Raw genomic sequence first — 115343 nt, forward strand, 5'->3', positions numbered from 1 at the left:
GTTATTCTGGAAAAACAGATAACCCCGTTTTTCCGATTCTGAAAAAGAAGCACCTTTTTCCTTACGCGTCACTTTGTCGTATTTGGAATCACTACTGGTAGCCATGAGCATAAATTGCGACAAGGCCCTAAAAAACAACACATCTGTAATCTCCTCCGTACCGAAAGCTTTCTTGAACAGCGTAGGATATTCCGGACGTGCCCTTAATTTGAGCAGGATGTTGGGTACCGTCTCGTCCATCTCCACCTCACTATGGATAGCATTTACCCCTGACAAGTCGAGATCAAATACACCGCCATCCCAAAAGAACTCATTGTGCCAGGCCAAGTTCATAATCGGCATGGGATTACGTGTCCCGAGCCGGTCATCAATCCCGTGACTCACGTCATGACCGTGGTGTGTAAATCCAGCACCCTGTATATGACAGCTCCCACAGGCGATTGTATTGTTTCGCGAAAGCCTTGGTTCATAAAACAACTTTTTCCCTAACTCAAAACCATCCTTTGTCACCGGATTTCTGGAAAGGTCATAGGCAGGCTTCGGAAAATTGGAAGGCTGTACAAATCCAAAGAATATCTCTTCGTCCTCCAAAATGTCATTTCCTTTTTTGCAGGCCCATATCAGGGCAAGAATCGTGGTAATAACTATTATTTTCTTCATCTCTTCCTTGTTTTATTAATTCGAGGAAAGCTCCTCTTCACTTCGCACATAGTTCTCGGTATGGTCATGCGTAAACAGGGATTCAAAATTACCCGCGATATTCCCACTATCCTCTTTATTGAACATAACGTTAGGTTTATCCGCTATACTCAACTTATACGGGCCATTAAAGATCTGCATCAGGTCAACCATCAAATGGACATTGCTCCTTAAATCTGTTCTCACATGCGCCAGATGGTCCCCACTGGTTTTGGTCAGGTCAACGGTAATGACTTTGATATTGTTCATTGCTTCCGGATCGTCAAAAGGATAACCGAAACCTCCGATATGATATTTGAATTGTTTATTACCAGTAGGGTCACCTTGCTGATCATCTGTTACCACGTCACTGTTCCCTTCCAGTTTGAAGAAGATATAACCCTGGCTCCATGTCCAGAACATACCCGCATGGCCTTCTCCCGGATTGAAGGAAAGCACCCCTGATCTTCGTTCCATAGGCATCATGTTTCTTTCCTGATCGACGCCGATCATAAACTCAACTTTCGTATAATCTCCTTCCGGCACTTTAACCTTTGTAAAGCGGGTCGTTCGATCTGATCCATCTACCATAAAATAACTATCGTCCTGCGGAACGGTATAACTACTTCCATCGGCTTTGTAAAGCTTGATATTGCTGATGTAGTACATCAGGATACGTATACTGAATTGCTCGCCCTTTGCATTTCGGTACAGATAGTTAGGGTCGATATATAATCGGTCTTCCCCAACGATATGGTCAAACTCAATAGAGAAATCGCCCATTTTAGTTTCGTCAATAATATCGGCATCCTTTTTACAGGCCGATAGGAGAAAGCAAAACGCTATAAGTGCGGTCGCCATATTCTTCCAGTTTCTTTTTATCATTTTATATTTCATATGTATATAACTTGTCTTTTAACGGCCATATGGAATATCCACACTATATTCATTCGTGTTTGTGCAGCTTGTGCTACATGGATATTTCATATCAATTATTTAAAAGGACTTGAAAATTCCCTGTTTTTTAAAAATGTCTCATCGGTCAACGCATTCAGAAAAGACTTAATGTCCTCGACTTCTTTGTCTGTCATGGGTATGCCGACCCGGTCATTGTTCTGGTATAATACCGAAGCGGTAACAGGGGTATCTTTAATATCGAAACGGTAATGATTTAGTACCTCATCTATCGTCTTGAATCTGCCGTCATGCATATAAGGTGGACTTACCATCACATTGCGCAGCGTGGGTGTTTTGAAAGCACCCAAATCCAGTGGATTGTAGGTAATACGGTATCTGCCCCAATAAATTCCCTCATGCGATCCGTCCGAGAAATCATCGTCTATCCCGTTATTGTGAAAATCATTATCCGTAAATAATTCCCCTGCGTGGCAAGATCCACACTTTTGGCGAACCAGATTCAGTCCCCGAAGCTGGTCGGCAGATAGCGCGTCCGGCTGCTCTCCTCGACGGTATAAATCGTACGGAGTGTCCGCTGAGATCAATATCCGCTGAAATTGAGATAGCGCCATAGCTGTACGATGTTCACTTGGCAGTTCCCCAAATGCTTTGTGAAATAGCTCCACATAAGTAGCATCCGCCCGCAACCGTTCCACCAGCACGGGTAGGTACATGCCCATCTCATCTGCATGTGTCAGCGGACCAAATGCCTGCGACTCCAGATTGGTCGACCCTCCGTCCCAAAAAAGTCCCTTGTCTGTCCACGCCAGATTGATCAATGTAGGTGAGTGCCGCTCCAGAGGCTTACCCGATACACCGGCTGTGGTAATAGCCACTCCATCGGAAAATCCTTTGCTTTGGTGGTGACAACTTGCACAGGAAACCTGCTTGTTGGCAGACAGAATCGGGTCGTAGAAAAGTCTCCGACCCAATTCAACTCCCGTTTTGGTCAGAGGATTTGAGGGCAGACCCGTTTTGGGATCAATAGCGGATTCCACTGCTTTGGGAAAAAATGCAGGCTGACGAAAGGCAAATGGGGTCTCCTCCTCATCTGTAGTGTCCAAATCATCATCCTTTGAACAGGAAAATAATCCGAACAGCATTACCAAAGAGATGAAGACTCCTCTAATATATTTATCTCTTCCTGTTATTGACATTAATTTGCTTCCACAGAAACCGAACCCGCTTCTTTGAATGTTAACGATTTACTTAAGAAAGCATCGCGCAGAGCTATCATAAGTTCTTTTTTACTTTGGCTGATGCTGTTATTGACCCATGGTAGATCTATAGCGGACACCAATTCTTTTACGTCCACATTAAAAGTGATTTTCCCCGAATTTTGACCATCAATTTTTAGCGGCGTAGTCAGTTCTACAGTTTTTTCAGCGCCATCAAACAGTTCGTTCGAACCTGTTTCCCATGCCATCGCTTTCGAAGTTGGTGTACCGTCTGCCCAATGAATGGTCCCAGCTAGGGTCAAGAATTTGTAACTCGTGAACCACATCCAGCCATCACTGACACCCATTCCGTTCAGCGAACCTAGTTCCCCCGCGGTCAGGGTAATATTATCATTGTATTTTTGATCTACACCAATAGAAAATTTAATGGCCTTGTATTCGCCAAAAGGAATCTCCTTGATCATCACTTCTTCGCGCTTGGTAGCCGGATACTTCTCTCCATTGACCAAATGTGGTACAACTATTTCGTTAGTTTCTTCCACCAGATAATAGGAATCCGGTATGGCATGTTCTTTATTCTCTTTATCAACCAGTTTGACATTGCTTACCCAGTAACGGAGACGGTTAAACTCGAAATCCAGATCATAAGTCCCACTGGCGTTTACGAGTTGATAGGGATATCTTTTATTCAGTTCAAAATCTGACTCACCGTACCGGGCATCAAAGGTCAGGGTCAAAGATCCTGCCTGATCCGCGTAGACAATTTTTTCAACTTCTTTAATTTCAGTTTTTTCACAGGATGTGAACACCAGTGCAGCTGCAGCTGCAAAAAATAGGTTTTGCTTATTCATTTTTCTAATTATTGTAGTAATTGATTCGTTTTTTATCTGGCCTCAACAGGAAATACCAACTCCTCCTGCGATACTTTTTCTCCGCCTTTTAATAGATTCACTTTAATCTTCCAATGACCTTTCATCGTAAAATTGATCGTTCCGCTATAACGTCCATTTCCAGTACCGGTGGCGGCTTCATTATTCGGAGAGCCATGCCCCATATTCGGCATAAGAGGTTCTATCTCGACCGTGTATCCCTCCAACGCCGGGAAAAGGTTATGATCCATTTTGTGAAGCGTGAAGCCGATAGGTTGGGTACCGGCCTTTACCTCCTCAGGTAACAATAGACTAACAAATACACGGCTGTCATCCTTGGTATTTACCGAGATGGTACGTACATATTTTGCTTCTGAAACCGGCAAAAGAAAAGATAAGCTATCTTTTTTGTTAAGAATTGTATGTAATATCCATCCTTCGCCCATATCATCCATGTTGGCCATGATAAAGACAACTTCGGCCTTAAATAGTCCATTGCCCAAATCGACTAAAGGATAATAAGGCCCTCCATGCGACATCATGCCCATATCCATGATTACATCATAATCAAGATGAGCATCTGCGGTGGGATTTCCTTCAAGGTCTGTGACCTGGATATAGATGGTTTCGTTTTTGCTCCTTAGACTGTCTTGCGCAAATACACTCACCTTATTGTCGGTTAATGTAGTATCTGCAATTTTGGTTAATGTGCTTATATCAACCGTATTAACTACCGTGTCGATAGGTCTTTTTTCTTGGGTCTGCTGCGTGTTATTTCCGCACCCGGTTAAACTGTATACCAAAGCTATAGCCGCAATGCCTAAAAGCATGGATACTTTTCCAAAGTAAACTGATTTCATTCTCGATTTTATTCAATGCCAAAATCGCTGGGTTGACAGCCATAAGGATAAATGCACCTTTGGTCAACCCAGCACTACTAAATTTATAGGGATAAATTAGACTTGGAATCGAGGGGGACGGAAGTTATTCTTAAAATGGATAAAGCTATAGTAGTCGTTATAATATGTTACATAGGTATTTTTCACGCAGATCGACGTTTGCTCAGGCATTACAATGAAATCCAGCAACAGGCAAATGAAGGTTTCGTATTTTACATTTTGTGGAAGGCTTTTTTCAGAAGATTTCTCATCGAGTGCTTTAAGCTTTTTCATGAGCACACATTGACCATTACAATGCATCTCAGGCCGGGTTCTATTTTCACAAAGGTTTGCTGCAATAAAGGATTGGTTACTCTCAAACCACACAAATACACCGATACTTCCCAGAAATTGGTAAGCAAGTACAATAAGGAGTAAGAAAGATATGATCCTTTTCAATTTGGTTTAACCGTTTACAATTGTTTCAATAATTTACGGATATCCACTATTGCCTTTTTTGCATCTTCTTCATTCGTGCCGTCGTAAACACCCCTAACATGACCTTTGGTATCTACCAATGTAAATGCGCCGCTATGGTCAAATCCCCCCGGGACATCGGGATTTTCCTCTGCATACGAAAAGTATCCCTCTTTTCCTGCAATCTTATAAACAGCATTCTGAGGACCATTTAAAAACTTCCAATTTAATGGCGCTCCGACTTTTTTCGCATAATCTCGAAGAACAGCTGGCGTATCATGCTTATCGTCAATCGTATGAGACAAAATGAGGAACCGCTTTTCATTCTCAAATTCTTTTGCTATAATCAACATGTTTTTGGCGAGCAATGGGCATATCGTTGGACAACGTGTAAAGAAAAAATCTGCCAGATATATTTTGTTAGCAACATCCTCGTTGGAAATCCACACGCTATCCTGATCCACAAAACGGAATGCAGGGATCCTGTGATAAATCGTATCGGTAACGGTCTTGCCTCCTTTTTCAATCGCAACGATTTCTTTCTCGCCCATAATAGGAAGGCTCTCTTCGGTGCCTTGTCCATCACAGGAATAAAGGATAGGAATGCTAAAAACTAGATACCATACTTTAAGAATTTTAAATGACTGCATATCTTTTGTTTCTTATATTCGTTCGCATTAAAGTTTCATACAAAGTTACCACTCTATACATTTTCCGGTATTTACATAAGAGTGCGATTGATTTAGGTTTTCGTGCAATATACCGAATTAAATATTATATGTAAGACATATAATAGGATAAACGCGTTTATAAAATGATCAAGTTTCATATAGTTTATTCTATGTTGCCTTGCTAGATGCCCCATATCAAAGTGTTTATAAATAAAGTATTTTTTCTGACTTTAATAAAACCGAGATAAGGATATTAGAATCCTACAGCACTTCCGTTCAGTGGTTGTGTGATTTCCAAAAGATGGGATACCCAGTTGTTTTTGGGAATATACATCCCTTGAGAATAAGATCTATATATTACTTGGTCTATTATAAAGGATAATGAGGACGGACGAAATACCTCCATTTTTATTGACTGCGATTATATTTCCCGATTTTTATGTAAGTTTGGGATATAAACCGAAAATTTTGTAAATCCAAGAACAATCTGAGGATATGTGCTATGGCATCTATTAAAATAAGCAAAGAAGTTTTAGAAGCTATTGGCTGTGGGGATCATATTGCCTTCAATCTGTTTTACAAGGCCTATTATCCGGTTGTTTTACGTGTAGTTAAGCAGTACATTAAAACGGAGGATTTAGTTGAAGATGTTGTACAGGAAATTTTTACAAAAATTTGGACAGAAAGAACCAAACTCGCTCATGTTCTATCACTTGAATCCTATTTATTCATCGTCGTAAAAAATTACACACTCAACTATTTGCACAAGATAGCAACAGACCAAATCCAGCAACAGCGTATTTTTCAACGTTTCAGATTGGATATCGATAGTGTTGATCAACAAGTTATTGATAAAGAATATCAAGCAAAGCTTAAGGAGATACTCGATCGATTGCCGGCACAGACAAAGCGGGTGTTCGAGCTCTGTAGGGTTGAAGGGAAAACTTACGAAGAGTCTTCCAGAATATTGGGCGTTTCCAAAAGTGCCATTAAAAAGCACATGATCCGGTGCGTAAGTACGTTAAAAAAGTATCTACAGCATGATTTACATTTACCCGTCGTCCTGTTTCTGACCATGGAATCTATTTTATAGAAAAGTAAAAAAACTGAAAAGAGGGGTGGCCTATTTTAAGTTTTTTTTGTCTTTACTTCTATAAGCGATTATGGAAGATCTGGATTTTTATAAAACATTAATACATCGTTATCTCAATGGAGCTGCTAGCCACTCTGAAGTAGCGCTATTTTTTGCACTATTGGAATCCGGTGAGCTGGATACATTGATAGCAGATCAATTAAGGGATGATCTGAACCGGGAACTCGCTACTATTCGTAGAAGAAACAAGCAAAGGATACGCTGGCAAGTTGGCGTAGCGGCAAGTATACTGCTAGGTGTTACTTCTATGTGGTTTTTCGTGCGCCATAACGAGGCGCCAAAAGCGGAGCCTACAAACCTGGTGTCCATTACAAAAGAGGTTGCTTTAGGCCGGATCGATTCCGTTTTACTTTCGGATGGGACAAAAGTTTGGCTCAATGCCGGTTCAAAAATAGAATATCCCAAACAATTTGACGGTAAAGAGCGAAAAGTTAAAATAAGCGGGGAAGCATTTTTCGATGTGGCACACAATGCAAAGGTACCCTTCGTGATAGCAACGGAACAAAAGCGGGTCAAAGTCTACGGAACTTCCTTCAATGTAAAGTCGTATAAAGATGAAAAATTCACGGTTGCGGTAAAAACCGGTAAAGTGGGTGTAAAAGACGTAAATGATGAGAAAGAATGGCTGCTAACGAGAAATGACCTGATTATCTATAGTGAGAAATCAAAAGCACGTGTATTGAAGAACCAAAATCTGGAAACCGTATTGGCATGGAAACAGGGCGATATTGTTTTTGATGGTAAAAGTCTCGCTGACATCCTGCCGGCCATCCAGAGAAAGTACAACATTAAAATTAAGTTAAATCATCCGGATATTGGAAAACTGCAGATGATCGGCCGCTATAAAAATACGTCATTAAGTACGCTTTTAGAGGGCATGAAGTTTTCCTTAAATATTGGGTACGAGAAAAAAGGGGAACTTATTTTATTATCGATGCCCGATCGCTAACTAATATATTTAACATTATAAACCTTATAAACATATGTAGACGCACATTAAATTTAATGGCCGCTATTTTAGAAATAACGACCATCGTGATCCGTCACTGTTGCTTCTTTCCACAGGCACAACAGTGACGCTGTTCAATTTTTGATCAAACAATCTAATATAATGAAAAAAACTAATCAACGAAAACTTGTACTTATGTCGTTTGGATTCGGATTGCCTTTATTTTTGATCTGTTTTTCGTTTTCCATGTTAAAGGCAGAGATTGCTCTTTCCCAAACGGCAGCTTCCAAGAAGGTCTCTATAAACGTGAAAACCGATGATATTCAGGAAGCTTTCAATATAATTGAAAAGCAAGCCAACGTCTCTTTTACCTATAATAAGGAATTGCTTTCCATACCGTTGCAAATAACCCTTAACGTCAAGGAAGCTTCCTTGAAAACCATCTTGGAAGAAATCGGCAGACAAACTAAACTAGATTTTAAAGAAATTGATGGAAATGTAATTGCTGTTAGATACCAACCAAATTCGCTCGTGGGAAAACAAAAGGCTACCCGCCAAAATATCGTTAAGGGGTCTGTCGTCTCGGCAGGCGATGGGAATCCGCTACCGGGCATCAGTGTATATGTAAAAGGAACAAGCATAACCTCCGTGACTGACGAAAAGGGGAACTTTGTCTTGTCTGACGTTCCCGGAGATGCTGTATTGGTTTTTACCTATATCGGCTATGAGAAGCAGGAGATACCGGTAAATAACAGGGAATTTATACAGGTTAGATTAATCGAGTCTTATACAGACCTCGACGAAGTGGTGGTAGTGGGATATGGCACGCAGAGGAAGGTGAATTTAACCGGTTCCGTTTCGTCCGTTTCTGCGACCGACATTGAAGATCGACCGATTACCCAGGCCTCACAGGCACTGGCGGGTTTAGCAACGGGCGTTTCGGTTTCTCAGAGTGCTGGGCGTCCCGGAAATGATGCGGCTTCGATACGGATCAGAGGGCAGGGTACCTTTTCGGGTGCCGGAAACGATCCGTTGGTGCTGATTGATGGTCTGGCCGCTTCGATGAACGACATCGATCCCAATAACATAAAGAGTATTTCAGTGTTAAAAGATGCTGCTTCAGCCTCCATATATGGTACGCGGGGTGCAAACGGGGTTATCCTGATCGAAACGAAGCGCGGTACAAGTGGTCGCCTTCGCGTTTCATATAATAATACTGTTGGCTGGCAAAAGGTGACAGAACTCCCCGATTTTGTCGGCTCGGCCGAATATGCGGAACTTTTCAATGAAGCTAACAGTAACATGGGACAGGCTTTAAGTTATACGGCTGAAGAGATTGATAAATTCCGGTCGGGCGTGGACCCTGACAATTATCCAAACGTGCCGCACCTGAAAAACCTGTTGTCCTCGGGCTCGGGCTTTCAGATGAACCACAATGTTTCTTTTTCCGGCGGTTCGGATAAGAACTCGTATCTGTTTTCTTTTGGCTACCTGGATCAGGATGGTGTTGTTGCCAAAAATAATTATCGTCGTTATAACTACATGCTGAATTCGGATAGTAAAATATTGGATAACCTTACGCTGAAGGTCAATATGACGGGTAATAGTGCACAAACCAATGAACCAAGGCAATTTGATGGAGAAATGATGAACATGATCGGTTTCGCCGTCAGGCAAGGGCCTATTTATGCGGGCAGAAAGTCCGACGGCACTTTTGGCTATCAGGACAATTTCAGCCCCGAAGCATGGCTTTCGAGCGAGTCTTTCGTGAACCGAGCAAACAAATTTTTTTTAGGAGGGGCAGAGCTTGCCTGGGAAATAGTACCCGGTCTTATCTGGAGTGGTAAGGTGGGATACAATTATAATAATTTTACTAACAATAGTTTTGCGTCTGATTTTATTTTTGATCAAAATAAGCGGGTTGGTCCGAACAATCTGACCGTTAATTCAGGCGACAACTCGTTATTAACGCTTCAATCGTTGCTACAGTTTAACAGGACTTATGGGAAACACGCAATCAATGCACTAGCAGGTTTCTCAGAAGAAAAATTCCGCTCAGACTGGACCACCGCTTTCCGTGACGATTTTCCGAGCAATCTGTTGCACGAGCTAAATGCAGGCTCATCTGCCAATATGCAATCGTCCGGCTCGGCGGCTGAATGGGCCCTGCGCTCATTCTTTGGACGGGTAAACTATATATTATCAGATCGTTATCTTTTTGAGGTGAATGCAAGGTATGACGGAACTTCCCGCTTCCCCAGCGAAGGACGTTGGGGGTTGTTTCCCTCTGTTTCGGCAGCCTGGCGGATCTCCGAAGAACCTTTTTTCAAGGATCATGTAAAAGGGGTCGACAATCTGAAATTGCGCACCTCATGGGGAACCTTGGGAAATCAGAACATTGGTAATTACCCCTATCAGAATGTATTGAGCTTGGGCAATAATTACCCGATCGGCGGTGTACTGCTCCCGGGGGCGCGCTTAACTACCTTGGCAAACAGCGATATTACATGGGAAACAACAGAGGTAAGGGGAATCGGTCTCGATTTCTCACTTATGAAAGGTAAACTCGCCTTCGTGATGGACTATTTTGATAAGCGTACACGGGATATTCTCTATAATTTGACGGTTTCAAGTGTGTTGGGATTAACACCATCGGAGGTAAATGCCGCATCTGTACGGAACAACGGATTTGAATTTCTGATGGATTATCGTACCTCTATCGGAAAGCTGAATATCGGCTTTAGTCCGAATTTTACCTATACGAAAAACCGGGTAACAAAACTGGCGGATGGTCTAACGCAAGATATTGCAAAAAACTTGTTTGTGGGGCAACCATTGGGGGCTATTTATGGCTATGTAGCCGACGGCCTTTTCGTTGACGTAAACGATATTGCAGCCTACCCTACTCAACCCTATGCGGCGCAACCCGGTTTTGTGCGATACGCCGATGTAAGCGGCCCCAACGGCACACCAGATGGAGTTGTCGATCCGGCAAATGATCGAACAATTATCGGCAATACCGTGCCCAAGTTTAGCTATGGTGCTACCATTCGGTTTGATTACCAAGGTGTGGATCTGTCTGTTCTACTTCATGGATTGGCAGGTTTTGATCGTCAGATGGGCTCTTATCAGGCATTCGCATTTTATAATGGAGGACAGATTCAACGATGGCAGGCCGAAAATAGATGGAGTGCCGAGAGTCCGGATAGAAATGCGGAATATATCAAATTGACCAGTCTTAATATGGGCTCCGGAACGATTATGCCTTCGACATTCTGGAATCGGAATGCAAGCTTTCTTCGCCTGAAGAATATTCAGCTGGGTTACTCTTTCCCAGAGAAAATTACCAGAAAAATGCGATTGGATAGATTACGCATTTTCTTTAGCGGACAGAATTTATTTTCCCTCAACAGCTTTTATCAAGGCTGGGATCCGGAGATGGGACAAGGTACAGGCGATAACACCCCCTTTTACCCGATAACCGCCGTGTATACTTTTGGATTGAATGTTAGTTTTTAACGATCGATAATTCTTATCATGAACATAATGAAATTCATCACATATTTTAGCCAAAAGTGGTTATGCTACTTGCTTTTGGCCACATGCACGTTTCTTGGAGCATGCAGCAAAGATTTTTTCGATAAACAACCCTTAGATGCAGTTTCAGATGCTACCTTCTGGAGGACGGAAAAAGACGCGCTCCTCGCACTGGTGGGTTGTTATAGCACGGGCGCCGGATGGAAAGGTGAAGATTTCTGGACACCACGAAGTCTTTTATACCTCGATCTTATGGCAGGTAACGGATCAGAAAAGGAGCTGATACCGGACAGAGTGACGGATGGTACGTTGAATTCTGCTTATTGGGTAACGGAGGGTTACTGGCGAAATTCTTATCAAAAGTTGACAGCATGCAACAATTTTCTGGATCATATCGGCGAAGTGGAAATGGATGAAAGTCTCAAAATCACCATGATAGGTGAAGTTAAAACCTTAAGGGCTTATGAATATTTCAATCTGGCGCTTTATTTCGGAGGTGTTCCATTGGTTACCAAGGTACTGAGCATCGAGGAGGCAAACAATGTAACCCGAGCCTCGCGCGATGAAGTATGGGATTTTGCAGAAGCAGAGCTGACAGAAAGTGCGGCAGTTCTGCCGGCAAGCAGACCCGCAAATGAACAGGGGCGGATTACAGCGGGTGCAGCACTTGCCATCTTGGGACGTTTGCAAATGGCACGTCAAAAATGGGCGGAAGCTGCTGAAAGTTATAAAAAGATCATAGGGTTTGATGTTTATCATATTTACGCTGATTTTACCAAGTTGTATTCGGCTAGTAACGTAGCCTCTGATGAATTTATTCTCACTTCACAATATCAGGAGGATGTATATGGACATGTTTTGCCCCAATATCTTTATCCTGAAACTTGGGGAGGATGGCATCAGTTTTCTCCCTATAACGAATTGGTGAAGGCATTTGAATGCACAGACGGAAAACCGATTGAAGAATCTAACCTGTACAATCCATCCGACCCTTATGAAAACCGAGATCCGCGCCTCGATTATACCGTTTTGATTTCCGACAGAAGCGTGTTCAAGGGACAAACCTATATTGCGCGTCCCGGTACCACCTCGCCGGATAGGTTTAATCGATATAACTGGAGTGGTTACTGCATACGGAAATTCATGGATGAAAGTTTCGATGGAAACCTGATGAATTTTGGGGGTAACTGGGCGATTATCCGTTATCCGGAGGTGTTATTGGGTTACTTAGAGTCCAAGCTGGAAGCGGGCGACCCTATTGATCAACCGCTTTTGGATGCGACGATCAACCTGGTGAGGGGAAGGCAGAATGTTGCCATGCCGAAGATTACTGTTACGGGTATAGACGCCTTGCGGTCAATGATAAGGAGGGAACGTCGGGTTGAGTTTGCATTTGAGGGCTTACGGTATTTTGATGTGTTGCGGTGGGGTATTGCTGCACAGGAACTTAATAGACAGTTTACGGGAATGAAATTAACGGATAATCCGGCTGGATATAAGGATTTTCCCGTAGATGAGGAAGGTTATCTGATCTATCAGCGACGCAATTTCAAGGCGGGTGTGAACGAGTTATGGCCCATTCCCTTGTCTGAACTCCAGATCAATAGGAATCTTACGCAAAACAAAGGTTACTGATCTATCTTATATTTCACTTCATGTTAGTACAAACAAGTTAAATTAAAAATAATGAAAAGAAGAACTGTAATAAAAACCCTAGGAATGGCTATTCCGTCGTTTTGGTTAAGTAAAGCGATTGCGCGTTCAAAGATACATGCCAATGCGCCTATAGCTAAAATAGACTTTAAACCGGACTGGAAATCCCTTGAGCAATATGTGGTTCCGGAATGGTTCCGCGACGCGAAGTTTGGTATTTGGGCACATTGGGGCCCTCAGTGTCAACCTGAGCGAGGAGACTGGTATGCGAGAGGGATGTATCAGGAAGGAAGCGATCAATATAACTATCATGTGCAAAAGTACGGTCATCCATCAACATTCGGCTTCAAAGATGTGATCAATGAATGGCAAGCAGAGAAATGGGATCCCGAAATGTTGCTGGACCTTTACAAGCGTGCTGGGGCTCAATATTTTGTTGCTCTCGCCAACCATCACGATAACCTCGATCTTTATGATAGCAGCCATCAGCCTTGGAACTCCACCAAAGTGGGACCAAAAAAAGATTTGATAGCGGGTTGGGCAAAGGCAGCCAAAAAACGTGGTTTACGTTTCGGTGTTAGTGTTCACGCAGCGCATGCATGGACTTGGTACGAAACAGCGCAACGCGCAGATAAAAAAGGCCCTCTCAAAGATATTCCCTATGACGGAAAAATTACAAAATCTGATGGCAAAAATAAATGGTGGTCTGGCCTTGACCCGCAAGATCTCTATGCACAAAACCACCCCTTAAGTGAAAATAGCGGAGACGATGGAATGATTCATCGCCAATGGCATTGGGGTAATGGCGTAAACGTGCCTACCAAGAAGTATTGCAATAATTTTTACGACCGGACGGTTGAGCTTATTGATAAGTATGAACCTGACTTAGTTTATTTCGATGATACGGCACTCCCTTTATGGCCGATAGACGACGCCGGTTTAAGGATTGCAGCCCATTACTACAATATCAGTCAACAAAAGCATAATGGCAAACTGGAAGCTGTAATTAATGGGAAAATTCTCGATGATCAACAGCGAAAATGTATGGTTTGGGATATTGAAAAAGGTCAAAGTAATCAGATAGAGAAGGAGCCTTGGCAAACGTGCACCTGCATCGGTGCATGGCATTATGATCGACGCATTTATGAGAATAAAAATTATAAAAGTTCCAAGACGGTTATCCACATGCTAGCTGATGTAGTGAGTAAAAATGGAAACCTTCTTTTGAGCGTGCCGCTAAGAGGGGACGGTTCCATAGATTCGGAAGCTATCGAGACGGTGGAAGGGATTGCTTCTTGGATGAGCATAAATAGCGAGAGCATAATCGGTACGAGGCCATGGAATCTATTTGGAGAGGGGCCTGCCATGGATAATCCTGCCCCATTAACGGCACAAGGATTCAACGAAGGAAAAAATAAGCCTTTTACGGCCGAGGATGTGAGATTCACTACTAAAGGAAATGTATTATACGCCATCGTAATGGGATGGCCGCAGACAGGAAATGTCTTGATCAAAAGTGTAAAGAAAGATAATTACCGAGCTAATGAAGTACAGCTTTTAGGAGAAAAGAATAAAGTCAGATTTAAGCAAACAGTCGATGGTTTAGAATTGATATTTCCGGAAGATATAGATAAACAGCGACCAGCCTATGTGTTTAAAATCACGTAAACATAAAAACTAGGCTTTTATGAAATATATCTATATTTGACAATAAGATCAGACGCCTGACTTTGCAGGTGTCTGATCCTAAATTTTTATTTCTCCCTGTAAATATCAATAGTGCACAATGGTCATTTTTATTCCCACAGCTAAAATGCACATGAAATTACAGATTTAAAAGATTTCAAATACGTTCTTTATAATTTTTTCTGTACTGAAGTTAGTTTCCAAGTTGCCATTCTTTATATGGCTAAATGCTTCCGTTATCGGGAAATTGATTTATAATTCCATATAATTATATACAAAGATTTATACGGTAATTAAAGAGAAAACATTCGTTTGATATTTAATTTGAGCCTCCAATGACGTTTTGCTTATTAACTTTATATTTTAATTTTTCGACAAGTTCTCCAATGCTACCAGATCTATTGTTCTTAAAAGCTAAGTTTGTATATATAGTAGCGCATTCCTTACTTGATTTTTTCAGTTCCTGCCATTCATTCCACAATTTGTCATAACGTGCAAGTACAGCAACAAGTTTCGTCAAACCCAATTTTCAAATCCGGACTGAGCCAATTGATCCACAATTGGCAAAGTTTTTAATCCTAATTCGGCGGAATCTCGGGAAAGACTTTTTTTGCTGCCTAATTTATTTTCAACAACATACTCAATTCAGTTGTCAGCATTTTTTCACTGATCCCAGTAACAGTTCTTTTCAATTCACCGTACCGCATTACACCGTCATTGATTTGGAACAACATCAATAATGTCCATTTACAAGCTAAGTTAACGATGCTCTAACAGGGCAGTTATCATTGCAAGGTCGATTTGTTTTTAAGTTTTTTTTATTGATAGTCAGTATTTCTAACCATTTAGTAAGTACCAAACTATTAAGTAAGTACTTGTTCAAAGGTGGGTATTAGAGTACTTTTGTATAAATATTATCTCAAAATAAAGAGCGATGACACAAATAGAAATTAACAAACAGATAGCTATTACTGCTTACCAAAGAATTTTTGGAGATTTAGATATCACTGGAGTGGATGAATTGATGAGTAAGGAGTTTATACAGCATAATCCAACCCTTCCTGATGGTCCCGAAGGCGTAAAAGCAGTTGTACGAATGCTTGCCGCGCAAGGAGTACCAAAACAAAAAGTTGTGTTTAAACACGTTGTGGCAGAAGACGATTTAGTTATCCTTCATTCCCGTACGGAGATGGGGGCAAAAGAATGGCGGTTTATCGATATATATCGTATTGAGGATGGGAAATTGGCTGAACATTGGGATGCAATGATGCAAATGCCAGATTCACGAGCAAATAACAACCCAATGTTCTAATTTAAAATCGTACTATAAATGAAAATTCACCAAATACGAAATGCCACGCTAATTGTTGAATATGCAGGAAGGAAAATATTGATAGATCCAATGCTGTCTGATAAAGGAACATTGCCCGCGTTTATTCCGGCTAAAAATTGGACTTTCAAAAAGAACCCTTTAAACGAATTACCTTACGCTAAAGAAGAAATCATCAAAGATATTGACTTTGTATTTGTAAGCCACCTGCATCCAGATCATTGGGATAAAGAAGCTATTCATATTTTGCCAAAAGCGGTTAAAATATTTGTTCAAGATCACATCGATAAATCGAAAATAGAAAAGTCAGGTTTTTCTAGTGTCGAAGTTCTTGGTGAAAATTCTTCATTTGGCGATATAAAGCTGAGCAGAACAAAAGCCCAACACGGGAGAGGCTATATTTTGAAAATTGCAGGATGTGTTTGCGGCTTAATACTAAAACACCCAACTGAAAAAACTCTGTACATAGCAGCCGATACCGTTTGGTACAAAGGCGTCCAGGAAGCCCTTGATAAACACCAACCAGAAATAATTGTCTTAAACGGTGGTGACAACCAATTCGCTTTCGGTGGACAGGTCATTATGAATAAAAATGATATTTATGAAGTCCATAAGGCGATTCCAAATGCCACAATTGTGGTAAGTCACATGGAAGGCGTAAACCACAATACGCTTACACGAAAAGAATTGAAGGAATTTCTTTCTGAAAAAGGAATAACCGATAAAGTGAACGTGCCTGGAGATGGGGAATCATACACATTTTAATAAATTAAACGTAAAAATAGAAAATGAGAATATTAGTATTTGGAGCTACAGGCTCGCAACAATTCAACGTAATAGGCGAAGCAAAGAAAAAAGGTGCAGAAGTAATTGCTGCGACAAGTTCAGAAAATAGTTTTGAAAAGTTGGTTCAGGCAGGAGCAACGCCGGTTTTGGCAAATTTAGCTGATAACGATAGAATTAAAGAAATCACTAAAGGTATTGATGCAATTGCCTTTATGATACCTGTATCGCTTCCCAATCCTTCTGATGGTTTGCAATATTCGAAAAATGTCATTGATGCAGCTAAAGCAAATTTAGTAAAAAAAATTGTGTGGAATACAAGTGGCTGGTTAGAAACCAAAAAGATGGGTTCTCCAGTAGACGATGTGAAATTGGATGTTAGAGATTATTTAAAAAATAGTGGTGTGGATTATGTAATCATCGAACCAACCATTTATATGGAAAATATGATGGGACCATTTTGCGCTCCCTTCATCACAAATGAGAAAAAATTAGCTTATCCTACACCAGAGGCAATGCCCATTGGTTGGATAGCTTCCAGGGATGTGAGTGCTTTTGTGGTTGAAGCTATTTATAATGAAAATTTAAAAGCAGATAGCTTTAAGATCAGTGGATTGGAAAATTTAAAAGGTAATGATTTGGCCGCAGCATTTTCTAAAGGTGTAGGCGAGGAAATCGCTTATTATTCGCAGAAACCGAAAGAATTTGGCGATATATTAAAACCAATGGTGGGTGAAGCTGGAGCAAATAGCGTTGCAGCTTATTATGAAAATCTTCAGAACTCAACTGGATACCCTCCAAAATTCAATCCTCAAATGAACGAAATACTGGAAAAGCTTCCTGTAAAAATGACCTCTTTAGCGGAATGGGCAAAAGAGAATAAAAATTATTTCATCAAATAAACAATCTTTAGATGAAAGCGAAAGAAGTAGTCGCCTCATACTTTGAGGCGTTGGACAAAATTGATTTAGAAAGTGCACTTTCATCATTTACTCCAGACACTAAGTGGTGCCAACCGGGAGACAATCAGTTTGCGGGATTGAAGAATAATCTAAATGAAATTATCCAAATGTTTCAAGGCATAATGAGACATACATCTGGAAATATGCAGGTTAGACCAAATGGACTAGTGCTTTGATGGCTAACGGGAATTTAGTTTCATTTTCAGCACGTTTTAGCGGTAAAATTGGTGAAAGAACTGTGGATATGAATGGTGTTGATCTGTTTGAAGTGGTGGATGAAAAAATCGTAGAGGTTTGGTTGTTTTCTGAAGATCAAGCTGCTGAAGACGAGTTTTGGGGAAATAAATTCTATTAAAATTTGGAAAAGAGACGGTAGGTTTTAAAGCTTTACCGTCCTTTTTTATCTATGAGCCGAATGAGCCATTAGTAGCAAATAAAGTATTCTTGTATATCCCAATCGAATTAATGTTAATAATCTATTTATGGAAATTTTAAGATCATTCGGAAACAAGAAAATCGGCTATTTAGATTTTGACACCACTAGTCGAGTGAGTGGTTTTTCATTACCATGCCGCAAATCGGACGACTGCTACATCATTCTTTACGCACAAGCGGGAAGCTCCGTAATTACTGATTTTATTGAGTATAAAACAGAACAGGATACTCTGTTTTTTTTCAGTGTCGGACAACATTTTCAAATTGAGGATAATAGCAAAGGGGCACTGCTTTATTTTAACCCAGAGTTTTATTGTATTGCGTTCCACGACAAAGAACTAACATGTGACGGAATTCTGTTCAACAATGTTTTTGAAACGCCGTACATTACATTAACTGATGACGAAAATCGTTCATTCGGCAGGATTGCTGACGATATAAAGCAGGAATTGAGTAAAGATGATTATTGGACAGAAGAAATGACAAGAACGAAATTGAAGGAGTTGATCATCACAGCAAGTAGAGCGTGGCTTATTAGGTCGCCTGAACAAAACAGATTGGGAACAGTAGAAGATGCGATAACTAGAAGATTTAGCCATTTGGTTGAAGAAAATTACTATCGATATCATAGAGTTGCACAATATGCGGAACTACTTCATATCAGTGCCAAAACTTTGTACAGAAAAATCGTAGATGAAAAAGAAACATCGCCGAATGCCATTATCAAAAGCAGAATAGTACTGCAGGCGAAAAGATTGCTCGTCAATACAGACCTTACTATAAAGGAAATTGCTGCCCAGCTCGGATATGAAGACCAATCTTATTTTGTGCGTTTTTTTAAAATTCAGACTGGAAAACCTCCGATTGAATTTAGAAAAGCTATAAATGATACTTAAAGCCTTGATAAAATGTCCTGCATATTTTTCTTATCTGAGGCAAGTCTTTATTTACATTTAACAACAATCATAGATTGCAGTAGCTCAAATCGGTGAAAAGAGGTTTTTCGTTCACGTCGCTGCACATGTTTCTTTTTATCATTGTATTTTGAATATCATTTATTAATTGGGTTCGAAAATTCCTTGTTGTTTAAAATTTCTCATCGGTCAGTGCATATAGAAATGACTCGATATCTTCACCTTTTGGTCTGTATACCCACTTGGCCATTGTTCTGGTATAATGCAGCATCGGTGAAGCCGTATCCTTGATACCAAAACGGTAAGAGGGAGTACTTCATCTATTGTTTTGAAGCGCACGTAATGCATTTGGTAAGCTAACCATTATATTGGGTAGTGTTGGCGTCTTGAAAGCACCTAAGTCTCGATAAGCGCCCTCATACGGTCCATCTGAAAGGACTGGATTGTAAGTCGTAATAGTTCTCTATCTGTTATTTCATGGCTCCTTCATGCTGCTTTTATTAGAAAAATATTGTACAAAATATGCTATTTCTTACCTTTGTATAGGTACTTATCTATATGTTTAGTACATGTTAAATAGTTAGAATTTATTATCAATGGAAAAAGACTTAAAAACGAATCCACCTTGCGATGATAACTGCCCTGTTAGGGCATCGTTAACTTTACTAGGTGGTAAATGGACATTAATGATATTGTTCCAAATCAATGACGGTGTAATGCGGTACGGTGAATTGAAAAGAGCTGTTACTGGGATCAGTGAAAAAATGTTGATACAAGAATTGAATATGCTTGTCGAAAATAATTTAGTCAGCAAAAAAGTCTATCCCGAAATTCCCCCGAAAGTAGAGTATACGTTAACTGATTTAGGATTGAAGACCTTGCCTATTGTAGATAAATTGGCTGAATTCGGACTGGATAATTTAATTAAAAAAAGTCGGTATAAAAACGCAAACATCAAATAATGACGTATCAATAATGACTCGTATTTTTGGTGTTGTTGCCCATTGATCAAGTTATTAGTTTGTCTAAAAGTTTCACGAAATAGTATGGATAAGAATAAAATTCTACAGCCAGTCCAATATATAAGAATAATATATGCCCTTAAAAAAGATATTGAAGAATGGGCTGAAGCTAATTTGCAAGACCTATGGCCAGGCAAGTTTCAACTATCCTATATGCAAGTGCTGATATATATCGACGAAGAGGGGACTACAAATAAATTGTTGGCTCAACAGGCACAGATTTCAAAGCAGGCAATGAGTCGCATCATCTCAAATATGATAGAAAAAAATATCATTGAAGTAAAGCCCATTGAAGCGGATAAAAGGTATTCAAAAATCACTTTAACTGACCTTGGAAAAGAAATTGTCAGAGAATCCCATTTACGTTTTAGCAAATATATTGAAACTATTTCCGAAGATGGTGATTGGAAATCCATTGTTAATAGTCTGACCGCTCTTTCTTCGCTTCTCAAAAAGTAGTACATCCTTTGGCCTTGTCATATTAATGTAATAACACATGAATATAGTAAGCATTGTTGACTAATATTAGTCAACAATGCTTACTATTGTACAATTAATTTGTACAACGATGCCAAGAATTAAAATCAAAAGAACAGCACCAAGTGTCGATATGACAGCAATGTCGGATGTAACATTTCTCTTATTGAACTTCTTTGTAATGACGGCAGTATTCAAAATGCCAGAACCCATCCCTATAGATGTTCCTGCCTCAGTGGTAACGGAAAAAATGCCCGACGAAAATTTCGTAATGATAACTGTTAGTAATGATGGAAAGTGTCTTTTATCTTTTGCGGAAAGAGATGTAAAAGAACACAGTTTGGATATTATGATTGAAAAATACAATATTCGACTGACGCCGGAGGAAAAGGAAAAATTTCTAGCATTGGAAACTTTAGGTGTTCCGCTAAAGCAGCTAAAGCAATTTTTATCTTTATCTACCGCTAAACATTTGGACAAAGCATTTAATCCCGGTATCGCAGTCGATACCACAACTAATATGTCAAACGAACTTTTTAATTGGATTTCTACAGCAAGAAAAGTAAACTATGGTCTGCACGACGATCAATTGAAGATTTTAATAAAGGCAGACGGTAATGTAAAATTTCCGGCGGTAAGTCGGGTCATTGAAACATTACGTAATCAAAAAGCGAATAAATTCAGTTTTATTACAAGTTTAAAGAGTGAAGCATAATCGCCAATCATTAAAATATTCCTATCTATGTTTGATTATGTAATACGATTCTATCGGTTAATGACATTTTTTTTATTAGGAATATGTACTATTGTGGTCCTGTTGTTTCTACTTTACACTTGTTATTTACAAAATCACACTGATTTTTCAAATGGATTGAAGCATGGTTTATCAATAGTAACAATCCTTATTATCCGTGAAACACATGTTTTTATGCGTGGGCAATCAATATTGTTTGACCCTATAGAAATAACATCTGGCATCGTAAGTTCTGAAAAAGCGAAGGGACAATCAGTTCTGAAAAGTTTAAGAATAAAGATTATGATCTCGTGTGTCATAATCTTAATAATGGGTACACTGATTTTACTGGATGCATATCCTGAAAATTCATATCTCAAAGGAATAACAATAGCCTTATTTACTTCTGCAATACTGTTTTTACTGGTATCGACCATTATGTTGGTAAAATATTTTTACTATGTAAGCAGACTTTCCAAAAAAGAGAAAAAAGGTAAAAGATGATTTCGATATTTAAATCAAGTGTGATAAATAAGAAAGAAATAGAAACATTTAAATCGTTACTTGACTCATATTATGAAATTGCAAAATGGCGTTTTGATCTTAAAGACTGCGACAATATTTTGCGCATTGACAGTATGAACCAAATTACTGAATGTATAGTTGAAATTTTGAGAGATAATGGTTAGAGCGCGAGGAGTTAGAGGATTTAGCGATAGGAAGGACAGCCAATAAGAACGAACCAAAATAAATGATGGGTAAAATGTCCTATACAATGATCTCTATATCCATTGTATGAAATTTTAAGAGCTTGTAACTTTATATCATAAATAATATATAAAGATTAAGTTTATGGAAACAAGGATTAAAGCCGTTTGGCAAGGAAGTTTTAAAGAAGGAAAAGGACAGTTTAATGTAACTGATTCCGCAATAAATAATACAGCTTTCAAACCTTCATTTGCTAAAGACAATGAAAGTTTTACAAATCCGGAACAATTACTGGCTTCCGCTCATGCTGCTTGTTATACAATGACGTTGAGTTACATCCTGTCAGAAAACGGATTTTCTGCTGATAATCAAATTGAAACAACCGTCTCATTAGCGCTGAACAACAATGTAATTACAAAATCAATTTTGACTTTACAAGCCAAAATTGCTGATATTACGGAGGAACAGTTCCAAAATTTTGCATTGAAAGCCAAAGAAATGTGTCCCGTGGGTAATGCCCTTAATGTTGAAATTAGTTTAGAAGCTACTTTGGTATCATAAAAACAGTTATAACCAAAGGTTTAACTTGTTACAGAACTAATCTATTTGAAATAATTAAAAAATCCCTTAAATGAAAGTAGAAATCTGGAGTGATGTAATTTGTCCGTTTTGTTACATCGGAAAAAGAAATTTTGAAGCGGCTTTAGAACAATTTGCAGATAAGAAAAACATTGAAGTAATCTGGAAAAGTTTCCAATTGGATACTACAATTCCAGAAGTTGCTACGGAAAGCTATGCCGATTATTTGGTGAAACGAAAAGGAATGGCTGTAGAGCAAGTCCAGGGAATGTTGGCTAATGTAACACAAATGGCAACGCAGGTAGGATTAGATTATCATTTAGATCAATCCGTAATTGTTAATTCGCTAAAAGCCCATCAGTTGATACAATTTGCAAAATCAAAAAATCTGGGTAACGAAGCTGAAGAACGTTTGTTCAAAGCATTTTTTATTGAAGGAAAAAATATTGCTGATACAGAGACCTTAGCACAATTGGGTAAAGATTTCGGTTTGGACGAAAGCGAAATCAAAACCAATTTAGAGGACGAAAAATACAAGTATGAAATAGCTCAGGATATCCAGGAAGCCCAAAATATAGGAGTTACGGGTGTTCCATTTTTTGTTTTCGATCGAAAATATGCAGTTTCGGGTGCTCAACCGGCAGAAGCTTTTTTAGAAACTTTGAGCAAGTCTTTTGCCGAATGGCGAAAGTCTAATCCTGAATCTGTGTTAGAAATTACAGAAGGAAAAAGTTGTACGGTTAATGGTAAGTGTTATTAACTTTATAAGTCACAAATACTCTTCTTTCTAAAAAACAACAAAACAATGTTAGATATGTACCGAATGTTTGTTGTTCCAGAAGGCAAGTCGGGCGAAAAAGGAGCCAAGGTGATGGTAGATTTAGGTGATGCAATGGCTCGTGAAGTTATCGCACTTCTTGGCCTTAAGGAGGAAGACCGTGTAATTGAAATAGGATTTGGACCGGAAATAGGTCTGGAAACTTTGGCAAAAACGGTATCGCAAGGTACTATTGTAGGAATTGATCCTTCCGAGTTAATGCATCGGCTTGCCAGTGAGCGTAACAAAGATTCTATAGTTTCAGGAAAAATCACTCTTATAAAAGGAACTGTAGCAAATCTACCTTTTGATGATGATTATTTTAATGGTGCAATCGCGATGGACAATATGCATTTTTGGAACTGACCGTTGAATGGATTAATCGAACTCAAACGTTAACCCAGGAGATTATCCTGGATCACGGTTTGAGTGTCACCGGAGCCTGCAAATTGACAGGGATGTGCCGTTCACAATATTACTATGTTAGTAAGAAAGATGACAGTGCAGTCATATCTGCATTAGATGATGTGTCCGCGAAACATCCTGTATATGGATTCCGAAAACTTTACGCTTATCTGCGCAGAGCGGGGAAGCCCTGGAATCACAAAAAAGTTTACCGGGTGTATAAGCTGCTAAATATGAACAAGAAGAGGCGTGGCAAACGTCGTTTACCTGCTCGGGAGAAACAGTCTCTGGAACAACAGGCCAGCATTAATCAAAAATGGAGCATGGACTTTATGAGCGATAGCTTGGCAAGCGGAAATAGGTTTAGAACTTTTAATGTGATGGATGACTGCTCCCGTGAGATATTGTGTATCGAAATAGCTACTTCTATTTCTTCTTTGAGGGTAACACGGACACTTGAACAAATCATAGACTGGCGGGGCAAACCGCTCTGTCTACGCGTAGATAATGGCCCCGAATTCACCAGTCCTCATTTTGAGCTCTGGTGTAAAGATCAAGGCATCGCTATTCAATTTATCCGGCCCGGTAAGCCTATGCAGAACGGCTACATCGAACGGTTCAACCGAAGTTATCGCAAAGAAATTTTGGATGCTTATTTATTTTTCAACTTGTCAGAAGTAAGAGAACATACCCAGGCATGGATGGATGAATATAATAACAACAGACCCCATGAAGGTCTTGGGAATCTCACACCAACGGAATTATCAAAAAATATTAGACACCAACAACAAATAAATCAATTAGTAACGTAAATTAGAAAAGTCCAATATCAGCTGTCGGAAAAATGGGGTACTTACAAACGGTTTCGAAACTGGCCTTTTATGTCTAAGAACAAAAAATACCCGATTGATAGAAGGCTGTATATGCATTTATTATTGATCCAGAAATTTCTCTTGCGTATTGAGAATAGTGCCTTTGAATCTTTAAATCTATATTTTCACTGTATTGTTAATGCGAGTATATTATGAAAAAATGCCATTAATATTCTCATGGTCATTTCTAACGAAGTAGTGTTCATCCGCCTCGAGACAAAATCATTCGTCTTCCAGAGGCTAATGAGATGTGGACTTTCAGCGCAAGCATAGACAAGAAAAGTATTGATACATCTCCTGTCAATCATTTTATGAAAAGAAGCATTCAACTATCTAAAGCACAATCGGTGCTACCATTTTGATAATTTGGATATAAATAAAGTACCTTTGTACTGATAAAAACGTAGAATTGAAATCGCGTGATTTCGGTTTTATCTTTAATAATAAAGGAGAGAAATAGTTGAAAACAATAAAATTTAACAAGACAGAATGTGGCGTGGATTTTCCGCTCAACGTACTCCCTTCTGATGAAGTCGCTGAAGCATATATTGGTCAGAAATTGTTTAACACAGATTATTTTGAAATCATTTTTATCAGGAAAGGCAGCGGTCAGCTTACACTTAACTACCAAAAAATAAATATAGAGGACAACAGTATTATTTTTATTTCCCCTTTTCAAAAACGTCAATGGGGTGTTAATGAAGATAATCTGGAATTTACGTCCTTGGTTTTTCAAGAAGATTTTCTAAATGAATTTTTCTCTGATAAACTATTTACCTACCGTTTATCGTATTTCTATCAGTTGGAGTTTCCATTAAATATGCAGGTTGAGAAAGAAAACATGGATATGTACTGTGTTTTGTTATCAGAGATTAAAGAAGAATTACGGAAAACCAGAATAGACAGTGTGCATATCATCCGTTCCCTGATCTATTACCTTTTACAGAAATTGAACAGAGTGTATGCCGAAAAGCATCAATTATCATTAAAAAATCAAGACACCAATTATGCGTTTCAATTCAAAAAACTGATAGAAACAAATATCGAACATAAACAGCGAATCAGCGATTATACAGATCTAATGGGTATCAGTCGTATTACCCTAAACAAATCGGTAAAAGAACAGTTCAATTTGACAGCAACGGATTTGTTAAAACAAAGATTGCTAATAGAAATCAAAGATTATCTCATTCATTCTGAGTTGACTATTTCTGAAATAGCTTATAAACTCAATATTTCAGAACCCAACCATTTAATGCGTTTTTTTAAGAAGCAAACCGGGATGACAACCAGCGAATTTTTAGCCAATTATCAAAATGGTATCATTTCGTAATGGTTTGGTATGATCGGTCATGACGGTGTGTGCTAATTTTGTTATTCAAAAAAGAAATGAATATGAGCAAACAGGCGTTAATTGTCATCGACATCCAGAATGAATATTTCGAAAACGGAGCACTTCCATTGGTAAACCCTGAAACTGCGAGTCTGAATACTCGCAGGGTTCTGGACCATTTCAGAGCAAACAATTTACCTATTGCACACATCCAACATGTATCGGCTAATCCAGAAGTAATGCCAATTTTTGTTGATGGAACACCTGGTGTGGAAATCCACGAAAATGTGAAACCACTTGTCGGAGAAAAAGTTTTTCAAAAGTATTATCCAAATAGCTTTAGAGAAACTGGACTTTTGGACTATTTAAAGGAAAATGACGTAACCGAAGTGGTTATTACTGGAATGATGACCCATATGTGCGTGGACGCTACCACACGTGCTGCATTTGACTTCGGCTATAAGTGTACGGTTCTCGGCGATACTTGTGCGTCACGAGACTTGGAAATTAACGGTAAAACGGTAAAAGCTGGTGATGTGCACCATGCGTTTTTAGCAGCATTAGAATTTTTCTATGCGGAGATTAAAAATACAGAAGAGTTTCTATCTGCGTAATTTCAGAGACTGTAAAATAGACTGTGTCAAGGATAATAAACAGAAGTATTATTTTTGACATAGTAATTATGAGTATTAAAGAAAACGATTTTGATTTTGAGTCCATGAAGGATAAAGCTCTGGAACAGTTACGCAGCGGAGAATCACTTTATGGTAAGAACGGAGCTTTTGCTCCATTAATGAAGAAATTTTTAGAAGCAGCGTTAGAAGCTGAGATGGAGAACCATATGGATGAAGCCCAGCGCTCCATTGGTAATCGGCGTAACGGCAAGTCCAGCAAGCAGATCCGAACCTCTGAGGGTACGATCGATATCGATACCCCCCGTGATCGTCGATCTAACTTCGAACCCCAGCTCATTAAGAAACGGGAAACAATTTTAGCTGAGAGTCTGGAAAAGAAGATTTTAGGCATGTATGGTCTAGGTATGAGTCTTAGGGATATTTCCAACCACATTAAGGAGATGTACGATACTGACATCAGCCACAGTACCCTTTCTTCGATTACCGATAAGATCATTCCTGAGGTCAAGGAATGGCAATCAAGAAGTCTGGATTCTCTTTACACGATCGTATGGATGGATGCCATGCACTATAAGGTTAAAGAAGACCATCGTTTTGTTTCTCGGGCAGTATACAATATCCTTGGCATTGACCGAAATGGGCATAAGCATTTACTGGGGATGTATGTTTCGGAAAATGAAGGTGCTAACTTTTGGCTGAGCGTACTGACCGATTTACAGAACCGGGGAGTAGATGATATCTTAATAGCCTGTATCGATAATCTAAAAGGTTTTTCAGAAGCGATACAGAATGTTTTTCCCGACACCGAAGTACAGACCTGCGTCGTGCACCAGATTCGTAACAGCCTAAAGTATATAGCAAGTAAGGACCAAAAAGAGTTTATGAACGATCTAAAGCCTGTCTACCGGGCTGACACATTGGATCTTGCCGGACTCCGGATGGACGAGCTCCAGGATAAATGGGGTGAAAAGTATCCGGTGGTCATCGACTCGTGGCGGCGTAACTGGATCGTCTGACCACCTATTTCCGATACGATAAATCCATCCGAAAATTGATCTACACCACCAATACGATCGAAGGATTCCATCGCCAGGTCCGTAAGGTCACTAAAACCAAAGGTGCGTTCACTTCAGATATGGCGTTATTGAAACTGATCTATCTGGCACATAAAAACATTAAGAAAAAATGGACGATGCCACTGGCCAATTGGGGAACTACAGCTCAGAAATTAGCTATTTGGTTTCCGGGAAGAATGGTGTTAGATTTGAAATGAGCAAAGTGGGTGAATTACCGCCCCGCGGGGCGGTAATTCACCCACTGACACAGTTAGTTTTACACTCCCTAATTTCACAAGGAAAAAGCAAAGGACAGGTTAACGTTTTTTAGTCTGTCCTTTTTATTCCAATACTAAGAAGGTTACGGTTTTCTCCTTTTTTATCCTCGTGTTAACAATTTTAATTGCTTTAGTTATTACGGTTAAAAAAGCAAAATGCTAACGAAGCCACCAAAGCTGTTTTTATTGTGTTTCTCTGGTCCATAATAATCAATGTTAGAACCCAATCCAAAAGAAAACTCGTTATAACTTAATCCAGCTCGAGCCATCAAATAACTTCTGGTCTGCATGTCGATGATGGTATTGTATTCATATAAAGCCTGAAGTCGTGAATAGAAACGCCATTTGTCATTAATCTTTGGCTTGTATTCAACTAAAACCAGGCCTTCTACATTGGTGTCCTTAGAAAAATCTATTCTCGAATTAGCGACAAACAACCAAGTCGGGTTGGCTACCGTATAAATGGCGCCTGCTATAGGTCGCATACCCTTTACAGACGTTACATGAAAACCTCCGGCAAGTTTTAAGCCTTTCAAAACTTCATACGTCAGGCTGGCTTGTGTCATGTAGTCGTCGATTTGATCATTATCCCATTCACCTACCAAGGACGTAACGCTGAAAATTCCCAATTTAGGAATACTCTTAAATTTTTTATCAATGATCATTTGAAAAGCCAGTCCTCTATTGCTGCCCAATAACTCTGTATTAATTGGAGGGCTTATTACTGGAATATCCGTGTTTTCTTGCGAAAAGGCATTTACGCTTAGGGCTAAAAGCGGTACTATAAAAACATAACTAATTTTTGTTAATAACTTCATTGTTCAGAAATTTACTTGTTTTGGAATTTTTTAAGAAGTTCACCTCAACTAAAGCAACTTACGTCGATCTGAAATTCAATTTATAATTATGTTCCTACCTCAGATTGGGCCGTACCAAAATTTCATACAAAGTTACCACTCTATATATTTTCTGATAGCTACATAAGCGTGCTATTGGTTTAGGTTTTCGTGCATAAAGCAACTTAAATAGAATATCGTGGGAGTCGACACAATAGATTTAAAGTGAGAAAACGTATATTTGGATATGAAATTCTAATATTTGTCAGCAATTTATGAATAGAGTCTTGTTGTTTTTAATGGCGTTTAGTTTTGCCTCTTGTCAGGAGAACAAATTACCTTATCTCGGCACAGCTTCAACGCAGGGGGATACTACCATTTATCCGACAATTGACTCGTTTACGATGCTCAATCAAGATAGTATGGAAGTATCCTCAAATAGTTTGAAGAACAAGATACATGTGGCATCGTTTATTTTCCTTTCCTGTCCGACAATTTGTCCCCAGATGAGCGTTCAGATGAAAGAGGTGCAGGAGAAAACCCAGAGCATGGACGACGTGCTTCTGCTTTCGTATAGCATAGATCCCAAACGGGATACTATACCTGCCCTAAAGGCGTACGCTAATAAAATAGGAGCAAAAGGTAATAAATGGCATTTTCTGTATGGGAATCAGGAAGAGGTAATGCGCTTGGCGGACAAATCTTATTATGCCATTGCATATCCTGATAGTTTGGCTCCCGGAGGTTTTACGCATAGTGGAGGCCTGCTTTTAGTCGACAAGGATCTTCATATCCGGGGAGTATATGATGGCACATCAAACGAAGAAACAAAAAGGCTGTTGAAAGACATCGCTATATTAAAAAAAGAAAAGTAAATTTTATTAATTTCGCTCAGTTTTGAAAAAATTCATGTACATATCGTTGCTTTTGGCTGTTATCATGCAGTCCACCAGCAGTATATGGATTTATCTGGGTTTTGAGCTCAACCGCGATTACATCGCACGCCAGCTATGTATCAATCGATTTGAAACCATTCCTGTATGTAAAGGATCCTGTTATCTGGAAGAAAAGATTAAAGAGGAAAAAAGTAACGGTGATGCACAGATAACAGTTAAGTTGCTCGAGGTTGTTATGGTTTTACCTGTTCTCGATGATAGCCACAAAATGCCTATTGAACATCCCATTGAAGATATTGTTTTTACTCCGATTCCTATCGGGTCGTTGTGCAACGGATTTTGCTTTAGCATCTTCAAACCACCGATATTCCTTGTTTAATTGATCACAAGATTATTTAAATTAAGGTAATATTATTATGGTTGTCAGAACAGAAGAAATAAACGTTTTGACATTGGAAGATATGGAAAGCTCTAATATAGGCTTTATTGTCACTCCGCTTCACACCTTTAATCAACGATATGGTTTCCTGTCATTACCCAATCAAAGAATGTTCTATACGATCATCTATTTTGAAGAAGAAGGGGGAAGATTTGCCATCGATCAGACTATCGTACAGGTTGAAAAAGGAGAAGCACTGAGCATTGCACCATCCAGTGTCTGCACATTTGAAATACATAAAGAAGCGAAAGGTTGGATTTTGCTTTTTACGGATGCCTTTTTTACAAAACGTTACAACGATAACGTATTGCATGACTTCTCTTTTTTAAAGAATAATGCAGTATACAAACAATTGGAAAACAACATCGACATTTCCAAGTTGCGTATGATGATGGATTCGATGTACGATGAGCTCAAGCTGTCGGATAAAGACTCTAAAACGATTCTGAGGTCTTATTTGAATATTGTACTCGGTATGCTGGAACGTTGCAGCGGTATACGGCTTGCCACGCCTTATAATAAGGAAAGAGAAAATAGGGTTCGGGCATTCGAACAATTGCTCGAACAATATTACAAAAGTGAGCGCTTTCCTTCATTCTATGCAGAGAAGCTAAACATATCGACCAATTACCTGAACCGGATCTGTCGGGAGCGACGCAATAAAAGTGTAGGTGAATTGATACGGGACAGAATTCTAATGGAAGCGGAGCGATTGCTATATCACACGTTCAAGACCGTGTCCGAAATTTCATTTGAACTGGGATTTGACAGTTCTTCGTACTTCATCACCTTTTTTAAAAAGAAACATGGAATCAGTCCAGAGGAGTTCCGCAAAATGCAAAGATAAACTCAAAGTTTTAGTCGACATAGCATAGGCAGTTCTATTGAATTAGGGCTGCCTTTCTTTTTCCAAACTTACTAGAAAAGAGTACTTTTTTTGGCGATTACTTAGCTGTTACAAATAACTAAACTATTATACCAGAAACAGCAATCGCCTGTTCCAAAAACAAAAGTCATCCGCATCTCTATTTCGTCAATACTTCCAAACAAAGTAGGAATTTTGTCAAAAAGCAAAAGAGAGAGATTTATGGATTTTCCTATGTTTCATTTGGATTGGTTGAATGACCGTTTTTTAATAGCCGTCATTGCCATCATCCACGTTATGATTAACCACGGTCTGGCCGTTGGTTTTATCCCTTACATTACCTGGTTGGAATACAAAGGTGTTAAGAATGCACCGGCAGACCAGATAACTGATACCAAATGGGACGAGCTTATTTATAATAAGATGAAAGTAGCGTTCATCATCACAACAACAATCGGTGCGATGACCGGTGTTGGTATCTGGTTTTCTGTCGCTTTGGTCAGTCCAAGCTCGATCGGGAGTTTGATACGTGTGTTCTATTGGGCCTGGTTTACGGAATGGATCGTTTTCGTAACCGAAGTTGTACTTATCATGATCTATTACCTTACGTGGAAAAATTCCAATAAATCGTTGAACGCAAAACTAAAACACATACGATTTGGCGCTTTTTTAAGTCTTGCTTCTTGGATTACGATGGTGATTATCGTCTCTATTTTAGGATTCATGATGGATCCCGGAAACTGGAATACGGACAAAAGTTTGCTTAATGGGTTTACAAATCCTATTTATATTCCTCAACTGGCATTTCGCACACCTGTAGCCATGTTGGTTGGTGGTGTATTTGGGATGCTGTTGACGACTATATTTTCAAAAAAAGAATCCGCAATACGTATTCTAGCTATCAAATATGCCGGTAAATGGGTCATGTTTTGGACACCATTTGCTATCGCGGGAGCAATTTATTATTGGAATGTGATGCCCGATGCGATGAAGGCTAATATGAGTACAGCGGTAGGTTCTATGGATTTCGAAGAATACTATGATTTGTTGAAATACTTTATCATAGGGGCCGCATCGCTGTCAATCATACTTGCGCTATGGGCCACTTTAAGACCTAAGAAAGTAAATTTTGCACTTGTTGTTGTGCCGTGTCTATTCATTTTCGGGTTTCTCGGCATATTCGAGCGAGTACGCGAATTCGTACGTAAACCTTATGTCATCGGAAATTACATGTATTCCAATCTCCTCCGCGAAGAAGATTATCCCTTGTATAAGAAAGACGGTGTCCTCAAGCATGCAACTTATGCCACTGTCAGTGAAATTACTCCTGAAAATAAAGTCCTCGCCGGCCGGGATGTATTTATGATTACCTGTAGTCGTTGCCACACGAGTAATGGTATTAATTCCATTGTAGATGTTTTTGAAAACATGTATGGCAAAGATAAACCGTTGAATGAACAAGCTATGGCGAGCTACATCCCGAACATGCATCAAGGTAGGGCATTTATGCCTCCATTTCCTGGAAATAAAAAAGAGCTCGAGGCATTAGTAGCATACATCAAACAACTGCAAAGCTCGGGTGAGTCGCTGCAGGGTGCGCAGACCGAAGGTGTTATAATTAACCCCATAAATGCGGTCGATGAGGTAGCAAAGCGCATAGAGGCTGATTTGGCGCAAAAAGAACAAGAAGACGATAACAACTAAGATTTTATACCCATGTTATTACAAATAAACACACCAGTACCCAAAGATATACCATTGGATTTACCACTGCCTGAATGGCTACTGGTCACACTATTGATAGTTTCTTTTCTACTTCATATTATTTTTATCAACTTGATGGTTGGAGGTAGTATCGTCGTCCTTTGGGCTCAGGTCAAAGGCTTGAAGGATAAACAGTATGATATGTTTGCATATGAGATAGCGAAGACTATCACTGTCAATAAAAGTATTGCCGTTGTATTGGGAGTAGCCCCTTTATTGAGTATCAATACGCTTTATACCGTTTACTTTTATTCGGCAAATGCGCTAACGGGATTTGCATGGATCATGATTATCCCGTCGGTTACGATTGCTTTTTTGTTGACTTACTTGCATAAGTACAGTTGGGGTGCGATGAAAAACCATAAAGCACTACATATTGGCATCATTGCGTTATCCGTTTTAATATTTTTATTTATTCCGTTAATATTTTTGACGAACGTCAACTTGATGATGTTTCCTGAAAAATGGGGAACGGTCAAAGGTTTTCTCAGTTCATTGGTTTTACCGAACGTTTTTCCCAGATATTTTGAGTTTTTAGGTGCTTGTGTTTCGGTTACAGGAGTATTCATTGTCTGGTACAACGGGCGTAAAAATTATCCGTTTGAAGAAATCTATAACAACTTCACCAGAGCCCAGATTAAGCGCGTTGGCTACCACATCGCATTGGTTGGGTTAGCGGGACAGGTCGTTTTTGGTGCTATTGTATTGATGACATTACCCGCAAAAGGGGTGAGTTTTGAGGTTATCGAAATTATGGGGGTAGCTGGGGGATTGCTCGTTTTGGCGTTATGGTGGATATGGCAAACGGTAAAAGACACCGATGAACACCTGAATAGGCATTTTTGGAAAATAACGATAGCCATATTTGTTTTCATGATCTGTTATGGCGGAAGCCGCCAAATGTACCGACACAATGCTTTAGACAAGCATCAACAGATGATGGCAGCACATACCGCTTCATTTCAAGCCTTGAGTAAAGAAGCACGAGAAAACGATGTTGAAGAAGAGGCGGAATTAGAAATTGATGAGTCATTGGGCGATCTTGCAAAAGGGACTGCGCTCTTTCAGGCGAGTTGTTCAGGTTGCCATCAATTGGATCAGCAACTGGTGGGGCCTCCAATAAGGGAAATGAAGCAAATTTATGAGAAAGATGAGACGGGATTGATTGCCTGGATAAAAGCGCCGGGGAGGAAGCGCATGGAGCTAATGCAGATGCCAGGTTTCCCACAGATACCGGATGAAGATTTAAAAGAAATTGCAAAGTACATTCTCTCTGTTGAATGAAACACTAAAATGTAACACGATGGACGATTATGATAGAAACATGCAGACAAGGATTGTAGATAGTATCTTGATTAGCTGTATGGTATTAAAAATCGCTTATATATTATTTCACCTATTTTTTGAATGACTATGGTACGTTACATACCTAAAATTAAAATAACGTTTTTACTTGTATTCAATCCTTATGGCACTGACATTTGCTATGCTTTGGTATCTTGAAAATGAACCAACCATATGGATTCTTTTTATAGGGCTTGCATTTGGCGTAGTTGCAATTGGGGCACAGTGTCTCAACCTAATTTTTATAACGATTTTTGCTAATAAAAAGCCCGAAGTAGGTTACAAAGAAAATGATAGAAACAAAAAGTATGAGTTTATTCGGGGGCTGTATTAAGATTAGTTGGTAAAGTGACTTAATAATTCTTAACCACTTTTCCCATACCTCTCGATTTTGGCCACACTGGCTCAAAACCATATTTGGCATACAGGTCATAAGCATTGCCGTCGGCAATAAGATTGACATAGCAAGACGATGGCAATTCGCGTTCGATAAAATCATTTAGCATCGTCATGATAAGCTTTCCTAACCCCCTCTTTTGATGCTCTGGTAATACACAAATATCTACAATTTGGCAATGGCAGCCCCCGTCACCAACTAATCTTCCCATACCTATCACTTCGTTTTTACTGTCTGTATCTAAGACGACAACACTGCAAAGTGAATTTTTTAGCGCTATTGTTGCGGCTTTTTCTGACTTTGGGAAAAGCCCGCAAGTCTCTATTAGAAATCGGTATTTTTCTACAGTGGGAGAATCGTACAGAGCTTTGTATGTCATTTCTATCAGCTTTATTTAAGTGTCCTTCCTCGAGAGGAATATTTTTTGTAAAAATAAATGACCAACCTTTAAAGGTTGTATTAACAAAAAATCAAAATCATCTTCTACGTCTTCTTGGCTTTGTTGTAGTCCATATAAATATAAACCATATACCAAAAGCGACACCAAACCCAATCCACGGAGTTTTCATAGATAATGCGGCAAAAAAACCTACCGTTGCAATGATGCAGGTAATAAAAAACCAAATTACATTTTTCATTGTTAGCCAAGTTTAAATTTTATTATTTATATAACTATAACGTTGCATAGGCTTAATGCCCATGCAACGAATTAATAGTTTATGCAGCGATCTTGTCTGAATTATCTTTAGCCTGCATATTTTTTTTTCAATATCCTGTCTTCGACTTTCCGAAGCTGTGCAATCACTTTCCGTTGTACATCATCCACAATCTTCCAATCTTTGGCAATATAAATATCTGTCGTACGGTTGCCCTCGTCAACGTGATTGAGCGCAAGAGCCACATCGTCCTTGCTCATCCGGCAATCGTTACGGGCGGTATTGGCAAAGGTGTGCCGGGCCCAATACAGCGTAAGGTCGGGTACGCCCGTTAATTTGCGTAACTGTTCCATGCCTTTGCACAATGCCCAATTGAGACAGCTACTGCTGGAATAGCGAAGCGAAAGTTTACCCAAGTACTTTTCAAGTAAAGGCTTGGCTTCATCAACGATCTTAATACTTATAAAGGCATTGTCCTTACGTTTGCCCTCAGTCTTGGAACGATTGTAGTCTATGCGGCCATTCCTGATGTCCCGTTCAGTTAATTGGTAAAGGTCTACAGCATTTATTCCGCAGAGATAGAACGAAAGCATATACAGCTCTTTGGCCAATTCGGCACGGCTTCCGGGAGTGGTCACACGATCGCGGATGGTTAACACCTGTTCAAGCGTATTGTTCCTTTTCTTGGTGAGAGGAGGGGAACCAACTTTGTATTTCTTGAACGGATAATGCTTGATGCGATATATTCCGAGATCTTCATTGTTGTATAGGTCACGTGCGGCATTGAACAGTGTCCTTAGATCGCGCATGTGATTGTGAAGCCCGCTATCGGATAGTCCCTTTTTGGTACTGACAACAGGTTTGCCATCTTGGTTGTAGCGTGTCATAATACGCTCTGACCGCAGGAAACGTTCATACGCCAGCAACATGTTGGAATTGATCTCTTTGATGGATACAGATGGGCGTTTGAAATAGTCTACCAAACTGTTGCGTATGACATTCTGATTTTTCGCCGTTCCTTTTTCTTTTTCCCCGCCCTTTTTCAGACGTTCGATGTGTTTATCACAAAACTTGATAAAGTCCACGTCCTCATCCTTATCACGCAGGTAGTCACGCAGGGATTCGGCGGTAAAGTAATCAAGACGGTCGTCCAAATCGCTAATCGCATTCCGATGTTCTTTGAGCTCATCATTGACCTTTTCCAAAATGAAAGGGTCTTTGATTTTTAAATCTTTCGTGAGCTGTTTCTTGACCACATAATGTGCGGTGTCAATAAACTTTCTTTCGCCTTTGTGATAGACACAGATTTTCACGTTGTAAGTGTCATCGGCTTTCTTGTGGTGGGCATAAACTTTTGCGCTTACGGTTGCCATAATTTTTTCAATTACCACGCAAGATGCTGTTACATATTTGTTACATTTTTGCGTGAAGTTCAACAAAAAACTATGTAAAACCAGTCGTAGGGGCGATTTACCCGTGACCGTCTCGCCGACGAAATCGGCTCAAAGAAATGAAAAAAAACCGCTTCAAAATTTCTTCTGAAACGGCTTTTAGTGCGCCCAACAGGGCTCGAACCTGTGACCAAGAGATTATGAGACTTTCGGCCTGTACCTTTTTACATCGTGCAAATTCAGCGTTCACGCTTTACAGAAGCAATATATGAACTATTTGTGGAACCGTGAAATTTTTCTCCGTTACGTATTTGTTACGGTTTTGGATGGTATAATAGTTTGGTAAACCATGCTCTACGATTTTGTCGCTGTCCCTTTTAACAAAGCAAATTGTGCGCTACTTTCTTTTAAATCTTTTTGAAGTATTGCAAAATGAGCACATAATTGCCTTTTTATACTGACGGAATTAAAGCCTTGTTTAAGAATACCATTTGAATTCTTATAAGTAGCTCTTGCGGCATTTTGAGCATAAGTTATGAAATTCCTTTCACCGAAATGAGAATATCTTTCATAAAGTTGCCTCTTGCGTAAATGATTGTCCTTTGTTTTTTTGCCATATGCCATCATCATAGTTTTCTTAATACGGCCTTTCATTTTACGGAAATAGCGCGATAAACTACCTGGCCGTATATACACATTTCTCCCATTATACTCAAAACCAAGATATTGAAGATTCTTATAATGTCGCTCCTCGGGTTGAGTTAACGCGTGCAGAGCCATTTTTTTCTGGTCAAAACTCTGAATAACGTTATTCTTGTTCGATTTAAATAAAATAATTTCTGTTTTTTTATCTTGAATAGGAAGGTCGTATCTCCTGCTTAGTTCATTTTTCAAATCAGATATGATTTTATCAGTATCCTTTGTTTTACAAACAATTAGCAAGTCGTCGCAATATCTGAAATATTTAAATCCCATTTCAACTCCCAGTTTATAAACCCATTCATCAAAATCGATAAGATAAATATTAGAAAGAACAGAACTCATTGGAGATCCTTGTGGAATACCTTTAAAATTTAATTCACGAGTTACCTTGTCAACTTTTGGACGATTACTCGTTACCAATCTTTTTTTACGCAATACTTCAAACTTTTCTTGGAAACTTTTCCCGCCTATTGTATCGGGAACTAAATCTAATAAGGTTCGATACTGTTTCACTTTACTAAGATTAACGTTGAAATGTTTAAGCAGACTAACTTGATTTACGTAAGCATATTTAGTTAATGATTTGAAAAGGTTGTATTGATCTATCGGCAAATGTTTCAGACACATTACTTTTGACCACTTTTCCTTTAGTATAGAATGGTCAATATTATCAAAATACCCCTTTATATCTAACGCTATTGCGGTGCATTCTTCCTCTTTTTTAATCATCGAATCAATTGAGTCGAAAGCCTTCTTCGCAAACTGAATGTTGCATTCTCCTTCCAAATCTGATCGATAAGCCAACACACTGGATTCGAAACCCTTGTGATGAATATAACTTTGATAACGTTCGTTTAGCGCAAAAGAAAAGAAAGAATAGATATAAGAATCAAAATGTGAAGCATATGAAATTGGACGAATTTTAGTTTCTAAAGTATATTCAAATGCTGTTTCACTATATTTATACCGAGGTGTTTTGACTAAGATTTTAACAAAAGGCAGGAAAGCGTGAGTAGCTACTCTTTTTAGCTTGGGGTCTTTTACCAAACCATGAATTTTTTCATTGTGTTTAGAGAAATCAAATCTATGGTCAAAATGTTTATATCTTTTCTCTTTTGCTTTTAATGTTTTTACAACAAATCTTTTCCAAACGTCGGCACTGTATAATTGAGTATTTTCCATCTGTTTATTGGGACATTAGCCGGAGAGATTCAGCAATCTTAGCAAACTCCGGCTAATGCACAATGTATATTCATTGCTTGGCAGACGATGCGCCTCTATCGTCGAAGGGTTTTCACCTATTACATGCCTTAATCCTCCCGTGGCCAATCATGCAGGAATAATACTAAATGTGGCACTACAGATTAGGTTTTGAACGTCTTCATCCTAACCTTTTCAAGTTTACCGAACATTGATTGCCATATCCGTTACCTTGAAACCTCGTCGAATATGTTTCACTTCAACTCGGGTTTACTGAACTAAATCAGTGAGACTATAAACATAGTTAATGTTATGAAGAATTACATCCTAATTGCTCATCTCACGATAAGCCTCGACACTGTCGGTCTGTCAGAATCCTATGCCGTGTTGGCATGGTCTTTGACCTTTAATGTTAGGTGCATCCTGTTAAACACTACACCCCTTAGACAATTCTAAAGGCGATATACATAGTTCAATTTTAATGCCCGGTGTTGATGTGTGACAAAATGTCTTGTTTAGATTTATTGAATCGCATCTTGGATATGTCCTAACTTGATTGTGTGTTAATCTGATATGAAATATGTATTTTCGTATTTACGTTCGTATCCGAATTGTGGAAGAAAATTATAGTTCGTGACGCAATAGCCCCAATGATAATCCAATTGGATAACTTATATCTCCCCATCGGAATTGAGTAAAAAGTCGACTTCCCAAATCAGTTGATTGCTTGACAATGATTATGTCCACACCTTTATTTTTTAGCTTATTAAGAGGTTCTTGATAAATAACGTCATCTGCCACCAATATTATGTTTTCCGTATTTATAATTCTATCTAAGTATTCTGTTACCTGAAAACCAATAATTTGATCTGACCTATGTATAGATAGTTTGACGTGAGGTAAACCTATGGTCTTTTTTCTTAGATCGGGAATATGAACTACATTCTCCAAATGGTGATGATCACTTATAAATAAAACGCAGTTAATATCTCCAACAGATTCCGGGAATCTATTATAATCAAGGATGTTTTGGATTATATCTCCCAACATAGGTTGTTTAAACTCTCTAGCTTCCCATATTTTACTGTATAGAGCTCTAGTTTGGTTTAATGCTTTTTCCAAAAAAATTCCATCTATTATGACAGAAGTGTATGATTTTACGGTAGTATTTTTTAGCTTTTCATTCAGTATATGAATTGTTGTCTGACTAAAAACATTTATCTGGTATTCCCTTAAACTCTTTTCGGAGATGGTTAAATGGTAATTCTCTCCTTTATTTCGCCATTTCTTTATGTCTTCAATAAAAAATGTATAAAGTCTTTTGTCACCCAAATCGCTGCCGGCGTAGAGAAATAATACAAAATTATCTGTCACATATTTGATCGGTATTGTTACTGACGAACTGCTATTGTTCGCGAATGACCTGTATTTTGATTGTAATTTAAGGAACGAAGTTGATTTCTCTGTGATGCTGTCTAATATTAGTAAATCGGCTCCTTCTTGATCAAAGGACGGTTTACTTAATTTGAAGCCATTTTCAAGCAGGTGATGGGCAATTAGATTTTCGGCCACCAACTCTTTCGGTTTATTGTCGATCATATCATTACATCAAATTGGATATTTAGAATACATTTTCAAGTATCTTGACACAGCGTTTAGGGTGAAGTCACGAAGATTGAATCTTGCTGTAAATCTAACATTATTCTTCAAAGAACCCAACCAAACCAATCACTTTGCATGGTATCGACTATTTAAAACGTCAAATTTTTCACTCGTCGAAATTCGCCAGATAGCATTCTGTTTTTAAGAATTTAATCAAATACATCTTTTATCGATGGCGCAAATTTATAGCTTGAAACTTAGACGTATTAAAATGGGCATACATCCATATCAATATGGGGAATAAATAGTATCTTAATCCATGTTAATTAATATATCTACGATTACAAAATAATGGAAAGAGCGACAACCAAGTATCTTACAGGCTTTCAAACAGATGTAGGAAATGATGAAAACTTCGCATTGCTAAATGAATTTTTTATAGCCTTTTCTCGATTTGAATTTACACTAAAAATCTCAGGATACTTGAAGGATAATGTGAAAAAAGAAGCGCATCCAGATTGGTTGAAATTTGGGTTAAAGAAAAAAGAGACGTTCGATGATTACATCGATAGCTTGGAAACGGACGACGAATTAAAGACAGCAATAGAGTATATCCTCATTAATCCTCCGAAAAAACAATTTGTAGGTGATGACAATATGTTGATGTTCGCGTTAGTGCCCGATGAAAATCCTTCCAACACCCAAAAGCTCTGTACCTATATCACGAGGATAAGGAATAATCTTTTTCATGGTGCCAAATTTCTTAAATCGTATGGTGACAGCTCGCGGGATTGGAAGCTCATTAGCTGTGCCCTATTAGTTTTGTCTTGTTGGATTGACGATGATCAAAATTTCAAAAGCTGGTATTTTGATGGATAGCTTATTTAGCCTAAAAGAATCAACTATTGTTGACAAAATCATTAAATGAAACACTATTCACACAAAGGAAAAAGACTTGGAGCAAGGGATCGATCCTTATGTAAACTGTTATTACCCTCTAAATTTAAGGCGTGTAAAATAGGAAACCAATAGATTTACCATGGAAATACTACGATATTATTTACCTACGATACGTAAAATTGTAAATCAGTTAAAAGAATTGGAAAAAGATCCAATGGGCAGCGGTACGACTTGCCTCCTGATTCAAGAAAAATTGATAGTCAGCCTAACCAATATTGAATATAGGATACGAAAAGCTAAAAACGAAGCGTCTGGTATTAAAAAGCTATTGGCTAACAAGAATTTGCAGAATTCCAAAGAAAAATCTAAACAGCTTAAAGCACAATCAAAAATTTTGCTCAAAAGAATAGATGATTACCAAAATATTAGAATACTGTTTAAATCAATAGCCGATGGTATTGCCTTCTTATACATTAACCGTTTCGATCTCAAAGCGCAAAACTTTAAGCAAAGCACTGGCTTTATAAGTAATAAAAAAGGCAGTCGCTTGGAAAGGAAATGTTTCAGATATGCTTTTAAGGCCGGAGGCATTGCGATTATGAACGATTTAACTAATGTACTTAAATACTTTGACTTAATGATAATTACCGGTATAGACGAGTGGTTTCCTATTGAAGTCAAGTCTGGATCGTCTAAGAATAAGGTTCAGGCCAATAAAGGAAGTACGTTGATGAAATACTTATTAGCTGATGAACCAGCAGACATCTATGAACGAGGAATGCCAATGATTCGACAGTCTCTCGTCTCCAATGTTCAAGATCATGTAGAGAAGGTTAACGGCTTGTTTAAAGAAGCTAGGCAAAAAGGGTTTGCACTTCAAACAATGGAAACAGGCTTGACCATACTCGCTACTTTCGATGACGAAATTGATGATTTTGAAAACTTGCTAAATAGTCTCCAACTTGTTGAGCCAATTCTATTTTGTCAAAATAATTATGCGGTTACACAATTTGGCTATTATCCATATTGTCTTTCCATTAAGGCAACTGAAGATTATTTGGACTTTTTAAGCGGAAAGCTTCAAATATTTCACTTTTTTGACCGGGCGAGTTTGCAGCCAATGGCAAATAAATACAGCTACAATTATGAGTTTTTAGGGCAAGAGGAAATGTATGTTAAATTTACCCACAAAGTTGATGATGTAAAATTTGCTATTAGTTGGCATTCTTTTTCACGTATCTTTTTTGAATACATTTCTCCATCATGGTTAATTAATGATCATTTTTTACAAGTAAAAGAAATGACTAAATCTTTAAAAGAAAATCCCGATATTTCAAAATAGTCCGAATTGAGACAGGACTTTCGAATTAAAACTCACCCATTCAAGTGCCAATACAAAATAGAATAAAATAAATCGAAAAATTTTAAAGGTTATTTTGCGGATGAAATTGCATCAACCTACCGTCTGGATTAATTTTCAATGAATAATAATTGCCGTTGAAATAATACCCATTGTCGTTCTGAATATGAAATCCCTTACCAGCCTTTAGACGATTCTCAATTTCTTCCTTGTTTGCATCCAGTACAATATTAATAATCCTTCTGATGTCTTTCAACGTATATTGAAAGCCGGTACCTTGGCCTTTGGAAGATTCGTTAATTAGGAATTTCTTATAATGTCTCAAATAGATATGTATGAAACGCTCAAAATCCCAATAAACATGTTGGGTCCAACCCCATAGTGTTAATGTCTCGTCTTCAAATCCATAGACTAGTTTCATCAATTCCATCCAAGCCTCCTCATTTTCATTTTTTAGCTTGTCAATATGTTTGGTCGCTATGCCCAAATGACGACATATAAAAGCGACCCGCTCTTTCCTGCGATTGGCAAGCGCGTTATTTAGTGCTGCCCTAAAAGGGCTATTCTTTCGATCTGCATATACCAGTGTTTTCAACGAGGTAATCAAAACATCGTCGTAGAACTTTCCCGTTTCGGGATTTATCAAAAAGGTATTTTTATCACCATCTGAAAGCTGATCGCGTTCCAACAAAAGCATAAGGCTAAAATACATCCTTTTTTCAGCCGGAATTAACGGAATGCCTTCTTTGATTCTTCTTCTAAAGAGAAGTAGCTGCATACGTTCTCCATCGAATAAGTCTGGGCTAAAGTCAACATTGATAGTATTTGGAATATCTTTAACGTCCGCATTGTCATATTGATTTTTAATAGGTCCGATATCAAGTGCACTTAGACTTCTAACATCCCTTGCATAAAAACCTTCCGTTTTGAGCAACTTATTTTTTTCTGTATCCTGCAAAGCGCCATCCAGCAACACTAATCCATCGTCGTTACCAACATTATGGGAATTGATCTCAAGCTTTAATTTAGCACGCTCTGATGGTGTATAAATAATATAGCCGTATACGGTATTGCCATACTTCTGATAGGCATCCGAACCATAATAGAAATCGAAAATGGCATATCGATCAAACTGACCGACTTGAATAAAAATATTCTGTATGGAATGTTTTAGTGGTAGATCCATAATCCTCGACCCATGCTACGTTATGGGTTATTCGTCTTCCGGATGATTTGCCCATTCAATCAACTGCTCAATTCCATTTCTAGCCCTTAGCAAATACGGTAAACCAGACTGATTAGGCCCCCCACCAGGATTTGCCAATTCCAAAAGAATAGTCAATGAATATTCATACCACTCATAATTTCCTCTTAATGGTGGAATTGCAAGGGCATTCAAATATTTTATGGCTCCTATCAATATTTCTTGCCCGTCTGCTAGATTCTCTACTTGATAAAAGTTCTTTTTTGATAGGCTGACAAAATTTTCGGTCATTACAGACAACTCATACATCTGCTCAGGAAGTTTCTCTAATTGCGAAGTAGTCTTTTCCCACATCAGACCCTCAGCAAGTGAAAAGCAAGCCTCAAATAATCTTTTTTCATCCATCAGATTTACATAGTTTTAAAGCTATAAAAATAAGAACTTCCAAGGACTATTATTAACGTTTTCATTTTACAAGTTACCAAAATACTAAATCTACGAACAGTTTATTTTTTATCATTATTACGATTACAGCGTTAAGAGTGCTCTTCTAAACTGCTCGATTTGTAACAGTAATTCAAAAATCATCTTTCATCGAACCAGTTGGTAGGTGGTGAGTAAAGGGATGGTCACAGCACGCAAGCTGGGAAAATATAGGGATTCTGTAGTATAGAATAGTCATTAAAGCTACACGTAATGTTTGAAAGGCAGTACTTCGGATTTGATCGCCTTCCCCGCTGTTAACACCTCACCGATAGAATCCGCGAAACGCAGCGTGACGGGTGCTCCATCTGCAAAAATGCAAGCGTTATAATTTAACTTCGTGAGCGCTAGAATATCCCTACACACAATTTCAATATCTGCATCACCCCTTAGGACTTCTACTCGTAGGGGGTTGGGGGTTTCTAGGCCAAGTTGGGTCTGAATGCGAGGAATATAGCCTTTTGTCCATAAATAGCCTAAATTTTCAGTGACAATTAAGGCCGAACCACGAGGAATACAATAGGAGAAATCGCGATACATCTTAAAAGTATTGTCCTCCTTAATCCGAACGCCTATGATTTTGGATTTGCTAGCTGTAGCCTCTGTAAAACCTTGCCATTCCTCATCATCAAACCCAGTCTTTGCATGAATAAAAATCTCGTCAGGGTATGTATCATCTTCGGATTTCTGCTTAAAAGATTCCAAAGACATGGACAACAATTCAAATGCATCCTTCTTGCTAATATGGTACTCTTTGGTTTTTGGATTGTACCATGGCCCAATATTTCCCCTGAAAACCATACCGTCCCCCGAATCCAGAAACATTTGTGCTGCACAACAAGCGTTCCTTTGGTTTTCGGGAGAATCGATCTTTTTGTAAACCAAACCAAGATAACAGACATTTTTCCTTACTTCACCTAACTTCCAGGGCAATCCTCCCGATTTATAATAAAGCGTGGTCGATATATTCCATGCTTTTGCGGTATCAAATAACTTTTCGTACTCAATTTTCTTCTCATCGGTCCATAACGATTGGTAATTAATTGTGCTTTCCCTTATTATCTGCGTCACGATTTTATCGTTCAAAAGCTTTGCCTTTAGCTGATTGTGAAAGTTTATTTCAAAATCATAGGCCACTTTCAACTCGGTGAGTTCGTCAAAAAGAAGTATCTGATTTGAGCTTCTCTCATTTTTTCGTAGTCCAATCTTATTGTTGTCTTCCGCTTTGGGGATTTTCGATTGCGGCCTTCCATACTGGTAAATTTCGTCTGGTATTGCTATAAACCAAACATCAACACGAAAGTGTTCTTCATTCAGGTATCGGCTTAATCTGGTGGCATATAAATCTGTCAAATTGAAAACACGTTGATGTCCATCTGTATACTTCAAAAACTTTTCAATTTCCTCTATTGGAATATCTATCTCCTGCATGGAGTTAAAATTGACTGATATATTGAATGCAGCTTCGAGGCCTGGAAAGTAAGGTCTAGCTATATCATTCTTAGCGGGAAAAATTGGTTTATGAATATCAGACAAATATTTGATAACATAGTTTCTTTGAACTTCGGGGCCTATAATACCAATGTTTATAGTCCCACTGTGTTCCTTTTGTGTATAAGGGCCAAAAAGGGTTAATCCGTCTCTTGGGTCTTCAATTTTTTGGTTGTGTCCAAAAGTTAACTTAGGTTCTGGAATATGGATCAGCGTTGGTTCAGTTATCATTTTCGTCAATATGTTCTTCGTAATCTCCTAATATTCCTTGCCGAGATTTATCCTTAGGGTCAAAGTAACCAAAGTCAGCCCAAAATGTCTCCGGAATAGCGGACATTTCTAATTCAAAATCAGAAGACAGCTTAATGGAAATCCTGTCATCCTTTTTTAACCCGGTTAAAAATGCCAGTTGCATGTCACGCCACTCTTCATTAAAGAATCTCTTCCCTTTGGCCCGGCGGTGAGTATGGATTTTACTCTTATCTGGCTCTCCCTTGGCATCTTTCCAAACCTTAAATCCATCATCTGTAAAAATGATATGGTTTTTTAAGCTATAGCCCAACAGAGGGGTTAAGATTGGTTTTGCCGACATTCCATAGTGCCAGTGCCCCAGTGTTTTATATTTCCCGATAAGGTTTTTAGTTTTTGATGATTTCTTTTCTCGGTATGGATATTCAAACTTAACTTTCAAGGTTGTAAGGTTAGCGGGAGTATAAAAATATGCTAAATCTTTGTTTGCCATTTCATACCAGAACATCCCCCTTTTTTTCATCATAAGATGAAAGGTTCTCCTTAAAAGGGACTTGAAATAGTTTTCAGAATCACGAATGGTTGGGAATGACTGGTTTCCGTTTCCCATTAATACATCTGTAATTTTTATTTTATAAGTACGTTGTGGTTTTATTGAAGCCTCAACATCGTTATCATTAATTTTGAAATCCACAAAATCCTGAAACGAAACAAGGTGGTTTGAAATTTTGCCAGTTGGAAACTCATTAAGGCCCTTCAATGCTGCATCAGCTTGACCTTTGGTTTGAAATTCGTAAATAAAAAAATAATCGGGCAATTCTTTTATCGGCCACCAATTGCTATAATATAATTCATACTTCGATACTATACTATTGGACGGTAAAAACTGGCTTTCATACCACTGAGCAAATTCATTATGCACAATTTTATTCACTTTTGGCACATTGTCATTCCTCAATTTTTTTTCTAATTGTTTCAATCCCTCACCCCAATTATCGTAAAACGGTATTTGATTAAGCCTATCTGCTCCAATGAACAAATTATATGTGGCTCTATCTATATTCATTAGAATAATAAAATCACTTAGGCTGTTTTGCTTACCGATACTTTCAGATAGGCTGAATTCTTTATATACTCCGTCTTTCAACTTGCCGGGGATCAATTGTCCAGCCTCATCTTTTTGACAGATACTATGCGAATAGACAAGTAAGACTTTGGCCGCTCTGTTTCTTATGACCTGATCAATTTCCTCCCAAAACTTTTCGCCCCCTAAAAGTCCATTTTTGTCAATCCACACCTCGTAATTAAGCATTTGTAATCGAGAGGCCAACCAGATCGTGAAATCGTTGTCTTCGGGTGTAGCATGACTTATAAAAATTGTGTCTCTCATTAACTATTTATATGCTAATCTCAATGTACGCTAAGATAATCATTTTACCTAAGATATTTTGTGGTGTGATTCTTTGCATTGTTTATTCTAAAAAACGATAACTATTTCTCCGCTTGGCCATTTATATGGGCATCCGCCAACTCTGCCTCTGTACTTTTTATCGCCGCTGACGATCTTGCCAGCTCTTCTTCATATTCAGGGGCAAATATGCGAAATAGCAATTGGCCTTTATTTACATATTGGCCTTCGTCAACAAAAATATCATCAATGAAACCGCTTACTTTCGAGCGCAACTCAATATCCTGAACTCCCTGCAAATTCACGGGAAAATCCGTATAAACTGTGGCTGCTTGAGACGTTAATGTATAGATAGGATACTCTTCAAGCGAAACGTCATCCTGTTGGTGTTGTTGGCTATTATTACAGGCCAAAGTCGCCGCGAGCACACACGGGGCGAATAATTTAATGATCGATTGATTTGCCATATATTGATTGTAAAATGATTTAGATAACTATAGGTTCAACGACCTAAGTAGTTATAATTGGCAAAATTACCCCCTATAAAGAGCTACAAAAAGGGGTGAACGGCAGGTTAATTGGCAAAAAGGTAAGGTTATAAGGTTAACCTTTGCCTGTATAGAATGGGGCTTATCCCCACATATTTTTTAAAATATTTCCCGAACGTGCTTTGATCGGGAAAATTGAGCGCGTCCGCAACCTCTGAAATACTAAGTCTGTTATCTTGTAATAATATCTTCGCTTCAAGAATTACAACATGTTGTATCCATTCACTTGCGGGCATTCCTGTTTCTGATGAGACCGTCTGACTAAGGTGCTTAGGATGAACATATAACAGATTTGCATAGAATGATACGGCTCTGCTTTTCTTATAGTAGGCGAAAACTGCTTCCCTAAATTTGGTAACCAACAACTTTGTATGACCAATGTTTGGAGGGTTTTTTAAGTACAAATGACCAATTTCATTGATCATACTGTAAACAATTCCACGCACAACTTCCTTGTGAAAGTGAGATTTTGAAGATTCTCTTGATTTTAAAACAGCAAACATTTGCTTGAATATTGTGAAATCTTCTTGTCCTAAGTTTATTACATAGCCGCCATTGTTAGCGAAAAGTGCAAAAGCATGGAGAATATTGGACTCTATCAATTTCTCTTGAAGAAATTCTTCGGAAAACAATAGCGACTCCATCTCGCAAGGCGTGTCTGTGGTAACCCAACGTTTGATCGATGAAGTCCCCGTAAAGATTATAGCGGGACCAGAAACGTAATGTTCGGTTAGGTCGGTATAAAATCTAATTTCACCTTGTTGTATAAGTCCGATGCCATAATAGTGTGAACGATAAGGTTCTGTGGGATAATATTCCACTTTGTTGGTTGGCATATAAATGTAATTGCCATCCGATCCTAACTCAGAAAATGCTTTCTGCAGTAGCTCTAATGTCATCCACTTAATATTGCCCATGTATAAAGTAAGGTTTATCGGTAAAAGCAGAACATGGTACACATACCAAACGATAGCGACTTTGCCTTCACATTTTTGAAGCCCGCTTTTTTTAGTATACCCACAAACTGTTTTCTATCAGGAAAATGCCTCACGGATTTTTGCAGGTAACTATATGCTTTATCCTCTCCGGTAATGATCTTACCCAAAACAGGGACGAAACGATGAAAATAAAGTTCATGAAAAAGTTTAATGGCAAGGTTTTTCGGCTCTGACAATTCCAATATTACGCCAATGCCTCCAGGTTTTAAAACGCGATACATATTGCTCAATCCTCGTTCTAGGTTTTCAAAATTGCGAACTCCGAACGTACAGGAAACAGCATCAAAAGTATTTACTTCGAATTGAAGATTCTCTGCATCCGCAATAGCAAAATCCACATTGTCCGAGTTTGAAATTTCACTTTTCTTCCGCGAAGCCTGTTTAATCATTTTTGAAGAAAAATCAACTCCAATCACATCCGATGTCGGCATGAGCCGTGCCAACTGGAATGCGAAATCTCCTGTTCCTGTTGCTATATCCAACAACCTGTTTGGCTGATGTTTCTTGATACATATTGCTGCTTTACGGCGCCAGGTCTTGTCGATCCCTAGCGTCATAAGCCTGTTCAAAAAGTCATATCGAAAAGCGATCCTGTCAAACATATGTTCTACTTGAAGTCCTTTTGACCGATTTTTTTCTGGATATGGTACAATAGCTTGATTAGTTTTATTCATAGGGAAGTATTTTTTTCGTTATCCATGGTAATTGTTTTGCTATCGCGAGCTTATGCAATAGGGGGAAAGAACAGAAAGCATCGTAGAAACGAAATCCCGCTTTGCCTCCTCGCCGGTATACTGCTTGAAAAGCACATTATGAGATATCCAGAAATCGCCCACGATAAATAAGTTTTTTATCAGCTGTCTCTCCACCTGATCCCCCAGCCGAGTCAAAATCCCCTGCTCTTGAAGGCTTCGTAACCACGTTTTAAATTGGTTCTCGCGCTTCATAATCAATTGACTGTAGTCATTTTTTATTTCCGGTATCCAGATACTGATCTCGACAAAATGGATAAAAAAGAAACGGAACTTGTCTTCCTGCTCGTATATAAGTTCTAATGTCGGGGTTAGATCTTCAAGACGTTCCATTGGAAGTCCCTGAACCTTATCGACAATCCCGTCATACCACTCGATAAGCTCCCGGAAAAGTGCAATCACAATATCTTCGGTATGCTTAAAGTGGTAATGAAGATTACCCGGACTTATAGCCATAGAACTCGCTATGTGTCTCGTCGTCGTATTTCGGATTCCATTTTCATTGAAAAGATTCCGCGCGGCATCCAATATCTTATCGCTGGTTTTCATAACACAAAAATAGAACAATTGTTCTATTTTTTCAAAAAAACACTTACTTTTACCTCTTGGAAATAAGAACTCGTTAACAGAGCAGCTTTGATCCATGAGCAAATTAAATAGTTATGACAGAAATTTATCACTTAAACTGCGTCAAAATCGTCTCTCCCTATGCTGATAATGTTTGCGGACATTGCCTGCTTTTGAAGCAAAAGGATCGGATGGTGCTGATCGATACCGGCATCGGTCTTCTTGACAGCCAGCTGCCCGAACAAAGGATAGGGCACGAACTTGTGGAAATAACGGGATATCGATTTGATGAAAGTCAAACCGCTGTTAGGCAAATTGAACGTCTGGGGTTAAACCCCGAGCATGTGGGCGATTGCATCATTTCCCATTTGGACAACGACCATATCGGTGGACTTGCCGATTTTCCCCATGCGACGGTACATGTCGGCAGGGAGGAATATGAGCATTATATGTCGGGGAGTCCGAGATACCTAAAAATACCGTTGCAGCATAACCCGGACATCAAGACGTACGAGCCATCAGATAGGCTGTGGTTCGGCCTCGAAGCAAGAAAAGTAGCTACTGCATTAGACGTAGAAATGTTATTAATACCGCTTCCCGGACATACGTTTGGCCATTGCGGAATCGCTATAAAAAACGGTGACAAATGGCTGTTTTATGTAGCAGATGCCTATTATCTACGGGAAGAATTATCGGACATGGATCACCCTGTCCACGAACTCGCTGAGATGAGGGCAGACGATAACAAGCTACGGATCGACACCCTGGAGAAAATCCGTAGGTTGATGCAAGACCATCCGGAAATAGAAATTTTCGGATACCATGACATTAGCGAATTCGAATACTATAACTCAAAGTAACAGATTCAAATAACCGAACAACATGATGGCGATAAAAAATAGTACAAAAGCTGATATTGACGAGATTTTCAGGCTTTATAAGATTGCGACAGACTTTCAAAAAACGAGGTTTACGGTTCATTGGCCGGAGTTCGAGCATGGATTGGTGGAAAAAGAGATCGACGAGAAACGGCAATGGAAACTGGAGATCGATGGCAGGATTGCCTGTGTCTGGGCGACAACGTTCGATGATCCACAGATATGGGAAGAGCGGAATGCAGACCCTGCGGTTTACATTCACAGGATAGCTACCAATCCTGATTTTCGAGGACAAAACTTGGTAGCCGAAATTGTCAAATGGGCAAGAACCTACGCCAGCGACCACGATAAAGCGTACATAAGGATGGATACGGTGGGAGATAATACCAAACTGATTAACTATTATGGAAAATGTGGATTCGAATACCTTGGTCCTTTAAAGTTAAGCAATACTAAGGGGCTTCCTGCGCACTATGATAATGCAACCGTCAGTTTGTTTGAAATCAGATTAAAATGATAATATGGCAGCATCCGTAATCACCACAATAAAAACACTGTTTGAGCGTGATCTCAACAAACTGAAACAAGAAATAGAAACTTATCGCGATGAACTCAATATTTGGCATATAGAAGGGAACATAGCAAACTCTGCGGGAAACCTCTGCCTACACTTGATAGGTAATTTGAATACGTATGTTGGCGCTCAAATTGGCAAAACCGGTTATGTACGTAACCGTCCCGAGGAATTCGCATTGAAAGATATCCCCCGTGCAGAATTGATAAAACAGATTGATGGCACTATCGGAGTGGTCAGCGAGGCACTGGACAGATTAACCGAAAAAAATCTCGACGAGGAATATCCTATGCTTGTATTTGAAAAGAAAACAACTTATGCATTCTTTTTGGTTCATCTTACCACACATTTGGCTTACCATCTGGGACAGATAAACTACCATAGGAGGCTGATCGATCGGATATAAAAACGGGTAAAAAAATATTAGAACATTTGTTCTAATATTTTAAATAGTGTACTTTTGCCATAAATTATTGTTGTTATGGCAAAGAAATCAGGAAGTTGGTTATCAAGAAACCTATACGAAATACGGGAAACTTTATTCACCCCGGATCCCAATGACTCTTCTTTTAAAAAGAAGCAGAAAGCTGTTGGTTGGTATATGTTCTTAATCTTAATGGTATGTGGAGGCTTAGCTATGCTCATCGCAGTTTCTTTCGTGCACTAATATACCTGCTGGACGACAATTATTTCCAATTTTATTGTATCAGCTGGTTTTTAATCCGCTTTACAAGAACTTCGGGGCATCCCATTCCGGTCCTCAATAACTGGTTGACGGATTTTGTATTCGTACCGCTAATTCTCCACGTAGCGCAATCGGTAGGTCTATGTATACTGGGGGCCTCCAAACCATACCGCTATCCCTTATTTCAAATCCTCCTGATCCCGGTTTTAACCGCTTATATCTTTGAGTACATCATGCCACGGATCACGCATTACCATACGGCAGATCTCTGGGATGTTGTCAGCTATTTTGCGGGTGGCCTTTTTTATCGCTATATCCATCAGAATTATTCGATAAAAAAATATGGTTAAGCACAGGCTATTGAAATAATAAACTTTACTTCATTGAGTTCACCTATTAAAAAACATCAACCCATCTCGGGTATACTATTTCCGTGATAATTTCTAAAATCCTATCTTTGTCAAAAAGAAATTCTTGAAGCGTTTTTGCTTTAAGTCCTGTACTGAAACTTAGGAACTTTCAATGCAACCGGGACGACAAGTGGAGAACGCTCATGCTATGGCGTGGGCGCACTTATCGGTTGCCGGTTTCCTAAGACCTCAGTACTATAAGTCGTTGCCTACGCTTTTTGTGAGACGGCGACATGGTGATTAAATTTTTATTCTTCGTAATATGGAAGCCGCGAGATATTTTCCTCAATTGGACCGTTCTGCATCGGAAATATTCAAATATATAAACGTTTTGAATGATTTCACATTGCTACTCCACAATGGAGACATTATAAAGTTTAATGCCACCAATGAGACCGAGTTTTGTAAATGGCTAGATGATAACGGTATCGAAAACATAAGAAAAGAAAAAGGTTGGTTTTTAGAATTAAAAATCCAATAAACTCTTGATATTGCTGCCATCAATTAAGACATCTATTACTACCGATAATAGCCGTTACCTAAATACCCATTTCAACCTTTACAATAATCATTTTTTTCAGAGTATCAATTCGAAATCATCAATCATTTTCAGGTATGGGCTAACTAAGTAGCTTTGGTGTGTCAACAAAAGCTTATGGTTCAACTATACTAATAGCCGATGGGTGATTCTAACAATCATACATATGGAGACAATAAATCATAAGGCGATCATTATTACCGGAGGACCGGGGATGGGAAAAACCTCGATTATCGAGACGCTATCCGAAATGGGGTATTCTTGCGTAAAAGAATCTGGTCGACACATCATTCAAGAACAACTTCAAAAAGGTGGAACTAGTCTTCCATGGGCTGACAAAAAAGGATTTGCGTACGAAATGCTAAAAATGGGTAAACGAGATTACAAAGACGCCCTATGTTCAAATTCGCTTGTATTCTTTGACCGTGCCATCCCCGATGTAATAGGCTACCTCAAATTATGCAATCTCCCTATCCATAAGAACGTTTGGGAGTCTGCTCGGTGTAACCGATATCACAAGACTGTATTTATAACGCCTCCTTGGAAAGAAATCTATTTGAATGATGCAGAGAGAAAGCAGTCTTTCGAGGAGGCAATTGCCACATATGAGATGATGTTTCAGGTTTATACCGATTTAAATTACGCTGTTGTAGAAATACCGCGAACAACTGTCGAAAAAAGAATTGACTTTATCTTTCGCATTTTGAAAGCAAATGATTTTCAATTTTAAAAATACCGTTCGGAAAATATGGTCGATCTGACAGGAGAAGTCTGTATCCCAACTACATCATCGGCGACGATGCCTTTTCGGACTTGTTGTAGTCCATATGAATATTATCCAAACACCAAAAGCTACTGCAAAGCCGGGCCATGGATTCTTCATGCTCAGAGCAGCGAAGTATCCGAATGTTGCAATGATACATGTGATAAAAAACCAAATTACAGTTCTCATGATTAATCAAATTTAATTATTAAATTACTGCACGGGATATCACATATCCCATGCAGCATTACCGTCTCTATGCGGCCACATCTTCCGATGTAGCCTTATCTGCAAATTTCTTCCTGATTTTTGCTTCCACTTTTTTAAGTTGCACAATAACCCTCCGCTGTACGTCATCCACAATCTTCCAGTCCTTTGCAATGTAAATATCTGTTGTACGGTTGCCCTCGTCAACGTGATTGAGTGCAAGAGCCACATCGTCTTTGCTCATACGACAATCATTCCTCGCCGTGTTTGCAAATGTGTGTCTCGCCCAATACAAAGTTAGTTCGGGTATGCCTGTCAATTTGCGTAATTGCTCCATGCCTTTACATAATGCCCAATTAAGGGCATCGGCACTTGAATAGCGTTCACGTAATTTGCCTAAATATTTTTCGAATAAAGGCTTGGCGTCATCGACAATGCTAATACTGATAAAGGCATGGTCCTTGCGCTTACCTTGTGTCTTGGATCGGTTATAGTCTAAACGTCCGTTTCTAACGTCCCGTTCTGTTATTTGATACAAGTCTACCGCATTTATGCCACAGAGGTAGAACGAAAGCATATAAAGCTCCTTTGCCAATTCCGCACGGCTTCCGGGTTTCGTGACACAATCCCGAATAGTCAATACCTGTTCAAGTGTATTGTTTCTTTTTTTTGTTAGGGGTGGGGAGCCAACTTTATATTTCTTGAACGGATAATGCTTGATGCGGTAAATGCCGAGGTCTTCATTATTATAATGATCCCTTGCAGCATTGAATAATGTTCGCAGGTCACGCATTTGGTTATGTAGACCGCTATCAGACAATCCTTTTTCTTTCGTGGTTACCTCATGTCCTAACTGGTTGATCCGTGTCATTGTCCTTTCTGACCGCAGATAGCGCTCATAAGCCATCAACATATTGGAATTTATCTCTTTGATGGAAACGGACGAACGGTTGAAATAATCGACCAGACTGTTACGGATTTTCCGGTGATTGTTGGCCGTTCCTGTTCGCTTTTCTTTTTTTAGACGTTCGATATGCTGATCGCAAAACTTGATAAAATCGACATCTTCATCTTTGTCCCGTAGGTAATCGCGTAGGGATTCAGCGGTGAAATAATCCAGTCGATCGTCGAGTTCGCTGATGATCTTTCGATAATCTCTTAACTGTTGCTCGACCTTATCGGCGATAAACGGGTCTTTGACCTTGTTATCCTTGGTCAACTGTTTTCTGACAACGTAGTGTACCGTGTCAATAAACTTTCTTTCACTTTTGTGATGGACGCAGATTTTTACATTATACGTTCCATCGGCTTTCTTGTGGTGCTCATAAACCTTTGCGCTTACGGTTGCCATAATTTTTTCAATTGCCACACAAAAGTTCCGTTACCTATTTGTTACGGTTTTGTGTGAAGTTCAACAAAAAACTATGTAAAACACACTGTTTCGGGGAATCCGTTACAGCATAGGGCACATGCTCCTAAAGTGCCCTAATAAACGCAAAAAGCCATTTTTCGTAAAGAAAAACGGCTTTTTTTGAAAGTGCGCCCACCTGGGCTCGAACCAGGGACCAAAAGATTATGAGTCTTCTACTCTAACCGACTGAGCTATAGGCGCGGTTTATTTTATTGATCAAAACAGTAACATTGTTCTGTTTTGACGATGCAATTATCGATATTTGTGCCGAGAAAACAAAATTTTCGATGCAAAAAATTAAAAATATTATTCTCGACTATGGCAATGTAATCTTCATGATCGATTTTCATCGCGTACGTCAAGCTTTTATTTCCTTGGGTATCAAAAATGTAGATATTTTTTTTGGGCATCGTGTACAAGACGCCCTATTTGATGGTTTTGATAGGGGAGATATCAGTGAAAATGAATTTAGAGAAGAAATTCGTCAACGGTCAGGAAATTTCGCATTGACAGATGGCGAAATTGATGAGGCATGGAACACCTTATTGATTGGTGTACCACCGGGAAAACATGAAACGTTGGTATATCTCAAAAACAAATATCGTTGTTTTTTGTTAAGCAACAACAATGCAATTCATTATCGATATTGTATGCAACATCTTCAAGACGTTCATAATGTGGCTGATAATTCGGTTTTTTTTGAACAGACATTTTATTCACATTTAGTTGGTTTACGAAAACCCGAAAGAGCTATTTTTGAGGAAGTAATAAATCAAACAGGACTCTTACCTGAAGAGACTTTGTTTATCGATGACAGCCCACAGCATTTGAAAACTGCAGTGGCACTGGGTTTTCAAACTGCACTTTGTACATTGGACGAACCATTGGAGAGCTTGATTCGGAAGTTTGACTTATAGAAATTAAGCCTTACATAAAAAAGGAAAATAAATTTGATTAACTCAGTTTTTAAAATTACTTTTGCAAACACAAAATAAAAAGGGCACGAAAGGAGGTATATAAAAGCACATGATTATCGTAAATGTAAAAGAAGGAGAATCTTTAGATAGAGCATTAAAACGCTTCAAGAAGAAATTTGAAAAGACTGGTGTTTTACGCGAACTACGTTCACGTCAAGCATACGAGAAAAGATCAGTAACTCGTCGTACCCAAATTAAGAAAGCAATCTATAAACAATCGTTAAATCAAGAGACGGTTTAATATTGTTACTCCATAAAAAAAGGGCTAAATATTTTAGCCCTTTTTTTATGGAGTATTAGCCATAGTTGCATCTATGCACAAAGTCAATGACGAAGATGCTGTCATCTATTAGTTTGATGTTATGTATACGTGTTCAACCCTGCTTGGTACAGAAAAAAAAAGTTCGCTACGACCTCCTTATGGCTATTGACCATCGGGGATGGCGAATCTTTAAAGATCCAACGAACACAGAAAAAGTTGTTTTACCTTTCGCACAGACTCACTCAAAATTACAAAAAGATCCCATCGCTATTATGTTTATCTCGCTGATACAGTTCGTCTATCATTTCTGCAATAATTTGATTATTTAATCCAGCTCGAATATCGGCTATCTACAGTTTCTCCGTCCAAGTCGCGTTGTAGTTTCGTTGGACGGTTCCGATTTTTTACAATGCTCGCGAGAATACACAGATTGTTATGTCAAACAATTGACATAACAAGTCTGACGAATATGCCCACCAAAAAGACAAACTTCGACCTTATTCCATAATATCAGCGAAAAAACTGTTATATTTAAAATTTAATCCTTGCGTATGAAGTCTATTATCTCAGCCCAACAACTCTTAACGTTGCGTGGCCAAAACGCGCTAACACTAATTGACGCTACCTCGGGTCCGACAGGTCGGGATAAGTATAAACTAGAACATCTTACAGGTGCTATCCACATTGACCTAGAGCAGGATCTTTCAGCGATCTATGATGCGAAAGTAGGAGGTCGGCATCCTTTGCCCTCGCCGGCTCAATTCTCTGGAGTGTTAGGCCGTTTGGGCATAACAGAGGAATCGTTAGTCGTAATATACGATCGGGCTGCGGGCACAAATGCTGCGGCTCGTTTTTGGTGGATGCTACGAAGTGCCGGACACCAAGCCACATATGTGCTAGACGGCGGTTTCCAAGCGGGCAAAAGAGCAGGCTTTTCTATAGCCAAAGGCTTCGAAGTCCCCAAATCCGTTGTCCCCTATTATTTTTCCGAATGGCAATTGCCCTTGATATCTATGCAACAAGTAGAAGGGCTTATAGAAGATCCGGACTCATTAATTATAGACGTACGGGAAGCTTACCGCTATTTAGGCGAGTCTGAACCCATTGACTTACAGGCTGGCCATGTACCCACCGCGGTTAACATTCCATTGGCGAATAACTTAGAACAAAATGGCCTATTTAAATCTCCAACTGCGTTACGGGCATTTTATCAACCAATCTTATGCAATCGAGAGAGGCAAAAAATTGCCGTATATTGCGGATCGGGTGTAACAGCTTGTCATACACTGCTAGCTTTGGATTATGCCGGATAACGTTACCTCATCTTTATGTGGGGTCCTGGAGCGAATGGTCCCGAAACGATAAACCAATTGCAACACTTAGCCAATGAGGCGATTTTTTAGAAACTTATTTAACAGGAAGGAACGTGAATCTTTTCTTTTGGACATAGAAGATCCAATAGGTGCGTTTTGGTCATGGTTTGAACAAAATGAACACGCGTTTTTTTTAGCCGTTCAAACACAACGTGAGGTAGAGCAACGATTTATAAATGTTATTACATCCCAGTTACAGAATATTAATCCACACATATTTACGCTAGTGGGTATGATCGGTCCATACACGGCAGAATTAGTACTCACGCCGGATGGTCATATTCCGACGGTCCCGCTTGTGGAAGAACTGGTTGAGAAGGCTCCGAAATTAAATAACTGGAAATTTACAGCGTTAAAGCCCGCTTTTGATTTTGGAACAGAAGGTTTATCGATCCATGGTTACCATTTCAGCATCGAGAATTTGTTTTTTACAACCCATGAAGATCCGTACTATCCAGATTTAATCAGCATATCGGTCATTCATCCTGGACTTACATCACAAAATAGAGAAGAAATCGTTTCTGGCATTTTTTTGTTCCTTGACAGTTATCTTGGAGAATACGATTTAATAACCAAGGTGGATCAGATCGAAATAGTCGAGCCGGAGGCAGTGAAGGGCGAGCGTATTCCTATTTCGAAACTGAAGAACTACCTACTGTGGCGCGAGAAAGAATTTGTTGAACGATACGAAAGTAGTAAGCGTCAAACCGAAAACGATCAGTACAGTGCCTTAGAAGGTGTCCTGCAAAATGGAAAGCTTTTACTCGCTGTTATGAATATGGATTTGTTACAATGGGACCAGAAACCGTCACATTCATGGATTATGCGTGTAGAAGTGTACTATGAAGGGGATAGCCAGAATGGCTTACCAAACAAACGGGACTTTCAAGAAATGAATATCTTAGAGGAAGAGATTTTAGGCCGACTTACAGATAAAAATGGATATTTGTATATCGGCAGGCAAACAGGAGATGGGTTACGCGAGATTTATTTTGCATGTAAAGAGTTCCGGACACCGGCCAAAGTCTTGATGTTAATTAAACAAGCATACAAAGGCCGACTGAATATGGATATTTTTATATTTAAAGATAAGTATTGGCAGGCTTTACAACATTTGGTACCGAATTAATTCTGCTATGTACGCCCGAAATCTACTCGTTAGCTGATAAAACCTTTGACATACTGCTTAGTTAACTCATGTTGTGGATTTAACAATACATCTTCAGTCCGTCCAAATTCTACGATTTCTCCGGCATAAACGAAGATAATATAATCGGAAACTCGCCGAGCCTGTCGGAGAATATGCGTCACTAATACAATAGTGTAGTCTGACTTCAGGTCGATCAATAAATTCTCGATGGTCTGCGTAGAAATTGGATCTAGGGCAGAAGTAGACTCATCTCCTAAAATAATCTCCGGCTTTACTGCTAAGCCACGTGCTAGACACAAACGTTGTTGTTGTCCAATCGACAAACGTGTGGCCGACGCATCTAAGCGATCCTTGACTTCTTCCCAGAGACCAACATTCCGTAGCTGTGTTTCCACTATTTGTTTTAAGACTTTTTTATCACGTTCACCATGAATACGTGGACCATATGCTACATTATCAAAAATAGACATCGGTAATGGAAATGGCTTTTGGGAGAGTAGCCCCATCTTTTTCCGAATATGTGTAATCTCTGCGTCTTTAGCATAAATATCTTCTCCGTTCACCAAAACGGATCCGGTGATTTCTACCCCTTTTGAATCGTCCACCAGTCTGTTCAATGTCTTTAATAATGTTGTCTTTCCACATCCGGAAGGACCGATAATGGATGTGACAGAATTATTAGGAATGGAAAGGTTAACATTTTTTAATATACGCTTACCTTCGATCGTGACGTTCAGGTCTTTAATCTGTATATGTGGCGTAGATACGGCGATCAAATCTTGTGTTTCTGCTGTTTGGATGCTAGTAGATGCGTGCATATAACGATGATTAAAATAATAAATGTTAAAATAAGAGCAGACGCGTACGCGCGGCCCTGAACTTCAGGTATAGGACTGCTCAGTTGAAAAAATATAGCTAAAGGCAATGTAGCCGACGGCTCATCAATATACTTTGGTAAATTATCACTGAAACCTGTCGTCAACAGTACTCCTGCAACGTCACCAATGGCTCTGCCAAAGGCCAGGAGAATCGCTGTAAAGATGCCCGGCTTGATATAACGGATAAACACCTGAGCTGTTTCCCATCGGGTAGCACCCAACGAATACGTCACGTTTTTTAAATCCGCAGGTACTGTTTTTAACAGTTCGTCTACGGTACGGACAACGATCGGAATGGTCAACAATGTAATCGTGATAATACCACCCAATAAAGACGCACGAATGCCCATCCAAACCATTATACTGAACGCTATAGCACCATATACTATAGAGGGAATGCCAAACAACACATCGAATAAAAGTTTGCTAGATCGTTCTATAAAAGAATTCTGTTTGACGTACATATTCAGATAAATCGAAATCGGCACACCGGTAAGGGTTGCCAGTCCAGTAGATACGGTGGCAAGGTATAGCGAACCTAATATGGCGTTCAATATGCCGCCGTCTTTTCCGATATAGAAACCGCCTTTTGGCGTTTGACTTACCATTTCCCAAGTAAGATGAGGTAATCCTTTATACAGAATGGTGCCAATAATAAAGAAAAGGGATCCGGTAATGGTTATCCCAGAAATTTGCATGGCAATTTTCGCGATCTTCTCTTTTAATAATCGTTGCTTTACATTACTCATGAAGCTTTTTCCTCCAATTTGTTTAAGATAAGACGAGAAATAAGATTAAATCCAAAAATGATAACGAACAACAACAGAGCGGCAAACATAAGTGCCGAATCATAGAGCGGAATGGACATCATTTCTCCAAAGTTGTTAGCGATTAAAGCCGGTAAGGGATAACCGGCGTCAAAAAATGATTTTGGAATTTGGGGAATATTGCCACAAACCATCAAGACCGCGACCGTTTCTCCAAATGCACGGGACACCCCTAAGACAACCGCCGCCAGAAGCCCAGGTTTAGCTTTCGTTAAAATAACCTTCACGATAGTTTCCCATTTTGTGGCACCCAATGAAAGAGATGCGTTCTTTAATTCCTGAGGTATCGTATGAAGTACTTCAACCATAATGCTTATCATGATTGGAAAAATCATGACAGCAAGTACCACTCCACCAGCAAAAACCGTGTACCCTGTGGTATCCACCCCAAAAATCGGAGCCACAAATTGGCTTAAAACAGGAACTACAAATAAGACGCCCCAAACGCCATAGAGTACCGGAGGTATTGCTGCAAGAACATTTACGAGAGGGAGTACCATGTTGCGTAAAGCATCGCTAGCATATTCTACCAAGTAGACAGAAGCTAACACACACAAAGGCACGGCGATGATCAACGATATCAGTGTTACCCATATTGTCCCCATAATAAACGGAAGGAAGCCAAAACTACCCTTTAAAGGAGACCAAATGCTTTCTGTCAAAATTCTGCCCAAGTTTTCAGCTTGCATCAGAGGAACGGATTTAGCCGTTAAGCCTACTAAAATAAGAACGATTATGATAATCGAACTTATCAACAGTATAGCAAAACTATTTTCAGCCAATTTATCTTTTACCAATCTCCAATTCATGTTACAATTTATTAAGCTCCCGCTGTTTTAATTCCTCATTTAACGGGACGTACCCGTTTTGCAAAAGGTAACCCTGTTGATCCTTATCCAAAACAAAGCGGATAAATGCTTTGAGGAGTTTAGTCTGTTTATCTGAACGGACAACAAAGGTTAAATCACGTGCCGGTGGAGAGGGATACCGATTCGTAGCAACAGCCGAGGTCAATGAATCCAAATGATCATAAAAATTTTCATCGCCGCTAATGCGCCCGTCTTTATCAATATCAATAGGAACGACAGCTATCCCCTCAGAAGTAGTTTTAGTTTTAAGGTCAAAAACATAATTAATGTTATTAAAACCTATTGCCAACGGCTTATCTTTAACCGCTTGAGCTAAACCTGGATCACCAAAGATGCCAATTCCTTTTAATCCCTCTTGACGTTCTCCAAGATACTTTGCCCATGTTTCTGCCGCTCCGGCAGCGTCCGAACGGACATAAACTTCGATCGGTTCTTTAACGAAACGAGCGTCAATATCGCTCCAAAACTTATATTTTTTCTCTACAAATATACCCTTTAGTTCCTTCTGCGTTAGCCCTCTTTCTTTTAACAGAAGGTAGTTCGGATGTTGTTTATTGAAGGTTCCAACTACCGCATCTTTAGCCACGTGTACCGGGAAGGCACCTTTTTCAATTTCTTGTCGATGAAGATCTCGTGATACAAGACCAATATCTACCATATTTGAGAGTACGTCGGAAATACCTTTTCCAGCACCGCCAGCGGAAATATTGAAACGTACATTGGGGTGTATTTTTTTAAAATCTTCTCCCCACAGAACCGCAATTGGATACAATGCAAAAGCACCAGAAATGGAAATATTGCCGGTATAACCTTTTTTTTCATCATACCCTTCTTTCACTTTAGGCGCACAAGCTGATGCCAATAGTAAAACCACTATACTGTAAATTAAATAATTACGTTTGCTCACAAAATCTTCTTTTCAATAACGCGGAAAAAATATTTTACAAATATATACTAAATTGGTAGATTTTGTATGATTAGTAGATAAATATTTTATAACTTTGTCATCAAGTTATTGAAAAGAACTCAGTAATGACTACTGATAATTGTCAAAATCTTAAAGAGAAGAGAAAGTAACATGCAGAGTTTTCGTACAGAATTGGAAAATCCAGTAGTAGAGCAAGAGATCATCGAACTGGAAAAAAAGATTAGAGCTTTTCAGGGTGGAGAAATACCAGAAGAGAAATTTAGGTCGTTACGGTTGGCCAGAGGTGTATATGGGCAGCGCCAGCCTGGCGTGCAAATGGTTCGTATTAAACTTCCTTTTGGTCGTATTTCTTTCAAACAGATATTAAAAATTGCTGACATTTCGGATGAATATGCCAGTAAAAATCTACATTTGACCACTCGGCAAGATATTCAAATCCATTATGTTAGTCTAAACAAAACACCGGAGGTATGGGCTAAGCTTGCGGAGAACGATATGACGTTACGTGAAGCCTGCGGCAATACCGTTCGAAACGTAACAGCTTCACCGACAGCAGGAATAGATCCTGATGAACCTTTTGATGTGTCTCCCTATGCACAAAGTACGTTTGCGTATCTACTTCGCAATCCGTTCTGTGCGGAAATGGGCCGAAAATTCAAAATTTCCTATTCGTCGAGTGATAAGGATACCGCGTTTTCTTATATCCACGATTTCGGTTTTATTCCCAAAATACGTGAGATTGATGGGGTTGAGACAAGAGGTTTTAAGGTAATGTTGGGCGGAGGGCTCGGATCACAGCCTCTGTTGGCTTATGAAATATTTGATTTTTTACCAGAAGATGAAGTGTTGCCTTACGTGGAGGCTACGTTAAGGGTTTTCGATCGTTATGGTGAACGTAACAACAGGAACAAAGCTCGCTTTAAATATTTAGTCCAAAAGTTTGGATTGGAAGAGGTACTTCGTCTAATAGAGGAAGAGCGGATAGCAACAAAGATCAAATCTTTTAAAATCGACCGAAATGTCGTGCCGGAACCAACGCTGCCCACAGTACCTATAGAAACTAGTGCTCCGGTCGATCCATTATCCTACGAAATATGGAGGGCGACAAATGTCTTTGAACAAAAGCAAAAAGGGTATTTCGGCGTTTATGTAAAAGTGTTGACTGGAGATATTCCTACTGAAAAAGCACGTCTTTTAATTGCTGGAGTTCGCGATCATATTGCGGATGATATCCGAATAACGCAAGACCAAAATCTATTGTTTAAATTTGTACGTGAAGAGTCATTACCGCACGTTTTCAACGTGCTGTCCTCATTAGGCTTTGCCAAAGCCGGACATAATAGCACGGCAGATGTAACAACATGCCCAGGAACGGATACGTGTAATTTAGGTATTTCAAATTCCACGGAAATGGCTCGTGTATTGGAAAAATACATTCATGAATTTCATCAGGATTTTGTTTTCGAACGGGATTTGAAAATTAAAATTTCAGGTTGTATGAATTCCTGTGGCCAGCATGGACTTGCGCATATCGGCTTTCATGGTAGTTCCGTAAAAGCGGAGGGTAGGGTGGTTCCCGCAGCTCAGGTTATGCTGGCAGGAGGTACCATTGGCGATGGTAAGGGTCGGGTCGCTGAACGTGTTATTAAGGTGCCAACAAAACGCGTTATACAAGTAGTGGATCTATTACTGACAGATTTTAAAACAAATGCTCAGGAGAAAGAAAACTTTCATGCTTATTACGATCGGCAAACGAAAGATTATTTTTATCGCTTGTTAAAACCATTAGCAGACTTGACAAATTTATCATCTGACGAGTTTATTGACTGGGGACATGAGGAGAGCTTCGCCACAGCGATCGGCGTGGGCGAGTGTGCTGGAGTGATCATCGACTTGGTAGCTACCTTACTATTTGAGTCAGAAGAGAAAATTGACCTGGCAAAATCCGCTCTTGAACAAGCATATTATGCAGATGCTATTTATCATGCATATAGCTGTTTTGTCGGCACAGCGAAAGCGCTACTGCTCGATAAAGGAATCAATGCCAGTTCCCAAATAGCAGTCATCAATGAGTTTGACACGCACTATATTCAAACAGGGATTTTTGACTTGCCTACGTCGTTTTCAGAGCGGGTTCTTCAGATCAACAAATTTGAGCCCTCAAAAGAGTTTGCGGAGACTTACTTGATACAAGCGACAGCATTTCATCAGGAAAGTGCAATGCGTCGTGAGGATTTGCGGGTTATTAGTTAAATTTACAGGGAAGGAGAGAGGATGCAAAATAAACCATTTATTACACTCGTTGGGGCTGGCCCTGGTGATCCTGATTTAATCACATTGAAAGGCATTAAGGCCATTCGTGAAGCCGATGTTGTTTTATACGATGCGCTTGTGAATGAAGAGCTGTTGCAATATACCAAGCCGACATGCACCAAAATATATGTCGGAAAACGAGCGGAACGTATTTCGACTTCTCAAAATTACATCAATAAGTTGCTCGTGGACTATGCATTAACACATGGCCACGTTGTTCGTCTGAAAGGCGGAGATCCGTTTGTATTTGGACGGGGAGGAGAAGAACTTGACTACGTCAGGCAATTTAATATTCCAACAGCAGTCGTTCCAGGTATATCCTCGTCGGTAGGATTGACAGGACTTCAGCAAATACCTTTGACATACCGTGGCATTAGCGAAAGTTTTTGGGTGATTACCGGGGCAACTTCTGATGGTCGTCTGTCGGACGATCTCTTCGCCGCTGTAGAAACAAATGCAACCGTCATTATTTTAATGGGCTATGCAAAACTTCCCCAAATTGTCGATCTTTATAAACGTCATAGGAAAGGTAATTTACCCATTGCACTTATTCAAAACGGTTCCCTTCCTAATGAACGGATTGCGTTAGGCCGCATCGATACAATTTTAGAAGAAGCCGAAAAAAATTTAGTCGGCGTTCCGGCAATCATTGTGTTAGGCGATGTAGTAGCGAAACATCGGGGTTTTGAACAGATTAAAAAGGAAATTCAAATACTCGTGGGTGAATGAATGAATTGTTCCCGATATACGTAAAATTAGCAGAAATTCAAACGCTTTTAGTCGGCGGAGGCCCCGTTGCGTTGGAAAAATTGCAGGCAATAGTCGCAAACTCCCCGTACGCAAAGGTGCATATCGTCGCAGAGCAGGTGGACGAAGAAGTACGTACCTTTGTCGATGGTAAACAGACGCTCCATATTTCCGAACGGAAGTTCGAAGACACGGATGTAGAGCAAGTAGACCTTATCGTTCTAGCGACGAATAATGACACGATAAACGAATACATTCGATCGCTGGCGTCTCAGCGGCACATTCTATTGAACGTCGCGGATAAGCCGGCGTTGTGTGATTTTTATCTCGGATCGGTGGTCCGAAAGGGAAATCTTAAAATCGGCATTTCTACGAATGGGAAATCACCGACAATAGCCAAAAGAATAAAGGAGTTCCTTGAGGAGTTGCTTCCAGAGGAAATTGATGAAACATTAGAGTTGATGGCCCAATTAAGAAATGGACTGAAAGGTGATTTTCAGAAGAAAATACAAATATTGAATGCCCACACAAAGGAGATTTTAGAGAAGAAAAACATATGATAGCGCAAATTAGTCATGATATCGGCGGCCTAGAGGCAGTAGATATCATCCGCTATATCCAACAAAAATTCGGTAAAAAGGCTGTGTTTTCGACTTCATTTGGGATTGAAGACCAAGTGCTTACCCATTTAATTGCAGAGGCGGAAAGTGACGCTTCCATTTTTACCTTAGAGACAGGGAGACTGTTTCCCGAGACATATTATGTTTGGAATAGGACGCTTGAAAAATATAAGCTGTCGATTCAAGCCTATTATCCCGATACACGGGCTGTCGAAGAACTCGTTTCAAAAAAAGGTCCCTCCAGCTTTTATGATTCTGTAGATAATCGAAAAGAATGTTGCTACATTCGGAAAATTGAGCCATTGCACCGTGCTATAAAAGGATACAAAATATGGATTACTGGAATTAGAGCAGAACAATCGATGAATCGAGAGGGCATGGAAATGGTTGAATGGGACGACGCTAATCAAATTATCAAGATTCATCCTTTGTTTCATTGGACGCTTGTAGAGATCGAACAGTTTATAAAAAGCAATGGGATTCCATATAATCCTTTGCATGATAAAGGCTTTCCGAGTATTGGCTGTCAGCCATGTACCCGGTCTGTTCAGCCAGGAGAGGATTTCCGAGCAGGACGCTGGTGGTGGGAAGATAAGAGTAAAAAAGAATGTGGTTTACATGTTACAACGAAATAAAGAGAGAGAATGGATTATTTAGATCATTTAGAAGCAGAAGCTATATACATCTTGCGAGAGGTTGCCGGTCAATTTGAAAACCCAGCACTTTTGTTTTCAGGCGGGAAGGATTCCATCACACTGGTACATTTGGCAAAGAAGGCGTTCCGTCCAGGTAAGTTCCCTTTTCCACTCGTACATATCGATACCGGACATAATTTTCCCGAAACGATTACCTTCCGCGATCAGCTAATTGAACAGCTTGGTGAGAAACTTGTAGTAGGCTTGGTCCAGGATAGCATTGATGAGGGAAAAGCAATAGAACAAACGGGCAAAAATGCTAGTCGAAATGCGCTACAAACGGTTACGTTGTTGGACACGATTGAAAAATATGGTTTTGATGCCTGTATTGGCGGTGCGCGACGAGACGAAGAGAAGGCTCGGGCAAAAGAACGTATTTTCTCTGTGCGTGACGAATTCGGTCAGTGGGATCCTAAGCGGCAGCGCCCCGAATTATGGAATATCTTCAATGGAAAAATCCATAAAGGTGAAAACGTACGCATTTTTCCAATCTCAAATTGGACCGAGCTCGATGTCTGGAACTACATTAAACGTGAGCAAATAGCGTTACCTTCCATCTACTTCAGTCACGAGCGAGATGTCGTCCTCAGAAATGGACAGTGGATGGCTGCTGCCCCGTTCTTGCATATAGATAGCGACGATTTAGTTCAACATAAATCTGTTAGATTCAGAACCGTAGGTGATATGACATGTACGGCTGCTGTAGATTCAACTGCGGTTAAATTGGATGATATTATAGCAGAAATTAAGGTATCGACGGTCAGTGAAAGAGGCGCAAGGATGGATGATAAGGTCTCGGAAGCCGCAATGGAAGAGCGCAAGAAACAGGGATATTTTTAAAAACAACGGAGACACCTTAGATAAGGACATAACATATTTATGAATATATTAAAATTTATCACGGCAGGATCAGTAGATGATGGGAAGAGCACGCTCATAGGTCGGTTACTATACGATACCAACTCCATCTTGGATGATCAGCTGGAAGCTATAAAAAAAGCCAACAGAAAAAATAACGATGGAACGGTCGACTTGGCCATCTTAACAGACGGACTTAAAGCAGAGCGGGAGCAAGGAATCACCATTGATGTGGCTTACAAGTATTTTCAAACCGAACGTAGAAAATTTATAATCGCTGATGCCCCGGGCCATATTCAGTACACACGAAATATGGTCACAGGAGCGTCAAACTCCGAACTGATAATCATCTTGATAGACGCGCGAAAGGGAGTGATCGAACAAACAAAACGCCATTCTTTCCTTGCGAAGTTACTTTCACTAAAAAAAGTACTTGTTTGTGTCAATAAAATGGATATGGTCGAATTCGAACAGGCTGTGTTTGAAAACATAAAATCGGATTATCTCGCGTTAGCCGATCGGCTTGGTCTCACAGATGTAGACTTTATTCCAGTTTCTGCGTTAAAAGGAGATAATATCGTTCGTAGATCAGATCGAATGACGTGGTACAAAGGTCAATCGTTGCTAGATTATTTAGAAGCAGTCGAGCTGGAAGATAAAAACGAGCACCCTTGGCGCTTTCCTGTACAATGGGTGGTTAGACCCCAGACGGATGATTTGCACGACTATAGAGGTTACGCCGGTCGGGTAATTGGGCAGGGCCTACGAGTGGGCGAACAAGTATTAGTGTTGCCAAGTGGTATAAAAAGTGTTGTAGATCGTATCGAGTTCGCGGAGGCACATTTGGAAGAAGCGATCGACGGTCAATCCGTTATCGTTCATCTGTCCGACGATGTAGATATATCGCGGGGTGATATTCTAGTTTCGGCATCAAATCCCGCGCTTGCAGAACGTCAATTTGAAGCCAACGTATGTTGGTTTGATAATAAGCCGCTCGATCTTTCCCAGGTATATCTGCTGCAAAATCATACTGCAGTTACGAAGGTCAAGGTGTCCGAGTTCTTATATAAATTTGATGTAAATACACAAGAGAAAATCTTTGGTGAACATCTGCAATTAAATGATATTGGGAAAGTCCAAATAAAAGCTGCCGCAAATGTCGTATTCGACCGACACTGTGATTTTCCTGAAAATTCTCAAGCTATTCTAATAGATCCAAGAACAAATCTTACTGTTGGCGCTATTATGATCGAAGATCTGATGTAAAGAACAGTTTGACAAAGGGAGCACGCCAATTGGCGTGCTTTTTTTTGTTGCTAATTTATGAGAAAAGGGGAAGCATGAATTCTTTTATTTAACATAATATAAATTATAATTCAATGATTACTTGACTTGCATCAGTACGACTTAGCTGTGTAGCTTTATAGAAAAATATCGTTGTTCTGAAAAAATACAGCTTTAATACCGCGTGCATGCCCAAATATTCGAGATAAATTGATACATTCGCAACATAAGTCTATGTCTAAACCAAATTTGTTATAAAATGTCGCTTAACTTTAGAAGTTTCATTAAGTATGTGGAGGAACGCAATCCAAACGAGCCAGAATTTCTTCAAGCTGTCGCTGAGGTCACGGAAGATCTAATTCCTTATATTAATGAAAGGCATCCAAGCTGGAACGGGTTAAAAATTTTGGAACGTATGGTTGAACCCGAACGTGTCGTTTCTTTTCGTGTAACTTGGCTAAATGATAAAAACGAGGTCCAGATTAACCGCGGCTATCGTGTGCAAATGAATAGTGCAATCGGCCCTTATAAAGGCGGGCTCCGCTTCTCTCCTACAGTAAATTTAAGTATTCTAAAGTTTCTTGCTTTTGAACAAGTCTTCAAAAACAGCTTGACGGGAATACCTTTGGGTGGCGGCAAAGGTGGTTCTGACTTCGATCCTAAAGGCAAGTCTGATATGGAAATCATGCGCTTTTGCCAAAGTTTTATGACAGAATTATATCGCCATATCGGTGCAGAAACTGATGTGCCCGCGGGCGATATCGGCGTTGGAGAGCGTGAAGTTGGGTATATGTTTGGACAATATAAACGCATACAAAACAATTTTACAGGCGTGTTGACTGGAAAAGGTAAGAACTGGGGAGGTTCATACATACGGCCAGAAGCTACCGGGTACGGCCTCCTATACTTTGTACAGTGCATTTTTGAGAATAATGATACAGAAATGGCGGGAAAAACAATTGCAATTTCTGGGGCGGGAAATGTTGCTTACTATGCCGCAGAGAAAGCAATTCATCTAGGCGCTAAGGTGATTACCCTGTCCAATAGCACAGGCACGTTGCATGATCCTGACGGATTTACACTCGAAAAACTCTCTTATGTTACGGGGTTAGGTCGCGAACTCGCAAAGTATCCGAAGCAATACAAAGCAGCCGTGTTTTATCCGGAGAAAAAGCCCTGGCAGTTTAAATGTGACATCGCTCTTCCCTGTGCAACGCAGAATGAACTGAACGAGGAAGATGCAAAATCGCTGGTAAAACATGGTTGTACGTGTGTCGCAGAAGGTGCGAATATGCCTTCGACCGCTGGGGCCATAAAAGTGTTCCATAAAGCAAGGATACATTTTGCACCTGGTAAAGCGGCCAACGCCGGAGGCGTAGCTGTCTCAGGCCTGGAAATGTCACAGAATTCAATCGGCCAGCAGTGGCAACCGGAGAAGGTTGATAGCCGGTTAAAGAGTATTATGGAGAATATACATAAAACCTGTCTTAAATATGGAAAGGAAGACGATGGTTACATTAACTATTTGAAAGGTGCTAATATCGGAGGATTCATAAAGGTAGCTTCCGCGATGAAGGCTCAAGGATTAGTTTAATTAGTATTTTTGATGTAAATTCGGAGGCTCCGCTTATCATTGGGGCCTCTCTTTTTTGTCTAATTTATTTATAGAGTATGCGTGTAGTAGCTGAGCTTCCTCATTCCGAATGTAAGATTACAATTTTTTCCATGAACCAAAAGTTCATCGTGAAGTTTGAACAGGGAACGTTAGAACAATCGTTTAAACTTAACGAAACTGACGTGGTTGACGGTGTGAATGGCGTGTTTGAAATCCTCGACGATCTATTTATCGGTGAAGTTATCGAGACTTTTATGATTATGCGTAAATCCTTTTTAGAAGCCTACAATCGCTTCAACTAAATAGTTATATAAACTACTTAAAATACTGTCTTATATGGTGTTAAAATGAACTATGAAGCGATTCAGAATTAAATTTGGACGTTTTTCTATAGTTGTAGCGATTTTTAGGAAATCATTACATGATATAAGAAACATAAAAATATGATAATCAATGAATTATTATTCCTTTAAGAATTTTATTTGGTCAATAATTCGAATAGCTTTTGCACACCCTCCGTCGCAAGGGAACAAATCCTTGTTATACGAGCAGAAAGATTAAAGTCGTCTGCATGAGTATCGATCAAGTATAGTTGACAAGACTGGGAGACCTCGTGGATTAGATTTGCGGCTGGATATACCTGCAAGGAAGTTCCGATAACTACAAAAACATCTGCCTCTCGTGTGAGTTGAATAGCCCAATTTAAATTAGGTACTGCTTCACCAAACCAAACCACGTTCGGTCTTAGTTGAGATCCGAGCTCACACATATCTCCTATTATAATTTCATCTGTTTGCATCTCGTAAACAAAGCGCGGGTTCAAAGAAGATTGCGCTTTGTTGATTTCGCCGTGCAAATGCAATACATTTGAACTTCCGGCACGTTCATGGAGATCATCTATATTTTGCGTGATAATCGTAACACGATAATTCTCCTCCAGCTTCTTTAACAGATAGTGCGCCGTGTTGGGCTGTGCTAAGAGGCATTGTTTACGCCGTAAGTTATAGAACTTTAATACGCGCTCGGGATCTATTTTCCAAGCTTGAGGAGTTGCGACATCTTCGATACGATATCCCTCCCAAAGTCCATCCGCGCCTCTAAATGTCTTTATCCCACTTTCAGCAGAAACGCCCGCTCCAGTGAATACCACTAATTGTTTCATATGTGTACCGTTGTTCTAGACAAGTAAGGATTCCAAAAAAAAGCCAAATCATCGTAAAATGATTTGGCCAATGTATAAATAACACAAACTAGAATCGTATTTACTTCACAAAATAGCGATGCTCGATTACCGTGACATCATCTTCCACCTTCTCCGCCTCTAACGCACCTTTTACGGGACACTTTCCTGTGATTCCCCTTGCGACGAGAGCACCACCTAGCGTCAGGCCGGAGAGTGCTCCTAGAGGATGTCTTACAAGGCGCTTCGCACTAAATCCTAAAATAAATCCTCCTGCAATAACAGACAACAATCGCTCCGAGTTAGAGATTTCGCCTTGTTCACAAGCTTCGTCAATTTTATCTTTGACTTTTTCTACCGCTAGTTCTATAATTCCCATAACGTTACTTTTAACATAAAACAGTCAGCCCTGTCAAAATGTTTTGCTGATACCATTAAAAATTCCTATTTTCTGTCACAATAATAATCCATTTAATCATAATATGGTACGTGTAAAAAAATATTCAGGTGAGTTGGTGCCCTTCAATCCAGATAGTCTTCGTTACTCCTTGTCGCGATCTGGAGCGACACCACAGCAGGTGGAGCGTGTTTATCGGGATATACAAAAACATTTATATGACGGGATCACCACCAAAGAATTATACGAAATAGCTTACAATTGTTTACGTAATCACAAAGATTCTTACGCAGCCCGATATTCATTAAAAAAGGCACTCCGGCAACTTGGACCCGAGGGCTTCTATTTTGAGCGCTGGATAGGAAAACTTTTTGCAGACGATGGTTATCAAACTGTAACGAGTCAAATTGTCCAAGGACATGCAGTGACCCACGAAATCGACGTAATAGCTGCGAAAGGGACTGACCTCCTAGCCATTGAATGTAAATTTCGCAACGATGTTGATGCAAAAATTTCAGTCACGACCCCGATGTACTTCATGTCGAGAGTAAAAGACATTAGTGAGCTGCCCTTTTCTTTTTTCGGTAAAACCCGAACCTTTACCACGGGATGGTTGGTGACCAATGCATACCTAACGTCGGATTCTAAAAACTTCGGTGAATTTTATAATCTTAATTTACTCGCCTGGGATTATCCTATTGCAAGCAGTATAAAAGTTAGGGTCGACGATAATGGCTTATATCCGGTGACTTGTCTAACAACATTAAATGATGTTGAAAAGAGCTTACTGTTAAAGAACCATTGTATCCTAGTGCGCGATTTAGTGGGGATGCCAGATTTTTTGGATCACTTGCAAATTGATGTAGAAAAAAGAAAGAAAATACTTGCAGAGGCTCGCGAACTGATACATAGTCCTGTGGGAGCGGAATAGCCTTCTACAAGGACACGTATGAAGCCAATCCTCCAAAAGGCGTTTAACGAAAATTTAACAAAATATTTTACGACAACCACCTCCATATTTTGTTTTATGGAAAATAAAACATTATATTAACTCAATTATAAATTTTAAGCAAGTAAGTTATGAGAAAAGTGGGGTTTTTAATTTTATTTAGTTACTTATCGTTAATCGTACAAGCAAATCAAAGGCATATAGCTACTGCGGGACGTGAAACTTCACCGACAGCAGCAATCATTTTGGGTGTCGTCCTATTAATTATAGTTATTATTGTATTATATAGACGGCAAAAGCGGAAGTTTAACGACTAAAAAAGCCTGTGTAAAAATCACAGGCTTTTTTGTTAATCCGCACGCTTTAAACTAAACTTTTCGATTTTATGATACAGATGGCTTCGTTGAATTCCAATTTCATCGGCTGTTTTAGAAACGTTCCAGCTATTTTTATCCAGCTTAAAGTTAATATATTCCTTTTCAGCGTAATCCTTAAAATCTTGAAATGATTCAAATTGATCGAAGTCGAAGGTATTAGACGATCTAGTTTGCTCCCCATGTGGACGATTGCTTGTCACCGGACTTGAAGGATTTGCATATAAATTCACTTCTCTTTCTGTGATTTTCTTATCGCTTAAAATCACAAGTCGTTCGATCATATTCCGTAACTCCCGAATATTTCCTGTCCACGGTAATGACTGTAAAGCCCGCATTGCATCAGTCGTAATTTCTTTTGTTGGAATATTATAATCACCACATATTTCCTCACAAAAATTCGTAGCAATAATCGGGATGTCATCTACCCGCTCACTCAAAGAAGGGACATGAATTAAAATAACACTTAAACGATGATATAAGTCCATCCGAAAATTGCCTGCATCGATTTCCTTCAACAGGTCTTTGTTCGTTGCAGCAATTACACGTACATTTACATCGATTTCTTTTTCTCCACCTACCCTAGTGATTTTATTTTCTTGAAGCGCTCGTAATACTTTTGCTTGAGCCGAAAGGCTCATATCTCCAATCTCGTCCAAAAATAGGGTGCCTCCATTCGCTTGTTCAAACTTACCAATACGTTGTTTTACAGCTGAAGTGAAAGAGCCTTTTTCGTGGCCAAACAATTCTGATTCGATTAGTTCCGAGGGAATTGCCGCACAATTTACTTCAATCAACGATGAACCGGAACGATTAGATTTTTCATGAAGCCATCGTGCAACGAGCTCCTTACCAGATCCGTTCTCACCAGTTATTAAAACACGGGCTTCCGTTGGTGCGACCCTTTCAATAGTCTCTTTAATTAAGCTTATCCCGGAAGATTCTCCCAATATTTCCTTAGTTCTGGAGACTTTTTTCTTAAGGACTTTGGTTTCTTTAACTAAGACACCTTTTTCCAACGCATTCCGAACGGTGATTAGCAGCCTGTTCAGATCGAGTGGTTTCTCCAAAAAGTCGTAGGCGCCTCTCCTCGCCGCCTCCACCGCAGTTTCGATCGTTCCGTGTCCTGAAATCATAATGAATGGTGTATCGCCAAATTCTTGGGCAGCGGTCAACACTTCCATACCATCCATCTTATTCATTTTAATATCACAAAGTACTAAATCGATCTTTTCCTTTTTCAATACTTCAAGACCTTCCAGTCCATTATCTACGTCAAGAACCTTGTAGTCCTCATATTCTAATATATCACGAAGGGAACTTCTTATTGGCCGTTCATCGTCAATAATCAGGATTGTTGTCATATATATTTATCTTGGTAATTGTGAAACAAAATAGCAAATAACGGATTAACTTACAAAAAAAGAAGCAAACCTGTAAGCCGGGTTCTGTTACCCTTTCGGGCTTTCTATCATTTATCTAGGCTTACACTCACGCATAAGCTCTATCAACCTACCCATTGCGGATGTTATGGGACATAACAGGAGACGAGCAGCCTCTTGATTCCGCAACCTATTTGGTCTTTCAACACACGAGGTTTACCGTAATGCATGTCACCATACAAGACCGTGAGCTCTTACCTCACGTTTTCACCCTTATCAGCCTTACAGCGGACGGTATATTTTCTGTGGCACTTTCTGTCTTCCATTCCTTCGAAAGCCTTCCCGTTAGGAAGCGTGTTGCTCTATGTTGCCCGGACTTTCCTCTTCCCTGCCGACGACAGGAAAGCGATAGAACGAGTTTGCTTCAGCTGCAAAGGTAGTATTTTTCGATGGAAAGGTTGAATTTGTCCGCATATTTCTAGGTATGTGGTGACATGAGCATATGTATCTGTCCATTACGGATCAGCCGTCGAGGATCTACAAATCTTGCGCAATGGCGTGTCCAGACGACCAAGCCCATTGGAAATTGAATCCGCCTAACCATCCGGTAATATCGACAGCTTCACCGCCGAAATACAGTCCCGGGTATCGTTTGGATTCCAGGGTGCCTGCGTTTAGTTCGGTTGTAGAGACACCACCCCGCATAACCTCTGCTTTGTCATAGCCTTTGTCACCAGCTGGCTTTACAGGAAATCGATGAACAACATCGATAATGAGTTTGGCATCAACCTTACTCAGCGAAGCGATCTTCACATGCACGGGGATAAATTTCGCCAGTGCATCAACAAATTTTCGAGTGAAATAACCTTGTAATAGTTGCCCCACAGTTCGCTTCCCGCCCAACGATCGCTCTGTTTTAATAAGCTCTTCTAAGCGGAACTTCGGCAGCAAATCAATAGTAAATGTATCACCCGGGCGCCAATAGGACGATATTTGTAATATCGCCGGACCACTTAGTCCCCAATGAGTGAACAGTATATTCTCTTCAAATGAAATCTTGCTGTTAAATACGCGAGCAAATATGCTATTCCCAGCTAGTGATGCATACCAATCTGCATCTTTTCCCGTTATCGTTAACGGCACTAATGCGGGTGCAGTAGGCACCACTGATAACCCAAAGTGACGTGCCACACGTAAAGCTAAATCGGAAGCTCCCAATTTTCCAACGGGCAGTCCTCCGGAGGCAATCACAAGTTTAGAGCAATGCAAACGTTCCTCGACTCCCTGTCTGAGGAGATGGACAGAATACCCGCCGTCCAACTTTTCTACCGACCTAACCTCGGTTTGCAACCAGACATCTTGGTGTGTTTCATACATTAATTTAGAAAACATGGAAACGACGTCTTTTGCCTTATTCGATTTGGGAAAAAGTTGTCCTAACGTTTTTTCTTCACCTATGATGCCTCCATAGCATCGAAAAAAAGAGAGGGTATCCTCTACCGACCATCGAGAGAATACTGAATGTAAAAAGTTTGGATTCTCCGAAATAAAATTGGTCGGAGATGTATGTAGATTCGTAAAATTACAACGCCCTCCTCCCGAGATCAATATTTTCGCGCCCAATTTGTCATTCCGTTCCAGCAGCAATGTGCGCTTGCCCAATAATCCAGCTTGAGCGGAACACATAAGCCCACAAGCGCCACCACCAATGATAACGGCGTCGTAAACCATCAATACGCGATTAATTTGTCGATCAAAGAGATCGCTTTTTTCTCACGCCAGGATTGCTCCGCAGCCTCCAATATACTAATGACGTCGCGGGCTTGTGCAGCTTGTATAAACAATGATCCTGATCCATTCAAAGCCGAAACAACATTGGCATAAAAATCTTGGCCTGATCCCTTCTCGCTTACGACTGTCTCCTCAACATCCAATCCCTCTTTCAAAATAGATAACCTACCAAAATTTTCTGCAGGTTCTATCCCCCAATTGGGGTCAAGATGAGGAAATTTTCCGTTGCGTAATGCTGCTTCTTGAGGGTCTATCCCAGGTTTTACAAAGGATCCATTCCAACCGTATAAAGCGTACCGCGTCGTAGGTTCCTTTGCTAACATCTGTCCTTTCAACGATACCTTTCGCGTCGGATAGCTTAAAATGAATTCAAAATCGTCAACTGCGTTCGCACTTTCACGTTGTTTTCGTAAATCAGCAAATATCCAATCCGGTCTACCAAATAGTTGTAACGCTTGGTCGACCAAATGAGCTCCCAAGTCATAATGGATCCCTGAACCCGGAAGATCTTCTTCGCGCCACGCACCTGCCCTCAAAAAGTTTCTAAAACGGTCGTATCGCGCTTCGTAATTGACGACCGGTCCCAAGACATTAGACTCTAAAATTCTTTTTACAGTTTTATAATCGGAATGAAAACGGGCATTGTGGTGTACAGTTAATAAAAGTCCCTTTTCTTCAGCTAGTGCAATTAGCTCATCTGCTTCAGCGGTCGAATTGGTAAAGGGCTTTTCGACGACAACGTGCTTTCCTGCTTCGAGCGCACGCTTGGTAAGCGAGTAATGTACATCATTTGATGTAGCGATAACGACGATGTCGATTTTTGGATCATCTATAATATCATCCACAGTTAATACAGCCGTGGTGTCAGGATATCGCTCGGCTAAGAGTTTTTGTTGATCAGCCTTTCTTGCTGTTACTTTGTAAAGAGAAAGGCTCGGATTTCCCAAAATAAAAGGCGCATGAAAGACCTGTCCGCCAATTGAAAAACCTATGAGTCCTACATTGTATTGCTGCATAATATTACATTCTTTCTGGTACATGAATTCCTAATAAACGCATACTTTTTGCTAATATTCGGGCAGCGGCGGCAGAGAGATGTAGCCGAAAGTTCTTGACCTCTGCATCTTCTGATTTTAGAATACTTTCTTCGTGATAAAATTTGTTATAAGATTTTGCGACCTCATAGGCATAATTTGCAAGTTGCGCCGGAGAAAATTCTTTGGCGGATGCTTCGACTACAGAGGGAAAATTAGCTAGAGTTTGGATGAGATCTTGTTCAAATACAGATAATGCCTGCGGATTTCCTAAAGGGACTCGTTCGTCAAAAGGCGCTTTTCTTAGTACAGATTTAATCCGAGCATGCGTGTATTGTATAAAAGGGCCCGTATGCCCTTGAAAATCAACAGATTCATTAGGGTCGAACAACAATCTTTTCTTCGGATCCACCTTCAATAGAAAGTATTTCAACGCCCCCATTCCAATCGTATGATACAATCTGTCTCTTTCCGCTGCAGAAAGCCCCTCAGTTTTACCAAGCTCTTCCGTCCTTGTTTTGGCTGTTTCTATCATTTCCTGCATCAGATCATCGGCATCGACGACCGTTCCTTCGCGCGATTTCATCTTGCCTGACGGTAAATCGACCATTCCGTACGATAAATGAAACAACCCGTCAGCCCAAGATTTTCCGAGTTTCTTCAAAATAAGAAACAATACTTTAAAATGGTAATCTTGCTCGTTTCCCACCACATAAATCGATTCATCCATCTGAAATTCATCATACTTGAGCTGCGCAGTACCTAAATCCTGCGTGATGTACACAGATGTTCCATCACCACGTAATACGAGTTTTTGGTCCAAACCCTCCTCTGTGAGATCGATCCACACGGAATTATCCTCTTTCCTAAAGAAGACTCCTTTTTCAAGACCTTCCTGAATGATATTTTTTCCCAATAAATAAGTGTCGGATTCATAATAGTACTTATCGAAATCTACACCAAGTTGATGATATGTTTTATCAAACCCTTCATATACCCAACCATTCATGGTCCGCCAAAGATCAAGAACCTCTTGATCGCCAGATTCCCATTGCTGAAGCATTTGCTGTGCTTCTTTGATTAAAGGCGCAGCCTTCTTTGCCTCCTCTTCCCCTAAACCTTTTGCCTTTAATTCTTCAATTTCTTTTTTGTACGCTTTGTCGAAGATAACGTAGTACTTGCCCACTAAATGATCTCCCTTCATACCAGCGGATTCTGGGGTTTCGCCTGCGCCAAATTTTTGCCAAGCAAGCATGGACTTACAGATGTGAATTCCTCTATCATTAACTAAATTAGCCTTAACAACATCATATCCGTACGCCTTCAAGATTTCTGCAACGGAATAGCCGAGTAAATTGTTTCGAATATGGCCTAAATGCAGGGGTTTATTGGTATTAGGCGAACTATATTCCACCATGATTTTCTTGCCGTTGAATGGAAAGGAGCCAAATGTATCATCGGTTATCTGCGTATTAACTAAATTTGTCCAATAACTATCCGACAAGCTTATATTTAAAAAGCCTTTGATGACATTGAATCCGGAAATCTCTGCAACATTTGTTTGTAGCCAATTGCCTATATCCGTTCCAGTCTGTTCTGGAGATTTTTTAGAGAATCGGGTTATGGGAAAGACAACGACTGTAATATGTCCGTCGAATTCCTTACGTGTTTCCTGTAATGTTACTTGAGAAATTGGAAGTTCCGCTTGATAAAGTTCCTGAACCGCCTGAATCGTTTGCGCAATCAACGCTTCTTGTATAGAATTAGCCATGTAATTATTTCGTAATATTTATAACTTTCTGATAATGAATTGGAAAATTATCAACCCGAATAGTTAGGTATTCATCATGAAAGTATATCTTTGCCAAAAATAATAAAAAATGCAGAGCTATCAGGAATTTCTTGACTTAAGTGTTGGTTTTCCACAAGACGGATTCGAAATTATCGATGATGAATTGTACTTCCACGATTTGAATTTGATGGAAATGATAGAGACGTATGGTACACCCCTACGTTTTACTTATTTACCTATCGTCAGCAAAAAAATTCAACAGGCGAAGATCCTTTTTCAAACCGCGATATTGAAGCATAATTACCGCGGGAGTTACAAGTACTGTTACTGTACGAAGTCTTCACATTTCAAGCATATAGTGGAAGAAGCGCTAAAAAATGACATACATTTGGAAACCTCCTCCGCCTTCGATATGCCGATGATTGACTCGTTGGAACGTGCGGGCACGGTGACAAAAGATATTACTGTGATATGCAATGGATTCAAAACCTATCAGTACAAGCAATACATCATTGATATGATTCATGATGGCTACACAAACATTGTCCCTGTATTAGACAACAAAGAAGAGTTTAATCTATACGATGATGAAATTGAGTTGGACGAACCTTGTGCACTGGGAATCCGTGTAGCATCCGAAGAACAGCCTGATTCACAGTTTTACACCTCGCGTTTGGGGATAAGAATGGAGGATGTCATTGATTTCTATAACAACAAAATCGTAGATAATCCAAATTTCAAGGTCAAACTCCTACATTTTTTCATTAATTCCGGTATTTCCGATACACCATATTATTGGAATGAACTTGAAAAATATGTGACACTGTACTGCAAATTCAAAAAGGTAAACCCTGATTTAGACACACTGGATATCGGGGGGGGCATGCCATTCAAAGATTCGCTAGTGCACGATTTCGATTATGAATACATGGTTAATGAAATTGTTAACCGTATCAAACAGATATGTGCGCATCACGAAGTGATGGAGCCGGATATTATTACAGAATTCGGTAAATATACCGTCGCAGAAGCTTCTGGTATTCTGTATAAGGTGTTGGGTAGAAAACAACAGAACGATAGAGAAAAGTGGTTCATGATCGATGGTTCATTTATCACGAATCTGCCTGACGTTTGGGCCTTGAACCAGAAATATATTTTGTTACCGATTAACAACTGGGATTCAGAATACGAACGTGTCAATTTAGGTGGAATCACGTGCGATGGACAGGATTATTACAATCAGGAAGCGCATATGAATTCTGTATTTATGCCAAAAACCAGAAAAGTTCAATATTTAGGATTCTTCCATACAGGAGCGTATCAAGATGTTCTAAGCGGTTACGGAGGGATTCATCACTGCTTACTCCCTTCACCGAAACACGTATTGGTTCGGAGAAACAGGGACGAAACATTTAATTACGAGGTGTTCGGTGAAGAACAGAATTCCAAACAAGTCATGAAGTTGCTGGGTTATCAATAACCCAATAAATTCCTAATAAGGTTAGGGTAGCATTCCGTCAAAAAAAATCAAAAATCAGACTTTTTGACTAAATGCTACCCATTTCAGTTCAATACCCCCCTCAAATTAGAAATTGACAGTTTTCCATGTTGATTTTTCTTCTACATTTTAGCGTCCATAAGTTTTTCTGCTTTTTTCGTAGGCTTTCCCAACTGCATTTTAATAACAAACGCGCGATCACTTTGAAATGCTTTGGGCAACGTAATGGTGTAGTATGTATTTTTATCTAGATCTAGGCCCATATCGGAATGCGCTACCATAAGCTGTTGGTTATTTAACAAAAGCTCTGCCGATATCGGCACCAACTGACCATTTTTGGGGACCGCTATTCGTACGAGGTCATTAACCGGACGATTGAACACCGTCAGATAAAGCGTAGTACCTTTCTGTGTGTAATAACCCAATTTGCTCACGGGGAAATCAGCATGTACAGTGCCGTACACCGCTTCAGAATTTAACCTCATCCATTCACCTATTTCTTTTGCTAATTTATCTTCTCCGGGATGCATATTTCCTTGCCCATCCGGTCCAAAGTTCAAAACGAAATTTCCACCCATGGAGACCGATTGCATGAGCATGTCGATTAGATCGTCGGCCGTCTTCGTATAAAGTCCGGTCCAATCTTTCATATATCCCCAACCGTTTGGTGGGATAGTCATCACAGCGTCCCAATCATTTCCGTTTAACCACTCGTATGCTGCCGGAAGCTTTCTCTCCCAACCCTGCTCGTAATCCCCAAGGAGACGTCCGTTACTATCGAAGTGACGCTGCTCAAACTCGTCATTACGGAAACGCGATCCAATGATCAGGCCCGGATGTTTTTCCCGTAGCTCCTTTTCTAAATTATACGTAAATTCATACGATCGTTTCCAAGATTGATCCCAAGTACCATCAAACCAAAATCCTTTGATTTGCGGGTAATTGTCAAGCAATTCCAACAGTTGATTGCGCGTATATTGGAGGAATAGATCATATCGCTTTTTTTCCTCATCGGTTTGTGGCGCCTTTCCCATATAGTTTGGATTATTCCATTCCAGAATCGAAAAATATAGGTATACATCAATCCCTGCCGCTGTATAAGCATCAACAACTTCCTTTACAATATCTTTCTTATATGGAGTCTTCGCAATCGTATAATCGGTATACTTTGATGGCCAGAGTGCGAACCCGTCGTGATGCTTCGTGGTAAATATCATATACTTGGCTCCCATGTCTTTGGCCTGCTTTGCCCAACGTTTGGCATCGAAATCCTTAGGATTAAATTGCTTATAGAGGTTGTCGTATATGCGCTTCCAATTCTTAGGCGCTGTAGGCCCACTCCATGATCGTATCCATTCCGATGCCGCAGCCCCACCCCGCGCGCTTACGCCTTCCCACTCATTGCCGGGAATCGCGTATATACCCCAGTGAATAAATTGGCCAAGTCCATAGGCTCGGAATCGGTTCATATCGTCATCCGTTCGATGAGGGGGCGTAATAGGCCCATATTTTATTTCTTTCTTTTCCGTCGGCTTTTGTTTAGGCCCAGTCCATTGCCCGAAAGCTCCGTAAAAGTTTATCAAACAAAATGGTATTAACAAAGCACATGTAAATAGATTTTTCATATAATAGTTATTATTCTGGATTATCAATATATTTTTTGTTGATAACAGGTGCGGCCGGCTCCACGTTACCATGAGCGAACGGGTCATAAAAATAAAGATTGTCTCTTCTGTAAAGGGATAACTGTTTTTTCAATACCGCTCTAAAATTTTCTTCGTTCTTTCGCGCGTCCTTTGTCCAGGCCACTTCGGCCAATGCCGCGATACGTGGAAAGGTCATGTATTCAAGTTTCATATCACTGGCCACACGTTCTGTCCATAAATTTGCCTGTACACCTAAGATGAGATCTTTATTTATCGCCCTACCTTCCAAAGCCGTTATGTCATACCGATAAACAGACATCAATGAATTGAATGCTTCTCCCCATTTACGTCCGTTTTCGTCCTTTTCGTCCTGTACAAAATCAAAATAGAAGGGCAGCCTTGGACAAACAACAGTTGGATATCCCTTTTTTTGCAGGAGATCAAATTGGGATATTTTGTCGTGTCTCCACCAAAAAAGAATGCTTTTATCAACGGGTAAACCGGCATCTGCCATTTCGTCCCAAACCAAAAGTTTGGCTCCAATCGAATAAACGGTATCAGCCATACGGCGCATAAAATATGTTTCAACATCTTTATTCGACAGGAAGCCTAGACGACTCTTTAATGAGTCGATTTTAGCGTCTTTATTCCAGGCATCGCTGCCAAATGCTACTTCGTCACCTCCTAAATGGAGCAGGTTTGAAGGAAACAGCATATTCGTCTCCTTGAGTACGTTCGCTAGAAATGTATACGTGGTTTCTTTCGCCGGATGAAAGGTAAAATGCGGATGTTCTTCAGTCCCCCCACCGCTCAGCGACGGATATGCACGGTTAGCGGCTGTCGCATGCCCAGGCATATCGATTTCGGGCACAACTCGAATATACAGCGATTGTGCATAGGCCACGACCTCCTTTATGTCCTCCTGCGAGTAATATTTCGCTGGATTTGTTGGGTCGGTGTAGGATCCAATACCGCCAACCAGTGTCAGAAAAGGATATTTTTTGATCGCGATACGCCAGGCAGGTTCATCTGTAAGGTGCCAATGAAAGACATTTAGCTTATAAAAGGCCATCCAATCAAGCAATTGTTTTACTTTTTCCTTTCCAAAAAAGTGTCTTGATTCGTCGAGCATAAATCCACGCCATCCATACCTTGGCTGATCTTTGATCTTAAGGAGAGGGAGTTCGAGCTGTTTGCCAGATTTAACAGACTCTAACAATTGCAACAAGCTGCTAACTGCCCGAAAATAACCTGTCGGTCCGGTCGCCCGAATGATGATGTCGCTCCGACGTACCTCTAGTTCATAATACTCATCGCCTCCTCCATCGTCTGTCGAAATCGTTTCGAACAATAGTTGAGCAGGGCGATCTGTATGAACAAATGCAAAGCGTTGAAAACGGCTGTCCAGTTCTTCTCTAAGATAAGTTACAGCTCGCTCTGCCAACGGCGTCGCATGAATAACTAATTCCTGTGATATAGTAAGTTTACCCTCTTCTACTACAACATGTTGTGGCTGAGGAATAATAGGCAAATATTGCGCTTTCCCAGCGAAGGATAGCGAAAACAGCAAAACTGTACAAAATAGCTGCCTACTTATTTTCCGTTTAATGTCCATTGCATTTCATCCTTAAGTTGTCGTTGTCCGTGCTTGCCAATAGCCTTAATCATATTTTGACCAGGCTTCAACTGTACATGTTCCACCACCCAATGTCTATTGTTTACACCTCGTTTAGCAACATATTCTCGTCCATTGACTTCCACTGTTATGGCATTCAGGTTCGAGAAAATTTGGATTTTGGCTACCGACTGTGTACGCTGATTATCACGTCTGTTTGCTAAATAAATCATCGGATCTGGATTCCAGTTGGCCTTGTACCAATAGAAAGAATCTTTTTTCCGCTTCCGGTCGAATGTGACCAATCCTTTTAAATTTCGAGCATTTACTCCTCCTCTATTCCATGCTGGAACAGCAAATTCGAACATATTCCATACATACGACGCTACAATAATCGGATTTTGTTCTATTGCCGCCCACTGCCGAATGTGGGTTTCGGTCTGATAATTCTCTGGAAACGACTTACCTGTTACCACGTCTTTAGGCTGCGCCAACTCCTCTTGTCCAATATCCATGTTGCCGTCCGCCCCATATTCGGACAACATAATCTTATAGTCTGGAAAATTTTGTTGTACCTCCGCTGCCCATGGGCCAAGATCTTCAATCTTGCCTCCATACCAACCAAAATAATGGTTGATACCCTGCACGTCCGTATTTAGGTTTTCCTGTCGATCGATCACGTTGTAGCCCGTTACAGAAACAGTGTACCTGTCGGGATCTAATGTTTTAGCTATATCTTGAAGCGCTCTGGAAAGTACGGGGACCTGTTCATCAGCAGTTTTGGAATATACTTCATTATGTATTCCCCAAATGTAAATCGAAGGATGATTAAAATTTTGTTTTACCAATTCCGTTATCTGCTGTTTCGCATTATCCCCCTCGTAATATGAAACTCGATTCACGAAGGGTATCTCAGCCCACGTTAAAAAACCTAATGTATCAGCTAGTGCATAGACTTCTGGCGATTGCTGGTAATGAGCCAAACGAATCGTCGTCACGCCCATTTCTTTCATGATTTCGAAATCCTCTTTATGCTGTGCAAAGCTCAATGCAGATCCATATCCCCAGCGATCTTGGTGGCGGCAAACGCCATGCATCGGGTATTTTTCTCCGTTTAGGAAAACTCCTTTTCCACCCACTATTTCAACATGCCGTAATCCAAGGGGCTGCCTCACTACATCCATTTCCTCCCCATTAACAAACACTTTCGCTGTTATAGAGTATAGGTAAGGATCTCGAACACCGTCCCATAATCTTGGATTTTCCAACTGCAGGTGTTGCTTAAAATAGGTTACTCCTTGTGGTGAAATCTGGATAGGTGTATTATCTTTTTTTATTAGTCGCCCTTCATAATCCCGTATTTCCGTTAGCAACTCGCCATGTTGCGCGCGCTTTTCCTTCGTTTCCAATTTAGCCTCCATATAGATATCGGCACGCTTCCGACTCACATTTTGTTGACGTACATAAATCCCAGCCGATGCCTGGTCAGTTACTACGAAACCGGTTTTATTTGTTGTAATCAGGTAGACAGGACGATAGATTCCGCCATAAACAGGAAATAAAAATTGATTGATTGGAATCACATCTTTTCGTGATTGATTGTCTGTGACGACTGTTACAGTATTTTCCTTATCATATTGTAGGGAATTCGTGATTTCAAAGCTAAACATAGCATACCCTCCCTTATGTTCTCCAATATAATTGTCATTAATGTAAAGCTGTGCTACCGCTCCTACGCCTTCAAACTTAAGAAATGTTCGTTTGTCTTTCAGAGATGACTCTACATGGAACTTTTTCCGATACACCGCTTTCCCTTCAAAAAAGTTACGGTCTCGTTGCATATCTTCTCTATTGTACGTATGAGGCAATGTAACCTTTTCCCATATCTCTAAACGCGTCCATTGTCCCTGAGATTCCATATATTTCTGTCCATTTTCGAATGCTGTAAAAAAGGTCGAATTGTTGGCCTTATAATATTCCCACCCTTCATTAAAAGATGTGATCGTTCGAGATTGTCCATGGGCAAATGGATGAAGTATGAAACTACTTGCGATAAAAAAAAATAATGTTTTTAGATTCATATAATGCTATCGGTTATTGTTATTGACAGCAATATAGGTATTATTTGAGGTAGGCAATAATGCACAAACGATTGCTCAAATCACGAAAACGTTTAAGTAAACGAAATGTGATAGAAAAAAGGGTGATATCTGCGAACGATTTGTCCGACCTTGGCGTATTCATCAGATGAACTGTTCCAAATAAAAAGAGCCTATTTTTTCAACAATAGGCTCTCTTCGTTTTGCTATATTCATTCAAATTAAAGATCGGTCGTCGTCTCGCTATGCTCTCGAAATGGCGCTTCTTCGTCAAATTCTCCCTCCCATTTAGCTACTACTACTGTCGCCAAACAATTTCCAATAACATTTACGGAAGTTCTTGCCATGTCCATCAATTCATCTATACCAAGTATCGCAGCTATTACAAATGTAGGCAAGCCAAACTGGTCGGCGGTGGCAATCAAGACAATTAATGAGGCTCTTGGTACAGCAGCTACCCCTTTAGATGTGATCATCAATGTAAATGCTATCAGCAACTGCTGTCCAATCGTCAATGGAATTCCTGCTGCTTGCGCGACAAATATCGACGCTAATGAGAGATACAACGAAGTGCCATCTAAATTGAAACTATATCCCGTGGGAATCACAAAAGAAACAATCTTACGAGGAACACCAAACCGTTCCATTGCGCTCATCGCCTTCGGTAGAGCGGCATCGGAGCTCGTGGTTGCAAACGCAATGGAAACTGGCTCTTTAACAGCACTGATAAATCTTTTTACAGGTATTTTAAGAAATAATGCAATTGGCAATAATACGCATGATAAAAATAGGATCAGGGCGAAATACAGGCTGCCCAACAACATGAATAAATTCTTCAAAATATCAACACCCAAATGTCCAACAGTGTACGCCATCGCCGCGCCAACCCCAATCGGAGCAAACAACATAACAATGTTTGTAAATTTAAACATCGCTTCCGATAAACTCTCCGTAAAATCAACTAATGGTTTTCTTTTCTTCTCTTCAACAAGAGCTAATCCGATACCGAAGAGAACTCCGAAAACTACGATTTGTAGAACTTTGTTTTCATAAACAGCCTTGACTATATTTTCTGGAAATGTATCTCGTATAAAAGCATTAAACTTGAATACTCCATGTACCTCTGGCGCGATATGGTCTAAAGCTTTTTGATCTGCATCTGCTAAAGTCGCCATTGTTGGTAGCTCTTCATGTGGCATATGTGCGACATCCACTCCAACACCAGCTTGCGTTAAATTAATGACGATCAAACCGATGAATATGGCGCAGGATGTGGCGCAAAAGAAATACAACATCGATTTCCAGGCCATTCTGCCTACAGATTTAAGATCAGAATGTCCGGCAATGCCGAAAACCAACGTTGCAAATAAAATCGGTCCAACAATCGTTTTCACGAGCTTGATAAATCCTTGCGAAAGGGGCTGCATAGCACGCGCCAAATTCGGAAAATCTAATCCCACGAAAACCCCAAGAATCAAGCATGTCAAGATCCAAGTTGTTAGATTTTTTCGGAGTATCGCGTTTAGTGTTAAGACTGCCGCAACCACCCAGCGCACTCCCATCATGACATCCGGATGGATGGAGAACCAATTGAACTCATAAATTAGGGTTAGAATAATGGCAATCGAAACAGTAAAAAGGGTAATAATACCTACTTGTTTTTTTAGCATTTAATGTTGTTTTCGTTTCTTAAAGAAACAAAAATATAAAAAACACCTTTTATACCAAATTGTATGCTGTATTAAAAACGATATAAAAAAAGCACTGCTGTTGTGCAGTGCTTCTGTATTTCTAATTACGGGCACAGTTACTCTGCGTGTAGCCACGCTTTCTTTGCTAATAACTCATCTTCGCTTTCTACGACTTCTTCATCTTCAACACAACAGTCCACTGGACAGACGGCCGCACATTGTGGCTCGTCATGGAAACCTACACATTCCGTGCATTTATCCGAAACGATATAATAAACTTCGTTAGATATCGCTTCCTGTGGCGCATTAGCGTCTAATGTCACACCGTCTCCGAAATCGATAACCCCGTCTAGCGCTGTACCTTCAGAAAATTTCCAACTTACGCCAGCATCATATATTGCATTGTTTGGGCATTCGGGTTCGCATGCTCCACAATTTATACATTCATCAGTAATTTTAATTGCCATTTATCACCTCACAATTATAATAAATAAACTAATTTTGTTTCGTTCTTAAGTGTAATACTATACAAAGTTAGTAGTTATTTCTTAAGTCACGCAAAGATACTGGAAAAAAATATCAGAACGATTCTAAATAAAAAGATTTTGACACAGAAACAACGAATAGATGCTTTTGTAAGCTTAGGAAATTTTCTTCGATCAGACGATCAAAAGTTAGATATATTACTCGACAATGCTTCTATCAAAAATCCGTGGTATACCAAAAATAATGTACGAAAGCAATTGGCAACGCTGTCGGCAAACTTGACACCCGAAAACTTACAGAATTGGTTAGTCGGCTATCCCGACGTAACCGTCGATCAGACCGTGGGTATTATTTTGGCAGGGAATATTCCATTGGTTGGATTTCACGATATTCTATGCGTGTTAATTGCCGGTTTCCGTGCGCAAATTAAGACATCGTCTGATGATGCCGGATTGACATCGTTTCTAATGCAAGAATTGATAACGATTGAGCCTAAATTTGCGACATATATCGATATCGTTGAACGGTTATCCGGATTTGATCTCATTATTGCCACTGGAAGTGACAACAGCTCCAGATACTTTGAATACTATTTCGGAAAGAAACCCCACATCATTCGTAAAAACAGAAATTCGATAGCCTTACTTACTGGAAACGAATCTGCGCAGCAACTCCATCAGCTCGGCTTTGACATCTTTGATTATTTTGGGTTAGGATGTCGTTCTGTTTCCAAGATACTTCTTCCAAAAGGATATGATATTGCGGTATTTTTCGAGGCCATTGAAGAGTTTAGACCGATTAGCACTCATCACAAATACACAAATAACTACGATTATAACAAGTCTATTTATTTGATAAACGGCGACAAGCATTTCGACAATGGATTTTTACTGGTTAAAGAAGACGAACGCTTAGCCTCTCCGCTGGCCGTCGTTTTTTTTGAAGAATATGCTGACTTAGCAGCCGTCACACTCAACTTAGAAAATAGTGCAAGTAGCATACAGTGCTTAGTGACAGAAGCAACAATAGAAACATCTATTCCAACGTTTCCTTTAGGAGGAAGCCAAAGCCCCCGTTTGACAGATTACGCTGATGGTGTGAATGTATTGGCTTTCCTCATGGATCATGCCACTCAGAATTAATACACGGGATGCATAGGTTTGATAAAAAATTTTAACTTTGTTAGATGTATGTCATTAAGGTAAAAGGTGTCGCTAAGATACCTGATTATGTACAACTCCGAGATGATGCTTTCACATTGTTAGCTTATTTTCGGGTCGACCGGCCAGAAAAATCATTGGACAAAATTGGTTTAGCTGAAAAGGCAGACTATATTATGGAGGTGGTGAAAGAGATGCCATTTGGACAAATTAGAAAAATTGATGTATAAACGATACTATGGTAGAGAATACAGTAATAAAATTAAAGAACGTAGATATTTATCAACAGAAGCACTTGGTGCTCTCTCATGTTAACCTTGACATCAACCAAGGAGAATTTATTTATCTGATTGGGCAATCGGGAACAGGTAAAAGTAGTTTGTTGAAAATTATTTATGGCGACCTGTACATTTCGAGCGGAGAAGGTATGGTTGCAGGATTCGATTTAAAGAAATTACATGAAAATGATGTTCCTTATCTTCGAAGAAAGCTGGGGATCGTCTTTCAAGATTTCCACCTTCTGAATGATCGTACGGTAGAAAAGAATCTCGAGTTCGCTTTAAAGGCAACGGGCTGGACAGAAAGGGGTCTGATTGAAAATCGGATGCTTGACGTATTAGAAAAGGTTGGACTACGCTCTAAGTTACGGAAAATGCCACATGAGCTTTCCGGGGGGGAACAACAACGTGTGGTCATTGCCCGTGCATTACTAAACAACCCCGAAATTATTTTGGCCGATGAGCCCACCGGGAACCTTGACCCCGCCACCTCCGAGGAAATCGTCTTACTGTTGAAGGATATTGCTTCTTCAGGGACGGCTGTATTAATGGCAACACACGATTACCAGATCATAAGAAACATGCCTGCGCGAATTATAAAAACGGCGGACACTGCGTTATATGACAACGTAACCATCTAAAACTCATGCACTGACAAATCATCAGTAAACAGACATTTTGATAGGTTATTATGAAACAGACTGACAGGGTGTCGGTCTGTCGTGTTTTGGCAATATTATTGACTACAGAGTGTTGATTAATGAAGTGCTATTATAGTAAGATATGATGAACGAACAGGAAAACAATTTGCAAGAGGAGAATTTGAATCAGATAGATCCGACTACTGACAATGAATTGGAAAATCCGGAAGGATCCGTTGAACAACGTCTGCAAGATGAATTAGCTACAGCGAACGACAAATACACACGTCTTTTTGCTGAATTCGACAACTATAAAAAGAGAACATCCAAAGAGCGTGTCGATCTAATTCAATCCGCGAGTAAAGATGTTCTAAACAAACTCCTCCCAATACTTGACGACTTCGATCGTGCTCTAGTAGCTATGCAAACAGCTTCAGAAATTGAGTCGGTAAAACAGGGTATTGATCTCGTCAATCAGAAATTTAAAAAGACCTTATCGCAAGAGGGATTGAAAGAGATGGAAAATATTATCGGCCAACCGTTCGATCCAGAATATCAAGAGGCCATTACGGCAATTCCTGCCCCATCTGATGATTTAAAAAATAAAGTGATAGATGTAGTCGAAAAGGGATATTTCTTGAATGATAAGGTTATCCGTTTTGCAAAAGTAGTTATAGGTCAATAAAAGATGGCGAAGAGAGATTATTACGACATTTTGGGAGTTTCCAAAACTGCGGAAGCTGCTGAAATCAAATCGGCATATCGTAAACTGGCGATAAAATATCACCCGGATAAAAATCCAGATGATAAGGATGCAGAAGAAAAGTTTAAAGAAGCTGCGGAAGCATATGAAATACTGAGCAATCCAGAGAAACGCCAACGCTACGATCAATTCGGTCATAGCGGCAATTCTGCTTCTGGATTTGGCGGTGGTGGCATGAATATGGAAGACATATTCAGCCAGTTTGGCGATATTTTTGGCGGAGGAAGCCCCTTTGATAGCTTTTTTGGTGGAGGATCCCGAGGTGGTGGCCGCCGTGTGCAACGAGGAACTAACCTACGCATAAAGGTAAAATTGACACTGGAAGAAATTGCAAAAGGTGTTGAAAAAAAGGTAAAAGTAAACAAGCAGGTACATTGTCATACGTGCGGGGGAACAGGCGCGAAAGACAAGTCTTCTTATCATACGTGTAACACATGTGGTGGATCAGGATCAGTTCGTCGAGTTACCAATACTATTTTGGGTCAAATGCAAACAACCAGCACCTGTCCTACGTGTAATGGTGAGGGTGTAGAGATTACCTCCAAATGTAATACGTGTAAAGGTGAAGGTCTGGAGAGAGGCGAAGAAACCATAGCTATCAATATTCCAGCGGGTGTGAGTGAAGGTATGCAACTTTCCATGAGTGGGAAAGGAAATGCAGCGCCTCGTGGTGGTATTCCTGGTGATCTGATTATCTTGATCGAGGAGGTTCCGCATGAATCGTTGAAACGGGATGGTCTGAATGTTATCTATGATTTGTATATTAATTTTGCGGATGCTGCTTTAGGGACGAGCGTCGAGATTCCAACAATCGATGGCAAGGCAAAAATAAAAATAGACCCGGGTACACAAGGTGGCAAAATTTTACGCCTGAAAGGCAAAGGTGTTCCAGAAGTTAATTCTTATCATAAGGGAGATCAGTTGGTCTATGTCAACGTTTGGACTCCGAAGGTCGTATCTGCAGAAGAGCGCTCTCTGCTAGAAAAGTTAAAAAGTTCGGCGAATTTTAAACCTCAACCTGGTAAAAGTGAGAAATCGTTTTTCGAGCGCATTAAAGAATATTTTGAATAACTTTTTTCTATTTTAAAAACAGAAGCCCGGGTAATAGCGGGCTTTTTTATTTTTGGCTATTGCCTTCGCTCAAAATCTACGACGTGTATTTTATCCGATAAGGGTCGGAAAGTTTAACCTGCTCTAGCCAAACCAAACTACTGCGTGTTTTCCCTAAAACGCGTAATCGTCTGTCCTAAACCTGAATTAATTATCTTGTAAACAATAACACGAATAAGTTTCTACATATAAAAACTATACATTACAAAGATTAATAAAACAAAATATAATTTACAGTTGTTAATTTAGTAGAAAATAGTTGCTTACAATATGTAAATTTAGGCATTACCTAATTTTTGAGATTAATTTTTGCGTAAATATTGTTGCAAAATAAAATGTAAACCACTATATTAATAGTATTAAGCTAAAAAACACAAACCATGAAAAAGCTATTTTATTTTACGACTGCGCTATTTCTTTTAGCCTCTTGCGATAAAAAAAATTATGACCCTTTTTATTATGATTTCGATACGAAAGTAGGACTGGAAATCAAGGACAAAACAGGGAGAGACCTCTTAGAAGCTGATCTGGTCATTGAAAAGATTACACAGTCAGGTAATAATGACGGCGGCAAAGCGCCCACAGCAGGACGCCTAACTCCTGACGTCCCTCCTTTTGACGAGTTTTCCATAGAAAAAAAGGGAATTTCCAATATCTTAGGCCTCACGTTCAAACCCATCTACAGAAATTCATTTATCGTCATCCAATGGAAGGAGCTCGTGAAAACAGATACGCTAATGGCTGAACTTTACAACGAAAAAAATAAGGTCTTTCCAAGTAAAATATATTGGAATGGAAATTTGATCTGGACAGAAGGACGACAACAAGACAGAAGTTCTATCAATATAGAAAAGGAGATTTAGAAATTATTTCGTCGCTCTCTACTCTCTATACTTCTCTCTGTACGCTTTTCCTGTCTACTCTTTAACAGAACCTGCATAAATGTCATCTTAAACTGACACATGTTGCCCGTTCTCAGGTATACTGTCATTCCGACCGATTCGCCCGTAAATAGCTGTTAAACAGAGTTATGCATCTCATTTCATATTTCATGTTTGCTAAAGTATAGATTCAATTCATTGAAAGATAAATAGTTGCATAAACAAACAGTCTGATGACAATCATCGATTTGTCTTGGCATGAGTATTGAACTATCTGAACAAGTTTGATAAAAAGTCAAACAATTAGAACAAACATTAATTTCAGGTATTATGAAAAAATTATTCTTAACGCTAACAGCTGTGACAGCTTTAACATTAGCTTCTCAAGCACAAACAGAAAAAGGTAAATTTATTGTTGGTGGCCAAGTAGGCTTTGAGACATCTAAAACCAAAGACTCCGATAACAAAGCCCATTCTTTTTCTATCAATCCGACTGTTGGTTATTTCGTCAGCGATAACTGGGCGGTAGGTACCGGTATTGGTTACAATTGGAGTAAAAATGAAGCGCCGAGCGACAGAACTATTAAACAGGATGCATTCCAAGTCTCCCCATTTGTAAGAAACTATATTGGTGATGGACAATTTAAATTTTTCTCCCAACTATCCGTACCGATGGCTTGGGGTAAAGAAACGGAAGAAATAGGTAGTGTGGAAACGGAAGCGAAATTTGAACGTTACGGTGTTGAATTAGCTCCTGGTTTTGCCTTCTTTCCAACGAGTAAAGTCGGTATTGAATTAAAAGTAAGAGGTTTATATTTTGATTCTTACAAGGACAAATCCGCTGATCTTACTACGAATAAATTCGGATTAGACGCGAATTCATTGGCTCCGACTTTGGGTGTACAATTCCATTTTTAATTGATTATCCGAATAAGGTTACAGAGGTGCCGACTGTTTCAGTCGGCATTTTCGTTAGATACTGCCCATCAGATCAAATATAACGAACCTTCATGTCTGCTAATGATCCGTAAGAATCCAAACATTTTTTGTGGATCTTTCTCCTTTATACATCTTCGGATCCTCTCCCATTTTTCCACGCATATTCTACAGCGGCAAATTAATCGGTCTTGGCGTTTTGATCATGGAAAAACCCTTTTTCATTTATTAATGTGTACTTTTGTGGGATGGAGCTAGAACAGATTTTACAGCGACTGCAGATTTCCGAGCTAAATGACATGCAGCGTACCGTCCTCGAACAATTTGATGACAAAAAGGACTTTGTCCTCCATTCGCCTACAGGAACGGGTAAGACATTAGCTTTTACGCTTATATTAGATCGTCTGCTACAACAAAATGCAAAAGGTTTACAAGCGATTATATTAGTCCCTACGCGGGAGCTTGCCTTACAGATTGAACAGGTGATTCGGAAAGCACTTTTAGGTCTTAAGGTGACCTGTGTCTATGGAGGTAACGACACACGTATGGAACGGCGTAAACTAGTCGAAGCACCAGCAATCCTCATCGGTACACCGGGGAGAGTCATGTATCACCTGGAGCGTAATCATATTGACGGCGCTACTGCACGTATATTGGTGTTAGACGAATTCGATAAGTCGCTTGAATTTGGCTTTCATGGCCAAATGGTGTATATTATTGACCATCTCCATCATCTTCAGAATAGAATTTTGACATCCGCAACGAAGATGTCTGACATTCCTGAATTTACGGGAATTGGCGAGTTTGTTTCCGTTGATTTTTCGGCGGATTCGGATTCAAAGCCCAAACTCCATGTAAAAAAGGTAATAGCCCCCCCACAGCATAAGCTCAAAGCATTGTTTAAATTGCTTTGCATGAACGGAGAGAAAAAAACTATCATTTTCTGCAATCATCGGGATGCTGTTGATCATATAAGTGAATTATTAGATGATCGCGAGGTGATCCATGATTTATTTCACGGTGGATTAGAGCAAGCAGATCGGGAGCTTGCCCTCTTAAAGTTCCGTAACAATTCAAATCGGATTCTAATTACAACGGACCTAGCTGCGCGCGGTTTAGACATCCCAGAGGTAGACGTTATTATCCACTATCAACTCCCTTATAAAGAAGATGCTTTTATCCACCGCAATGGTCGAACCGCCCGGATGCAGACTTCGGGAGAGGTATTCGTCATCCTAAAACCGGACGAAGAGTATCCATATTTACCAGAAGATAGCATGACTGTAACGTTGGAAGAAGACTATGATCTTCCGCCTAATTCTCCATTTGCAACATTATACCTAACGGGTGGCAAAAAGGATAAAATTAACAAGATAGACATCGTTGGATTCTTACTCCACTTAGGAAATATAAAGAAAGAAGAAATAGGGTTGATTGAGGTAAAGGATCGAGAATCCTATGTGGCCGTAGATCGTCGAGTTGCGGCAACAATTGTAAAACTGTCGGTTGACAAAAAAATAAAGGGTAGAAAAATTAAAGTGGGTCGTACTTAAGTTGACGAATCTCTATCAACACGAAGTATGATCTCGGGGACCAATGCAGATACATCTCCTCCATTTGAAAGAATATCCCGTACAATAGTTGATGATATATGTGCCAAACCGGATTTAGTCATTAAGAAGTAGGTTTCTATCGTTGGAGCCAGTAGCGAATTGTTTTGCGCAATGGCTTTTTCAAACTCAAAATCGTCCGTATTTCGTAAACCCCGCAAGATATAGCTCGCACCAACCCTCTTACAAAAATTGACGGTTAATCCGGAAAATTGTTGAACTTCCACGTTGGTATACTTTTCGAATAATAATTTAATTCCTTTCTCCCGATCAGCTAAAGGTAAAAGTCCTTTTTTTGAACTATTTACACCAATGGCAATAATTATTTTATCAAACAGTCCTAATCCTCTGTCCACTAGATCTTGATGAGCAAAAGTAAAAGGATCAAAAGATCCGGCAAACACAGCTATTTTCATATACAAGGTTTTTAGTAATCAACACTGATAAAAACTAAACGATGAATATCCATACTTTCTTGTTTCCATATAGTAAATCGAGTCGTCCATTTTCCGTGTGGAGGGATGTTCGATGACCAGTAGCCCCCCATTAGTAAGCAATTGATTCCCTAAAATAAGGTTTGCCAATTCAGGAAGTGCCGGTAAGTCGTACGGAGGATCTGCGAATATAAAATCGAACTGGTCTTTACATAAATTAATAAATTTCAACGCATCAGCTCGCCGCGTGTGTATAGACTCAACCTTCATCTTTGCCGCTGTTTCCTTTATGTATTGCAAACATTTAAAATGTACATCGACAGATTCTATGGAAATTGCACCACGTGATGCAAGTTCAAAACTGATGTTACCTGTTCCTGCAAATAGATCAAGGCAAGTACAGGTTTCTAGTTCTAACCGGTTTTCCAAAATATTAAATAACGCTTCTTTAGCAATATCAGTGGTCGGTCTCACCGGCAAATTATTGGGAGGAGACAATCGTAGCCCACCAAGCCTTCCTCCTATTATACGCATAGCGAATAATCTGTCATTAAGTTCAACTCGTTCAGTTTCGTGGCAACAGATTCGTCATTCGCATGAAAAGCAGATTTTATTTTTATAAATTCGATATGTTCGGCAAATCTTCCCAAAGCTTGGAGATACGAATGTTCATTATGTATACCAGAAACAAGAATCTTTTGAACGGGAGCCTGTAGATCCAAGGACTGGCATGTGTTCAGCAAAAAATAATAAAGGTCGTCTAATGTTTCTATGTCGAAAATATTATAAAATTGAAATACGCCATTCTTGAAAACAAAAAGCTCCACCTGTGTGTCTTTGAAGTGCGCTCCCAAAATCTCACCTTGCAACGGAATCCGGGATTGGGCCTCACCTAAAACGAGTTGAAAATCTGCTAAAAAATGAGCATTCGGAAAAATAGCTCGCCATCTATTGTACAGCAACAAATCATATTGGTATATGGCCGTAACTCCTAAATTAGGTATCGAATAATAATGCGTACGTTCTGAATATTCGTCCAATAAAAAATCTTGGTAAAGCGCGCTATCCTCCTCGGTATATACATCTGTTGGAATAAACGACAAACTCTGTACAGGTAATCCGATAAAGACGTGCTTGAAAGGCAAACCCAATAGCTTCATCGCCTCGGCATCAGGCTCATTTGCAGCATAACTGTAAAGTACAATGACCTCTCCATTGTCGTCCACAACCAGCAAAGTATCCACCAAAAAGTCGGTTTTTACAAGCAGTTTATATTGAGCTATATAATGTAAATGGAAATTTTTCGACGTATACTTCATTGTTTTTTTACTGCCTTTTGGGTAATTCGTTTGATGAACAAAATTAGCTTTTACAATTGATTTGACCAACCTTTTAAATAACTTTGGCCATGCGCATCCAAAATCTGCTCATCCAACAATTTTCTTGGCAGCCTACGCAGCAGCAAAAAGAGGTATTTGCTCTTTTAGAAAGCTTTTTGACGACTTTCAATCCGTCTTCTTGCTGTTTGCTTAAAGGGTATGCTGGAACGGGCAAAACAACGATCATAAGTGCGTTGGTGAAAACAATGCCCAAATTAGGACGAAAAGTGGTCCTGCTAGCTCCTACAGGCCGAGCCGCGAAAGTCATGAGTCATTATTCTGGAAGAAAAGCGTACACCATCCATAAAAAAATCTATCGAAAGAAGTCTGCGGCCTCGATAGATATGGATTTTATGCGCGCTGAAAACCTACACGATAATACACTATTTATTATCGATGAAGCATCCATGATTTCTGACGATGGTGTTCAATTTTTTGCGAAAAGTCTGTTAGATGATCTCATTCAATACATTCAGTCGGGCGATCGATGTACACTCATGCTTGTTGGTGATACCGCGCAGTTACCTCCTATAGAAATGATAGAGAGCCCAGCGTTAGATCCCGACCATTTAGCATCAAACTATCATTTACACGTATTTCACTACGAATTAAACGATGTCGTACGACAAAAAAGATCTTCAGGAATTTTAGTGAATGCGACACGAGTGCGAAACGATATCAACTTGGAGAAACAAGATAGTGTTCTCCCTTTTCCACAACTTCATACCAAAGGATTTAATGATATATTTCGAATGAATGGGGATCGCCTTTTGGAAGGTCTACATTATAGTTATGATCGATTTGGAATCGAGAATACCATTGTTGTTTGTCGTTCCAATCGATCGGCAAACTTATATAATCGGCACATAAGAAACCAAATACTTTTCCGTGAAGAAGAGATAACCGGAGGAGATCTCATCATGGTGGTTCGAAATAACTATCATTGGCTTCAACAGCACGATGAAAGAAACACGGGTTTTATTGCCAATGGGGATTTAGCAAAAGTAAGAAAAGTAAGTAACATGCATGAACAGCACGGTTTTCGATTCGCTGATATATCTCTTGAATTCGTGGATGACGACGAGTTAGAACCAGTGGTATGTAGGGTATTACTAGACAGCATCTATGTAGATGCTCCAAATCTTCCGCTTGAACAACAACGCCAGTTGTACAATTCGATAGCATTAGATTATCAATATATCACTGCAAAAAAAGATAGATTGGATGCTATTAAAAAAGATCCTTACTACAACGCATTGCAAATCAAATTTGCATACGCCATAACTTGTCATAAAGCACAAGGGGGGCAATGGCCGTGCGTATTTGTAGATCAAGGCTACCTAAACGACGATATGTTGAACACCGATTTTTTACGCTGGTTGTATACGGCCATTACTCGAGCAACCGAACAATTGTTCCTAGTTAATTTTAATCCTAAGTTTTATGGAGAATAAACAGAAAGACCAGCTCCATTTTCTCAAAGTGGGCATTCGTACCTTTCAAGCCAAACAGTTCGATCTAGAATTCGTCACGGCTCATGGGTTTACTTGCACTACGTTGCTAAATTACACGTTCCATACTGATATACAAATCTCGTTTCGAGCGGCTTGGCTATTAGAGCATGTTTCTTTGAAAGAACCGACATGGGTTCCCTCCATTTATACGAATTTAATCTTTCGGCTACACGAACAGAAAAATTGGGGGACAATACGATGCCTTACTAAAATCATTATGCTTGCTACAACCAAAAAGTATAGTGCCATCCATCAACCTGAACAGGATAACGTTTTACTTGAGCAATGCTTCAAATGGATAATTGACCCCTCTTGCCCAGTAGCCGTCATCGTTAATTGTTTAGATATCTTACATCAAGTCAGTAAGAGACACGATTGGGTGAAAGAAGAACTTGTCGCCCAAATAAACCACCTCTTGAAGAATCCCACACCAGCCTTGGCGAGCCGGGCTAAACGTATACTAAAACGTATACTTTAGACCCAAGTACGTCAAATTGTAAACATCACCTTTTGATCCCACCGTATAAGCATCTAGCTGGTCCCCAGCCGCAAAATTAAATTGGCTGTTTAAAACAGCACTCCAATACCCTTTCCCTACCGTAGAATACTTATTAATTGGCATGGATAAGCCCACGTTAAACACCGGCCATAATAGGTCACGTGTGGGCGTCTTATATTTTCTGGTCGTATTTCCAGCTTCATCAGTAACTTCTTCCGCTTCTCCTCTCCCTGACGGGCTATCCACACCATATCCTCGATATAACTTATCATATTGATTGATTATTCCTCCAAATCCAATGCCGGCATAAAGACCGCGGGCAATCAATGTTGGAATAGAAGGTACTCTGAAATCCCTAGCTTCGTCCACAAAGAATAATCCAGGATAGACAGTGACATTCAACGTCCCCGCGAGGTAATAATTCTTTACATACCGGGCGTCTCTCTCAGCGGTAGCGCTAAGGTTGCTTTCCTCGACATCGTAGTTTTTACCATATGAATTGAGCATGCCAAATTGTCCCTCTATGCCTGCAAACAACCCTTTATAAATTTTATAATCACCTTTTAACACGCCAGCGAAGCCGACATTCCGACCATAATTAATATCCCTGTATAGTAAGGTCGGTCCGATTCCTGCAGTAATATTAAATCGGCCATCGTTATTTATTTTCCCTAGTGGAGGACATTTTAACTGTGCTGAACATACCAACGAAAATAGGATAAACAATAATGAGCAACCAAATAGCTAGACGTACAATCATAAGTATATATCTTCTAATTAAAAAAGTGTATTTCCTCGATTTAAATTTATTTTTCCCAAATGCCTATATGCCATGTCGGTGCACTCCCGACCGCGGGAGGTTCGCATAAGATATCCTTCTTGAATAAGAAAAGGTTCGTATACCTCTTCGATGGTACCTTCATCTTCACCCACCGCTGTTGCGATCGTTTTCAAACCAACAGGTCCGCCTTTAAACTTCTCGATAATTGTAAGCAGTATGCGGTTGTCCATTTCATCCAGTCCATTTTCATCTACATTCAGTGCATGTAATGCGTATTCCGCAATAGGTCTATCGATGGACCCCGTCCCTTTTACCTGCGCAAAGTCTCTAGTCCGACGCAACAGTGCGTTAGCAATACGGGGTGTTCCTCTACTACGACGGGCGATTTCATAAGCTCCTTCTTCAGTGATTGGCGTACTTAATATAGATGCAGATCGTAAGACAATAGTAGTTAGAAGTTTAGCATCATAATACTGAAGTCTGGAGTTAATTCCGAAACGGGCTCGTAAAGGAGCCGTTAAGAGACCGGAACGTGTAGTTGCTCCAATTAATGTAAAAGGGTTCAAGGAGATTTGCACCGAGCGCGCATTCGGTCCAGTTTCTAGCATGATGTCAATCTTAAAATCTTCCATGGCAGAATACAAATACTCTTCTACCAAAGGGCTCAAACGGTGTATTTCGTCGATGAATAGCACGTCGCCCTCTTCCAGATTGGTTAGCAAGCCCGCCAAGTCTCCCGGTTTATCCAAAACAGGACCCGACGTAATTTTAATTCCCACACCCATTTCGTTGGCGATAATATGGGACAGCGTAGTCTTGCCTAACCCTGGGGGGCCGTGCAATAAAACGTGATCCAGCGCTTCGCCCCGCAATTTAGCGGCTCGCACGAAAATAGATAAATTCTCTAAAATCTTTTCTTGCCCTGTAAAATCCTCAAACACTTGCGGACGCAAGACTCTTTCAATGTCTCTGTCAGCAGGGTTTAACTTTTCAGGATTAGGATCAAGATATTCGTTCATACGTATTATTTTAAACGTAATCTAAAGAAATTAATTGTACTTCTTAAATAGACTTTCCAATTTTAATTGGATAACCCCAAAAAACGCTTCGCGAAAAATGCGCGTACTCATCTTAGAAACACCCTCCGTTCGGTCGGTAAAGATAATAGGTACTTCCGAAACATTAAATCCATATTGAATAGCCTTAAACTTCATTTCGATTTGGAACGCATAACCGACGAACTTGATTTGATCTAATGGGATTCTTTCAAGTACTTTTCTAGAAAAACAGACAAATCCCGCGGTAGCATCTTGAATAGGTATACGCATAATGAAACGAACATATACAGAGGCAAAATAGGACATCAATACACGGCTCATCGGCCAGTTTACTACATTCACTCCTCTAATGTATCGGGATCCAATGGCCATGTCGGCGCCTTTTAAACAAGTATCGCGTAAACGGATGAGATCTTCCGGGTTATGACTGAAGTCAGCATCCATTTCAAAAATATAATCGTATTGTTTCCCCAGCCCCCACTTGAACCCATGTAGATAAGCAGTACCCAAACCTAACTTCCCAGCTCGCTCCTCCAAGAAAAGACGGCCGCCAAATTCTGTTTGTAACTGTTTCACGATACTTCCTGTTCCATCAGGCGAACCATCGTCTACGATCAGTACATCCAAAGGAATAGCTAGCGAAAATATTTTCCGGATTATTTTTTCGATGTTTTCTTTTTCGTTGTAAGTTGGGATAATAACTAAGCTGTCCGCCACGTGTGTTGAAATTAAGATCGTCTAAATATACAGATTATTGCTTATGATCTCCGGTAAAACAAAGATACATTCACGGAAAGTTTAGTTTACACCATTCATCAACCGCTTAATAAAAGGCGACAAGATTATCATAATGAAACCAGCGGCAACAGAGTACAAAGCAAGCTGTTGATAACCTGCAGTATAGGCCAAAAGTTTGTCGAACAGAGAAGCATTCTCGTCTGGTGACGACATTCCAGCGCCGAGTAATCCTGCAACATACTGACCGTAGGCACTAGCTAGAAACCACAATCCCATCATCATACCACCCAGGTGTTTTGGTGAAAGCTTCGTGATCATCGACAATCCAATCGGAGACAGACAAAGTTCGCCGATAGTTACCGCAAGATAAGCCAACGTAAAAATATTTAATGATGTTTTCCCATGGGAATCCGCAAACCAACGGGTTCCGAAAAAGATATAATATCCAATAGCCAAAAACAGAAAGCCTAAACCAAATTTTATGACCGTGTTTGGTTCCAGCTTTCTTTTAGCCATGCCAAGCCATGCCAGTCCGAGCAAAGGACTAAACAGAATTACAAATAAGGAATTAGCTCCATTATTGACAACATTTGGATCGATATGGAAGAATAATAAACTGGTATTTAAATTTTTATTTGCAAAAAGCGCTAGAGATCCACCAGCCTGCTCAAATATTGCGAAGAAGAGAATCGAAAAGAGAATGAGCACTAAAGCCGCGATAAGTTGTTGGCGCACCTTTCCTTCTTTTTCTTTCAGCATCTGAACAAAAAAATACAGCAATGCTAGTGGCCCAATGATATACATAAAGAGATCTGTATAACGCGTATTATTTACCATAACAAAGATCAATGGGATACAGATCAAAGCACCGATGTAGACCATGATTTCCCGGCTTAATTGCGCGCCTTTCGACAAATTTGCAATGGGGCTATTGCCAATTGGCCCTAAGTATTTCTTAGTGAAGGTAAAAATTACTAAGCCTATGCACATAACAATTGCTGCAGCCAGAAAAGCGAGGTTCCAGGAATGTTCTTTACCGAGCCATACACATAATGCCCCACCCAGTAAAGCTCCGATGTTGATCCCGGAATAAAAGACGCCGAAACCGGCGTCCCGTCGGGCATCCCCCTCTTTGTATAGCTCCCCGACCATGGATGATACATTTGGCTTAAAGAAGCCTGTACCAATAATCGTTAAAGCAATGCCAAAATAAAAAAATTGGTGCGGGTCAATTGCGATTAACCCGTTACCCAGGATCATGAGGATTGCCCCGAATGTTAATGATCGTTTAAAACCAAGTATTTTATCTGCAAAAATTCCCCCTACAAAAGTAAAGGCATACACAAATGCCTGTATGGCGCCATATTTTAGATTGGCATTCTTTTCCGAAAGCAACAGCTCATTAACCATAAAAATAGCTAAAACGCCACGCATACCATAGAAGCAAAATCGCTCCCACATCTCAACTAAAAAAAGATACCACAGTTGTTTAGGATACTTTCCTCCGAAATTCTGGATTTGCTCTAACGAGATTTGTTTTGACATAAATTTTATATACGATAATTTTGTCTTTATTTTATTCCGTGCATCAGCCTTTTAATCAAAGGATTCAACGCCATTACTAATAGTCCGGCTGCGGCCGGAATGACCGTGAACAGGAAAAAGAAATGACTAAGTGAATAATTTTGTTGGATGGTTTCAACTTGTCCGCCGAGAATGGCTGCAAGTTTTTGTGCGATCGCAATCGCCAAATACCACATGCCAAACATAAAAGCCAACATGCGTGCTGGTACCAGCTTTGAAACATACGATAAACCGACAGGAGAAATAAAAAGTTCGCCCAGCGTATGAAATAAGTATGTCAAGACCAGAAAAATCATAGAAACTTTTACACCCGGTCCAGCACCAATAGAGCCACAGCCGATAATAAGATAACCAATCGCAACGAGCAAGAGGCCAAAACCGTATTTCATAGCCGCCGAAGGATTATATTTTGATTCCCAAATCTTGGATACCGAGGAAGCCAAGGCTATAATAAAAAATGAATTCAACGTTGAAAACCAAGAGACTTTGATAGCGGATATTTCTGCCGTAAACTCATTGTACAACATCCAAATTCCTGCTCCCCATATCAGTGAAAAACATAGGAATAAGATCATATTTGACCAAGCTATTTTTTTCCAAGTTATCAGCGCTAACTTAATAAGCACCCAGGATATAATAATTAGAGGCACAATAGTCAACAACGTATTGACGGTATTGAAAATAATAAGGCTTGCTCCACTCAGTTCTCGATCTACGTAATCACGGGCAACAAGAACAAGGGAAGTCGCGCCTTGTTCGAAACTCATAAAAAAGAATATCAAGAAAAATCCCAACAGAATGACGCCGTACATACGGTCGCGAACTACCTTAGCATAACGACGTATTCTGGTAGTAATCAAGACAAGAAACAACACCAACGCAACCAAAACCATCATATTCTGTCCCCGAAACGCCGGCGTGTCCAAAAAAGCAAATACGTCTAACACATTATTTTTTGAAAGTGGATCGTTAAATGCATATACGAATCCAATGGCACCGACCAGGATCATTAATAAAATGTCAATTCCTGTAAATCGGTTGTGCTTTGTTTCTCCTTCTTCTAACTCGCTTTCTTTCTTACCTCCATCAATTGCCTTTGTTCTATTTAGAATTCCTAAGTTTCCTAAGAGCGGGCCTGCCATCCAAAATTGTATGGTTCCCAAGAACATAAAAATACCTGCTAGTCCGAATCCCCAGTGCCACCCCTGTGTTTCTGCTAAATATCCACACAGCATCATACCAAAGAAAGCCCCCGCATTGACACCCATATAAAAAATAGTATAAGCGCCGTCTTTCTTTTCAGGAAGGTGTTTATACATTTCTCCGAGAATGGCGGGCATATTGGGCTTGAAAAAACCTGTTCCAATTACGAGGCAAGCGAGGCCGATAAAAAACATGAGCGGAGAGTCAAATGCCATCGACGCGTGCCCCATTGTCATGATAGCCGCACCAATGATTACGGCAGCTCTCGAGCCAATGTATTTATCTGCTATCACTCCTCCGAATATGGGTGTGATATAAAGTAACATGGCATATGTTCCATAAAGTGCACCAGCCTGCTCGGCAGTCCAACCCCACCCAGGATTAGATCCCAAAACAGAAGCTGTTAAAAATTGAATAAGCAACACGCGCATTCCATAAAAAGAAAAGCGCTCCCACATTTCAGTAAAAAACAGAACAAACAGACCTGCCGGATGTCCTAATACTCTTTTTTCATTCGCTTCGCCGTGGAGGGAAACCGAAGAATTTTCTATCATACGCCTGAGATTAGATGCCAAAATTAAACAAATCCACGAAAATTAAGGACGATATACATAAAAAATGCTCGTAAACTGGTACGAGCATCCTTATATGATCTATCTCTTATTAATTTATGCCGTGCATCATTCTCTTTAACACCGGACTAAAAAGCAATAATAGCAAGGCTGCTCCAATTGGTAATCCGGCTATAATCAGAAAAAAGGTAGACATTGAATACATCTCCGTAATGCGATCGATTAATCCGCCACTCCATCCGGCAAGCTTGTTCGCAATGGCGGATGCTAGAAACCAAAAACCGAAGATCAATCCTATGAATTTTTTCGGAGAAAGCTTACTCATGTAAGACAATCCAACTGGCGACACACATAATTCTCCAGTAGTATGAAAAAAATATGCCAAGATCAACCATATCATGCTCACAGATGCTGTAGCTGCCCCCTGCGGGATACTCATACTGCCATAGGAAAGAGCTAGGAATCCGACTCCGACAAGAATCAGGCCTAAGGCAAATTTAATCGGTCCCGATGGATTCCAGATACGTTCCCAAAACTTGCTAAATGAAGAAGCCAATGTTACAATAAAGAATGCATTTAAGATCTGAAACCACGCCACGGTAACCTCTGTCACATCAGAAGTAAACTCACGATGTATTTTCCAGATTCCTAACAACATAATAGAAAAAAAGGATATCATCGTAAAGATAATTGTCAAAGGATACTGTTTGATTATTTTTCCAGCCAACTTTGTCAATACATATGTTACTACCAAGATCGGAAGCAAGGTTAATGCTGCGTCTACCCATTTAAAAGTCGTTCCAGCGGTTCCTTCTAATACGCGTTGTGTATAATTTTTTGCAAAAATCGTCATCGAACCGCCCGCTTGTTCAAAAGCCAGAAAAAAGAACACACTGGCAATAACTAAAACAGCCACAACGATAAGTCGGTCTTTTACCACATGGGCGGGCAAGTTCACGTCAGCAGGATCCTTATGTTTTTCAACAAGCTCTTTTGGAGAATCTCCAATTACGCCAAATATGCGCTGTCCAAAATAAAACTGTAACATGCCGAAAAACATGAAAACACCGGCGAGTCCAAAACCGTAGTGCCAACCAATTTTTTCACCTATATAGCCACACAAAAGAGATCCTAAAAAAGCACCCGCATTGATCCCCATATAGAAAATGGTATATCCGGCATCTTTTTTCGCACTATTATCTGGATAAAGCTGGCCAACCATAGACGAAATATTTGGCTTAAATAAACCATTACCTAAGATCATTAAACCTAAACCTATATAAAAGAAAACTTTAGCCTCTCCTTCTAAAGCCATGGACGCATGCCCCAGTGTCATGATTAAAGCGCCAAGAAGAATTGCTTTCTTATATCCCGTTAGACGATCTGCGATCATCCCGCCAATCAAGGGAGTAGCATACACCAGTCCGGTATACCATCCATATAGCTCCATTGCTTCGGGGTTTGTCCAGCCCCATCCCTTATCAGCTATTTCTGTTATTAAGAATGTCACCAATAGAGCCCGCATACCGTAGTAACTAAACCGCTCCCACATCTCAGTGAAAAATAGCACAAAGAGGCTTGCAGGGTGTCCCATCACCATCTTGTCGTCGACGCTCTGTTTGGCCAAGTGCGCCACCAACGATTCATCTTTTTGTTCAATCATATTTTTAAGTTGTTATAGTTATCGCGGATACCTAGTATTTTAGGTTATTAATACCCATTCGTTTGGTATCTGCACTACAAAGAAAACAAAAATTCTAATTTTTCTTATAGTGTCGGTATATTATAACCCACTCTTCTTACCCGATGTTGCCTGTCCGGGTTGCACCAAGTCGTCCCTATTTCCACGTTCTTCATTCTGAAACGGCACGTCCTGTTGTAATATGAGTTTTCCGTTCTTAAGGAGATAAGCATCATAACTTAAGTCGGGACCATAACGGCTATATTGTCCTTGTAAGCTGGGGTCTGCGGGTACAATATGATCAAATACGATACGGGATTTTTGTTGATCATACTTTAAATACATGGACAAGTCGCGCGCAAAATTGAAAATTTTTCGGAACATAGTTGGACTGTCTGAAAAGATCGCTCCACCTAGCACAAACGAATTCGGTTCGCATTGTAAAATTTCAATTACCTTCTGCGAATAGTTTGGAGCATGCCCCTTCCAACCTAGCAAAGCATATCGATTCCCGGTCAAGGGAACAATCGAATAATATTGGGCTCCATACCAAACAGATGGCGTAAGCGCTTCTCCTTCAGGGTCATTAATTTCGAATGTCTTATCAAGTAGTGGAACTAGCTTAAGCGTTCCATCTTCCGTATGGGATTGGATAGCACCATAATACAGGTAGGACCCGTCATGCAGTGGGATGTTCCAAGAAAATATACGGAATCGACTATCGGGGGACATAACCACAGAAATCATGTCCAATTGGTCAAAATTATATAAAAACGAATGGCGCTCCTTGAGCGAGGCGACCAATGTTTTTACAAAAATGAAGTTTTTCTCTAATCGCTTCGCTTCCGCTTTGTTTTCATACATTTCTGTCCCAAGGCGAATCAAGCTGTCTTGCCATGTATTCATCTTATAAAGATTCACCTGTGCTATGGTCTGACAAGGCATACCTACAGCGGCAAAAACACTAAGCGATAAAATCAAGAAAAACTTCATCTATCGTATTTTATAATCTTCGTCTACAACGACTTGTAACGCTCTAAAAGCTTCTTGGTCGCGATAATACCGTCGACTTCAGACAGGGTAGATCCTTCGTATTCAATACCGACAAACCCTTTAAATCCGGCATTTTTGACAATTTTCATCATACGCTCATAGTCAATCTGTGTCTCATTTCCCTGCGCGTCAAAATCATGGGTTTTCGCACTTACACCTTTAGCAAACGGCATAAGATCCTTTACACCCTGATAGCGATCATATTCATAGAAATTTCCAAAGTCAGGCAAACTGCCACAATTTTTTTTGTTGACCGTTTTTAAGACATCCGATAGCCAATCTCCGTGCGACGAAATGCCCCCGTGATTTTCCACGATGACATTTATTTTCGCTTTCTTACCGTAATCCGCAAGGGTACTTAAACTTTCGACAACTTGCCCCTTCACCTGCTCTGGCGTCCCTTTTCCAGCAGCATTAACGCGGATAGCCTTACATCCCAAAAAAGCAGCAGCATCAATCCACTTGTAGTGGTTTTCCACAGCTTGCTTACGTTTTGCAGCGTCTTCGTCACCCAGATTCCCTTCACCATCTATCATGATCAAAACGTTTGTTACACCATTGTCTTTTGCTCTATTATTAAGTTCCTTCAAGTACGTTGTTTCTTTAGCTTTATCCTTAAAAAATTGGTTCACGTATTCCACACCGTAGATACCGAACTTTTTTGCCGCCAGTTCAGGGAAATCGATATTTTTTAAATCGCCTTTAAAGAGCGTTTTATGCAGGGACCACTCCGCAAGCGAAATGTCAAACCATGCTTTTTTTGCTGCAAATACATCCAACGAAGGCGCTAATGCGAGGCCTGCGGTTGCAAGACCGAAATTTTTGAGAAAAGTTCTTCTTGAGTTCATTAATGTTAGCTTTAATTAAATATTCGCCCACCCAGCCGTCAGCACATCCGCAATGTGTTTCGTCTTGATGGGAAGTTGATGTTTGTCAATATACGCTTGTAATTGCAATAGACATGAACTATCGGTAGATATGATATAATCCGCCTTCACCGTCATTGCATGCTGCACTTTTTGTTCCGCCATAGCTGCCGATATTCCTTCGAATTTAACAGCAAAAGTCCCGCCAAATCCGCAACATGTTTCTTGATCACGCATAGGAAGAATCTCTAACCCTCCTACCTGTCCCAGCAGCTGCCTTGGTTCATCTTTTATTTTGCATTCTCTCAAAGCAGAACAAGAGTCGTGATAAACCGCTGTGCCAACCAATTCAGCCCCAAAATAATCTTTTTTTAAAACATTTACCAAAAAATCACTCAATTCATAAATATTCGATTGCACGCTGCGACATCGGTTATGCTCTATCGAGTTTGTAAAAAGATCATCATACCCATTCTTGATCATTCCTGTACAAGACGCTGAGGGGGAAACAATGTAGCAGTCATCCGAAAAATCGCTCAGAAATTTTAAACCTATTTTTTTTGCTTCGTCCCAAAAACCTGCATTGTATGCGGGTTGTCCACAACAGGTTTGATTCGGGTTGTAACCAACTTCGCAACCGGCCTTTTGCAATAACTTTACCGTATTAAAAGCGGTATCCGGATAAAGTTGATCTATAAAACAAGGAATAAAAAGTTCTACGTTCATACAGTCATAGCCTTATTGAATCGTAGCAAACGCCCCAGTAAACTACAACCAATGATAAAAAAAATGGACAAAAATAGCGCTGAAAACCGAATATTATGTGTCAACTGCTCAATAAGCGCAAAGGATATTAGCCCCATCACGATAGCTAATTTTTCCGTCACATCGTAGAAACTAAAGAATGAAGTGGTGTCCCTAATGTTTTCCGGAAGAAACTTGGAATAGGTGGATCGGGAAAGAGACTGAATTCCCCCCATAACAAGCCCCACTACGCACGCTAACATATAAAATTGTATTTCAGAATGAATGTAGAAAGCCACGATACAAATACCTACCCAAACCAGGACGACCGCGATCAACACCTTTATATTACCAAAAACGGCAGAAAGTCGGGACATTAAAAATGCTCCTAAAATAGCAACCAGCTGAATTAACAAAATGGTAATAATCAACTTTGAGTTCTCCAATTGAAGTTCTTTTGCACCAAAAGCAGCTGCCACGATCATAACAGTCTGCACGCCTGCGGCATAAAAGAAATAAGCAGGCAAAAACCGCCGTATTCGCTCCATTTTCTTTATTTTGCGCAGAACGATCCTGAATTCAAGAATCACCGTCCTCCGTAAGCTCTTTGACGCGCGCACATCAGAACGCTGATTCCGGGGTAGTGCGCGAAACGGAATCGCCGAAAATCCGGCCCACCATAATCCAACCAACAAAAACGAAAGTCGGGGTGCGAAACTCGAATCAGTGATTCCGAACCACTCGGGTTTTAAAATGAATACCAGACATATTATTTGTAACGTAACACAGCCTACGTAACCGTAGGCAAACCCTTGTGCACTCACTTTATCTTGGTATGCCGGTGAGGCAATCTCCGGGAGATACGAGTTGTTAAAAAGCACACCACCGATATATCCCATAGCCGCTAACCCGAATAAAATAATCCCCATCTCCAGCGTTTCCAATTTAAAAAAGAAAAGCCCCATGCAAGCCAACGCTCCAAAGTAAGTGAAGAACATCATAATCTGCTTTTTCCTTCCTTGCACATCGGCATAGGAGGAAATAAATGGCAGACAGACGGCCATGATCAAATATGCTAACGCCAATGTGAAATTGGAAAGCGCCGTATTGATTACTTTCATACCAAAAAAAGTAACTTCGTCGCCATGTGCCGCTGTCGTCGTAATCGCGGTGTAATACGCGGGAAAAATAGTTGATGTAATCACCAGATTATAGGCTGAATTTGCCCAGTCATACATGGACCAAGATCGTATCAACCGCTTATCGTTTTTTGGAACAGCCTGCATAAATCAAAGCGAATATACCAAGTTGGCTAAAGATTCAAAAGTTAAAATGAAAATAGCCAACATCCTAACCTAATAATGTTCACGGATAAACGTCATAATACGAACCATTTCCTTTCGTATCGAACTTTCAGATCCTAAAAAATTTGTATTTAGAAAAGAAAAAGCAAGATTTCTACCCGATCGGGTTAATAAAAAGCCACTTTGGTTATGGACTGCATGGATCGTCCCGGTCTTCGCCCAAACGAATGGTTCTCCGCGATCCAATGCATATGCTCGTTTAAGAGTTCCGTCTACCCCTCCTGTAGGAAATAGCCTATGGAGTTGCGCCGCGTCAGGTATCATAGCGCGAATTAGGAGAAGGATTTCGACCATACTCCGCGGAGTCACTTTATTGTAAGTGGATAATCCGCTTCCGTCTACCAACGTAATCTCGTCTGTAAATGCGCGGTGAAACTCGCGTTGCATTTCGTGACGCAGTCGAAGCGTATGAAAATCTCCATACCGTACCAAAGCCGACATAAGTTGCAGCTGCTCCGCCAAAAAATTGTCACTCGGAAGCATCATTTCTCGTAGCACGTCCTTTGTAGACGTTGAATACACCGTTTTAAAATTAGCAGGTTTGCTATAATTAATTCGCGTCACATTTTTACGGAGTGTATCTTGAAGTAACTGCACAAATAGCTCCTCTGAATATCGAAAAGGCTTTTCGTTTACATAATGGCGAGGTGGTCTATTCGCACTTTTTGTAAACCAGTTACGGTCAAATACTCGCGTCAGTGTAAATTTCCCCTCTCCATTGTAAACTGTCTCAACGGCCTGTTGGAAATAAGATGGGCTGCATTCAAGTTGACCGTTCCGTTCACGAAAAGTTACGACGTTTCCGTAAATCGGAAACCCACTTAGTTCAGGTTGATAATATTCGTCATAATCTTCAATCGCCCATCCTTTACGATAAAAAGCCTCTTCCATTTGCTTACTTGGCGCATAAAAAAGTTTCTTATCGCTATTTTTTAGAAATTGATACACACGCTTGGAATCCAATCGATTATGCAGAAACGTAGGATCTCCCGTTCCCCAAAAGATCAACGAATCACCACGTTCGATATAATGAAGTCCGATGATTGAATCTCCAAGCGACTGAAGGGCGGTATGCAACGTAAATATCTTCGCATTCGACGCCGGGGTAAAGTATTTTTCCTCGTTTATCCCCAATAGAAACCGGTTACTATCCAAGTCATACAAACAAAACCCAAAAAAATGTTTCGCCAATATGGGGGACGTTTCCAACTGCCTTCTCAACGGTGTTATATCAATTGTCTGAGCATAGAGCGAAGAAATCGTAAAAACTGTAGCACATAAAGCGAGAAGTCTTTTCATGTGGTAAACATACAAAAAGAGACGCAAAAAACCCTCGTCGTTAGACAAGGGTTTTTTCAGGTATTACCATCACCTAATACCCTTCATTTTGAATAAGTGCTCCACTACTTCTATCTATCTCAGACTGTGGAATAGGAAAATATGCATTATGGGTATTGAACACGATGCCTTTAAACGCAGGCAATAAACCACCTTCAAATGCAGAATATTTCTCGATCGTTTCTTTAGCAAGCCCCCATCGCACTAAATCGTAAAATCGGTGCCCTTCCAGCGCCAGCTCCAGCCTCCGCTCCATGTAAACTGCTTTTCGAGCATAGTCTGCACTAGGAAACGACGGGTACGGCTTCACCTGATAATTTGCGGCATCTTTGCCGTTAATTTGCTTATGCGGCAATTTTGCGGCGCGAACCCGAATCGCATTTACGTAAGCCAAGGCTGTTTGAAGGTCGCCTTGCTCAATCGCACATTCCGCCGCCATTAAAATGACATCGGCCAAACGCATGATATTGACATCAAGCCCCGTAATGTATGCCTCTCCAGGAACAGCATGAGCGGCAAATTGGCTTTTATTGATCATCGTTTTAATCCCTACAAATGGTCCCGCATAGCTTGCCATGCGTATCCAAGCATCGCCGGGCATTATCCCGTAATCCAGGTATGGTACCCCCCTTCTGCCTACAGTATAGTCCAAACGAGGGTCAATGCGCAATGTTTGATCCACCTTATACGTCTCTTTATCATCCTCGGCAAGTCCCATATCGGATTTATAAGGCGACTGTTGATAGGATCCATCTAAATAAGGTAAACCATCTTCATTTACTTTATAGGCATTAACCAAATCTATAGAAGGCTGATAAAAACCACAACAGCCCACAGGCGACGTCCCGTACAAACCGCTAAGCATATCACCGACATTCGCATTATCGCCCGAACCATTTGGATTAATAGCGTGCTTTGCTACCAACAATGCTTCTGGACCATCCTCAGTTTCGACATTGAAATTGTTTTGGAATGGCATGGTCGTAATGTCTTTTGCGCCGATGACGTCTTTGAATAAAGGTAGAGCCAAATCGTACTTTTTATCATACAAGTAGACTTTGCCCAAATAAGCTTTCGCACTCGTTTGATCCATCCGCCCTTTTTCACCATTAATTTTTTCAAGAGGCAGGCTTTCGGCTGCAAATTTCAAGTCTTCAACAATTTTTGGATAAATATCCACTTCATTTGACAATACTTTTGCATCATCTATTGAAACATTTTCATCCACCCAAGGGACATTTCGAAATACGCGCCACAAGTAAAAATAGTAATGTCCGCGTAACATCCTGGCTTCTGCCTCAATCTCCGTTGCCCTTGCTGAACTGATGGTTTTGTCCCCGTTTTGGTCTTCCTTTAGAACCCGGAGAGTGGTGTTACACCGCATTACTCCTTCAAAGTAAACCTGCCACATGGTCGATAAATTATCATTTGCTGGATTTGGCCGCAACAATTCGATAAGATTCATGTTTGGTTGATCAGTTTCTTCGGAGCCTTTGTGTGCATTATCCGAAGCCACTTCTCCAAATAACCATTGACTCGGAGCCGAAGCGTAATTCCCCCAAGTCCCGCTGACATTTCCATTTAGAATGCCGTACGCGCCGAGTAAAAGAGCCTCGACTCCTTCATTATTTGTAATTTGATCTTGCGGCAGTTGTGCTTGAGGATTCTTTTCCAGAAAATCTTTACTGCAACTAGACAGCGCGATACACGTGGATAAGATTGCTATATATAAATTATTCTTTTTCATGATATGATATATTATAGTTAAAAACCTAAACTTACTCCAAATGTGTATTGACGAGCTTGAGGATATACACCAAAATCTACACCGAGGGCGGGATAATCACTTGAAGTCGCAGTCACCTCAGGATCTAATCCGTCATATTTCGTAATCGTGAAAACATTTGCGACGCCGAGATACACGCGAAGTTTACTGACGGAGGTGCTTTCTCCGAACAGGTTTTTTACCGGAACATTATAGCCCAATTGCATATTTTTTAATTTAAGGAAACTCGCATCTTGCACATAATAGGAAGATGAGGCATACTCAAATGCCGATGCATTTACTGTAGGGGAAGGAGTTGTGCTTGTTGGGTTGTCTTCACTCCATGCTTCAAGCAGGCGGGCACTTTTCTGCCCCGAAAACACACTAAAATCCGTGAAATATCGTGTCGCATCATATACTTCATTCCCCTGTGAACCATAGAAATACACAGAGAAATCAAAATTTTTATACGATGTATTGATACCTAATGAGTAAACAAAATCTGGATGAGGAGATCCA

111 protein-coding genes, 1 tRNA gene, 1 other RNA gene and 1 pseudogene (2 of these 114 running past the window's edge) are annotated in these 115343 nt (G+C 40.0%); 59 read left to right on the plus strand and 55 right to left on the minus strand.

Annotated features, from left to right (window positions below):
• The 7 genes from ACFSR5_RS04610 to ACFSR5_RS04640 form a co-directional block, all read right to left on the minus strand.
• Positions 1 to 660, minus strand: partial view of a cytochrome-c peroxidase gene (locus ACFSR5_RS04610; RefSeq protein ID WP_380901190.1) — the 5' portion only. 408 nt of this gene lie to the left of the window's left edge; only the first 660 of its 1068 coding nucleotides appear in the window; the start codon lies at positions 658 to 660; the stop codon falls past the left edge of the window.
• A gap of 15 nt (positions 661 to 675) precedes the next feature.
• On the minus strand, positions 676 to 1575 hold the full coding sequence (locus tag ACFSR5_RS04615) for an MbnP family protein (protein ID WP_380901192.1): 900 nt from the start codon (positions 1573 to 1575) through the stop codon (positions 676 to 678).
• A 95-nt stretch (positions 1576 to 1670) separates the two neighbouring features.
• Positions 1671 to 2792 (minus strand): cytochrome-c peroxidase, encoded by a 1122-nt coding sequence (locus tag ACFSR5_RS04620; RefSeq protein WP_380901194.1) that lies wholly within the window; start codon positions 2790 to 2792, stop codon positions 1671 to 1673.
• On the minus strand, positions 2792 to 3664 hold the full coding sequence (locus tag ACFSR5_RS04625; RefSeq protein WP_380901196.1) for an MbnP family protein: 873 nt from the start codon (positions 3662 to 3664) through the stop codon (positions 2792 to 2794). The genes ACFSR5_RS04620 and ACFSR5_RS04625 overlap by 1 nt, the downstream gene beginning before the upstream one ends.
• A 32-nt stretch (positions 3665 to 3696) precedes the next feature.
• Positions 3697 to 4542 carry a FixH family protein gene (locus tag ACFSR5_RS04630; RefSeq protein WP_380901198.1) on the minus strand — a complete coding sequence of 282 codons (846 nt, stop codon included), beginning with the start codon at positions 4540 to 4542 and terminating at the stop codon, positions 3697 to 3699.
• 96 nt (positions 4543 to 4638) lie between these two features.
• Complete coding sequence (locus ACFSR5_RS04635) at positions 4639 to 4854, minus strand: hypothetical protein (protein ID WP_380901200.1); 216 nt, start codon at positions 4852 to 4854, stop codon at positions 4639 to 4641.
• Between the two features lie 179 nt (positions 4855 to 5033).
• Entirely contained in the window at positions 5034 to 5687 is a 654-nt protein-coding gene (locus tag ACFSR5_RS04640) for an SCO family protein (RefSeq protein ID WP_380901202.1), read from the minus strand.
• Between the two features lie 523 nt (positions 5688 to 6210).
• Here ACFSR5_RS04640 and ACFSR5_RS04645 point away from each other — a divergent pair.
• From ACFSR5_RS04645 to ACFSR5_RS04665, 5 genes are all read left to right on the plus strand, one after another.
• On the plus strand, positions 6211 to 6801 hold the full coding sequence (locus ACFSR5_RS04645; protein ID WP_380901204.1) for an RNA polymerase sigma factor: 591 nt from the start codon (positions 6211 to 6213) through the stop codon (positions 6799 to 6801).
• Positions 6802 to 6871: 70 nt separating this feature from the next.
• Positions 6872 to 7810, plus strand: coding sequence for a FecR family protein (locus tag ACFSR5_RS04650; protein WP_380901206.1), 939 nt, complete (start codon positions 6872 to 6874; stop codon positions 7808 to 7810).
• Between the two features lie 162 nt (positions 7811 to 7972).
• The gene (locus ACFSR5_RS04655) at positions 7973 to 11329 is read left to right on the plus strand and encodes a SusC/RagA family TonB-linked outer membrane protein (protein WP_380901208.1); all 3357 of its coding nucleotides are present in this window, start codon (positions 7973 to 7975) and stop codon (positions 11327 to 11329) included.
• A 27-nt stretch (positions 11330 to 11356) separates the two neighbouring features.
• Positions 11357 to 12982 carry a RagB/SusD family nutrient uptake outer membrane protein gene (locus ACFSR5_RS04660; protein WP_380901210.1) on the plus strand — a complete coding sequence of 542 codons (1626 nt, stop codon included), beginning with the start codon at positions 11357 to 11359 and terminating at the stop codon, positions 12980 to 12982.
• A 51-nt stretch (positions 12983 to 13033) separates the two neighbouring features.
• Positions 13034 to 14668, plus strand: a complete 1635-nt coding sequence (locus tag ACFSR5_RS04665) for an alpha-L-fucosidase (protein ID WP_380901212.1) — start codon at positions 13034 to 13036, stop codon at positions 14666 to 14668.
• Between the two features lie 635 nt (positions 14669 to 15303).
• Here ACFSR5_RS04665 and ACFSR5_RS04670 read toward each other — a convergent pair.
• Positions 15304 to 15453, minus strand: coding sequence for a winged helix-turn-helix transcriptional regulator (locus tag ACFSR5_RS04670; RefSeq protein WP_380903173.1), 150 nt, complete (start codon positions 15451 to 15453; stop codon positions 15304 to 15306).
• Between the two features lie 167 nt (positions 15454 to 15620).
• Here ACFSR5_RS04670 and ACFSR5_RS04675 point away from each other — a divergent pair, with 167 nt between their 5' ends.
• From ACFSR5_RS04675 to ACFSR5_RS04750, 16 genes and pseudogenes are all read left to right on the plus strand, one after another.
• Entirely contained in the window at positions 15621 to 15998 is a 378-nt protein-coding gene (locus ACFSR5_RS04675; protein ID WP_380901214.1) for a nuclear transport factor 2 family protein, read from the plus strand.
• Positions 15999 to 16016: 18 nt separating this feature from the next.
• Complete coding sequence (locus ACFSR5_RS04680) at positions 16017 to 16781, plus strand: MBL fold metallo-hydrolase (RefSeq protein WP_380901216.1); 765 nt, start codon at positions 16017 to 16019, stop codon at positions 16779 to 16781.
• Between the two features lie 23 nt (positions 16782 to 16804).
• Complete coding sequence (locus ACFSR5_RS04685; RefSeq protein WP_380901218.1) at positions 16805 to 17701, plus strand: SDR family oxidoreductase; 897 nt, start codon at positions 16805 to 16807, stop codon at positions 17699 to 17701.
• An 11-nt stretch (positions 17702 to 17712) separates the two neighbouring features.
• A complete protein-coding gene (locus ACFSR5_RS04690) occupies positions 17713 to 17937 on the plus strand; it encodes a hypothetical protein (protein WP_380901220.1) in 225 nt (74 codons plus the stop codon).
• Positions 17937 to 18116, plus strand: a complete 180-nt coding sequence (locus tag ACFSR5_RS04695) for a hypothetical protein (protein ID WP_380901222.1) — start codon at positions 17937 to 17939, stop codon at positions 18114 to 18116. The genes ACFSR5_RS04690 and ACFSR5_RS04695 overlap by 1 nt, the downstream gene beginning before the upstream one ends.
• Before the next feature lie 127 nt (positions 18117 to 18243).
• On the plus strand, positions 18244 to 19092 hold the full coding sequence (locus tag ACFSR5_RS04700) for a helix-turn-helix domain-containing protein (protein WP_380901224.1): 849 nt from the start codon (positions 18244 to 18246) through the stop codon (positions 19090 to 19092).
• Positions 19093 to 19706: 614 nt separating this feature from the next.
• Complete coding sequence (locus ACFSR5_RS04705) at positions 19707 to 20072, plus strand: winged helix-turn-helix transcriptional regulator (protein ID WP_380901226.1); 366 nt, start codon at positions 19707 to 19709, stop codon at positions 20070 to 20072.
• Between the two features lie 84 nt (positions 20073 to 20156).
• Positions 20157 to 20591, plus strand: coding sequence for a MarR family winged helix-turn-helix transcriptional regulator (locus ACFSR5_RS04710; RefSeq protein ID WP_380901228.1), 435 nt, complete (start codon positions 20157 to 20159; stop codon positions 20589 to 20591).
• 109 nt (positions 20592 to 20700) lie between these two features.
• Positions 20701 to 21324 carry a biopolymer transporter ExbD gene (locus tag ACFSR5_RS04715; RefSeq protein WP_380901230.1) on the plus strand — a complete coding sequence of 208 codons (624 nt, stop codon included), beginning with the start codon at positions 20701 to 20703 and terminating at the stop codon, positions 21322 to 21324.
• A gap of 870 nt (positions 21325 to 22194) precedes the next feature.
• Positions 22195 to 22611 carry an OsmC family peroxiredoxin gene (locus ACFSR5_RS04720; RefSeq protein WP_380901232.1) on the plus strand — a complete coding sequence of 139 codons (417 nt, stop codon included), beginning with the start codon at positions 22195 to 22197 and terminating at the stop codon, positions 22609 to 22611.
• Positions 22612 to 22681: 70 nt separating this feature from the next.
• Positions 22682 to 23389: a DsbA family oxidoreductase gene (locus ACFSR5_RS04725; RefSeq protein ID WP_380901234.1), complete on the plus strand. Its 708-nt coding sequence runs from the start codon at positions 22682 to 22684 to the stop codon at positions 23387 to 23389.
• A 45-nt stretch (positions 23390 to 23434) separates the two neighbouring features.
• Complete coding sequence (locus tag ACFSR5_RS04730; RefSeq protein WP_380901236.1) at positions 23435 to 23812, plus strand: class I SAM-dependent methyltransferase; 378 nt, start codon at positions 23435 to 23437, stop codon at positions 23810 to 23812.
• The gene (locus tag ACFSR5_RS04735; RefSeq protein ID WP_380901238.1) at positions 23803 to 24663 is read left to right on the plus strand and encodes an IS3 family transposase; all 861 of its coding nucleotides are present in this window, start codon (positions 23803 to 23805) and stop codon (positions 24661 to 24663) included. The genes ACFSR5_RS04730 and ACFSR5_RS04735 overlap by 10 nt, the downstream gene beginning before the upstream one ends.
• Before the next feature lie 520 nt (positions 24664 to 25183).
• Positions 25184 to 26056 carry an AraC family transcriptional regulator gene (locus tag ACFSR5_RS04740; RefSeq protein ID WP_380901240.1) on the plus strand — a complete coding sequence of 291 codons (873 nt, stop codon included), beginning with the start codon at positions 25184 to 25186 and terminating at the stop codon, positions 26054 to 26056.
• A 62-nt stretch (positions 26057 to 26118) separates the two neighbouring features.
• The gene (locus ACFSR5_RS04745) at positions 26119 to 26670 is read left to right on the plus strand and encodes a cysteine hydrolase family protein (RefSeq protein WP_380901242.1); all 552 of its coding nucleotides are present in this window, start codon (positions 26119 to 26121) and stop codon (positions 26668 to 26670) included.
• Positions 26671 to 26738: 68 nt separating this feature from the next.
• Positions 26739 to 27964: pseudogene (locus ACFSR5_RS04750) on the plus strand (IS256 family transposase).
• Between the two features lie 203 nt (positions 27965 to 28167).
• On the opposite strand, the gene ACFSR5_RS04755 reads toward ACFSR5_RS04750, so the two are convergent.
• Positions 28168 to 28842 (minus strand): hypothetical protein, encoded by a 675-nt coding sequence (locus tag ACFSR5_RS04755; protein ID WP_380901244.1) that lies wholly within the window; start codon positions 28840 to 28842, stop codon positions 28168 to 28170.
• A gap of 293 nt (positions 28843 to 29135) precedes the next feature.
• Between ACFSR5_RS04755 and ACFSR5_RS04760 the strand changes: the two genes are divergently transcribed.
• From ACFSR5_RS04760 to ACFSR5_RS04785, 6 genes are all read left to right on the plus strand, one after another.
• Positions 29136 to 29735, plus strand: coding sequence for an SCO family protein (locus ACFSR5_RS04760; RefSeq protein WP_380901246.1), 600 nt, complete (start codon positions 29136 to 29138; stop codon positions 29733 to 29735).
• Between the two features lie 34 nt (positions 29736 to 29769).
• Positions 29770 to 30135, plus strand: a complete 366-nt coding sequence (locus tag ACFSR5_RS04765) for a hypothetical protein (RefSeq protein ID WP_380901248.1) — start codon at positions 29770 to 29772, stop codon at positions 30133 to 30135.
• 37 nt (positions 30136 to 30172) lie between these two features.
• Positions 30173 to 31042: a helix-turn-helix domain-containing protein gene (locus ACFSR5_RS04770; protein ID WP_380901250.1), complete on the plus strand. Its 870-nt coding sequence runs from the start codon at positions 30173 to 30175 to the stop codon at positions 31040 to 31042.
• Between the two features lie 240 nt (positions 31043 to 31282).
• Complete coding sequence (locus tag ACFSR5_RS04775; protein ID WP_380901252.1) at positions 31283 to 32764, plus strand: c-type cytochrome; 1482 nt, start codon at positions 31283 to 31285, stop codon at positions 32762 to 32764.
• A gap of 12 nt (positions 32765 to 32776) precedes the next feature.
• Positions 32777 to 34108 (plus strand): c-type cytochrome, encoded by a 1332-nt coding sequence (locus ACFSR5_RS04780; protein ID WP_380901254.1) that lies wholly within the window; start codon positions 32777 to 32779, stop codon positions 34106 to 34108.
• 184 nt (positions 34109 to 34292) lie between these two features.
• Positions 34293 to 34502: a hypothetical protein gene (locus ACFSR5_RS04785; RefSeq protein ID WP_380901256.1), complete on the plus strand. Its 210-nt coding sequence runs from the start codon at positions 34293 to 34295 to the stop codon at positions 34500 to 34502.
• Between the two features lie 19 nt (positions 34503 to 34521).
• On the opposite strand, the gene ACFSR5_RS04790 is transcribed toward ACFSR5_RS04785, so the two are convergent.
• Entirely contained in the window at positions 34522 to 34944 is a 423-nt protein-coding gene (locus ACFSR5_RS04790; RefSeq protein ID WP_380901258.1) for a GNAT family N-acetyltransferase, read from the minus strand.
• On the opposite strand from ACFSR5_RS04790, the gene ACFSR5_RS04795 reads away from it, so the two are divergent.
• Positions 34827 to 35219: a hypothetical protein gene (locus ACFSR5_RS04795; protein ID WP_380903194.1), complete on the plus strand. Its 393-nt coding sequence runs from the start codon at positions 34827 to 34829 to the stop codon at positions 35217 to 35219. The genes ACFSR5_RS04790 and ACFSR5_RS04795 overlap by 118 nt on opposite strands.
• Before the next feature lie 91 nt (positions 35220 to 35310).
• Here the strand turns inward: ACFSR5_RS04795 and ACFSR5_RS04800 are convergent, their stop codons facing one another.
• From ACFSR5_RS04800 to ACFSR5_RS04810, 3 genes are all read right to left on the minus strand, one after another.
• Positions 35311 to 36594, minus strand: coding sequence for a site-specific integrase (locus ACFSR5_RS04800; protein WP_380901260.1), 1284 nt, complete (start codon positions 36592 to 36594; stop codon positions 35311 to 35313).
• A 372-nt stretch (positions 36595 to 36966) separates the two neighbouring features.
• Positions 36967 to 38496 carry a reverse transcriptase domain-containing protein gene (locus tag ACFSR5_RS04805; RefSeq protein WP_380901262.1) on the minus strand — a complete coding sequence of 510 codons (1530 nt, stop codon included), beginning with the start codon at positions 38494 to 38496 and terminating at the stop codon, positions 36967 to 36969.
• A 642-nt stretch (positions 38497 to 39138) separates the two neighbouring features.
• Positions 39139 to 40113 carry a hypothetical protein gene (locus ACFSR5_RS04810; RefSeq protein WP_380901264.1) on the minus strand — a complete coding sequence of 325 codons (975 nt, stop codon included), beginning with the start codon at positions 40111 to 40113 and terminating at the stop codon, positions 39139 to 39141.
• Positions 40114 to 40467: 354 nt separating this feature from the next.
• On the opposite strand from ACFSR5_RS04810, the gene ACFSR5_RS04815 reads away from it, so the two are divergent.
• Both ACFSR5_RS04815 and ACFSR5_RS04820 read left to right on the plus strand, forming a co-directional pair.
• The gene (locus ACFSR5_RS04815; RefSeq protein ID WP_380901266.1) at positions 40468 to 40995 is read left to right on the plus strand and encodes a hypothetical protein; all 528 of its coding nucleotides are present in this window, start codon (positions 40468 to 40470) and stop codon (positions 40993 to 40995) included.
• A gap of 160 nt (positions 40996 to 41155) precedes the next feature.
• The gene (locus ACFSR5_RS04820; protein ID WP_380901268.1) at positions 41156 to 42358 is read left to right on the plus strand and encodes a hypothetical protein; all 1203 of its coding nucleotides are present in this window, start codon (positions 41156 to 41158) and stop codon (positions 42356 to 42358) included.
• 82 nt (positions 42359 to 42440) lie between these two features.
• Here ACFSR5_RS04820 and ACFSR5_RS04825 read toward each other — a convergent pair whose 3' ends face one another.
• The 8 genes from ACFSR5_RS04825 to ACFSR5_RS04860 form a co-directional block, all read right to left on the minus strand.
• Positions 42441 to 43562, minus strand: coding sequence for a hypothetical protein (locus ACFSR5_RS04825; RefSeq protein ID WP_380901270.1), 1122 nt, complete (start codon positions 43560 to 43562; stop codon positions 42441 to 42443).
• Positions 43563 to 43589: 27 nt separating this feature from the next.
• Positions 43590 to 43985: a hypothetical protein gene (locus ACFSR5_RS04830; protein WP_380901272.1), complete on the minus strand. Its 396-nt coding sequence runs from the start codon at positions 43983 to 43985 to the stop codon at positions 43590 to 43592.
• A gap of 282 nt (positions 43986 to 44267) precedes the next feature.
• On the minus strand, positions 44268 to 45785 hold the full coding sequence (locus tag ACFSR5_RS04835; RefSeq protein WP_380901274.1) for an argonaute/piwi family protein: 1518 nt from the start codon (positions 45783 to 45785) through the stop codon (positions 44268 to 44270).
• On the minus strand, positions 45775 to 47193 hold the full coding sequence (locus tag ACFSR5_RS04840) for a toll/interleukin-1 receptor domain-containing protein (protein ID WP_380901276.1): 1419 nt from the start codon (positions 47191 to 47193) through the stop codon (positions 45775 to 45777). The genes ACFSR5_RS04835 and ACFSR5_RS04840 overlap by 11 nt, the downstream gene beginning before the upstream one ends.
• A 101-nt stretch (positions 47194 to 47294) precedes the next feature.
• A complete protein-coding gene (locus ACFSR5_RS04845; RefSeq protein ID WP_380901278.1) occupies positions 47295 to 47678 on the minus strand; it encodes a biotin/lipoyl-binding protein in 384 nt (127 codons plus the stop codon).
• A gap of 128 nt (positions 47679 to 47806) precedes the next feature.
• Complete coding sequence (locus tag ACFSR5_RS04850) at positions 47807 to 48676, minus strand: helix-turn-helix domain-containing protein (protein WP_380901280.1); 870 nt, start codon at positions 48674 to 48676, stop codon at positions 47807 to 47809.
• 14 nt (positions 48677 to 48690) lie between these two features.
• On the minus strand, positions 48691 to 49431 hold the full coding sequence (ubiE, locus tag ACFSR5_RS04855) for a bifunctional demethylmenaquinone methyltransferase/2-methoxy-6-polyprenyl-1,4-benzoquinol methylase UbiE (protein WP_380901282.1): 741 nt from the start codon (positions 49429 to 49431) through the stop codon (positions 48691 to 48693).
• Between the two features lie 39 nt (positions 49432 to 49470).
• Entirely contained in the window at positions 49471 to 50058 is a 588-nt protein-coding gene (locus tag ACFSR5_RS04860; protein WP_380901284.1) for a TetR/AcrR family transcriptional regulator, read from the minus strand.
• A gap of 113 nt (positions 50059 to 50171) precedes the next feature.
• Here ACFSR5_RS04860 and ACFSR5_RS04865 point away from each other — a divergent pair, with 113 nt between their 5' ends.
• From ACFSR5_RS04865 to ACFSR5_RS04885, 5 genes are all read left to right on the plus strand, one after another.
• Positions 50172 to 50936, plus strand: a complete 765-nt coding sequence (locus ACFSR5_RS04865; protein WP_380901286.1) for an MBL fold metallo-hydrolase — start codon at positions 50172 to 50174, stop codon at positions 50934 to 50936.
• Positions 50937 to 50958: 22 nt separating this feature from the next.
• Positions 50959 to 51471: a GNAT family N-acetyltransferase gene (locus tag ACFSR5_RS04870; protein WP_380901288.1), complete on the plus strand. Its 513-nt coding sequence runs from the start codon at positions 50959 to 50961 to the stop codon at positions 51469 to 51471.
• Positions 51472 to 51475: 4 nt separating this feature from the next.
• Positions 51476 to 51934: a DinB family protein gene (locus ACFSR5_RS04875; RefSeq protein WP_380901290.1), complete on the plus strand. Its 459-nt coding sequence runs from the start codon at positions 51476 to 51478 to the stop codon at positions 51932 to 51934.
• 215 nt (positions 51935 to 52149) lie between these two features.
• Positions 52150 to 52563, plus strand: a complete 414-nt coding sequence (locus ACFSR5_RS04880; RefSeq protein WP_380901292.1) for a hypothetical protein — start codon at positions 52150 to 52152, stop codon at positions 52561 to 52563.
• A 764-nt stretch (positions 52564 to 53327) separates the two neighbouring features.
• Positions 53328 to 53891, plus strand: coding sequence for an AAA family ATPase (locus ACFSR5_RS04885; protein ID WP_380901294.1), 564 nt, complete (start codon positions 53328 to 53330; stop codon positions 53889 to 53891).
• Positions 53892 to 54180: 289 nt separating this feature from the next.
• Here ACFSR5_RS04885 and ACFSR5_RS04890 read toward each other — a convergent pair whose 3' ends face one another.
• Together ACFSR5_RS04890 and ACFSR5_RS04895 are read right to left on the minus strand one after the other, a co-directional pair.
• Positions 54181 to 55482 (minus strand): phage integrase SAM-like domain-containing protein, encoded by a 1302-nt coding sequence (locus ACFSR5_RS04890; protein WP_380901296.1) that lies wholly within the window; start codon positions 55480 to 55482, stop codon positions 54181 to 54183.
• Between the two features lie 187 nt (positions 55483 to 55669).
• Positions 55670 to 55743: transfer RNA gene (locus ACFSR5_RS04895), tRNA-Ile, on the minus strand.
• 86 nt (positions 55744 to 55829) lie between these two features.
• Here ACFSR5_RS04895 and ACFSR5_RS04900 point away from each other — a divergent pair.
• From ACFSR5_RS04900 to ACFSR5_RS04915, 4 genes are all read left to right on the plus strand, one after another.
• The gene (locus tag ACFSR5_RS04900; protein ID WP_380901298.1) at positions 55830 to 56459 is read left to right on the plus strand and encodes an HAD family hydrolase; all 630 of its coding nucleotides are present in this window, start codon (positions 55830 to 55832) and stop codon (positions 56457 to 56459) included.
• A 109-nt stretch (positions 56460 to 56568) separates the two neighbouring features.
• Positions 56569 to 56760 carry a 30S ribosomal protein S21 gene (gene rpsU, locus ACFSR5_RS04905; protein WP_380901300.1) on the plus strand — a complete coding sequence of 64 codons (192 nt, stop codon included), beginning with the start codon at positions 56569 to 56571 and terminating at the stop codon, positions 56758 to 56760.
• A gap of 572 nt (positions 56761 to 57332) precedes the next feature.
• The gene (locus ACFSR5_RS04910) at positions 57333 to 58094 is read left to right on the plus strand and encodes a sulfurtransferase (RefSeq protein ID WP_380901302.1); all 762 of its coding nucleotides are present in this window, start codon (positions 57333 to 57335) and stop codon (positions 58092 to 58094) included.
• A 73-nt stretch (positions 58095 to 58167) separates the two neighbouring features.
• The gene (locus ACFSR5_RS04915; RefSeq protein WP_380901304.1) at positions 58168 to 59283 is read left to right on the plus strand and encodes a DUF695 domain-containing protein; all 1116 of its coding nucleotides are present in this window, start codon (positions 58168 to 58170) and stop codon (positions 59281 to 59283) included.
• A gap of 29 nt (positions 59284 to 59312) precedes the next feature.
• On the opposite strand, the gene ACFSR5_RS04920 is transcribed toward ACFSR5_RS04915, so the two are convergent.
• From ACFSR5_RS04920 to ACFSR5_RS04935, 4 genes are read right to left on the minus strand one after another with little or no spacing between them, the layout of a single operon-like run.
• Positions 59313 to 60122 carry a phosphate ABC transporter ATP-binding protein gene (locus ACFSR5_RS04920; protein ID WP_380901306.1) on the minus strand — a complete coding sequence of 270 codons (810 nt, stop codon included), beginning with the start codon at positions 60120 to 60122 and terminating at the stop codon, positions 59313 to 59315.
• A complete protein-coding gene (locus ACFSR5_RS04925; protein WP_380901308.1) occupies positions 60077 to 60931 on the minus strand; it encodes a PstA family ABC transporter permease in 855 nt (284 codons plus the stop codon). Before ACFSR5_RS04925 ends, ACFSR5_RS04920 begins: the two co-directional genes overlap by 46 nt.
• Complete coding sequence (gene pstC, locus ACFSR5_RS04930; RefSeq protein WP_380901309.1) at positions 60928 to 61806, minus strand: phosphate ABC transporter permease subunit PstC; 879 nt, start codon at positions 61804 to 61806, stop codon at positions 60928 to 60930. Before pstC ends, ACFSR5_RS04925 begins: the two co-directional genes overlap by 4 nt.
• A 13-nt stretch (positions 61807 to 61819) precedes the next feature.
• Positions 61820 to 62785 (minus strand): PstS family phosphate ABC transporter substrate-binding protein, encoded by a 966-nt coding sequence (locus ACFSR5_RS04935; RefSeq protein WP_380901311.1) that lies wholly within the window; start codon positions 62783 to 62785, stop codon positions 61820 to 61822.
• Positions 62786 to 62956: 171 nt separating this feature from the next.
• On the opposite strand from ACFSR5_RS04935, the gene ACFSR5_RS04940 reads away from it, so the two are divergent.
• The 8 genes from ACFSR5_RS04940 (at position 62957) to ACFSR5_RS04975 (ending at position 71240) form a co-directional block, all read left to right on the plus strand.
• Positions 62957 to 65059 carry a nitrite reductase gene (locus ACFSR5_RS04940; protein ID WP_380901313.1) on the plus strand — a complete coding sequence of 701 codons (2103 nt, stop codon included), beginning with the start codon at positions 62957 to 62959 and terminating at the stop codon, positions 65057 to 65059.
• A gap of 21 nt (positions 65060 to 65080) precedes the next feature.
• Positions 65081 to 65848 (plus strand): uroporphyrinogen-III C-methyltransferase, encoded by a 768-nt coding sequence (cobA, locus tag ACFSR5_RS04945; protein ID WP_380901315.1) that lies wholly within the window; start codon positions 65081 to 65083, stop codon positions 65846 to 65848.
• On the plus strand, positions 65845 to 66426 hold the full coding sequence (locus tag ACFSR5_RS04950) for a precorrin-2 dehydrogenase/sirohydrochlorin ferrochelatase family protein (RefSeq protein ID WP_380901317.1): 582 nt from the start codon (positions 65845 to 65847) through the stop codon (positions 66424 to 66426). The genes cobA and ACFSR5_RS04950 overlap by 4 nt, the downstream gene beginning before the upstream one ends.
• Positions 66423 to 67121, plus strand: coding sequence for a phosphoadenylyl-sulfate reductase (locus tag ACFSR5_RS04955; protein WP_380901319.1), 699 nt, complete (start codon positions 66423 to 66425; stop codon positions 67119 to 67121). Before ACFSR5_RS04950 ends, ACFSR5_RS04955 begins: the two co-directional genes overlap by 4 nt.
• A 9-nt stretch (positions 67122 to 67130) precedes the next feature.
• Positions 67131 to 68021: a sulfate adenylyltransferase subunit CysD gene (cysD, locus tag ACFSR5_RS04960; protein WP_380901321.1), complete on the plus strand. Its 891-nt coding sequence runs from the start codon at positions 67131 to 67133 to the stop codon at positions 68019 to 68021.
• A gap of 39 nt (positions 68022 to 68060) precedes the next feature.
• Positions 68061 to 69305, plus strand: a complete 1245-nt coding sequence (locus ACFSR5_RS04965; RefSeq protein WP_380901323.1) for a sulfate adenylyltransferase subunit 1 — start codon at positions 68061 to 68063, stop codon at positions 69303 to 69305.
• Between the two features lie 277 nt (positions 69306 to 69582).
• The gene (gdhA, locus tag ACFSR5_RS04970) at positions 69583 to 70917 is read left to right on the plus strand and encodes an NADP-specific glutamate dehydrogenase (RefSeq protein WP_380901325.1); all 1335 of its coding nucleotides are present in this window, start codon (positions 69583 to 69585) and stop codon (positions 70915 to 70917) included.
• A gap of 131 nt (positions 70918 to 71048) precedes the next feature.
• Positions 71049 to 71240, plus strand: coding sequence for a hypothetical protein (locus ACFSR5_RS04975; protein WP_380901327.1), 192 nt, complete (start codon positions 71049 to 71051; stop codon positions 71238 to 71240).
• Between the two features lie 176 nt (positions 71241 to 71416).
• Here the strand turns inward: ACFSR5_RS04975 and ACFSR5_RS04980 are convergent, their stop codons facing one another.
• Positions 71417 to 72100 (minus strand): SIR2 family NAD-dependent protein deacylase, encoded by a 684-nt coding sequence (locus ACFSR5_RS04980; protein WP_380901329.1) that lies wholly within the window; start codon positions 72098 to 72100, stop codon positions 71417 to 71419.
• A gap of 100 nt (positions 72101 to 72200) precedes the next feature.
• A complete protein-coding gene (locus ACFSR5_RS04985; RefSeq protein ID WP_380901331.1) occupies positions 72201 to 72497 on the minus strand; it encodes a YgaP family membrane protein in 297 nt (98 codons plus the stop codon).
• Between the two features lie 103 nt (positions 72498 to 72600).
• Between ACFSR5_RS04985 and ACFSR5_RS04990 the strand changes: the two genes are divergently transcribed.
• Complete coding sequence (locus ACFSR5_RS04990; protein ID WP_380901333.1) at positions 72601 to 73446, plus strand: ATP cone domain-containing protein; 846 nt, start codon at positions 72601 to 72603, stop codon at positions 73444 to 73446.
• A gap of 367 nt (positions 73447 to 73813) precedes the next feature.
• On the opposite strand, the gene ACFSR5_RS04995 is transcribed toward ACFSR5_RS04990, so the two are convergent.
• From ACFSR5_RS04995 to argS, 5 genes are all read right to left on the minus strand, one after another.
• Positions 73814 to 75202, minus strand: coding sequence for a sigma-54-dependent transcriptional regulator (locus ACFSR5_RS04995; RefSeq protein ID WP_380901335.1), 1389 nt, complete (start codon positions 75200 to 75202; stop codon positions 73814 to 73816).
• A gap of 57 nt (positions 75203 to 75259) precedes the next feature.
• Positions 75260 to 75646: RNase P RNA component class A (rnpB, locus tag ACFSR5_RS05000), an RNA gene on the minus strand.
• A 111-nt stretch (positions 75647 to 75757) separates the two neighbouring features.
• The gene (locus ACFSR5_RS05005) at positions 75758 to 76951 is read right to left on the minus strand and encodes a BaiN/RdsA family NAD(P)/FAD-dependent oxidoreductase (RefSeq protein WP_380901337.1); all 1194 of its coding nucleotides are present in this window, start codon (positions 76949 to 76951) and stop codon (positions 75758 to 75760) included.
• Complete coding sequence (locus tag ACFSR5_RS05010) at positions 76951 to 78027, minus strand: Gfo/Idh/MocA family oxidoreductase (protein ID WP_380901339.1); 1077 nt, start codon at positions 78025 to 78027, stop codon at positions 76951 to 76953. The genes ACFSR5_RS05005 and ACFSR5_RS05010 overlap by 1 nt, the downstream gene beginning before the upstream one ends.
• Before the next feature lie 4 nt (positions 78028 to 78031).
• Positions 78032 to 79816 (minus strand): arginine--tRNA ligase, encoded by a 1785-nt coding sequence (gene argS, locus ACFSR5_RS05015; RefSeq protein ID WP_380901341.1) that lies wholly within the window; start codon positions 79814 to 79816, stop codon positions 78032 to 78034.
• 109 nt (positions 79817 to 79925) lie between these two features.
• Between argS and ACFSR5_RS05020 the strand changes: the two genes are divergently transcribed.
• Positions 79926 to 81317, plus strand: coding sequence for an arginine decarboxylase (locus tag ACFSR5_RS05020; protein WP_380901343.1), 1392 nt, complete (start codon positions 79926 to 79928; stop codon positions 81315 to 81317).
• Between the two features lie 140 nt (positions 81318 to 81457).
• Here the strand turns inward: ACFSR5_RS05020 and ACFSR5_RS05025 are convergent, their stop codons facing one another.
• From ACFSR5_RS05025 to ACFSR5_RS05045, 5 genes are all read right to left on the minus strand, one after another.
• Positions 81458 to 82960: an alpha-L-fucosidase gene (locus ACFSR5_RS05025; RefSeq protein WP_380901345.1), complete on the minus strand. Its 1503-nt coding sequence runs from the start codon at positions 82958 to 82960 to the stop codon at positions 81458 to 81460.
• 10 nt (positions 82961 to 82970) lie between these two features.
• Entirely contained in the window at positions 82971 to 84596 is a 1626-nt protein-coding gene (locus tag ACFSR5_RS05030) for a beta-N-acetylhexosaminidase (RefSeq protein WP_380901347.1), read from the minus strand.
• Positions 84575 to 86677, minus strand: coding sequence for a glycoside hydrolase family 2 protein (locus tag ACFSR5_RS05035; protein ID WP_380901349.1), 2103 nt, complete (start codon positions 86675 to 86677; stop codon positions 84575 to 84577). The genes ACFSR5_RS05030 and ACFSR5_RS05035 overlap by 22 nt, the downstream gene beginning before the upstream one ends.
• 239 nt (positions 86678 to 86916) lie before the next feature.
• A complete protein-coding gene (locus ACFSR5_RS05040) occupies positions 86917 to 88365 on the minus strand; it encodes a dicarboxylate/amino acid:cation symporter (protein ID WP_380901351.1) in 1449 nt (482 codons plus the stop codon).
• A 137-nt stretch (positions 88366 to 88502) separates the two neighbouring features.
• Positions 88503 to 88853: a 4Fe-4S dicluster domain-containing protein gene (locus tag ACFSR5_RS05045; RefSeq protein WP_380901353.1), complete on the minus strand. Its 351-nt coding sequence runs from the start codon at positions 88851 to 88853 to the stop codon at positions 88503 to 88505.
• Between the two features lie 138 nt (positions 88854 to 88991).
• Here ACFSR5_RS05045 and ACFSR5_RS05050 point away from each other — a divergent pair, with 138 nt between their 5' ends.
• From ACFSR5_RS05050 to ACFSR5_RS05085, 8 genes are all read left to right on the plus strand, one after another.
• Positions 88992 to 90014 carry an acyl-CoA reductase gene (locus ACFSR5_RS05050; RefSeq protein WP_380901355.1) on the plus strand — a complete coding sequence of 341 codons (1023 nt, stop codon included), beginning with the start codon at positions 88992 to 88994 and terminating at the stop codon, positions 90012 to 90014.
• A 44-nt stretch (positions 90015 to 90058) separates the two neighbouring features.
• Positions 90059 to 90262, plus strand: a complete 204-nt coding sequence (locus tag ACFSR5_RS05055; RefSeq protein ID WP_380901357.1) for a fructose-6-phosphate aldolase — start codon at positions 90059 to 90061, stop codon at positions 90260 to 90262.
• An 8-nt stretch (positions 90263 to 90270) separates the two neighbouring features.
• The gene (locus tag ACFSR5_RS05060) at positions 90271 to 90951 is read left to right on the plus strand and encodes a cell division ATP-binding protein FtsE (RefSeq protein WP_380901359.1); all 681 of its coding nucleotides are present in this window, start codon (positions 90271 to 90273) and stop codon (positions 90949 to 90951) included.
• A 142-nt stretch (positions 90952 to 91093) separates the two neighbouring features.
• Entirely contained in the window at positions 91094 to 91636 is a 543-nt protein-coding gene (locus tag ACFSR5_RS05065) for a nucleotide exchange factor GrpE (protein WP_380901361.1), read from the plus strand.
• A 3-nt stretch (positions 91637 to 91639) separates the two neighbouring features.
• Positions 91640 to 92785 carry a molecular chaperone DnaJ gene (gene dnaJ / locus ACFSR5_RS05070; protein ID WP_380901363.1) on the plus strand — a complete coding sequence of 382 codons (1146 nt, stop codon included), beginning with the start codon at positions 91640 to 91642 and terminating at the stop codon, positions 92783 to 92785.
• A gap of 419 nt (positions 92786 to 93204) precedes the next feature.
• The gene (locus ACFSR5_RS05075; RefSeq protein WP_380901365.1) at positions 93205 to 93687 is read left to right on the plus strand and encodes a hypothetical protein; all 483 of its coding nucleotides are present in this window, start codon (positions 93205 to 93207) and stop codon (positions 93685 to 93687) included.
• 348 nt (positions 93688 to 94035) lie between these two features.
• Positions 94036 to 94623 (plus strand): outer membrane beta-barrel protein, encoded by a 588-nt coding sequence (locus ACFSR5_RS05080; protein WP_380901367.1) that lies wholly within the window; start codon positions 94036 to 94038, stop codon positions 94621 to 94623.
• A 266-nt stretch (positions 94624 to 94889) separates the two neighbouring features.
• On the plus strand, positions 94890 to 96194 hold the full coding sequence (locus tag ACFSR5_RS05085) for a DEAD/DEAH box helicase (protein ID WP_380901369.1): 1305 nt from the start codon (positions 94890 to 94892) through the stop codon (positions 96192 to 96194).
• Here the strand turns inward: ACFSR5_RS05085 and coaD are convergent.
• The 3 genes from coaD to ACFSR5_RS05100 are packed head-to-tail and all read right to left on the minus strand — an operon-like array spanning position 96191 to position 98004.
• Positions 96191 to 96667: a pantetheine-phosphate adenylyltransferase gene (gene coaD, locus ACFSR5_RS05090; protein WP_380901371.1), complete on the minus strand. Its 477-nt coding sequence runs from the start codon at positions 96665 to 96667 to the stop codon at positions 96191 to 96193. The two genes, ACFSR5_RS05085 and coaD, sit on opposite strands and share 4 nt — an antisense overlap.
• A gap of 18 nt (positions 96668 to 96685) precedes the next feature.
• Positions 96686 to 97219 carry a 16S rRNA (guanine(966)-N(2))-methyltransferase RsmD gene (gene rsmD, locus ACFSR5_RS05095; protein ID WP_380901373.1) on the minus strand — a complete coding sequence of 178 codons (534 nt, stop codon included), beginning with the start codon at positions 97217 to 97219 and terminating at the stop codon, positions 96686 to 96688.
• Positions 97210 to 98004, minus strand: coding sequence for a DUF3822 family protein (locus ACFSR5_RS05100; protein WP_380901375.1), 795 nt, complete (start codon positions 98002 to 98004; stop codon positions 97210 to 97212). The genes rsmD and ACFSR5_RS05100 overlap by 10 nt, the downstream gene beginning before the upstream one ends.
• An 89-nt stretch (positions 98005 to 98093) precedes the next feature.
• On the opposite strand from ACFSR5_RS05100, the gene ACFSR5_RS05105 reads away from it, so the two are divergent.
• Positions 98094 to 99518, plus strand: a complete 1425-nt coding sequence (locus ACFSR5_RS05105) for an ATP-dependent DNA helicase (RefSeq protein ID WP_380901377.1) — start codon at positions 98094 to 98096, stop codon at positions 99516 to 99518.
• On the plus strand, positions 99508 to 100056 hold the full coding sequence (locus tag ACFSR5_RS05110) for a hypothetical protein (protein ID WP_380901379.1): 549 nt from the start codon (positions 99508 to 99510) through the stop codon (positions 100054 to 100056). Before ACFSR5_RS05105 ends, ACFSR5_RS05110 begins: the two co-directional genes overlap by 11 nt.
• On the opposite strand, the gene ACFSR5_RS05115 is transcribed toward ACFSR5_RS05110, so the two are convergent.
• The 13 genes from ACFSR5_RS05115 to ACFSR5_RS05175 form a co-directional block, all read right to left on the minus strand.
• Positions 100039 to 100803 (minus strand): hypothetical protein, encoded by a 765-nt coding sequence (locus ACFSR5_RS05115; RefSeq protein ID WP_380901381.1) that lies wholly within the window; start codon positions 100801 to 100803, stop codon positions 100039 to 100041. The genes ACFSR5_RS05110 and ACFSR5_RS05115 overlap by 18 nt on opposite strands.
• A 51-nt stretch (positions 100804 to 100854) precedes the next feature.
• Entirely contained in the window at positions 100855 to 101877 is a 1023-nt protein-coding gene (gene ruvB / locus ACFSR5_RS05120; RefSeq protein ID WP_380901383.1) for a Holliday junction branch migration DNA helicase RuvB, read from the minus strand.
• A gap of 30 nt (positions 101878 to 101907) precedes the next feature.
• Entirely contained in the window at positions 101908 to 102633 is a 726-nt protein-coding gene (locus ACFSR5_RS05125) for a polyprenol monophosphomannose synthase (protein WP_380901385.1), read from the minus strand.
• An 81-nt stretch (positions 102634 to 102714) separates the two neighbouring features.
• Complete coding sequence (locus ACFSR5_RS05130) at positions 102715 to 104199, minus strand: peptide MFS transporter (protein ID WP_380901387.1); 1485 nt, start codon at positions 104197 to 104199, stop codon at positions 102715 to 102717.
• Positions 104200 to 104225: 26 nt separating this feature from the next.
• A complete protein-coding gene (locus ACFSR5_RS05135) occupies positions 104226 to 105995 on the minus strand; it encodes a peptide MFS transporter (RefSeq protein WP_380901389.1) in 1770 nt (589 codons plus the stop codon).
• A 109-nt stretch (positions 105996 to 106104) separates the two neighbouring features.
• The gene (locus ACFSR5_RS05140; protein ID WP_380901391.1) at positions 106105 to 107676 is read right to left on the minus strand and encodes a peptide MFS transporter; all 1572 of its coding nucleotides are present in this window, start codon (positions 107674 to 107676) and stop codon (positions 106105 to 106107) included.
• 120 nt (positions 107677 to 107796) lie between these two features.
• Complete coding sequence (locus ACFSR5_RS05145; RefSeq protein ID WP_380901393.1) at positions 107797 to 108687, minus strand: hypothetical protein; 891 nt, start codon at positions 108685 to 108687, stop codon at positions 107797 to 107799.
• Between the two features lie 23 nt (positions 108688 to 108710).
• Complete coding sequence (locus ACFSR5_RS05150; protein ID WP_380901395.1) at positions 108711 to 109595, minus strand: TIM barrel protein; 885 nt, start codon at positions 109593 to 109595, stop codon at positions 108711 to 108713.
• Positions 109596 to 109610: 15 nt separating this feature from the next.
• Positions 109611 to 110339, minus strand: coding sequence for a (Fe-S)-binding protein (locus ACFSR5_RS05155; protein WP_380901397.1), 729 nt, complete (start codon positions 110337 to 110339; stop codon positions 109611 to 109613).
• Complete coding sequence (locus ACFSR5_RS05160; RefSeq protein ID WP_380901399.1) at positions 110336 to 111643, minus strand: MFS transporter; 1308 nt, start codon at positions 111641 to 111643, stop codon at positions 110336 to 110338. The genes ACFSR5_RS05155 and ACFSR5_RS05160 overlap by 4 nt, the downstream gene beginning before the upstream one ends.
• Before the next feature lie 69 nt (positions 111644 to 111712).
• Complete coding sequence (locus ACFSR5_RS05165; protein WP_380901401.1) at positions 111713 to 113020, minus strand: D-alanyl-D-alanine carboxypeptidase/D-alanyl-D-alanine-endopeptidase; 1308 nt, start codon at positions 113018 to 113020, stop codon at positions 111713 to 111715.
• 73 nt (positions 113021 to 113093) lie between these two features.
• A complete protein-coding gene (locus ACFSR5_RS05170; protein ID WP_380901403.1) occupies positions 113094 to 114806 on the minus strand; it encodes a RagB/SusD family nutrient uptake outer membrane protein in 1713 nt (570 codons plus the stop codon).
• A gap of 17 nt (positions 114807 to 114823) precedes the next feature.
• On the minus strand, positions 114824 to 115343 hold the 3' portion of the coding sequence (locus tag ACFSR5_RS05175; protein ID WP_380901405.1) for a SusC/RagA family TonB-linked outer membrane protein. 2756 nt of this gene lie beyond the right edge of the window; only the last 520 of its 3276 coding nucleotides appear in the window; its start codon lies off the right edge, out of view; it ends in the stop codon at positions 114824 to 114826.

It is taken from the genome of Sphingobacterium suaedae, from assembly GCF_042684625.1.
GTDB lineage: Bacteria > Bacteroidota > Bacteroidia > Sphingobacteriales > Sphingobacteriaceae > Sphingobacterium > Sphingobacterium suaedae.

What these genes read in the sequence shown, in the direction of transcription:
- ACFSR5_RS05110 (WP_380901379.1), top strand. Translation starts at nt 99,508, where the DNA reads ATGGAGAATAAACAGAAAGACCAGCTCCATTTTCTCAAAGTGGGCATT.
- ACFSR5_RS04780 (WP_380901254.1), top strand. Translation starts at nt 32,777, where the DNA reads ATGTTATTACAAATAAACACACCAGTACCCAAAGATATACCATTGGAT.
- ACFSR5_RS05045 (WP_380901353.1), bottom strand. Translation starts at nt 88,853, where the DNA reads ATGGCAATTAAAATTACTGATGAATGTATAAATTGTGGAGCATGCGAA.
- coaD (WP_380901371.1), bottom strand. Translation starts at nt 96,667, where the DNA reads ATGAAAATAGCTGTGTTTGCCGGATCTTTTGATCCTTTTACTTTTGCT.
- rpsU (WP_380901300.1), top strand. Translation starts at nt 56,569, where the DNA reads ATGATTATCGTAAATGTAAAAGAAGGAGAATCTTTAGATAGAGCATTA.
- ACFSR5_RS04940 (WP_380901313.1), top strand. Translation starts at nt 62,957, where the DNA reads ATGCAGAGTTTTCGTACAGAATTGGAAAATCCAGTAGTAGAGCAAGAG.
- ACFSR5_RS04625 (WP_380901196.1), bottom strand. Translation starts at nt 3,664, where the DNA reads ATGAATAAGCAAAACCTATTTTTTGCAGCTGCAGCTGCACTGGTGTTC.
- ACFSR5_RS04705 (WP_380901226.1), top strand. Translation starts at nt 19,707, where the DNA reads ATGGAAAAAGACTTAAAAACGAATCCACCTTGCGATGATAACTGCCCT.
- ubiE (WP_380901282.1), bottom strand. Translation starts at nt 49,431, where the DNA reads ATGAATAAAACTAATCAAGCTATTGTACCATATCCAGAAAAAAATCGG.
- ACFSR5_RS04690 (WP_380901220.1), top strand. Translation starts at nt 17,713, where the DNA reads ATGAAAGCGAAAGAAGTAGTCGCCTCATACTTTGAGGCGTTGGACAAA.
- ACFSR5_RS04825 (WP_380901270.1), bottom strand. Translation starts at nt 43,562, where the DNA reads ATGGATCTACCACTAAAACATTCCATACAGAATATTTTTATTCAAGTC.
- cysD (WP_380901321.1), top strand. Translation starts at nt 67,131, where the DNA reads ATGGATTATTTAGATCATTTAGAAGCAGAAGCTATATACATCTTGCGA.
- ACFSR5_RS05035 (WP_380901349.1), bottom strand. Translation starts at nt 86,677, where the DNA reads ATGAATCTAAAAACATTATTTTTTTTTATCGCAAGTAGTTTCATACTT.
- ACFSR5_RS04665 (WP_380901212.1), top strand. Translation starts at nt 13,034, where the DNA reads ATGAAAAGAAGAACTGTAATAAAAACCCTAGGAATGGCTATTCCGTCG.
- ACFSR5_RS04620 (WP_380901194.1), bottom strand. Translation starts at nt 2,792, where the DNA reads ATGTCAATAACAGGAAGAGATAAATATATTAGAGGAGTCTTCATCTCT.
- ACFSR5_RS04730 (WP_380901236.1), top strand. Translation starts at nt 23,435, where the DNA reads ATGTTAGATATGTACCGAATGTTTGTTGTTCCAGAAGGCAAGTCGGGC.
- ACFSR5_RS05130 (WP_380901387.1), bottom strand. Translation starts at nt 104,199, where the DNA reads ATGTCAAAACAAATCTCGTTAGAGCAAATCCAGAATTTCGGAGGAAAG.
- ACFSR5_RS04675 (WP_380901214.1), top strand. Translation starts at nt 15,621, where the DNA reads ATGACACAAATAGAAATTAACAAACAGATAGCTATTACTGCTTACCAA.
- ACFSR5_RS04885 (WP_380901294.1), top strand. Translation starts at nt 53,328, where the DNA reads ATGGAGACAATAAATCATAAGGCGATCATTATTACCGGAGGACCGGGG.
- ACFSR5_RS04850 (WP_380901280.1), bottom strand. Translation starts at nt 48,676, where the DNA reads ATGGGCAATATTAAGTGGATGACATTAGAGCTACTGCAGAAAGCATTT.
- ACFSR5_RS04845 (WP_380901278.1), bottom strand. Translation starts at nt 47,678, where the DNA reads ATGGCAAATCAATCGATCATTAAATTATTCGCCCCGTGTGTGCTCGCG.
- ACFSR5_RS04870 (WP_380901288.1), top strand. Translation starts at nt 50,959, where the DNA reads ATGATGGCGATAAAAAATAGTACAAAAGCTGATATTGACGAGATTTTC.
- ACFSR5_RS04615 (WP_380901192.1), bottom strand. Translation starts at nt 1,575, where the DNA reads ATGAAATATAAAATGATAAAAAGAAACTGGAAGAATATGGCGACCGCA.
- ACFSR5_RS04785 (WP_380901256.1), top strand. Translation starts at nt 34,293, where the DNA reads ATGGCACTGACATTTGCTATGCTTTGGTATCTTGAAAATGAACCAACC.
- ACFSR5_RS04770 (WP_380901250.1), top strand. Translation starts at nt 30,173, where the DNA reads ATGGTTGTCAGAACAGAAGAAATAAACGTTTTGACATTGGAAGATATG.
- ACFSR5_RS05160 (WP_380901399.1), bottom strand. Translation starts at nt 111,643, where the DNA reads ATGCAGGCTGTTCCAAAAAACGATAAGCGGTTGATACGATCTTGGTCC.
- ACFSR5_RS04810 (WP_380901264.1), bottom strand. Translation starts at nt 40,113, where the DNA reads ATGATCGACAATAAACCGAAAGAGTTGGTGGCCGAAAATCTAATTGCC.
- ACFSR5_RS04640 (WP_380901202.1), bottom strand. Translation starts at nt 5,687, where the DNA reads ATGCAGTCATTTAAAATTCTTAAAGTATGGTATCTAGTTTTTAGCATT.
- ACFSR5_RS04860 (WP_380901284.1), bottom strand. Translation starts at nt 50,058, where the DNA reads ATGAAAACCAGCGATAAGATATTGGATGCCGCGCGGAATCTTTTCAAT.
- ruvB (WP_380901383.1), bottom strand. Translation starts at nt 101,877, where the DNA reads ATGAACGAATATCTTGATCCTAATCCTGAAAAGTTAAACCCTGCTGAC.
- ACFSR5_RS04720 (WP_380901232.1), top strand. Translation starts at nt 22,195, where the DNA reads ATGGAAACAAGGATTAAAGCCGTTTGGCAAGGAAGTTTTAAAGAAGGA.
- ACFSR5_RS04990 (WP_380901333.1), top strand. Translation starts at nt 72,601, where the DNA reads ATGGTACGTGTAAAAAAATATTCAGGTGAGTTGGTGCCCTTCAATCCA.
- ACFSR5_RS04635 (WP_380901200.1), bottom strand. Translation starts at nt 4,854, where the DNA reads ATGAAAAAGCTTAAAGCACTCGATGAGAAATCTTCTGAAAAAAGCCTT.
- ACFSR5_RS04700 (WP_380901224.1), top strand. Translation starts at nt 18,244, where the DNA reads ATGGAAATTTTAAGATCATTCGGAAACAAGAAAATCGGCTATTTAGAT.
- ACFSR5_RS04630 (WP_380901198.1), bottom strand. Translation starts at nt 4,542, where the DNA reads ATGAAATCAGTTTACTTTGGAAAAGTATCCATGCTTTTAGGCATTGCG.
- ACFSR5_RS04765 (WP_380901248.1), top strand. Translation starts at nt 29,770, where the DNA reads ATGTACATATCGTTGCTTTTGGCTGTTATCATGCAGTCCACCAGCAGT.
- ACFSR5_RS04820 (WP_380901268.1), top strand. Translation starts at nt 41,156, where the DNA reads ATGGAAATACTACGATATTATTTACCTACGATACGTAAAATTGTAAAT.
- ACFSR5_RS04755 (WP_380901244.1), bottom strand. Translation starts at nt 28,842, where the DNA reads ATGAAGTTATTAACAAAAATTAGTTATGTTTTTATAGTACCGCTTTTA.
- ACFSR5_RS04925 (WP_380901308.1), bottom strand. Translation starts at nt 60,931, where the DNA reads ATGAGTAATGTAAAGCAACGATTATTAAAAGAGAAGATCGCGAAAATT.
- dnaJ (WP_380901363.1), top strand. Translation starts at nt 91,640, where the DNA reads ATGGCGAAGAGAGATTATTACGACATTTTGGGAGTTTCCAAAACTGCG.
- ACFSR5_RS04800 (WP_380901260.1), bottom strand. Translation starts at nt 36,594, where the DNA reads ATGGCAACCGTAAGCGCAAAAGTTTATGCCCACCACAAGAAAGCCGAT.
- ACFSR5_RS04865 (WP_380901286.1), top strand. Translation starts at nt 50,172, where the DNA reads ATGACAGAAATTTATCACTTAAACTGCGTCAAAATCGTCTCTCCCTAT.
- ACFSR5_RS05100 (WP_380901375.1), bottom strand. Translation starts at nt 98,004, where the DNA reads ATGAAGTATACGTCGAAAAATTTCCATTTACATTATATAGCTCAATAT.
- ACFSR5_RS05105 (WP_380901377.1), top strand. Translation starts at nt 98,094, where the DNA reads ATGCGCATCCAAAATCTGCTCATCCAACAATTTTCTTGGCAGCCTACG.
- ACFSR5_RS04900 (WP_380901298.1), top strand. Translation starts at nt 55,830, where the DNA reads ATGCAAAAAATTAAAAATATTATTCTCGACTATGGCAATGTAATCTTC.
- ACFSR5_RS04980 (WP_380901329.1), bottom strand. Translation starts at nt 72,100, where the DNA reads ATGAAACAATTAGTGGTATTCACTGGAGCGGGCGTTTCTGCTGAAAGT.
- ACFSR5_RS04835 (WP_380901274.1), bottom strand. Translation starts at nt 45,785, where the DNA reads ATGATAACTGAACCAACGCTGATCCATATTCCAGAACCTAAGTTAACT.
- ACFSR5_RS05025 (WP_380901345.1), bottom strand. Translation starts at nt 82,960, where the DNA reads ATGAAAAATCTATTTACATGTGCTTTGTTAATACCATTTTGTTTGATA.
- ACFSR5_RS04965 (WP_380901323.1), top strand. Translation starts at nt 68,061, where the DNA reads ATGAATATATTAAAATTTATCACGGCAGGATCAGTAGATGATGGGAAG.
- ACFSR5_RS04685 (WP_380901218.1), top strand. Translation starts at nt 16,805, where the DNA reads ATGAGAATATTAGTATTTGGAGCTACAGGCTCGCAACAATTCAACGTA.
- ACFSR5_RS05080 (WP_380901367.1), top strand. Translation starts at nt 94,036, where the DNA reads ATGAAAAAATTATTCTTAACGCTAACAGCTGTGACAGCTTTAACATTA.
- ACFSR5_RS04880 (WP_380901292.1), top strand. Translation starts at nt 52,150, where the DNA reads ATGTGGAGGCTTAGCTATGCTCATCGCAGTTTCTTTCGTGCACTAATA.
- ACFSR5_RS04910 (WP_380901302.1), top strand. Translation starts at nt 57,333, where the DNA reads ATGAAGTCTATTATCTCAGCCCAACAACTCTTAACGTTGCGTGGCCAA.
- ACFSR5_RS05065 (WP_380901361.1), top strand. Translation starts at nt 91,094, where the DNA reads ATGATGAACGAACAGGAAAACAATTTGCAAGAGGAGAATTTGAATCAG.
- ACFSR5_RS05165 (WP_380901401.1), bottom strand. Translation starts at nt 113,020, where the DNA reads ATGAAAAGACTTCTCGCTTTATGTGCTACAGTTTTTACGATTTCTTCG.
- ACFSR5_RS04775 (WP_380901252.1), top strand. Translation starts at nt 31,283, where the DNA reads ATGGATTTTCCTATGTTTCATTTGGATTGGTTGAATGACCGTTTTTTA.
- ACFSR5_RS05085 (WP_380901369.1), top strand. Translation starts at nt 94,890, where the DNA reads ATGGAGCTAGAACAGATTTTACAGCGACTGCAGATTTCCGAGCTAAAT.
- rsmD (WP_380901373.1), bottom strand. Translation starts at nt 97,219, where the DNA reads ATGCGTATAATAGGAGGAAGGCTTGGTGGGCTACGATTGTCTCCTCCC.
- ACFSR5_RS05055 (WP_380901357.1), top strand. Translation starts at nt 90,059, where the DNA reads ATGTATGTCATTAAGGTAAAAGGTGTCGCTAAGATACCTGATTATGTA.
- ACFSR5_RS04815 (WP_380901266.1), top strand. Translation starts at nt 40,468, where the DNA reads ATGGAAAGAGCGACAACCAAGTATCTTACAGGCTTTCAAACAGATGTA.
- cobA (WP_380901315.1), top strand. Translation starts at nt 65,081, where the DNA reads ATGCAAAATAAACCATTTATTACACTCGTTGGGGCTGGCCCTGGTGAT.
- ACFSR5_RS04715 (WP_380901230.1), top strand. Translation starts at nt 20,701, where the DNA reads ATGCCAAGAATTAAAATCAAAAGAACAGCACCAAGTGTCGATATGACA.
- ACFSR5_RS05155 (WP_380901397.1), bottom strand. Translation starts at nt 110,339, where the DNA reads ATGAACGTAGAACTTTTTATTCCTTGTTTTATAGATCAACTTTATCCG.
- argS (WP_380901341.1), bottom strand. Translation starts at nt 79,816, where the DNA reads ATGGCTAATTCTATACAAGAAGCGTTGATTGCGCAAACGATTCAGGCG.
- ACFSR5_RS04955 (WP_380901319.1), top strand. Translation starts at nt 66,423, where the DNA reads ATGATAGCGCAAATTAGTCATGATATCGGCGGCCTAGAGGCAGTAGAT.
- ACFSR5_RS05140 (WP_380901391.1), bottom strand. Translation starts at nt 107,676, where the DNA reads ATGATTGAACAAAAAGATGAATCGTTGGTGGCGCACTTGGCCAAACAG.
- ACFSR5_RS04915 (WP_380901304.1), top strand. Translation starts at nt 58,168, where the DNA reads ATGAGGCGATTTTTTAGAAACTTATTTAACAGGAAGGAACGTGAATCT.
- ACFSR5_RS04875 (WP_380901290.1), top strand. Translation starts at nt 51,476, where the DNA reads ATGGCAGCATCCGTAATCACCACAATAAAAACACTGTTTGAGCGTGAT.
- ACFSR5_RS05005 (WP_380901337.1), bottom strand. Translation starts at nt 76,951, where the DNA reads ATGGTTTACGACGCCGTTATCATTGGTGGTGGCGCTTGTGGGCTTATG.
- ACFSR5_RS04890 (WP_380901296.1), bottom strand. Translation starts at nt 55,482, where the DNA reads ATGGCAACCGTAAGCGCAAAGGTTTATGAGCACCACAAGAAAGCCGAT.
- ACFSR5_RS05030 (WP_380901347.1), bottom strand. Translation starts at nt 84,596, where the DNA reads ATGGACATTAAACGGAAAATAAGTAGGCAGCTATTTTGTACAGTTTTG.
- ACFSR5_RS04660 (WP_380901210.1), top strand. Translation starts at nt 11,357, where the DNA reads ATGAAATTCATCACATATTTTAGCCAAAAGTGGTTATGCTACTTGCTT.
- ACFSR5_RS04975 (WP_380901327.1), top strand. Translation starts at nt 71,049, where the DNA reads ATGAACCAAAAGTTCATCGTGAAGTTTGAACAGGGAACGTTAGAACAA.
- ACFSR5_RS05075 (WP_380901365.1), top strand. Translation starts at nt 93,205, where the DNA reads ATGAAAAAGCTATTTTATTTTACGACTGCGCTATTTCTTTTAGCCTCT.
- ACFSR5_RS04805 (WP_380901262.1), bottom strand. Translation starts at nt 38,496, where the DNA reads ATGGAAAATACTCAATTATACAGTGCCGACGTTTGGAAAAGATTTGTT.
- ACFSR5_RS04710 (WP_380901228.1), top strand. Translation starts at nt 20,157, where the DNA reads ATGGATAAGAATAAAATTCTACAGCCAGTCCAATATATAAGAATAATA.
- ACFSR5_RS05150 (WP_380901395.1), bottom strand. Translation starts at nt 109,595, where the DNA reads ATGAACTCAAGAAGAACTTTTCTCAAAAATTTCGGTCTTGCAACCGCA.
- ACFSR5_RS04695 (WP_380901222.1), top strand. Translation starts at nt 17,937, where the DNA reads ATGGCTAACGGGAATTTAGTTTCATTTTCAGCACGTTTTAGCGGTAAA.
- ACFSR5_RS04760 (WP_380901246.1), top strand. Translation starts at nt 29,136, where the DNA reads ATGAATAGAGTCTTGTTGTTTTTAATGGCGTTTAGTTTTGCCTCTTGT.
- ACFSR5_RS04725 (WP_380901234.1), top strand. Translation starts at nt 22,682, where the DNA reads ATGAAAGTAGAAATCTGGAGTGATGTAATTTGTCCGTTTTGTTACATC.
- ACFSR5_RS05040 (WP_380901351.1), bottom strand. Translation starts at nt 88,365, where the DNA reads ATGCTAAAAAAACAAGTAGGTATTATTACCCTTTTTACTGTTTCGATT.
- ACFSR5_RS04745 (WP_380901242.1), top strand. Translation starts at nt 26,119, where the DNA reads ATGAGCAAACAGGCGTTAATTGTCATCGACATCCAGAATGAATATTTC.
- ACFSR5_RS05170 (WP_380901403.1), bottom strand. Translation starts at nt 114,806, where the DNA reads ATGAAAAAGAATAATTTATATATAGCAATCTTATCCACGTGTATCGCG.
- ACFSR5_RS05020 (WP_380901343.1), top strand. Translation starts at nt 79,926, where the DNA reads ATGCAGAGCTATCAGGAATTTCTTGACTTAAGTGTTGGTTTTCCACAA.
- ACFSR5_RS04790 (WP_380901258.1), bottom strand. Translation starts at nt 34,944, where the DNA reads ATGACATACAAAGCTCTGTACGATTCTCCCACTGTAGAAAAATACCGA.
- ACFSR5_RS04920 (WP_380901306.1), bottom strand. Translation starts at nt 60,122, where the DNA reads ATGCACGCATCTACTAGCATCCAAACAGCAGAAACACAAGATTTGATC.
- ACFSR5_RS05145 (WP_380901393.1), bottom strand. Translation starts at nt 108,687, where the DNA reads ATGAAGTTTTTCTTGATTTTATCGCTTAGTGTTTTTGCCGCTGTAGGT.
- ACFSR5_RS04995 (WP_380901335.1), bottom strand. Translation starts at nt 75,202, where the DNA reads ATGACAACAATCCTGATTATTGACGATGAACGGCCAATAAGAAGTTCC.
- ACFSR5_RS04840 (WP_380901276.1), bottom strand. Translation starts at nt 47,193, where the DNA reads ATGAGAGACACAATTTTTATAAGTCATGCTACACCCGAAGACAACGAT.
- ACFSR5_RS04830 (WP_380901272.1), bottom strand. Translation starts at nt 43,985, where the DNA reads ATGGATGAAAAAAGATTATTTGAGGCTTGCTTTTCACTTGCTGAGGGT.
- ACFSR5_RS05060 (WP_380901359.1), top strand. Translation starts at nt 90,271, where the DNA reads ATGGTAGAGAATACAGTAATAAAATTAAAGAACGTAGATATTTATCAA.
- ACFSR5_RS04950 (WP_380901317.1), top strand. Translation starts at nt 65,845, where the DNA reads ATGAATGAATTGTTCCCGATATACGTAAAATTAGCAGAAATTCAAACG.
- gdhA (WP_380901325.1), top strand. Translation starts at nt 69,583, where the DNA reads ATGTCGCTTAACTTTAGAAGTTTCATTAAGTATGTGGAGGAACGCAAT.
- ACFSR5_RS05135 (WP_380901389.1), bottom strand. Translation starts at nt 105,995, where the DNA reads ATGATAGAAAATTCTTCGGTTTCCCTCCACGGCGAAGCGAATGAAAAA.
- ACFSR5_RS04680 (WP_380901216.1), top strand. Translation starts at nt 16,017, where the DNA reads ATGAAAATTCACCAAATACGAAATGCCACGCTAATTGTTGAATATGCA.
- ACFSR5_RS04645 (WP_380901204.1), top strand. Translation starts at nt 6,211, where the DNA reads ATGGCATCTATTAAAATAAGCAAAGAAGTTTTAGAAGCTATTGGCTGT.
- ACFSR5_RS04655 (WP_380901208.1), top strand. Translation starts at nt 7,973, where the DNA reads ATGAAAAAAACTAATCAACGAAAACTTGTACTTATGTCGTTTGGATTC.
- ACFSR5_RS04985 (WP_380901331.1), bottom strand. Translation starts at nt 72,497, where the DNA reads ATGGGAATTATAGAACTAGCGGTAGAAAAAGTCAAAGATAAAATTGAC.
- ACFSR5_RS04650 (WP_380901206.1), top strand. Translation starts at nt 6,872, where the DNA reads ATGGAAGATCTGGATTTTTATAAAACATTAATACATCGTTATCTCAAT.
- ACFSR5_RS05010 (WP_380901339.1), bottom strand. Translation starts at nt 78,027, where the DNA reads ATGCAGCAATACAATGTAGGACTCATAGGTTTTTCAATTGGCGGACAG.